This is a genomic window from Flavobacterium sp. ARAG 55.4, from assembly GCF_051846875.1.
GTDB lineage: Bacteria > Bacteroidota > Bacteroidia > Flavobacteriales > Flavobacteriaceae > Flavobacterium > Flavobacterium plantiphilum.
In genome coordinates, this window is record NZ_JBPYCT010000003.1 from 189,082 (window position 1) to 304,424 (window position 115,343).

103 protein-coding genes, 1 tRNA gene, 1 pseudogene and 1 riboswitch are annotated in these 115,343 nt (G+C 33.6%); of the genes and pseudogenes, 50 read left to right on the forward strand and 55 right to left on the reverse strand.

Annotated elements, in window-relative coordinates; genetic code table 11:
• Nucleotides 1-38: 38 nt before the first annotated feature.
• Genes ACSV4D_RS04825 through ACSV4D_RS04840 form a run of 4 tightly spaced genes read right to left on the reverse strand, consistent with a single transcriptional unit; the run spans nucleotide 39 to nucleotide 1,576 of the window.
• Nucleotides 39-569, reverse strand: coding sequence for a hypothetical protein (locus tag ACSV4D_RS04825; protein WP_408081376.1), 531 nt, complete (start codon nucleotides 567-569; stop codon nucleotides 39-41).
• Between the two features lie 5 nt (nucleotides 570-574).
• On the reverse strand, nucleotides 575-913 hold the full coding sequence (locus tag ACSV4D_RS04830; RefSeq protein WP_439227348.1) for a hypothetical protein: 339 nt from the start codon (nucleotides 911-913) through the stop codon (nucleotides 575-577).
• On the reverse strand, nucleotides 900-1,289 hold the full coding sequence (locus ACSV4D_RS04835; RefSeq protein ID WP_408081374.1) for a hypothetical protein: 390 nt from the start codon (nucleotides 1,287-1,289) through the stop codon (nucleotides 900-902). Before ACSV4D_RS04835 ends, ACSV4D_RS04830 begins: the two co-directional genes overlap by 14 nt.
• An 8-nt stretch (nucleotides 1,290-1,297) precedes the next feature.
• The gene (locus ACSV4D_RS04840) at nucleotides 1,298-1,576 is read right to left on the reverse strand and encodes a YtxH domain-containing protein (protein ID WP_408081373.1); all 279 of its coding nucleotides are present in this window, start codon (nucleotides 1,574-1,576) and stop codon (nucleotides 1,298-1,300) included.
• A 377-nt stretch (nucleotides 1,577-1,953) separates the two neighbouring features.
• Between ACSV4D_RS04840 and ACSV4D_RS04845 the strand changes: the two genes are divergently transcribed.
• From ACSV4D_RS04845 to ACSV4D_RS04855, 3 genes are all read left to right on the forward strand, one after another.
• The gene (locus ACSV4D_RS04845; protein WP_439227349.1) at nucleotides 1,954-3,516 is read left to right on the forward strand and encodes a hypothetical protein; all 1,563 of its coding nucleotides are present in this window, start codon (nucleotides 1,954-1,956) and stop codon (nucleotides 3,514-3,516) included.
• Between the two features lie 33 nt (nucleotides 3,517-3,549).
• A complete protein-coding gene (locus ACSV4D_RS04850; protein ID WP_408081371.1) occupies nucleotides 3,550-4,092 on the forward strand; it encodes a hypothetical protein in 543 nt (180 codons plus the stop codon).
• 274 nt (nucleotides 4,093-4,366) lie between these two features.
• Nucleotides 4,367-6,682, forward strand: a complete 2,316-nt coding sequence (locus tag ACSV4D_RS04855) for a glycosyltransferase (protein ID WP_439227350.1) — start codon at nucleotides 4,367-4,369, stop codon at nucleotides 6,680-6,682.
• Between the two features lie 65 nt (nucleotides 6,683-6,747).
• Here the strand turns inward: ACSV4D_RS04855 and ACSV4D_RS04860 are convergent, their stop codons facing one another.
• Nucleotides 6,748-8,211 carry a glycoside hydrolase family 130 protein gene (locus ACSV4D_RS04860; RefSeq protein ID WP_408081369.1) on the reverse strand — a complete coding sequence of 488 codons (1,464 nt, stop codon included), beginning with the start codon at nucleotides 8,209-8,211 and terminating at the stop codon, nucleotides 6,748-6,750.
• 422 nt (nucleotides 8,212-8,633) lie between these two features.
• On the opposite strand from ACSV4D_RS04860, the gene ACSV4D_RS04865 reads away from it, so the two are divergent.
• A complete protein-coding gene (locus tag ACSV4D_RS04865; protein WP_439227351.1) occupies nucleotides 8,634-9,725 on the forward strand; it encodes a DNA topoisomerase IB in 1,092 nt (363 codons plus the stop codon).
• A gap of 175 nt (nucleotides 9,726-9,900) precedes the next feature.
• Here the strand turns inward: ACSV4D_RS04865 and ACSV4D_RS04870 are convergent, their stop codons facing one another.
• The 5 genes from ACSV4D_RS04870 to ACSV4D_RS04890 all read right to left on the reverse strand — a co-directional run bounded on the left by ACSV4D_RS04870 (nucleotide 9,901) and on the right by ACSV4D_RS04890 (nucleotide 15,507).
• Nucleotides 9,901-10,053 carry a DUF1328 family protein gene (locus ACSV4D_RS04870; RefSeq protein ID WP_408081367.1) on the reverse strand — a complete coding sequence of 51 codons (153 nt, stop codon included), beginning with the start codon at nucleotides 10,051-10,053 and terminating at the stop codon, nucleotides 9,901-9,903.
• A gap of 208 nt (nucleotides 10,054-10,261) precedes the next feature.
• Nucleotides 10,262-10,714 carry a ferritin-like domain-containing protein gene (locus ACSV4D_RS04875; RefSeq protein WP_439227352.1) on the reverse strand — a complete coding sequence of 151 codons (453 nt, stop codon included), beginning with the start codon at nucleotides 10,712-10,714 and terminating at the stop codon, nucleotides 10,262-10,264.
• Between the two features lie 41 nt (nucleotides 10,715-10,755).
• Nucleotides 10,756-12,894 carry a catalase gene (locus ACSV4D_RS04880; RefSeq protein ID WP_439227353.1) on the reverse strand — a complete coding sequence of 713 codons (2,139 nt, stop codon included), beginning with the start codon at nucleotides 12,892-12,894 and terminating at the stop codon, nucleotides 10,756-10,758.
• A gap of 262 nt (nucleotides 12,895-13,156) precedes the next feature.
• Nucleotides 13,157-14,362, reverse strand: coding sequence for an NAD(P)/FAD-dependent oxidoreductase (locus ACSV4D_RS04885; RefSeq protein WP_439227354.1), 1,206 nt, complete (start codon nucleotides 14,360-14,362; stop codon nucleotides 13,157-13,159).
• Between the two features lie 122 nt (nucleotides 14,363-14,484).
• Nucleotides 14,485-15,507 carry a helix-turn-helix domain-containing protein gene (locus tag ACSV4D_RS04890; RefSeq protein WP_439227355.1) on the reverse strand — a complete coding sequence of 341 codons (1,023 nt, stop codon included), beginning with the start codon at nucleotides 15,505-15,507 and terminating at the stop codon, nucleotides 14,485-14,487.
• Nucleotides 15,508-16,031: 524 nt separating this feature from the next.
• Here ACSV4D_RS04890 and ACSV4D_RS04895 point away from each other — a divergent pair.
• Genes ACSV4D_RS04895 through ACSV4D_RS04905 form a run of 3 tightly spaced genes read left to right on the forward strand, consistent with a single transcriptional unit; the run spans nucleotide 16,032 to nucleotide 17,144 of the window.
• Complete coding sequence (locus tag ACSV4D_RS04895; protein ID WP_408081362.1) at nucleotides 16,032-16,196, forward strand: lmo0937 family membrane protein; 165 nt, start codon at nucleotides 16,032-16,034, stop codon at nucleotides 16,194-16,196.
• Nucleotides 16,197-16,232: 36 nt separating this feature from the next.
• A complete protein-coding gene (locus ACSV4D_RS04900; RefSeq protein ID WP_408081361.1) occupies nucleotides 16,233-16,658 on the forward strand; it encodes an OsmC family protein in 426 nt (141 codons plus the stop codon).
• Between the two features lie 30 nt (nucleotides 16,659-16,688).
• Nucleotides 16,689-17,144 (forward strand): response regulator, encoded by a 456-nt coding sequence (locus ACSV4D_RS04905; RefSeq protein ID WP_439227356.1) that lies wholly within the window; start codon nucleotides 16,689-16,691, stop codon nucleotides 17,142-17,144.
• A gap of 57 nt (nucleotides 17,145-17,201) precedes the next feature.
• Here ACSV4D_RS04905 and ACSV4D_RS04910 read toward each other — a convergent pair whose 3' ends face one another.
• Both ACSV4D_RS04910 and ACSV4D_RS04915 read right to left on the reverse strand, forming a co-directional pair.
• The gene (locus ACSV4D_RS04910; protein ID WP_439227357.1) at nucleotides 17,202-18,224 is read right to left on the reverse strand and encodes an AI-2E family transporter; all 1,023 of its coding nucleotides are present in this window, start codon (nucleotides 18,222-18,224) and stop codon (nucleotides 17,202-17,204) included.
• Nucleotides 18,225-18,249: 25 nt separating this feature from the next.
• The gene (locus ACSV4D_RS04915) at nucleotides 18,250-18,489 is read right to left on the reverse strand and encodes a DUF7218 family protein (RefSeq protein ID WP_408081358.1); all 240 of its coding nucleotides are present in this window, start codon (nucleotides 18,487-18,489) and stop codon (nucleotides 18,250-18,252) included.
• 213 nt (nucleotides 18,490-18,702) lie between these two features.
• Here ACSV4D_RS04915 and ACSV4D_RS04920 point away from each other — a divergent pair, with 213 nt between their 5' ends.
• Nucleotides 18,703-18,897, forward strand: a complete 195-nt coding sequence (locus ACSV4D_RS04920) for a CsbD family protein (RefSeq protein WP_408081357.1) — start codon at nucleotides 18,703-18,705, stop codon at nucleotides 18,895-18,897.
• Nucleotides 18,898-19,051: 154 nt separating this feature from the next.
• Here the strand turns inward: ACSV4D_RS04920 and ACSV4D_RS04925 are convergent, their stop codons facing one another.
• The 7 genes from ACSV4D_RS04925 to ACSV4D_RS04955 form a co-directional block, all read right to left on the reverse strand.
• Nucleotides 19,052-19,588 carry a YSC84-related protein gene (locus tag ACSV4D_RS04925; RefSeq protein WP_408081356.1) on the reverse strand — a complete coding sequence of 179 codons (537 nt, stop codon included), beginning with the start codon at nucleotides 19,586-19,588 and terminating at the stop codon, nucleotides 19,052-19,054.
• Nucleotides 19,589-19,692: 104 nt separating this feature from the next.
• Entirely contained in the window at nucleotides 19,693-20,499 is an 807-nt protein-coding gene (locus ACSV4D_RS04930) for a mechanosensitive ion channel family protein (protein ID WP_439227358.1), read from the reverse strand.
• Between the two features lie 20 nt (nucleotides 20,500-20,519).
• Nucleotides 20,520-21,263: an MlaD family protein gene (locus ACSV4D_RS04935; RefSeq protein ID WP_408081354.1), complete on the reverse strand. Its 744-nt coding sequence runs from the start codon at nucleotides 21,261-21,263 to the stop codon at nucleotides 20,520-20,522.
• A gap of 6 nt (nucleotides 21,264-21,269) precedes the next feature.
• Nucleotides 21,270-22,016, reverse strand: a complete 747-nt coding sequence (locus ACSV4D_RS04940; protein WP_408081353.1) for an ABC transporter ATP-binding protein — start codon at nucleotides 22,014-22,016, stop codon at nucleotides 21,270-21,272.
• A complete protein-coding gene (locus tag ACSV4D_RS04945) occupies nucleotides 22,016-22,834 on the reverse strand; it encodes an MlaE family ABC transporter permease (protein ID WP_408081352.1) in 819 nt (272 codons plus the stop codon). The genes ACSV4D_RS04940 and ACSV4D_RS04945 overlap by 1 nt, the downstream gene beginning before the upstream one ends.
• A 92-nt stretch (nucleotides 22,835-22,926) precedes the next feature.
• Nucleotides 22,927-25,215 (reverse strand): BamA/TamA family outer membrane protein, encoded by a 2,289-nt coding sequence (locus tag ACSV4D_RS04950; RefSeq protein WP_439227359.1) that lies wholly within the window; start codon nucleotides 25,213-25,215, stop codon nucleotides 22,927-22,929.
• A complete protein-coding gene (locus ACSV4D_RS04955) occupies nucleotides 25,202-30,181 on the reverse strand; it encodes a translocation/assembly module TamB domain-containing protein (RefSeq protein WP_439227360.1) in 4,980 nt (1,659 codons plus the stop codon). Before ACSV4D_RS04955 ends, ACSV4D_RS04950 begins: the two co-directional genes overlap by 14 nt.
• 481 nt (nucleotides 30,182-30,662) lie before the next feature.
• A riboswitch (cobalamin riboswitch) is annotated at nucleotides 30,663-30,814 on the reverse strand.
• 175 nt (nucleotides 30,815-30,989) lie between these two features.
• Here ACSV4D_RS04955 and ACSV4D_RS04960 point away from each other — a divergent pair.
• Nucleotides 30,990-31,451, forward strand: a complete 462-nt coding sequence (locus ACSV4D_RS04960; RefSeq protein ID WP_408081349.1) for an Lrp/AsnC family transcriptional regulator — start codon at nucleotides 30,990-30,992, stop codon at nucleotides 31,449-31,451.
• A 65-nt stretch (nucleotides 31,452-31,516) separates the two neighbouring features.
• On the opposite strand, the gene ACSV4D_RS04965 is transcribed toward ACSV4D_RS04960, so the two are convergent.
• The 6 genes from ACSV4D_RS04965 to ACSV4D_RS04990 form a co-directional block, all read right to left on the reverse strand.
• Nucleotides 31,517-32,599 (reverse strand): alkene reductase, encoded by a 1,083-nt coding sequence (locus ACSV4D_RS04965; RefSeq protein WP_439227361.1) that lies wholly within the window; start codon nucleotides 32,597-32,599, stop codon nucleotides 31,517-31,519.
• A 90-nt stretch (nucleotides 32,600-32,689) separates the two neighbouring features.
• Complete coding sequence (locus ACSV4D_RS04970) at nucleotides 32,690-33,706, reverse strand: bile acid:sodium symporter family protein (RefSeq protein ID WP_439227362.1); 1,017 nt, start codon at nucleotides 33,704-33,706, stop codon at nucleotides 32,690-32,692.
• Nucleotides 33,707-33,804: 98 nt separating this feature from the next.
• Nucleotides 33,805-34,833: a methionine synthase gene (locus ACSV4D_RS04975; protein ID WP_439227363.1), complete on the reverse strand. Its 1,029-nt coding sequence runs from the start codon at nucleotides 34,831-34,833 to the stop codon at nucleotides 33,805-33,807.
• A gap of 25 nt (nucleotides 34,834-34,858) precedes the next feature.
• Nucleotides 34,859-35,863 carry a DUF1852 domain-containing protein gene (locus ACSV4D_RS04980; protein ID WP_439227364.1) on the reverse strand — a complete coding sequence of 335 codons (1,005 nt, stop codon included), beginning with the start codon at nucleotides 35,861-35,863 and terminating at the stop codon, nucleotides 34,859-34,861.
• Nucleotides 35,864-36,834: 971 nt separating this feature from the next.
• Entirely contained in the window at nucleotides 36,835-37,083 is a 249-nt protein-coding gene (locus ACSV4D_RS04985; protein ID WP_439227365.1) for a GIY-YIG nuclease family protein, read from the reverse strand.
• A 48-nt stretch (nucleotides 37,084-37,131) separates the two neighbouring features.
• Nucleotides 37,132-37,206, reverse strand: a tRNA-Pro gene (locus ACSV4D_RS04990).
• 200 nt (nucleotides 37,207-37,406) lie between these two features.
• Between ACSV4D_RS04990 and ACSV4D_RS04995 the strand changes: the two genes are divergently transcribed.
• From ACSV4D_RS04995 to ACSV4D_RS05020, 6 genes are all read left to right on the forward strand, one after another.
• Nucleotides 37,407-38,174: a ParA family protein gene (locus tag ACSV4D_RS04995; protein ID WP_408081344.1), complete on the forward strand. Its 768-nt coding sequence runs from the start codon at nucleotides 37,407-37,409 to the stop codon at nucleotides 38,172-38,174.
• 4 nt (nucleotides 38,175-38,178) lie between these two features.
• Nucleotides 38,179-39,078 (forward strand): ParB/RepB/Spo0J family partition protein, encoded by a 900-nt coding sequence (locus ACSV4D_RS05000; protein ID WP_439227366.1) that lies wholly within the window; start codon nucleotides 38,179-38,181, stop codon nucleotides 39,076-39,078.
• A complete protein-coding gene (locus tag ACSV4D_RS05005; protein WP_439227367.1) occupies nucleotides 39,078-39,641 on the forward strand; it encodes a DUF5683 domain-containing protein in 564 nt (187 codons plus the stop codon). Before ACSV4D_RS05000 ends, ACSV4D_RS05005 begins: the two co-directional genes overlap by 1 nt.
• A 60-nt stretch (nucleotides 39,642-39,701) precedes the next feature.
• Nucleotides 39,702-40,406: a 4-hydroxy-tetrahydrodipicolinate reductase gene (gene dapB / locus ACSV4D_RS05010; RefSeq protein WP_439227369.1), complete on the forward strand. Its 705-nt coding sequence runs from the start codon at nucleotides 39,702-39,704 to the stop codon at nucleotides 40,404-40,406.
• A gap of 64 nt (nucleotides 40,407-40,470) precedes the next feature.
• Nucleotides 40,471-42,048 (forward strand): signal peptidase I, encoded by a 1,578-nt coding sequence (lepB, locus tag ACSV4D_RS05015; RefSeq protein ID WP_439227370.1) that lies wholly within the window; start codon nucleotides 40,471-40,473, stop codon nucleotides 42,046-42,048.
• Nucleotides 42,049-42,194: 146 nt separating this feature from the next.
• Nucleotides 42,195-42,821 (forward strand): WbqC family protein, encoded by a 627-nt coding sequence (locus ACSV4D_RS05020; protein WP_408081340.1) that lies wholly within the window; start codon nucleotides 42,195-42,197, stop codon nucleotides 42,819-42,821.
• 12 nt (nucleotides 42,822-42,833) lie between these two features.
• Here ACSV4D_RS05020 and ACSV4D_RS05025 read toward each other — a convergent pair whose 3' ends face one another.
• From ACSV4D_RS05025 to ACSV4D_RS05050, 6 genes are all read right to left on the reverse strand, one after another.
• Nucleotides 42,834-43,880: an endonuclease/exonuclease/phosphatase family protein gene (locus ACSV4D_RS05025; protein ID WP_408081339.1), complete on the reverse strand. Its 1,047-nt coding sequence runs from the start codon at nucleotides 43,878-43,880 to the stop codon at nucleotides 42,834-42,836.
• A gap of 52 nt (nucleotides 43,881-43,932) precedes the next feature.
• A complete protein-coding gene (locus tag ACSV4D_RS05030; RefSeq protein WP_439227371.1) occupies nucleotides 43,933-44,802 on the reverse strand; it encodes a rhomboid family intramembrane serine protease in 870 nt (289 codons plus the stop codon).
• 37 nt (nucleotides 44,803-44,839) lie between these two features.
• Nucleotides 44,840-45,589, reverse strand: a complete 750-nt coding sequence (locus tag ACSV4D_RS05035) for a rhomboid family intramembrane serine protease (RefSeq protein WP_439227372.1) — start codon at nucleotides 45,587-45,589, stop codon at nucleotides 44,840-44,842.
• Entirely contained in the window at nucleotides 45,586-47,457 is a 1,872-nt protein-coding gene (gene mutL, locus ACSV4D_RS05040; protein ID WP_408081336.1) for a DNA mismatch repair endonuclease MutL, read from the reverse strand. The genes ACSV4D_RS05035 and mutL overlap by 4 nt, the downstream gene beginning before the upstream one ends.
• Before the next feature lie 178 nt (nucleotides 47,458-47,635).
• On the reverse strand, nucleotides 47,636-48,211 hold the full coding sequence (gene ribH / locus ACSV4D_RS05045) for a 6,7-dimethyl-8-ribityllumazine synthase (protein WP_408081335.1): 576 nt from the start codon (nucleotides 48,209-48,211) through the stop codon (nucleotides 47,636-47,638).
• A gap of 99 nt (nucleotides 48,212-48,310) precedes the next feature.
• A complete protein-coding gene (locus ACSV4D_RS05050) occupies nucleotides 48,311-49,087 on the reverse strand; it encodes a tetratricopeptide repeat protein (RefSeq protein WP_408081334.1) in 777 nt (258 codons plus the stop codon).
• A gap of 240 nt (nucleotides 49,088-49,327) precedes the next feature.
• Between ACSV4D_RS05050 and recF the strand changes: the two genes are divergently transcribed.
• The 12 genes and pseudogenes from recF to ACSV4D_RS05110 all read left to right on the forward strand — a co-directional run bounded on the left by recF (nucleotide 49,328) and on the right by ACSV4D_RS05110 (nucleotide 62,774).
• Nucleotides 49,328-50,407, forward strand: a complete 1,080-nt coding sequence (gene recF, locus ACSV4D_RS05055) for a DNA replication/repair protein RecF (protein WP_439227373.1) — start codon at nucleotides 49,328-49,330, stop codon at nucleotides 50,405-50,407.
• Between the two features lie 164 nt (nucleotides 50,408-50,571).
• Nucleotides 50,572-50,961: a rhodanese-like domain-containing protein gene (locus ACSV4D_RS05060; protein ID WP_439227374.1), complete on the forward strand. Its 390-nt coding sequence runs from the start codon at nucleotides 50,572-50,574 to the stop codon at nucleotides 50,959-50,961.
• Between the two features lie 18 nt (nucleotides 50,962-50,979).
• Complete coding sequence (locus tag ACSV4D_RS05065; protein ID WP_439227375.1) at nucleotides 50,980-51,657, forward strand: DUF2461 domain-containing protein; 678 nt, start codon at nucleotides 50,980-50,982, stop codon at nucleotides 51,655-51,657.
• 80 nt (nucleotides 51,658-51,737) lie between these two features.
• Nucleotides 51,738-52,799, forward strand: coding sequence for a glycosyltransferase family 4 protein (locus tag ACSV4D_RS05070; RefSeq protein ID WP_439227376.1), 1,062 nt, complete (start codon nucleotides 51,738-51,740; stop codon nucleotides 52,797-52,799).
• Between the two features lie 139 nt (nucleotides 52,800-52,938).
• Nucleotides 52,939-53,958, forward strand: a pseudogene (gene murB / locus ACSV4D_RS05075) (UDP-N-acetylmuramate dehydrogenase); the annotation flags it as partial.
• A 106-nt stretch (nucleotides 53,959-54,064) separates the two neighbouring features.
• Nucleotides 54,065-55,171, forward strand: coding sequence for a glycosyltransferase (locus tag ACSV4D_RS05080; protein ID WP_439227377.1), 1,107 nt, complete (start codon nucleotides 54,065-54,067; stop codon nucleotides 55,169-55,171).
• On the forward strand, nucleotides 55,162-55,713 hold the full coding sequence (locus ACSV4D_RS05085) for an RNA polymerase sigma factor (RefSeq protein ID WP_439227378.1): 552 nt from the start codon (nucleotides 55,162-55,164) through the stop codon (nucleotides 55,711-55,713). Before ACSV4D_RS05080 ends, ACSV4D_RS05085 begins: the two co-directional genes overlap by 10 nt.
• Nucleotides 55,714-55,908: 195 nt before the next feature.
• A complete protein-coding gene (locus ACSV4D_RS05090) occupies nucleotides 55,909-56,517 on the forward strand; it encodes a porin family protein (RefSeq protein ID WP_439227379.1) in 609 nt (202 codons plus the stop codon).
• An 896-nt stretch (nucleotides 56,518-57,413) separates the two neighbouring features.
• Nucleotides 57,414-58,259, forward strand: coding sequence for an energy transducer TonB (locus ACSV4D_RS05095; RefSeq protein ID WP_439227380.1), 846 nt, complete (start codon nucleotides 57,414-57,416; stop codon nucleotides 58,257-58,259).
• A 368-nt stretch (nucleotides 58,260-58,627) separates the two neighbouring features.
• Nucleotides 58,628-59,512, forward strand: coding sequence for a lipoyl synthase (lipA, locus tag ACSV4D_RS05100; protein WP_408081323.1), 885 nt, complete (start codon nucleotides 58,628-58,630; stop codon nucleotides 59,510-59,512).
• 74 nt (nucleotides 59,513-59,586) lie between these two features.
• On the forward strand, nucleotides 59,587-60,582 hold the full coding sequence (gene gap, locus ACSV4D_RS05105; protein ID WP_408081322.1) for a type I glyceraldehyde-3-phosphate dehydrogenase: 996 nt from the start codon (nucleotides 59,587-59,589) through the stop codon (nucleotides 60,580-60,582).
• A gap of 8 nt (nucleotides 60,583-60,590) precedes the next feature.
• Nucleotides 60,591-62,774 (forward strand): ATP-binding protein, encoded by a 2,184-nt coding sequence (locus tag ACSV4D_RS05110; RefSeq protein ID WP_439227381.1) that lies wholly within the window; start codon nucleotides 60,591-60,593, stop codon nucleotides 62,772-62,774.
• Here the strand turns inward: ACSV4D_RS05110 and ACSV4D_RS05115 are convergent.
• Nucleotides 62,771-63,583, reverse strand: coding sequence for a purine-nucleoside phosphorylase (locus ACSV4D_RS05115; RefSeq protein ID WP_439227382.1), 813 nt, complete (start codon nucleotides 63,581-63,583; stop codon nucleotides 62,771-62,773). The two genes, ACSV4D_RS05110 and ACSV4D_RS05115, sit on opposite strands and share 4 nt — an antisense overlap.
• The gene (lpxK, locus tag ACSV4D_RS05120) at nucleotides 63,555-64,580 is read right to left on the reverse strand and encodes a tetraacyldisaccharide 4'-kinase (protein WP_439227383.1); all 1,026 of its coding nucleotides are present in this window, start codon (nucleotides 64,578-64,580) and stop codon (nucleotides 63,555-63,557) included. Before lpxK ends, ACSV4D_RS05115 begins: the two co-directional genes overlap by 29 nt.
• A gap of 74 nt (nucleotides 64,581-64,654) precedes the next feature.
• Here lpxK and ACSV4D_RS05125 point away from each other — a divergent pair, with 74 nt between their 5' ends.
• From ACSV4D_RS05125 to rluF, 4 genes are all read left to right on the forward strand, one after another.
• Nucleotides 64,655-65,749: a Nif3-like dinuclear metal center hexameric protein gene (locus ACSV4D_RS05125; protein ID WP_439227384.1), complete on the forward strand. Its 1,095-nt coding sequence runs from the start codon at nucleotides 64,655-64,657 to the stop codon at nucleotides 65,747-65,749.
• Nucleotides 65,750-65,752: 3 nt separating this feature from the next.
• Nucleotides 65,753-66,532: a zinc ribbon domain-containing protein gene (locus tag ACSV4D_RS05130; protein ID WP_408081317.1), complete on the forward strand. Its 780-nt coding sequence runs from the start codon at nucleotides 65,753-65,755 to the stop codon at nucleotides 66,530-66,532.
• A gap of 40 nt (nucleotides 66,533-66,572) precedes the next feature.
• On the forward strand, nucleotides 66,573-67,415 hold the full coding sequence (locus tag ACSV4D_RS05135) for an alpha/beta fold hydrolase (protein WP_439227385.1): 843 nt from the start codon (nucleotides 66,573-66,575) through the stop codon (nucleotides 67,413-67,415).
• Nucleotides 67,416-67,527: 112 nt separating this feature from the next.
• Nucleotides 67,528-68,340, forward strand: a complete 813-nt coding sequence (rluF, locus tag ACSV4D_RS05140) for a 23S rRNA pseudouridine(2604) synthase RluF (RefSeq protein WP_439227386.1) — start codon at nucleotides 67,528-67,530, stop codon at nucleotides 68,338-68,340.
• Between the two features lie 43 nt (nucleotides 68,341-68,383).
• Here the strand turns inward: rluF and ACSV4D_RS05145 are convergent, their stop codons facing one another.
• The 5 genes from ACSV4D_RS05145 to ACSV4D_RS05165 form a co-directional block, all read right to left on the reverse strand.
• Nucleotides 68,384-68,647 carry a hypothetical protein gene (locus tag ACSV4D_RS05145; protein ID WP_439227387.1) on the reverse strand — a complete coding sequence of 88 codons (264 nt, stop codon included), beginning with the start codon at nucleotides 68,645-68,647 and terminating at the stop codon, nucleotides 68,384-68,386.
• Between the two features lie 71 nt (nucleotides 68,648-68,718).
• The gene (locus ACSV4D_RS05150) at nucleotides 68,719-69,063 is read right to left on the reverse strand and encodes a hypothetical protein (protein ID WP_439227388.1); all 345 of its coding nucleotides are present in this window, start codon (nucleotides 69,061-69,063) and stop codon (nucleotides 68,719-68,721) included.
• Entirely contained in the window at nucleotides 69,050-69,427 is a 378-nt protein-coding gene (locus ACSV4D_RS05155; RefSeq protein WP_439227389.1) for a GntR family transcriptional regulator, read from the reverse strand. Before ACSV4D_RS05155 ends, ACSV4D_RS05150 begins: the two co-directional genes overlap by 14 nt.
• 1 nt (nucleotide 69,428) lies before the next feature.
• A complete protein-coding gene (locus ACSV4D_RS05160) occupies nucleotides 69,429-70,256 on the reverse strand; it encodes a hypothetical protein (RefSeq protein WP_439227390.1) in 828 nt (275 codons plus the stop codon).
• Nucleotides 70,246-71,082, reverse strand: a complete 837-nt coding sequence (locus ACSV4D_RS05165) for an ABC transporter ATP-binding protein (protein WP_439227391.1) — start codon at nucleotides 71,080-71,082, stop codon at nucleotides 70,246-70,248. Before ACSV4D_RS05165 ends, ACSV4D_RS05160 begins: the two co-directional genes overlap by 11 nt.
• Before the next feature lie 263 nt (nucleotides 71,083-71,345).
• Here ACSV4D_RS05165 and ACSV4D_RS05170 point away from each other — a divergent pair, with 263 nt between their 5' ends.
• A complete protein-coding gene (locus tag ACSV4D_RS05170) occupies nucleotides 71,346-73,613 on the forward strand; it encodes a response regulator (RefSeq protein ID WP_439227392.1) in 2,268 nt (755 codons plus the stop codon).
• Nucleotides 73,614-73,615: 2 nt separating this feature from the next.
• Here ACSV4D_RS05170 and ACSV4D_RS05175 read toward each other — a convergent pair whose 3' ends face one another.
• The 8 genes from ACSV4D_RS05175 to ACSV4D_RS05210 form a co-directional block, all read right to left on the reverse strand.
• Nucleotides 73,616-74,995 (reverse strand): DUF4153 domain-containing protein, encoded by a 1,380-nt coding sequence (locus ACSV4D_RS05175; RefSeq protein ID WP_439227393.1) that lies wholly within the window; start codon nucleotides 74,993-74,995, stop codon nucleotides 73,616-73,618.
• Between the two features lie 54 nt (nucleotides 74,996-75,049).
• The gene (locus ACSV4D_RS05180) at nucleotides 75,050-75,343 is read right to left on the reverse strand and encodes a winged helix-turn-helix domain-containing protein (RefSeq protein WP_439227394.1); all 294 of its coding nucleotides are present in this window, start codon (nucleotides 75,341-75,343) and stop codon (nucleotides 75,050-75,052) included.
• Nucleotides 75,344-75,346: 3 nt separating this feature from the next.
• Nucleotides 75,347-75,961, reverse strand: a complete 615-nt coding sequence (locus tag ACSV4D_RS05185; RefSeq protein ID WP_439227395.1) for a hypothetical protein — start codon at nucleotides 75,959-75,961, stop codon at nucleotides 75,347-75,349.
• 121 nt (nucleotides 75,962-76,082) lie between these two features.
• The gene (locus tag ACSV4D_RS05190; RefSeq protein ID WP_439227396.1) at nucleotides 76,083-77,009 is read right to left on the reverse strand and encodes a magnesium transporter CorA family protein; all 927 of its coding nucleotides are present in this window, start codon (nucleotides 77,007-77,009) and stop codon (nucleotides 76,083-76,085) included.
• 234 nt (nucleotides 77,010-77,243) lie between these two features.
• Nucleotides 77,244-78,125 (reverse strand): bifunctional 5,10-methylenetetrahydrofolate dehydrogenase/5,10-methenyltetrahydrofolate cyclohydrolase, encoded by an 882-nt coding sequence (locus ACSV4D_RS05195; RefSeq protein WP_073240703.1) that lies wholly within the window; start codon nucleotides 78,123-78,125, stop codon nucleotides 77,244-77,246.
• Between the two features lie 75 nt (nucleotides 78,126-78,200).
• The gene (gene ffh, locus ACSV4D_RS05200) at nucleotides 78,201-79,559 is read right to left on the reverse strand and encodes a signal recognition particle protein (protein WP_439227397.1); all 1,359 of its coding nucleotides are present in this window, start codon (nucleotides 79,557-79,559) and stop codon (nucleotides 78,201-78,203) included.
• 241 nt (nucleotides 79,560-79,800) lie between these two features.
• Nucleotides 79,801-80,412: an HmuY family protein gene (locus tag ACSV4D_RS05205; protein ID WP_439227398.1), complete on the reverse strand. Its 612-nt coding sequence runs from the start codon at nucleotides 80,410-80,412 to the stop codon at nucleotides 79,801-79,803.
• A 25-nt stretch (nucleotides 80,413-80,437) separates the two neighbouring features.
• Nucleotides 80,438-82,498: a TonB-dependent receptor plug domain-containing protein gene (locus ACSV4D_RS05210; RefSeq protein WP_439227400.1), complete on the reverse strand. Its 2,061-nt coding sequence runs from the start codon at nucleotides 82,496-82,498 to the stop codon at nucleotides 80,438-80,440.
• 105 nt (nucleotides 82,499-82,603) lie between these two features.
• On the opposite strand from ACSV4D_RS05210, the gene ACSV4D_RS05215 reads away from it, so the two are divergent.
• Nucleotides 82,604-83,509: a DUF6607 family protein gene (locus tag ACSV4D_RS05215; RefSeq protein ID WP_439227401.1), complete on the forward strand. Its 906-nt coding sequence runs from the start codon at nucleotides 82,604-82,606 to the stop codon at nucleotides 83,507-83,509.
• 219 nt (nucleotides 83,510-83,728) lie between these two features.
• Here the strand turns inward: ACSV4D_RS05215 and argS are convergent, their stop codons facing one another.
• The 6 genes from argS to ACSV4D_RS05245 form a co-directional block, all read right to left on the reverse strand.
• On the reverse strand, nucleotides 83,729-85,507 hold the full coding sequence (gene argS / locus ACSV4D_RS05220; RefSeq protein WP_439227402.1) for an arginine--tRNA ligase: 1,779 nt from the start codon (nucleotides 85,505-85,507) through the stop codon (nucleotides 83,729-83,731).
• Between the two features lie 132 nt (nucleotides 85,508-85,639).
• Nucleotides 85,640-86,647, reverse strand: coding sequence for a 3-oxoacyl-ACP synthase III family protein (locus tag ACSV4D_RS05225; RefSeq protein ID WP_439227403.1), 1,008 nt, complete (start codon nucleotides 86,645-86,647; stop codon nucleotides 85,640-85,642).
• Between the two features lie 126 nt (nucleotides 86,648-86,773).
• Nucleotides 86,774-87,106: a YegP family protein gene (locus ACSV4D_RS05230; protein WP_439227404.1), complete on the reverse strand. Its 333-nt coding sequence runs from the start codon at nucleotides 87,104-87,106 to the stop codon at nucleotides 86,774-86,776.
• 83 nt (nucleotides 87,107-87,189) lie between these two features.
• Nucleotides 87,190-88,134, reverse strand: a complete 945-nt coding sequence (locus tag ACSV4D_RS05235) for an ABC transporter ATP-binding protein (RefSeq protein ID WP_439227405.1) — start codon at nucleotides 88,132-88,134, stop codon at nucleotides 87,190-87,192.
• Between the two features lie 442 nt (nucleotides 88,135-88,576).
• On the reverse strand, nucleotides 88,577-89,272 hold the full coding sequence (locus ACSV4D_RS05240) for an OmpA family protein (protein ID WP_408081300.1): 696 nt from the start codon (nucleotides 89,270-89,272) through the stop codon (nucleotides 88,577-88,579).
• A gap of 34 nt (nucleotides 89,273-89,306) precedes the next feature.
• Nucleotides 89,307-89,783 carry a hypothetical protein gene (locus tag ACSV4D_RS05245; protein ID WP_408081299.1) on the reverse strand — a complete coding sequence of 159 codons (477 nt, stop codon included), beginning with the start codon at nucleotides 89,781-89,783 and terminating at the stop codon, nucleotides 89,307-89,309.
• A gap of 182 nt (nucleotides 89,784-89,965) precedes the next feature.
• Here ACSV4D_RS05245 and htpG point away from each other — a divergent pair, with 182 nt between their 5' ends.
• The 17 genes from htpG to ACSV4D_RS05330 all read left to right on the forward strand — a co-directional run bounded on the left by htpG (nucleotide 89,966) and on the right by ACSV4D_RS05330 (nucleotide 109,518).
• A complete protein-coding gene (htpG, locus tag ACSV4D_RS05250) occupies nucleotides 89,966-91,849 on the forward strand; it encodes a molecular chaperone HtpG (protein WP_439227406.1) in 1,884 nt (627 codons plus the stop codon).
• A gap of 247 nt (nucleotides 91,850-92,096) precedes the next feature.
• The gene (locus ACSV4D_RS05255) at nucleotides 92,097-92,624 is read left to right on the forward strand and encodes a hypothetical protein (protein ID WP_439227407.1); all 528 of its coding nucleotides are present in this window, start codon (nucleotides 92,097-92,099) and stop codon (nucleotides 92,622-92,624) included.
• Nucleotides 92,625-92,845: 221 nt separating this feature from the next.
• Nucleotides 92,846-93,151 carry a GIY-YIG nuclease family protein gene (locus tag ACSV4D_RS05260; RefSeq protein WP_439227408.1) on the forward strand — a complete coding sequence of 102 codons (306 nt, stop codon included), beginning with the start codon at nucleotides 92,846-92,848 and terminating at the stop codon, nucleotides 93,149-93,151.
• Nucleotides 93,152-93,209: 58 nt separating this feature from the next.
• Nucleotides 93,210-93,734 carry a hypothetical protein gene (locus ACSV4D_RS05265; protein WP_439227409.1) on the forward strand — a complete coding sequence of 175 codons (525 nt, stop codon included), beginning with the start codon at nucleotides 93,210-93,212 and terminating at the stop codon, nucleotides 93,732-93,734.
• A gap of 229 nt (nucleotides 93,735-93,963) precedes the next feature.
• Nucleotides 93,964-94,533, forward strand: coding sequence for a YdeI/OmpD-associated family protein (locus tag ACSV4D_RS05270; RefSeq protein ID WP_439227410.1), 570 nt, complete (start codon nucleotides 93,964-93,966; stop codon nucleotides 94,531-94,533).
• A 43-nt stretch (nucleotides 94,534-94,576) separates the two neighbouring features.
• Complete coding sequence (locus ACSV4D_RS05275) at nucleotides 94,577-95,140, forward strand: DUF4256 domain-containing protein (protein ID WP_439227411.1); 564 nt, start codon at nucleotides 94,577-94,579, stop codon at nucleotides 95,138-95,140.
• Between the two features lie 38 nt (nucleotides 95,141-95,178).
• Nucleotides 95,179-95,889: a DUF3784 domain-containing protein gene (locus ACSV4D_RS05280; RefSeq protein ID WP_439227412.1), complete on the forward strand. Its 711-nt coding sequence runs from the start codon at nucleotides 95,179-95,181 to the stop codon at nucleotides 95,887-95,889.
• Between the two features lie 118 nt (nucleotides 95,890-96,007).
• Complete coding sequence (locus tag ACSV4D_RS05285; RefSeq protein WP_439227413.1) at nucleotides 96,008-97,426, forward strand: DUF1800 domain-containing protein; 1,419 nt, start codon at nucleotides 96,008-96,010, stop codon at nucleotides 97,424-97,426.
• Nucleotides 97,427-97,451: 25 nt separating this feature from the next.
• Nucleotides 97,452-98,618, forward strand: coding sequence for a DUF1501 domain-containing protein (locus tag ACSV4D_RS05290; RefSeq protein WP_439227414.1), 1,167 nt, complete (start codon nucleotides 97,452-97,454; stop codon nucleotides 98,616-98,618).
• 126 nt (nucleotides 98,619-98,744) lie between these two features.
• Nucleotides 98,745-99,635, forward strand: a complete 891-nt coding sequence (locus ACSV4D_RS05295; RefSeq protein WP_439227415.1) for an EamA family transporter — start codon at nucleotides 98,745-98,747, stop codon at nucleotides 99,633-99,635.
• A gap of 197 nt (nucleotides 99,636-99,832) precedes the next feature.
• A complete protein-coding gene (locus ACSV4D_RS05300) occupies nucleotides 99,833-100,111 on the forward strand; it encodes a DUF2805 domain-containing protein (protein ID WP_408081287.1) in 279 nt (92 codons plus the stop codon).
• Nucleotides 100,112-100,203: 92 nt separating this feature from the next.
• On the forward strand, nucleotides 100,204-102,063 hold the full coding sequence (locus ACSV4D_RS05305) for a M61 family metallopeptidase (RefSeq protein WP_439227416.1): 1,860 nt from the start codon (nucleotides 100,204-100,206) through the stop codon (nucleotides 102,061-102,063).
• Nucleotides 102,064-102,164: 101 nt separating this feature from the next.
• Nucleotides 102,165-102,875 (forward strand): DUF4369 domain-containing protein, encoded by a 711-nt coding sequence (locus ACSV4D_RS05310; protein WP_439227417.1) that lies wholly within the window; start codon nucleotides 102,165-102,167, stop codon nucleotides 102,873-102,875.
• A 134-nt stretch (nucleotides 102,876-103,009) separates the two neighbouring features.
• The gene (locus ACSV4D_RS05315; RefSeq protein WP_439227418.1) at nucleotides 103,010-107,068 is read left to right on the forward strand and encodes a response regulator; all 4,059 of its coding nucleotides are present in this window, start codon (nucleotides 103,010-103,012) and stop codon (nucleotides 107,066-107,068) included.
• Complete coding sequence (locus ACSV4D_RS05320) at nucleotides 107,065-107,877, forward strand: CheR family methyltransferase (protein ID WP_408081283.1); 813 nt, start codon at nucleotides 107,065-107,067, stop codon at nucleotides 107,875-107,877. The genes ACSV4D_RS05315 and ACSV4D_RS05320 overlap by 4 nt, the downstream gene beginning before the upstream one ends.
• Entirely contained in the window at nucleotides 107,874-108,440 is a 567-nt protein-coding gene (locus ACSV4D_RS05325) for a chemotaxis protein CheB (RefSeq protein ID WP_439227419.1), read from the forward strand. The genes ACSV4D_RS05320 and ACSV4D_RS05325 overlap by 4 nt, the downstream gene beginning before the upstream one ends.
• Nucleotides 108,424-109,518 (forward strand): sensor histidine kinase, encoded by a 1,095-nt coding sequence (locus ACSV4D_RS05330; protein WP_439227420.1) that lies wholly within the window; start codon nucleotides 108,424-108,426, stop codon nucleotides 109,516-109,518. The genes ACSV4D_RS05325 and ACSV4D_RS05330 overlap by 17 nt, the downstream gene beginning before the upstream one ends.
• A 49-nt stretch (nucleotides 109,519-109,567) precedes the next feature.
• Here the strand turns inward: ACSV4D_RS05330 and ACSV4D_RS05335 are convergent, their stop codons facing one another.
• From ACSV4D_RS05335 to mdh, 3 genes are all read right to left on the reverse strand, one after another.
• Nucleotides 109,568-111,028, reverse strand: a complete 1,461-nt coding sequence (locus ACSV4D_RS05335) for a T9SS type B sorting domain-containing protein (protein ID WP_439227421.1) — start codon at nucleotides 111,026-111,028, stop codon at nucleotides 109,568-109,570.
• Between the two features lie 180 nt (nucleotides 111,029-111,208).
• Complete coding sequence (gene secDF / locus ACSV4D_RS05340) at nucleotides 111,209-114,181, reverse strand: protein translocase subunit SecDF (RefSeq protein ID WP_439227422.1); 2,973 nt, start codon at nucleotides 114,179-114,181, stop codon at nucleotides 111,209-111,211.
• 223 nt (nucleotides 114,182-114,404) lie between these two features.
• Nucleotides 114,405-115,340, reverse strand: a complete 936-nt coding sequence (mdh, locus tag ACSV4D_RS05345; protein ID WP_408081278.1) for a malate dehydrogenase — start codon at nucleotides 115,338-115,340, stop codon at nucleotides 114,405-114,407.
• Nucleotides 115,341-115,343 lie beyond the last annotated feature (3 nt).

Genomic DNA, 115,343 nt, shown 5'->3' on the forward strand with positions numbered 1-115,343 from the left:
TTATTCTGAGATAGATAAGTATTTCATGAAATCATGGATTATAAATCAAATCCATAAGCTAATCGCACCATAATCTGTCCTAATCCGTCATCTGCTACATTATCTTTAATAACCGGAAAATCTTTCAGGAATTCATACCTTAAACTGATGTCAACATATTTAGTAGCATATCCCAGACTGGGGCAAAAAAGAAGAGAATTATCACTATAGGCTTTAGTAGTTGAAAATGCACCACCAAATTCTCCCATGACATAAAATTCATTACTAAAAATAAAGGTTTTATATCCTACTTTGACAGGAATGTAACCAAAATTAGTTCCTCCGTCTTCTACGAATAAATTGTTGTAACCTGTTGTTAAACAAATAGAATAGGTTTCAGATATATTATACTGAAGTCTTGCATCAGCTCCCAGATTAAAAGTATAGGGATCATTAAAAGGCAGACCGGCGTTGAGTCCAAATCCTAATTTAAAATTGCGGTTGTAATTTTCTGACTGTAATTGAGCTGAAGCATAATTACTAAAAAGGAATACCATTAGTATTCCTAAAATGTTAATTGTTTTTTTCATATTTATTAGGGATTAGGATTTGTTTTTTTGGCAATAAAACTTGTCATGCCATATTGTAAAATATAGCCGGCAATTTTTTTAAAAAAGGAGTTTGATTTCCCTAATAGTAGTTTTTTAGATAGGTAACCACCTGCTATACTCACTACAATTTGCAACAAATTTGACTTCAAATCCGGCGCATTGTTAAAATCTTCAACGGTTTCTCTGAGTATATTTACAGGTTTTATACTTTCATAAGTAGTTGATAACTGCTCTTTTAACTCTTCAAGCTTCAAATCTCTATCCATTTCTAAACGAGCAATTGCTTTATCTAATTCTGTATTTTGATTCTTATAGACTGCCATCCTGATTAGGTTTAGAGTTAACTGATAGTGATTTCTTTTTTAATAATTTTGCAATAACAACATTGGTTAAGGGCTCTTTTATTATTTTGTCTCTGTAAGAATGTAAGATTATTGCTGCCATTAAATAAATACCTGAAACAACTAAGAATCCCAGGTATTCCTGTCCTAACAATTCACCTAAATACAAGCTTAAAGCAATACTAAAAAACAAAATAAATATTGCAACAATCATAATTACTACTAATCTTGCTAATATAGAGGAAATAACATCTGCTGTTTTATCAACTGCATTTAGCTTTGCTAATTCGATATTGATTTCTGCATAATCTTTAGCTTTTTTATAAAGCAGTTCTATGTTTGTTGCAATTGTTTCCATTATATATGCTATTTAATATTATTCTTTGCTGTATCTAATTCTCTATTTACAGTATTAATACCATTTACAGCCATATCTTCTCCTTTATTGATTAAAGAATTGCATTTTTCCGATACAGTGTCCAGCACTCCGTTAAAGCTTTCAAATGCTTTGTTTTTAACATCGTTGCTCTTTTGAGCAATTTTTTTTCTTGTATTTGTTCCTTTATCCGGAGCAAATAAAATTCCTAATGCAGTTCCTATTGCAACTCCGCCTAATACACCGATAATTGTTTCATTTGTTTTCATCTTTGTTTTTTTTAATAATTTAACGAATGTTTATATATAACTCAATAGAATAAACTTAACTTACTTTTTAATTAGCTTTTTCAACAGCCTTTAATAAATATAAAAAACTGTCAGCCTAATTTTCTATTCTAATGTAACCTCATTGAGATAATAGTTATGTGTTTTACAAAGATGCGATTCATTGACTCTAAGTTTCTTATAAAATATTTTAGATTTTTTACAGAATTTGCATTTTATTTGTAAAGCTCATACTTTTTGCATTTCCTTTGTAGATCTCATGTCTTAGTCAGAACAAAGACAAACTAAAAAAACAAAAGCGATTAAAACATAACCACTACGTTTAAAAAAATAAAAACGACCGGTATAAAACAATTTATATGAGTAGCAAAAACAATAAAAGAATTACATTAATAGTGCTCATAGGCAGCTTTTTAATCGTTGGATTTTTTATCACCCAGTGGTGGGTAAAAAATTACATAAAAGATTTCCTTTCTGATAAAACTCCTTCACTTTTTACCGTTGAATATTCAGATTTGGATTTTAGTTTATTACAAGGAAATATTGTTTTGTACCATCCTTCTGTCAAAATAAAAGACAGTGTGATTTCAAAAAACCATACTTATTTACAGCTCGAAAAAATCCAGCTGAAAGGAATTGGTTATTGGAATTTATTATTTAATAACACGGTTTCGTTAAGCAATTTAACTTTAACAAATCCAAAAATCAATCACTATCCTTACCATCGTATTGTTTCGGAAAAAGACAAAAAAAAACAGCCTGAAAAGGGAATAAAAACAATAACCATTAACGACCTCAATATTATAAATGGTGATTTGAGCGTAATGAAAAACAAAACCGATTCAATATCCGTTTCTGTTTCGTCTTATGATTTAAAAGCTTCAGGTCTCAAATTAAATTTACAAACATTAGCTACCGTACCTTTTGTTTATACCCGTTTTTATGTCAAAGCAAAAAACATTGTGCTAAACCATAGTGATTATGAAAGTTTTAAAATAGACAGCATCAACAGCATTAAAAACAATGTGGTTATAAAAAATTTGCAACTCATTCCTAAGTACACCAAACAGGAACTTTCCAAGCATTTAAAAAAAGAACGAGATCACATGCAATTAAAAATTCCGGAAATTGTTATTAATGAACCCGATATTAATTATGCCGGCAATCGTTTGGGAATTACTACCAAATTGGTTGAAATTACTGAACCAAATCTGGAAATTTACCGGGATAAATTAATTGCCGATGACCTCACTGTTAAACCCTTATACAGTAAATCGTTAAGAAAATTAGGGTTTAATCTCGATATCCGCCAAACAAAAATAAAGAATGGCTATATTTCGTATGCTGAATTAGTGGAAGCTGATAAAAATGCCGGCAAAATATTCTTCAAAAATGTAAATGCTATAGTTGCTAATATTTGTAATTTAAAAGATGCTAAAAAAACAGAAATTAAAATACATTCCAAATTTATGGGCGAAGCTCCTCTGGAACTTAACTGGAGTTTTGATGTAAATAATCAGGCAGATGCGCTATATGTATCCGGTTCTATTATGAATTTGCCTGCTCCTATTTTAAATCCCTTTTTTAAACCTAATTTAAATGTAATTACCGAAGGAACTCTTCAGCAGATGTATTTTACTTTTAGTGGGGATAATATAAAATCATCGGGAACCATGAAAATGAAATATGAAGATTTTAAATTCAATATATTACGTAAAAAAACGTCTAAAATAAATAAATTCCTCACGGCAATAGGCAATATTTTTATTAAAGACGGTGATAAGAACACTAATCCTCAAGGTTTCAGGTATGGCACGATTGAAGCAGAACGGGATCCGACAAAATCATTTTTTAATTACCTCTGGATTAATGTAAAGAGTGGCGTAATCAGTACGCTAACAGGAGACGGTAAAAAAGAATAACAGCTATAATCATTCTAAAACTGAATTATTTTAATGAACAGTAACAATCATACCAGAAGAGCCATATTAGGTGGACTTATCTCATTATTTATAATTCTTTTAGGAAGTTTACTTCTGGGAGAATTAAGTGGTTATGAAGCTAAAATACTGATACAAAAATCGCTGTCAGGTCTTAACACGCTATGCAATACAATAGCCTTAGCATCAGCTACCATTTTAGCGTTATTATTGACTGTTTTGAGCATTAGTTCTAATTCAAAACCCAAACTAAAAAAAGATCATTACATTCATATTCTTCAAATAGCAAAATTAGATACTGCTGTTTTTATTGCTTCCGTTATTTCTTTTTTAATACTCAACTTACCCATCACAGAGTCAGACAATGTCCCTGATAACTGGTACAATTACATCTATTATTCTTCATTAAGTATTTCAAGTATTCTAAGCTCCGGATTAATTGTGGTGGTGTTAATGCTGTATAACATCATTGTGGATATGATAAAAATAATTGGTTTAAAAATGTATGACCATCCTTTATCTGCTATTGATAAAAATGACGAAGTCGCTGATGAATAATTTTATTTATTACAGAAAAATATAGTTTTTTACGTAAAACCATTTCGTGATTTCAAATCGGCATCTTTGCTGATTTCAGGCAGATACTTTTCATCTGTTTCAAAAGAGCAAAATTTAATCTGATTGGGTTAACAAATTTCTCTTTAAGGCTAATGACAGTTTTTTATTATATATAACTTAGCCTTAACGGATAGTAAATCCTGTGTGTCAATTAATTTTTAACAACTCTATTAAAAACCAATAGGATGGTGTAACAGTAACAAATTTTTAAATCATGAAACGTAATACAACTATAAGAACCAAGGCGAGTATTAAAGCCTTTAAAGACGAAAGTCTGAAAAACACTACTGCTTTTAGCAAAAGTTCCAAAACATTACCTAAAATACAATTTATAGCTACTTATCCTCCCAGAGAATGCGGAATTGCAACTTATACGTATGATTTGAAAAATGCGCTGGAAAACAAATTTGATCGCTGTTTTGATATAAAAATTTGTGCTGTAGAATCTAATACCGAAAGCCATACTTACATTACAGAAGATGTTAATATGGTTTTGAATACCGATGATTCCGAATCTTTCCGGACGATTTCCGACAAAATCAATTCTGATAAAGACACTAAAATCGTGATGATTCAGCATGAATTTGGTTTATTTAAAAACAATGAAGAAACTTTTATTACTTTTTTAAAAGACATTACAAAACCAGTAATTATTGCTTTTCATACGGTATTGCCACATCCAAATAAAGATTTGGAGAAAAACGTAAAAGACTTAGTTGCAGTGGCAAAAATGGTCACTGTTATGACCAAATCTTCTTCTGATTTACTGAATAATACTTATGGAGTTCCTTTAGACAAAATAAAAATAATTCCTCATGGAACCCATTTAGTAAAACATCAGGACAAGGCTTTTCTCAAAGAGAAATATAATATTTCAGACAGAAAAGTTATTGCTACATTTGGCTTTTTAGGCCCTGGAAAAAGTATCGAAACAACGCTGGATGCTTTGCCTGCTATAATAAAAGTGCATCCTACAATTATGTTTCTTATTGTAGGTAAAACCCACCCTACATTGTTTAATAATGAAGGAGATGCTTACAAAGATTTTTTACAACAGAAAGTAGAAGCATTAAAATTAGAAAATCATGTCAGTTTTGTAAATAAATTTGTTCCTCTTTCTGAATTATTAGAATACCTGCAACTATCAGATTGTTATGTATTTACTTCTAAAGATCCTAATCAGGCTGTCAGTGGCACTTTCTCCTATGCCGTGAGTTGCGGATGCCCTATAGTCTCCACTCCTATTCCTCATGCCACAGAAGTGTTGCAACAGGGAAATGGTCTGTTATTTGATTTTGGAGATGCTGCCCAACTGGCAGAAAAAGTAAATAAACTTCTGGATGATGATGCTTTAAGACATGATATGAAAATGAAAGGACTGCATACCTCAGCTGCTACGTCCTGGGAAAACTCGGCAATATCACACGCACAGCTTTTCTCTGAATTAATAAAGAAAAGTTTTAAATTAAAATATAAAAAGCCTGAAATTAATCTGAACCATTTGCGGGCAATGACTACGGATATAGGAGTTATTCAGTTTTCAAAAATCAATACACCGGATATTGATTCCGGATACACATTAGACGATAATGCCCGGGCATTGATAGCAGCCTGTGATCATTATAAAATAACACAAAGCGACGCTGATTTAAAATTAATAGAAACCTATGCAAATTTTATTTTAAAATGCCAGCGTGACAACGGACTCTTCCTTAATTATGTAGACAAGGATAAAAAGTTTACCAAACAAAATGAAGATGAAAATCTGGAAGATGCTAACGGAAGAGCTATCTGGGCATTGGGCTACACCTATTACCTGATGGAAGAAGATGTCGATCTAGATGCTACTTTATTGCAAAACATTTTGTTTGCTATCACACAGTTTAATTTAAAAATACATTTATTTAAATCCCCAAGGGCACTGGCATTTGCTATAAAAGGATTGTACTTTTTTAATGTAAAACTCAACAACACAAAAATTATCGGGATTATAAATAATCTGGCAAATAAACTTGTTGATTTGTATAATTTTCATTCGGAAGAAACCTGGAACTGGTTTGAAAATTACCTCACTTATGCCAATAGTGTATTACCTGAAGCTCTATTATATGCCTGGAAAGCTACGGGAGAATTAAAGTTTAAAGCTATAGCAAAAGAAACTTTTGATTTTTTACTTTCTAAAATTTTCAAAAAAGACAGTATCCGGGTAATCTCTAACCAAAGCTGGCTTATTAAAGGTTTTGATGAAAAACTGATTCTGAATGGCGGAGAGCAGCCCATTGATGTGGCCTATACTATACTGGCATTAAAACAATTCCACCAGGCATTTCCTTCAAAAGGCTATGACGATAAAATGGAGATTGCTTTTAGCTGGTTTCAGGGTAACAATCAATTAAAACAGATTATTTACAATCCCTGTACAGGAGGCTGTCATGATGGTTTAGAGAGCTCTAATGTGAATTTAAATCAGGGTGCCGAATCTACTATAAGCTATTGTCTGGCACGGTTTGCCTTTGAAGACATTGTTTAATTCAAAAAGAGATGCCGTTAAATTTATTTTTAACGGCATCTCTTTTTTTATACTTTATATTAAACTTATTTTGCTTTAAGTGCAGCTAATAAATCATCCATATTTACAGTAACGTAAGATGAAGCATAATCAGAAACAGCATAAGGCAGAATTAAATGATTGTTATGTATAATACTACCGCAGGAATACACCACATTTGGTACATATCCTTCTCTTTCCTCTTCCAGAGGAGAAAGTAACGGTTCTTTTAAACGGCCTATTTCTATAGTAGGATCTTCTAAATCCAATAAAGAAGCACCAATACAATAGCGTCTCATTGCTCCAACACCGTGCGTGATTACTAACCATCCTTCCTCTGTATAAATAGGAGAGCCACAATTTCCTATTTGGGTGAATTCCCAAGGATATTTGGGTTCCTGAATTTTTATCGGATCATTCCACAACGTAATTCTGTCTGAATAAAACAGGTAATTATTTACTCCGTCAATTCGGGCTAACATAGCATATTTTCCTTTAATTTTTCTGGGGAAAAGGGCAAAATTTTTATTTTGTGCACCATCACCATGCATCGGCATAATCCGGAAATTTATAAAATCTTCTGTGGTTAGCAATTTAGGAAGTATCGTAAAACCATCATAAGCGGTGTAAGTGGCATAAATTTTTTCGGTTCCGTCATCTTCGGTAAAACGTACAAACCGGGCATCTTCAATTCCGCGACTCTCCGCTGAAGAAATAGGAAATATAACCCTGCCGGAAATTTTAGAATTTTCATTAAATTCCACATCATAATAAGAATCTACCAGCCAGGTCATTTCTTTAAGCGCTTTTCTCTTTGATTCGTCAATGTCCATCTTTAATATATTTCTGACCGCTTCTTTCAGTTCAAAATATTCAAATCTGTCCGGTAAAGAATCCATAATGGGCAATGAATATTCTTTTGGAATATGCATTTCGTCCATCTTTTTTATAAACCGTTTTTTATTATATGCCTTTTTCTTTTTTATGGTGGGAAGATGAATAAACTTATTCACTTCCGTCATTTTTAAATTATTGGAAGCATCCAGTATTCCTTTTCTAAAAACAATAGACGATAAATGTCCTTCTCCTGTGGCTCTGAAAGATATAATAACTCTTTTTTCACCTTCGGCCAAAAAAGACTGGTCAAAATCTTCAATTATCGAAGGATTAAAAAGTGCCGCAGACTCAATCGAATATTCCATTGTGCTATACGACCCAATCAGAAGGCGACGTTCCAGAGAAAGATCCTTATAATTGATTCCTATTTGTTCTTCAATCAAATTTTTATAGTTATCCGCATGTTTCAAGAAAATTTCCGAAATATTCCTGTGCCTTCCTATAAATCCTTTAAAAGTAACATCGAGTTCATGCATTACTTCTGCTTCAGACAGACGCATTATCCGGTTTACTAAATTAATAGTTCTGGCATCGCCATTATTAAAAAAACGGGCTACTACCCTGCTGGAGTCTGGTTTAAAATATATTTTTTTTCGGGTTACAGGAACTGACATAGTATAATTTTAATATTAATGTTTACTCAAAATTCAGACTGATTATTAAAGTTAAGTATTTTATATAAACAAATTTTATAAATTAATAAATAAAAAACTGTCTGTAAATCAGACAGTATGTAAAATCTAAAATATTGTAAAAGAAGTTCAGATAATCTTTTAATGTTTTAATAATGCTGTTTTTTTTTATTACCAGCTTAAAGGTATTTTTTAAAAAAACGAAAGATTAATCTCAAAAATAAAATTCTTAACCCAAATGAGAACTTTTATAATAGTTGAATAAGTACAGAATTGCTGCAATAAGATTATTTTTTTGTGTTTTTAAGTCAAACAAACAACAATCTGATTATTATATTTGATATGACTGTCCTTAAACCTTAACATCCTCTTCAGAGATATACCATACTAAACCAATGCAAAAAATGATTTCTAAAAAAGGACACTTCCAACAATTAATTACGGAGCCGGAAACCATTGTTTCCCAATACAACCTGGTATATGCTCAGGAAGAAGATTTTCTGATAATCAGAAAGAAACAAGGTAAGGGATTTTGTTATTTAAAGAATAATACACCTCTCAAAAAAAAGACCGATTTAAAGCGTATTAAAGACTTAGTAATTCCGCCTATGTGGGAAAACGTTAAAATCAGTTGTATAAAAAACAGCCATTTACAAGCTGTAGGGCGTGATAACAAAAACAGAAAGCAGTATTTATATCATGAAGACTGGAAGAGAATAAGAAATAATACCAAGTTTTATAAAATGTATTCTTTTGGTAAAAAACTGCCGCTGATAAGAAAACAAGTTGACAAAGATCTGGAAAAAAAAGGATGGCCTAAAGAAAAAGTGGTAGCCTTGATTATCCGGTTAATGGAAGAAACTCACATTCGTATAGGAAACAGTTATTACGAAAAAACCAATCGGACATACGGACTGACTACCCTGAGAAAACGACATATAAATATTTACAAGGACAAAATGCGAATTGAATTTGTGGGTAAGAAAGGGAAAGAACACAGCATTACTATCCGCAACAAAAAATTAATCCGATTAGTCAACCGCTGTGAAGAACTTCCGGGATGGGAATTATTTAAATTTATTGATGAAAACGGTGAACGAAAAATAATCAAAAGCAATCACATTAATGAATACCTGCAGGCTATTTGCGGAAAAATTTTTACTGCCAAAGATTTTCGAACCTGGTCTGCTTCATTGTCATTTTTTAATACTTTGTCAGAACTGGACAAAGCTGAAACCGAAAAAGAAATAAAAGAGAATATTTTAAAAGGATATGAAATGACTGCATCAGCTTTGGGAAATACTAAAACCGTTTGCAGGAAATATTATATTCATCCCATTATTGTGCAGGCATATCAGGACAAACAATTATATAAATCATTTGACAGAATTAAAAAAAACAGCAATGTTAACCCTTATTTTTCTCCATCAGAAAAAGAGATTCTGAAACTATTTAAAACCTACACACCTGAATTTCAGACAGACAATTTAATTTAGTTTTGTTGCAAAAAACAGAGAAGGATCATTAGGAATCCTTCTCTGTTTTTTACTATTTGTGTATTTTACAACTTTTTTCTGTACGGAATTATTTTTCCGGGATGTAAATGATTCAACCCAAGAAAATCTCCCAAATACATGTTTATATTTTGACAAGCAAAGTAATTTTATTCAATTATCTTCCTCTGATTATTGATATAAGAAACAATATGATAAAAATAAAGAATAAAACTTTTGCGATACTTGCCGCTCCGGCTGCTATTCCTCCAAATCCTAAGACTCCGGCAATGATAGCTAAAATGATAAATATAACTGTCCAACGTAACATAATTTCTATTTTTTAAGTTAATACTACTTAAATAAAACCTCCATTTTTGAGGTTTATTTTGTTTGATATATCTCAAATTTAGAGTAAAAATACTATTATAGTTAACTCTAATAAGATAAATTGTAACCCAATAAATTAATATGATAATACTTTATAAAAAAGAGGAAATTAGCTTTCCTCTTTTTTTATAAAGTATTATTCAGGAAATTTAATCTCTTAAATCTTCCAGCTTTTTTATGGCATCGAGACCGTTTTCTATCAATTCCTTGTGATTCAGTAAAACGGCACGAATACCTATCGGTACGGTTTCTACACTGAGAATATCATTATAATCATCTAATAAAACCTTTTCACCATTAATCGCTTCTTCCAGCATCGATTCCTCATTGTCAAAAGAAAATAATGATTTTATTTCCATCCAGGCTCTGTGTGCAGCACCGGCAACACTTCCGCTATTATCATCATGAACCTCATAAGTATTGAGTACATTATTAAGTTCATGGCTAAACTTTTCTCTTTCCAGAGATTTTTTTTCAAAAAACTTTCTTAAAAACTGATGGTCAGTATGTGTAGAAGCTTTTTTAAAACCTTTTTCATCATCATGAATTCTTTCTAAGAGATTGTTTAGTTTATTTTTTAAATCTGCTGTATACTTTTCCATAATTCTAAATTTTAAAGATTCGACTTTATTTGAATTTTTATTTAAACAGGGATCTTTTTCACCTCATCCATTCTTTCCCAATTTCTGTGTTGGGCAATAGCGTCAATAAAAACCTGAGCTTTCTGATTGATACAGACCGCTTTGTCTTTTTTACAACTCACCATATAAGTGGCATCAAGTAAATCCTCTCCATCATTATCTGCGGCTATTGCTTTACAGTGCATAAAAGCTTCGTTTATGAATTTTATAAATTTAGCTTCTGTTTTTAATTTGTCTATTGATTTTGTCCCGCCTGGAATGTACACTGCATCATACAGAACACTTTCGGTAGTTAGTATTGCTGCGTCTACCTTATGTTCCATATTTTCATCACACATTACTTTTCCTCCGTGAGGTGCTACAATTTTTACCATAGCCCCTTCGGTAGTTAGCGCATCACTCATTTTTTTGAAATTTTCCATGGAAAAGCCATCTGCAACCAGAACAGCAACTTTACGGCTGACAATGCTGTCAAATTTAGTATTAGCCTGACTTAAACGTGGAGAAGCATCCAGATAATTTTTCTTTTTTGGAGGCTGATGCTTTTCTACATCTGCATCAGCACCAATTGCCTGATTAACGGGTTGTTCCACTGACTTAGGTATTTCAAGCCCTAATCCGGCAGCCACTTTTTGGGCTAACTCTTTATCAATCTGAGCAATAATCCAAAGCATACGTTCCTGAATAGGTTGTTGCTGGCATTTACCCAACTCAAAAGTATAAGCATCTGCTACGTGCTGTTGTTCCCATTTAGACAAGCTTCTGTAAAATAATGCCGGCTGGGAAAAATGGTCATTAAAACTTTCGCTTCGGGTTCTGATTTTTTTAGCATCTATTCGTTCTTCATAAGAAGTAAAACCTCCTTCAGTCATTTTAGCCAGATGAGGACAGCCACCACTGATACTATTTGGGAAATAAGCCGTTTGTCCCTTAGGAATTTCTGTCTGCATCATACCGTCACGCTGATTGTTATGAGTAGGCACTACCGGACGGTTTATAGGAATCTGATGAAAATTAGGTCCGCCCAGACGGGATAACTGCGTATCGCGGTAAGAGAATAAGCGTCCCTGTAATAAAGGATCATTCGTGAAATCAATTCCCGGAACGATATGACCCGGTAAAAAAGCCACCTGTTCCGTTTCTGCAAAGAAATTTTCAGGATTTCTATTGAGAGTCATCTTCCCAATAATTTGCACCGGAACGAGTTCTTCGGGTATTAATTTAGTAGGATCTAATAAATCAAATTCAAATTTAAATTCGTCCTCTTCCGGAACAACCTGGATTCCTAATTCCCATTCCGGGTATTGACCCGCTTCTATAGCATCCCATAAATCTCTTCGGTGAAAATCGGAATCTGCACCACTTATTTTAACAGCCTCATCCCATAATACCGAATGAACACCCAATTTAGGTTTCCAGTGGAATTTTACAAAATGAGATTTACCTTCTTTGTTTATTAACCGGAAAGTGTGAATTCCGAACCCTTCCATCATACGAAAACTTCGCGGAATACCCCGGTCACTCATTACCCAAATATGATTGTGAAGTGTTTCTGTAGCATGAGATACAAAATCGTAAAAAGTATCATGAGCGGATGCCGCCTGAGGGATTTCTCTGTGAGGTTCAGGTTTAACCGAATGTATTAAATCCGGGAATTTCATAGCGTCCTGAATAAAAAAGACAGGCATATTATTTCCTACTAAATCCCAGGTTCCTTCATCAGTATAAAATTTAACAGCAAATCCACGAACATCTCGGGCTAAATCAGTCGAACCTTTAGAACCAGCAACAGTAGAAAAACGCACAAAAACAGGTGTTTTACGGCTGGTATCATTAAAAATTCCTGCTTTACTGTATTGTTCTATACTTTCATATAACTCAAAATAACCATGCGCGCCGCTTCCTCTGGCATGAACAATACGTTCCGGAATACGTTCATGATCAAAACTGGTAATTTTCTCTCTTAATAAAAAATCCTCTAATAAAGTCGAACCTCTTTCTCCTGCTTTTAGCGAATTATTAGTATCATTTACTTTTAAGCCCTGATTAGTAGTCATACCAGTATCTTTAATCTCTTTTTGATATGCTTTTAAATCTTCTGTCTTTTTAGTTTCCGGGTTGCTATTTTTTTTCTGATTCATAATATTTTTTTTTAGATTTTTTAAAATAAATTAAGATGAAGTCTAATCATTTAATGAGAAACCTCTACACGAAAGTCTTAATTTTCAAATACATATACTGACGCTAATCATAAAAAAAATACCTCAATAAAAGAGAAATGCTTTTTTATTAAGAGAAATTCTGTTTAAATAAGTACAGCCCATTTTTCTATCAAAAAATGGGCTGTACTTCTAAATTTATATTTTAAGGAAAATGTTGTTGAGACTTATTTTTTAAGAATAATTAACGACCAAAACGGTAATATTCCTGTAAAGGATGTATCTTATTTTTTAGCATATCTTTAATTACATGCGTACCAATAACGGAAAAAGTAATGCCATTTCCTCCAAATCCTAAAACAAAGTAACTGTGATTAAAATCCGGATGTTTGCCAATGTAAGGGAGTCCGTCTTTAGTTTCTCCAAAGGTTCCTGCCCATGCAAAATCAGTTGTAAAATGGCATTGAGGCAATAAGCTTTTAAGTTTTTTTGAAAGTTTTTTGCTTTTATCCGCTAATAGTGCATCTCTCTTTTTATCATCAGCAAAATCTTCATCTTCACCTCCTATTAAAATCCGGTTATCATCAGTAGTTCTCATATAGACATACGGATCTTCGGTATTCCAGAAAAGTGTATCATTTAAATGCGATTGATCCTGATAATTCTGTTCGCCAATAATAGCATAAGTAGAAAGTAGCCTGACAAACTTTTCTTTTATCATTTCGGTACTTTCATAACCGTTGCAATAAATTATTTTCTTTGCTTTAATTTTATACCCCAAATCTGATTGGACTTCTACACTGTTTTTTTTATACTTAACCGATTTTATTGCTGTTTTATCAAAAATTTTTAAGCCTTTTTTATGGTTATAAGCAAGTAAATCATGGGTAAATTTAAAAACGTCTATGCTTCCACCCTGAGCCGATAAAATTCCTCCATAAGATTTCTTGATTTTATAACGGCTCTCAATTTCTTTTTCAGAAAGCCATTTAACATCAAAACCACAACGTTGCCGGGCTTCCAGTTCTTTTTTTAAAAAAGCTGTATCTTTTTGCTTTGCAGCAAAATAAAGAGAATTTTTCTTCTTGAAACCGCAGTCTGAATTAATTTTTCTGACCAGAGAACCCAGTTCGTCTATAGCTTTATAACAGGCAATATAATTTGCTTCTGCTGCCGTCTGACCTATCATTTCAGTCAATTGAAACAAAGGAACATCAATTTCATACTGAAGCATACTGGTAGATGCCGAAGTACTGCCGTTTGCAACTTCTCTTCGGTCAATTACTACGGTTTTATAATTTCCTTCCATACATTGATGAGCCATTAAACTACCGGTTATTCCTGCTCCAACAATCAGAATATCGGTCTCTATATTGTCGTGTAACGAGGGATAAGAGCCTAATAATCCATTTTTCAATAACCAAAATGGTTCATTTGATGTAAGATCCATAAATTTAAATGCATTTTGCTTTAAAATAAGCTTGTATTGCAACTGTAAAATTCAATTACAAAATATCCTTAGTTTGTACTTTTAGATCATCTACATCCGGATACTTAGCTACAGATAAACAGTTATAAATAAGATAAAACCGGAAGGTTATTGAGATAATTTTGATAATGTTTTGGACTGCAGTTGTACTTTGCTTTGAAAATTTTAGAAAAATAACTTCTGCTTGTAAGACCAATGGTATACACAATTTCAGAGATATTTAATTCCGTTGTTCTTATAAGATTTTCAGCCGCTTCAACCCGCACATTTCTAATAAAATCAGTTACCGTTCTATTGTGCATTATTTTAAAACCTTCCTGTAATTTAAAAGGAGACAAACCTGATTTCTTACTTAAATATTTTAAACTGTACTGAATTTCAGGATAATTTTTTATAAACTCAGAAATGTCTTTTATGGCTTCCATATCTGCTTGTGATAGAGAACTACAATAAGATTCTGTATGAATTAAATCGTATTTATGCTGCTCAATTTCTAAAGCCAGAATTAGATATACAGTGCTGTTTATCAACAAATTTCTAACTAAACCGTTTTGACTGATGGTATTAAGATGTTCAATTTTCTCGGCTATTTTCAGGTTAAAAGAACCTACGTATGAAAAAATATTATCCTCCTGTGTGGGTTGAAATATATTTTGTAACTGTGTTCTTAATTCAATATCAGAGACCGATAAAATATCAACGGTAATAACCGATACTTTAACTTCTTCATTCTTTTTAAAGGTTAAAAGCGTACTTGTTTCAGTAGAGCCTGAAAAAATACCAGTCTGAAACTGACTCATATGATTTTGTATCCCATCTTCCCCAAAACTTTGAGCAAGATGACCTTTGGAACAATATCCAAAATGAATGAGATTAGAATTTTGAAGTTTACCTTCAAATGAAACATTTTCTTTGAAAAAAATATCATACTCCAAATAGGCAATCGCATTCTCTATTGAAACTCCGGAAATAAAACCTTTGGCAATTTCATTATCGACTACCAGTTTATATTCTTTTGATTTTATTTCAATTTTACCTCCTAACTGTAGTTGCATTTGTTTAAAAATAACGGAGAGATTATTTGATGTTATTGATATCTTTTTCATGTTTTATTTTTTAGGTTTATATACTAATATCTAAGGGGGCAGCTTAGGGTTTTCAGGTCTTCAGAAGTTTTTATTTCTAAAAACCACCGTATTAATAATGTAATCAGCAATAATTTAATCTGAGACAGAAAAGTTCTTTTTAAGAATACAATCTGTTATGCTTTTAAAATTTATTTTTTTCATCTTAATTATATTTTTAAATTACTCCTATAAATTACTGTGGTTTACAAAGTTGCAATAAGAACCCACCCTTCTTGTTATATAATTTTTTCATTGTTTTATATAATTTTAATAATGGCTGGCTGTATCCATAACTCCTGCTGTAGTTTTAAAATTTCAGAGTATTGTTTTAATGTTATTTTAGATTTTTTCCCCACTTATAATTACAATCTTTTTTTTAGAAAAGTTTTTTTGATTACGCTAAAAATTCTTTGCATTCGGGTCAAACCTCCCTGATTATTAAATGTAATTTTACCTGCATAGCTTTTTGCTTTTACATTAACTAACCCTTAAATTTTAAAATCATGAGAAATATTCTTTGGCTTATTGCCGTAATCTGTATCATTATCTGGATACTTGGATTTTTTGGATTTGCTGCCGGAATGGCAACAGGAAACCTGATTCATATTCTGTTAGTGATTGCTATAATTGCAATTTTATACAATATCATTTCAGGAAGAGGAATCTAAAAACGATTAATTTATAAACCTAAAAAAATAAAAAATATGAAAAGATCAAGCACAGCGGTTTGGAGTGGTACATTAAAAGAAGGAAAAGGCTCTCTAATGTCAGAAAGTAAGGCTCTGGAAAACATGCAATATTCATACAACAGCCGCTTTGAAAACGGCACCGGTACCAATCCTGAGGAATTAATGGCAGCTGCACATGCAGGTTGTTTTACCATGCAGTTAAGTGCCGATTTGACAAAAGCAGGTTTCACTCCTGAAGTTTTAGAGACGAAATGTGAAATTTCATTAGAAAATGGAACTATTACAAAATCAAATCTGACGCTTAACGCAAAAGTTCCGGAAATTCAGGAAAACCAATTTCAGGAAATTGCAAAAGGAGCTAAACAAAACTGTCCTGTGAGTAAAGCATACAGCAATCTGGAAATAACACTGGATGCCAATCTGGAAAATCACATAAAATAATTTCTTTCCGTACAACTTTTTAAAATAATTATGATGAGTTATAAACCACTATTAATTTATCTGGCCGACGATGACCCTGAAGACAGCATGCTTTTTGAAGAAGCATTAACAGAAATTGACAGCAAAATCTGCATAGAAACTTTTGATAATGGGGTAACACTCATGGATGCCCTTTTAAATTCTCAAAATGCTTTACCGGATGCCATTTACTTAGACTTAAACATGCCGTTAATGAATGGTGAAGAATGTGTTGAAGACATTAGAAATGAACCCAAGTTTTCACAGATTCCAATAGTTATTTATTCTACTTATATCGATCGTGCAGTGGCAGAAAGATTAAGAGAAAAAGGTGCAAACTGGTACTTAATAAAGCCTAATACTTTCAGAGAACTCAGAAACTTGTTGGGAAAAAGTTTAGACTGTGTGTATACTAATTTGCAAAAAGAAGCTGACAACCATTTTATAATAAGTGCAACAAGCCGATAAAAACATTTAAAAAAAATCCTGACTCTTTTAAGTCAGGACTCGTCATAAAAAGGGGTATCAAAGTTTCCCCTTATCTTCTTCGGCATATTCTTTTTTATAAATACGCACAATTAACAAAAATAAACTAATCAATAAAGGACCAAAGACAAGCCCGATAAAGCCGAAAAGAGGAATACCTACGATAACTCCTAAAAGAGTTATTAACGGGTGAACATCATCTAATTTCTGCAATACATATAAGCGGATGAGATTGTCTGTAAGTCCTACTATTACGAATCCGTACAATAAAACTCCCCAAGCCTGAAAAGTATCACCATTAGATATTGTTAATATAAAAACGGGAATTATCCCTAACATACTTCCAATGAAGGGAACCATAGAACCAATGGTCACCACTATACACCAAAAAAACGGACTTTCTACGTTGAATATCAAAAATCCTATCAGAGCTACGATGCCCTGAGCTATGGCTACCAATGGAATCCCTAAAGAATTAGAACGAACCGAAGCATGTATTTCTCTGCCTACTATTTTAAGATTCTCTTTGCTTATAGGAATATATTCCATTAATGTATCCCGAAATTCTTTGCGGTTTGTAAGCATATAATACAGTAAAAAATACATAATTGAAACCGCTATAAAAGTATTAACCGCACTCCCCAGAATATTCGTGATTCCGCTGGTTATTTTTTCAGAAATGGAAGAAGCATCAATCTGATCAGTAATTTTATAGCCCAGATGATGTTCCCATGTTTCCATTTGTTTTTTAACAGCTTTAACTACCTTTTCTGAATTTTGAGCTGCTTTTCCTATTTTATTTCCCAGCATTAATCCCGCACCGGCTACAGGTACTAAAATAGCAATAAAAGATACAAACATTAAAAACCCGGCAGCCCAATTGGCTTTCCAACCTCTGTTTATTAATTTTATCATAGCTCCCTTAAGCAAAACATATAATGTAATAGCTCCTAATACACCTGAGAAATAAGGGGTCATTTCATAAAAAATAAGGCTTCCTGTTAATATAATTAAAAGAAGTATAAAAATTTGACGGATTATCTTGGGGTTTATAATATTCACAGATTATTGGTTTTTTAAATTTTTATTAATTATTTCTTAAAGCATGAATGAGTTCAGCTTTATTCATTTTTGATCTTCCCGGAATACCTACTTTTTGAGCTTGCCCATACAGATCCTGCTTATTCCAGTCTTCATAAGGCTTACTCTTTCCTCCTTTTTTACCGGCATCAGGTGTATTGGCTATTCTCGCGGACTTTTCTTTACTGTATCCTTTGTCCCGTAGTGCCTCATATTGTTCTTCATTTTTAACTGTTGGTATATCCATGATTTTTATTTTTAGGGTGATACTTAAAATTATAATAATTCAAATATGCCTCTTAAATACTAAATCACTTGACCTTATCAGATAATATATTAACTTAAAAAACTCTGCCATTTTTATTGCATCAATAACACTTTGATTAGAGTTAATTTTTCCTACTTAAATCTAGTACTTTTATTTCAGAATAAAAAAACATTAATTTAAAAATTTAATATTATGAATACAGATCAATTAGAAGGAAAATGGAAACAGATTAAAGGTAAATTCAAACAAAAATATGGTGATCTTACTGATGATGATGTTACCTATTCAGAAGGAAAATTTGACGAAATGTTAGGTAAAATTCAGGAAAAAACCGGTAAGAAAATGGATGACTTGAAAAAAGAAATTAATGATTGGCAAGATTCCTAATTAGTAATTAGTTAATCATTAGTAATCAAACCCTACTTATGAAGCTGCTTTATCAATTGATACAGCAGCTTTTTTATTACCATCAGAATAAAAAAAGCTGTTTCATATTATTGAAACAGCTTTTTTCTCTAAAATTAATGTTTAACACACTTAATTATTTTTTAAAAGGATGGTACTCAAATTTTTGACCACCAACAGATGCATCAACCATAAGCCCGGCTTTAGGCAAAGCAAAAACGACAACACCGTCTTTATAACTCGCATTCTCTGCTTCACCTTTATCTGCGGCTACCGCAGACATTTCGGCAGAGAATTCATAATTTCCCTGTTTAAATTTAGCCAGCGCAGCCTCAGTCTGGAAAAAGATTACTTCTATAAGTGCCTGTCCGCCGGCCTGAAGACCAATATTCACCTTTTTTAAAGAAGTCATTCCTATTGCAGTCCCATTTTCATAAACCACTCCGTTACCGCTTGCTCCGCCTATAACAAAACCACCTTTCCCAACATTGGGGAAAATAGCATAACCTGAAGCCTCTTTAAAGAACTTTTTCAAACCCATATTTTTGCTTAAAATCATTTCTTTTGCTTTTTCTGCATCATTCATGATTTGAGTGTCTTTTTTATTTTGAGCCATCACTCCCACTGTTACCAGTAGTAAACCCGTCAGTATTATTTTTTTTAATGTTTTCATGATTTTTATATTTATAATTTATTAAATAAATTTAAAGCAATTACCTTTTCCAAAATACCTCAATCCTTTCAATTATTGACTCAAAAAATGTCAGTTCCGGAATTTTAAGTATTTCTGACTGATTTAATATACGAGTGGATTTTCAACTGTAGCTCTGACTTTAACTGAACTGCAGAAACTCTGTTCTGATCAATGCTATACCAGTAATAAGCAACAAGATTTACAAAATCATTATCAATCGTCTCTACTACAACATAAGGCGGAGGATTTTTTAAAGTATCGGGATTCTGATTTATAATAATATTTATTGTCTTTATAATCGCATCAATCGGATCGTCATATCGTGCTTTAACGATAAGCGTATCGCGCATTAATTCATCGATGGTATAATTCTTTAAATTATTTTTCAAAATGGATCCGTTAGGAATATAAGCATCCACGCCATCGGTAGTTTTTAGTGTTGTGGAACGCAGTTTCATTTCTATAACCCGGCCTTTGATTCCTTCTATTTCTATTAGATCACCTATTCTAAAAGGACGCTGAAAAGCCATCAGTATTCCGGCAATGAAATTTTCTCCAATATCTTTGAGTGCAAAACCAATTATAAAAGTAGTCAGCCCTGCGCCTGCAAGAATCTGATTGGTAACATTATCAAATCCTAAAATTCCTAAAGCAATTACCAGTAATAAAACAGTTAATACCAGTGAAATAATACTCAATATAAAATCAGCTATTAAAGGGTCATTAGCCTTTGAAATAATTATTTTTTTGGAGTATTTATTTATCAGCCTGATAAATAACAAGCCAACTAAAAAAACAAATACAGATAATAAAATACTGGGAAAATAAGCTACTAAATTAATGCATGACTGGTAAACAGATTCTTTAAATATATGTACTTCTGAGTTCATATTTTTAAACTTTTCATTGATTATTTCTTTTCTGCTTTATTTTCTGCCGCTTTTTTGGCTTCTTTTTCAGCCTCTTCTCTTGCTTTTTCCTTCTCTCTCTCTTTCTTTTTAAAATAACCTCTTAAAAGAAAATTATGCTTCGCGGCTTCCATATTCTGCTCTAAACCTTTGGATCCTTTTCTTAAATTTTCCATTGTTTTTTCCATATCTTTTGCTACTCCGTCATCATTTAATAACTTACCTAAGGTTCCCTGCCCGTTATTAATCCCTATTAATGTAGTCGCTAATTCATCAGTAATAATTTCTGCATTTTCGGCTGTGACTTTAATAGAAGATAAAATATCATCAAATTCTAATGGCTCAATGGATCTGATGGAACTACCATCTTTAATTTCAGCTGATTTGGAACTTCCCTGAGAAATTACCAGAATTTTGTCGCCAATAACTCCTTCAGACGCTATAGATGCCTTACTGTCTTTTTTTATAAACTTTTTGAATTTGTTATCCATCATTGCCATAACATTTACAGTAGAATCATTAATGATTTCTATATTTTCAATAGTACCTACAGCAATTCCCAGGAATCGCACCTGACCGCCCACATTTAATCCGCTCACATTCCTGAATTGTGTATTTATTTTAAATTTAGAGCTAAACAATTTTTGATTACTTCCGATGAAAAAAATAATTACGAATAGAATTAATATCCCTAAAGACACAAAAATCCCCAATCTTATTTTATATGCACGAGTATTTGTTTTCATGATTTTTTATTTAAAAAATGATTTAATATAAGGATCCTCATCATTTAGGAATTCCTCTAAACTGCCTTCTTTGTATATTTTACCTTCTTTGATCATCGCTATCCTGTCAGCCACTGTTTTTACACAGTCTATATCGTGTGTGATGATGATGGATGAATTGTGAAATTTGGCTTTTGTTTCGTTTATAAGGTCACTTATTTCTCTTGAAGTAACGGGATCTAACCCTGTTGTAGGTTCATCAAACAGAATAATTTTTGGATTGACCACTAATGTTCTTGCTAAACCAATTCTTTTTTTCATTCCGCCGGATAATTCCGAGGGCATTTTATCAATGGAATCCGGTAAGCCTACGTTTTCTAGAGCCTCCCTAATTTTTTCATCTGTTTCTTCTTTAGTAAATTCTTTACTGAGTCTGGAAAGCGCAAAATTCAGATTTTCTCTTACTGTCATCGAATCATAAAGAGCCGCACTCTGAAAAAGGAATCCAATTTTTTTGCGTACTTCAATTAATTCATCTTCTTTTATATCTGTTAATTCGTGCTTGCCAACTTTAATACTTCCCGAGTCGTGTTTGAGTAAATTGACAATACACTTAATTAAAACTGATTTTCCCGACCCTGATTTTCCCAATACCACTAAATTCTCTTCTTTATGAAGCTGAAGTGTGATGCCGTCAAGAACTTTCTGATCACCAAAACTTTTTTTGAGATCTTTAATATCTATTATTACCTTATCATTTACTTTTTTTTTCATTATAATAAGTCCGTTATTTGTACAGCTATTAAGTCTACAATAATTAATAATAAGGAAGAAGTTACAACGGCTGAGTTTGCTGCAATACCTACACTTTCAGTTCCTCTTCCGGCATTAAATCCCTTGTAACATCCTACTAAACCAATCACTGCTCCAAAAAAGAATGATTTTATCACCGCCGGAATAATATCAATAAACTCTACATTATCAAATGCCTGAGTCATAAAAAGCCTTAAACTCACGTCATCTTTGATATTTACACCTAACCAGCTGCCAAAAATCCCAATAGCATCAGCATAAAGTGTAAGTATAGGAATCATCACTGTTACAGCCAGCAATCGCGGTATGATTAAAAAATTTATTGGATTCGTATTCGATACTTCCATAGCATCAATCTGTTCTGTAACCCGCATTGAGCCTAACTCGGCTCCCATACTTGAGCCTATCTTTCCTGCACAGATCAGAGCAGTAATTACAGGCCCCATTTCTCTGATGATAGATATAGCAACCATGCCCGGTAACATACCTACAGCTCCAAATTCTACCAGAGGCGGTCTGGATTGAATAGTTAAAACCAAACCAACAATAATACCCGTAATGGAAATTAATCCTACTGACTTATTCCCGCATTGGTAGCATTGCTTTAAAAATTCCTGAAATTCAAATGAATTAGTAAAAAGGTTGCGGAATATTCTTTTAAGATAATCCACTACATTGGCTACGTCTATCAAAAACGCAACACTTTTTTCTTTTATCAGACTAAAGAATGAAGGCTCCTTCAACAAAGTCTTTTCAGCTGGAAACGTAGTTTTAGGCATAATTTTATTGTTATTATAGTAAAATAAAATTACATCCTTTTTTAAGGTTAAGTTTACAAGATTTTAAGATTTTATTATAAAATACCCGTCGCTTAAAAAGGGTACCCAATAGCCAGATTGAAAATCAGATTTTCTTTTCTCCAGCTTCTGTCACCAAAATTAATATCGTCAATCACCCACTCCTGTCCTTTAGGCAAATAAGGTTTTCTGAGCGGAAAAGCCAGGTCAGTTCTGAGAACTAAAAAATCAAAATCAAACCGCAAACCTATACCCGTCCCGATGGCAAGCTGATTGAGGAATTTACCGCTGAACTTAGCACCCGGTTTGTCGCTGTTTTCATTCAGAAGCCAGATATTACCGGCATCAACAAATACAGCACCTTTGACTATTTTATATATTTGACCTCTTAGTTCAGTACTGAATTCAAACTTAATGTCTCCCGATTGATCCGGTAAAAAAGAATTTGAATTTTGACTGCCATCAAAAGTTCCCGGCCCAATTGACCTTGCCCTGAAAGCCCGGATACTACTGGTTCCTCCTATAAAAAATTGCTTGATAAAAGGAAGCTCTTTTGAATTTCCATAAGGTATTCCGGCACCTATTATAATTCTGCTGGCTAATTTTGTCTCCTTATCAAAGTTCAAATAATGACGAAATTCCACTTCGGCTTTTGTATATTGACTAAAAGGAACACTTAAAATGTTCTTGGGATTATTATAATCATTTGCTCCTAAAATCAAGCCCAATGAATTCCCGGATAAATCTATCCCTCCTTTAAAATAAATATTATGCTTCCTGTTTTGCTCCATTGTATTGGTATAGGTATACGAATAAGTGGTTCCAAGAATTAATTGTTTATCAATTACTCTTTGTAAAGAAGGATTAGCTGCTATTTGCGACTGATACAGCTCACTCACATTATTTGGCGAAGTATAGGCTATATTAAGAATATTAAGATTGTGTTCCTTTCTTTCATTTTCTTTCCAGATATAACCAAAAGAAGCATTTAAAGTTTTTAAGGAATATAATTTAGTTCTCAGCTGATATTCATACCCTATCGAAGCTTTTGTATTGGGAACATAAGCACTTCCGGAGTTCATTTGAAACGGCGAAATAAATCGTGGCCAGATCAGGCTGGCATCTCCTCCAAAACGGTATACATTAAAACCATTATTTTGTCCGGAAACCTGAACTTCTAAACCGGCAAAAGCAGAAATCTTTAATAATTCAGCTCCTTTAAAAGTGTTACGGTTACTCCAGTTGATGTTTAATTCTGTTCCTGAATAATTTGCCGAGTTCGTTTTAGCTAAAGTTTCAACCTGAATTGATTTTTTTGGCAACGGAGTCAGATAATAATAACTGTCCAGTTGATTTTTTACAGAATCATTTACCTGAAATTCATTTTTAACAAACTTAAAAGTTCCTAAAGTAATGAGTCTGTTTAATGATAAATTATGAGTCGTTCTATTGTATAAATCACCTTTGTTAAACAATAATGTTTTATCAAAAATAAAAGGTTTAAAAACAGTTTTGTTATCAATGATGGTTAAATCCTGATAATGGATGGTATCCTGTTTTTTTCTGGCAATGGTATCTCTTCTTAAATTAAAGCTTGGATAAACAAAAATATTATTGATTTTATATTGTTTTTTTGCTTTTTCGGGAGTTTCTTTTTTTATTTTTACAATTAGATCTACCTCATGATTTGCTACAGTACTATCCACCTGAATTAACAGATAATTTTCATTAAAGTAATAAAATCCCTGTCCTTTCAGATTAGCATCAATACGGACTCTTTCATTTTTTATATCTTCCAGATCATAAGTGTTTCCTACTTTTAAAAGACTTTTCTCTTTTAATTTATTAATTTCCTGACTAAGAACAACCGAATCTTTTGGAAAAACAACCGACTTTATTTTGTACTGATTATTTAATTTAACCGTATAATTAGCCTTGGCTTTTTTACCTCTTCTTGTCGAATCCGCTTTTGTTTCAGCATTAAAAAAACCTTTGTTTTCTATATAATTCTGAACTACCTGTTTGTTATATTCTAAATCTACTTTACTCATCAAAACAGGTTCTGCTCCTAATTTGTATTTGACCCAATACTTAAATCCTTTTTCTTTTTTTACTTCTCCAATCAAATTATAAAAAAAGACTTCAGGACGCATTCCTAATATGGATTTATTAGGTACAGGTCGAATTAATCCATCCAGTTCTGACTTAATCTGCTTTCTTGTTTTTTTTGATTCCTTACCTTTCTCAATGTCAATAGTATGACCTACATATAATAAATCTCCTTTAGGAATTTTATGAGTTCCGCTACAGCTCAATAGTATTGAAACTGAAAAAAACAGCAAGATGTAATTATTTAATTTCATTTCGTTTATTGTCTTTTTTTCTGTTTTTGCGATTTTTATGAAATAATTCTCTAAACTTATTGTAGTCCATCGTAATGATAAAGGCTACACCCGTTTCAATAACCTGACCTTGTAAGGCTACCTGATAATTATTTTTTCTATAAGCTCTTAATTTATAACGCCCGTCTTTTGTAATTAAATAATCGGCAGAAACATCTCCCGCAATATTTGTGGATTGCTCATTTTGCTGTGGAGCTCCCTCCAGCCCAAAGCTGCTTCCTACGGTAACCTTTAAACGGTCATTTAATAGTTTTTTAGAAAGCCCTACATTCAGGTCAGTACGCTCTTGTTTTTGTCCTGAAGTATAATTTTCCGTCGCTTCAAGATCAAAATCCAATTCGAAACCTTTTATTAAATCGCCTGCTAAATTATTCAGCTGTTGCGATAAAATTTTACTGGCACTTTGTTTCGCTAAGAAAGCCCCGCTTACACCACCGGTTTCACTTTCAAAAGGGTTTTCTCCAATAAAACGGTTTAATAACAACAACGCAAAAACCTGTTTGTTTAAAGCGTCTTCGTCGCGTCTTATCTGCTCTAACTTAGCCTGAGTGGTATTAATTACTTCGGCTGAAACCGTATTATTACCTTCCGGTAAAACAATATCAAAAGTGATTTCAGGCTTTAATAATTCACCTTTCATTTTTAATTCTGTTTCAAAAGGGATTCTTTGTTTGTAAGTATTGCGGGCTTCAGCTGTTATACCTTCAACCTGATCACTCACTAAATCTAAGGGTGGTGCATCTACTTTATACACTGCGGTCACATTTACATTTGCAGTGGTAGGTTCTCCGGTCCACAAAATATAACTGCCGGATTTAATATCAAATTTTCTCTTAATCAGATTTAAATTCATCTGATAAGCTCCATCCGTAAATTCATATTTTCCTGTTAAAGTAGTTTTTCCTGACGGATCAATTCCTCCGGTTAATTCTGCTTCTCCTTTTAATTTTAGATAATCCCCATTAGCTTCATCAATGATAATCGAAATCTCTGCATCTCTGTCAATTCCAATATTTACCGAAGCATCAATCCCTTTAAATTCAGTTTGTGTAATCTGTTTTGTCGGGTCTTCTTCAACAGTCACTAAAACCGGCTGATCCTGGTCTATAAATTCTACAATCCCTTCTCTGTCAGCTATCGAAGGATCACTTTGAGGTAACACAATAGTAAATTTAGTGTCTTCATTTATTTTAACTGTACCGTCAATAACCGGGCTGTTTAAAGTTCCTTTTATCCCCAGATTGTTGTCTAAATACAATTCCCCATAAAACAATTTATTGTCTTTAGCGGTAGAGTTTATCGCTCTGAAATTTCTCGCTGTAAGATTCAGATTAAGTCCTAAATTAGTATAATCCCTGCTGTCCAAGGAACCTTTTATACTTAACGGATTTCCATCTTCATCCTGTAATTTAAAATCTTCAAAGACAATAGTGTTCTGCTGGAAATTAATGTTATCATTCAGCAGTTTGAACTTGGAATTTAAAGGAACAACAACAAATCCAACCGAATTAAATTTAATATTTCCATTTACATCAGGATTAGATGCTTTTCCGCTCACATCCAGTTTCCCGTTTAAGAAACCTTCGCTTTCTTTGAGGTTTTCTAATGTAAAAGGCTGTACCGATTTCATCTGAAGTTTTTGAATATCAACCATGAAATCTAAACTTTCGGTGCTGACATTGTAATTTCCGTCAATGTTCAGTTGATTTTCTAAACCTGTCAGCGTTACATTAGCACTATACAAATTAGTGGTTTTATTATCCACTTTTGCATTAATATTCCCAACAGTATCATTTTTTACTTTAAAATTCTCAATATCCAGATCTGCAACAAATAAGGGATTTGAAGTAACATTCTTAATCGTAGCTTCCCCGTTTATTATTCCGCCAAGCTCGAAATTTGATTTGGCAATACTTGTTAAGGATTCCAATTCAAAATTTTTAAAACTGGCTACAATGGGTGAATCAGCCGAATTATTTTCAGACTGAACGCCAAATGATTGCTGATCTTTTTGAAGTATAAAATCCCTAACTACAATTCCGTTTTTTTCTAATTTTACTTCATTGTTCGCATTTACTGCCCAGTCTTCATAATTCAGCAGCAGTTTTTCCGGATTAAGATGCACAATGGATGCTCCCAGACTGTCTTTAAAAACACCTGAAATTAAATATTTGTCTTTATCTTCTGCATCTTTAATATTTAAGGCATAATCAATGGTGTTATTTTCTAATTTTCCGATTAATGTCGTTTTAGGAATTTCGAACTGCTCATTTTTAATCTGACCTAAAGACACATTATACATCAGTGCATTGTCCTGCGTATTTACTTTTAAAACACCGGCAGAGATTTCATTATTGGCATAATTTAAACTGGGAACCGAAGCATTAATCATTATAGAATCATTAACAGAATTGTATTTTCCGTCAAGGGTAATCTCTGATAATTCAATAATCTGCGGAGCTAGTTTTTTTAATAATGGTTCATCTTTTATAGTAAATTCAAATGCCAGTTGCTGATTTTCTTTATTTTCAATATACTTTTTATCCAACTGATAGTACTTCGAAACAGAATTCATAAGCGTATTTCCGATAGTCGAAAGCTTATAATTTCCCGAAATTAAACCATTTACAAATTGAGATTTAATAATAATGGAATCTTTTTCAACCGTAGAAACTGCTCTCACCGAAATAGTATCCAGCGGAAATTGTTCCTTTTCTAAAGCAATTAAAAAATTATTAACATTTAATATTCCATTTAAATTATCCGGATTTAAATCATTAAAATCAGCAGTAATATTACCTCTCATTTTTAAAGGACCGGCATGAAGATTGAGCTTATTCAAATCAATAAATTCAGCATTTAACTCCAAATCCAGTGTTGGTTTTTTAGAATCCGAAGAACCTTCAGCATCTAATTTAAATTTTAAATTAGGATCACCGGAACTCACATTCGCTGCATACACACCGTTTTTAATAGTTCCGTCAATATTTATATTCTGGTAATTGTAATCATTAAATTGTGCTGATACGATTTTAGAAGTCAGTTTTGCCGTTGCCGTTGCAGGATCAAGACTTCTTCCATTGACAGTAGCATTGGCGGTAATCTTTCCTAATTGTTTGTTTTTAATCAATTTCCCTACATCAAAATTAGTAACGCTGGCATCAGCTATATATTTTTCATTATTTTTTCTGGTTTGGTCAAAAGTTGCTTCCACAATAGCATTTCCTAAAGAACTTTTTAAATCCAGATTAGTTTCAAAGGCAGCCACACTTCCTTTAAAGTTTCCTTTTAAATTAAATTTCTGAGGCAGCTGAATCGTGTTCGGAATCGTATTTTTTGGTGTAAAAGCAGTAATATCTTTTGCCGTACTTTCAAAGTTGGCAATAGCCAGATTAAACACTGATTTTTCAAAATCAGGCAATCCCCGGATGGTTCCTTTCATATCCACTTTAGTATTCCCAATCCCGTCAGCCTTGAAAGTGGTAATTTTTAAATCATCCAGTTTTCCGTTTACTGTCGCATTAAAATTCACGATAGTATTAGGATTATTTTTAAAAACAGCATTCGATTCCAGTTGCGGCACTAATAATAAAATATCTTTAAATGCCAGCATACTGTTTTTTAAATGGACATCTAAAGTGAGCTTTTCAGGATTCTTACTAATGGATTCAATAGATGGATAAGTTGCCAAAATGTTATCCTGTAAATTAGTCTGTGGTGTTTTTAACGATAAATTTTTAAGAGATGCTTCCTTTGAAGTATAATTAAATTTTGTTTTTAACGCGTCTAACTGAAATCCGCTTTTTTCTTTGAAAGTAAAAGAATTGACCGTTCCGCTGTAATCATTATCTCTTATAGCAATAGCTTTTCCGTCAAAACTCAGTTCATTTAATTTTAGATGATTGTAATCAATTCCTTTTTTAGTCTGAATTTCATTATTATTATCAAATATAAAATTAAGATTGCTGATAGAAACTGCATTCACATCAATTTTCCAGGCTAATCCGGAATTTTCGACAGCCTCTTTGTTCGTTTCTTTTGTTGTTTTTACAGATTTGGTTAAGGTAAGTTCAGCATTTGTATTGTTTAATTCCAATGATTTCAGTGCAATGATTTGCTTTTCCAAATCTATTGTTTTCACATTGGTTTTCAATTTTTCAAACCGGATTTTGGTATCCAGATTTGTAAGAGCATCTTTATATCTGACATCAATATTTTCAAGAAGAATATCTTTTAACTGCAATTTTAAAACATTCGTTTCAGCTTCTTCTTCGATTTTTTCAGCCACTCTTTTAGTTGCTTCGACTAAATCCTGAGTTAGATTTAATTGTAAACCGTTTAGGTTTATTTCTGGAATATTAAAAGAGAGATTATTTAAATCAAAATTTTTAATTTGGGTATCAAAGTGATTGACAAATACATCAATATTGTTTTTTGCAACTGTATCATCATATTTAAATTTTATCGAATCAAGGTTTATTTTCCTGATAGAAATTTCCATTCCTTTCTCATCAGTCTTAGGTTTTTCTTCAGTAGCAAAGGCTTTGATGATGTAATCAAAATTATAAACAGAATCTTTATTTACTTTAATATGCGCAGTAACACCTTGCAAATCAATGCTGTTAATTTGAACTTTACTATTTAGCAATTCAAACAGGCTGATGTCTACTTTTAAAGATTTACCCGCCAGTAAAGTATCTTTTGACTGATCTTCAAAATAGAAATCATGCAGAATAATTTTCTTTGGCAACCCCAGTTCAATACTTCCTACTGCTATATTTGTTTTAATTTTTTCATGAAGATAACTAACAGCTTTGTCTTTTATAAAATTTTGTCCAAACGGAGTCTGCAAAGCAATAACTATCAATAAAAAAACTGTTACAACAAACAATAAAATGTATAATAGAATTTTAGCAACTTTTTTCAACTTAAGATAGATATAAATTAAAATAAATCATATTGATTTATTTGTAAAACAGTTCAACTGACCGTGGGTTTAAGCAATTTAAACAACAGCATTTCTCTATAAAACTACAGCTTTGACTGCTCTTTTCAAAACACAAAAACACTTTTGTGAAGATATTGCAAAGCGGCTGGGATGTATTTATAGAATTATAGAAAATTCTTTTAAAATTATAATTTAATTTAAAAACAAAAAAGGCCCGAACAATGTCCAAACCTTTCTGGGATTACCTCCACATACATGAAATCCTATACGAATCTTTTTAGGCAAAGATACTATCAGTTCGGCCAGAATCTCAGCTGCCCAAAGGCTATTAAAGATTTAGGAATGTTAACACTCATCTTTTCTTTAAAATGATTGTTTATCACTCTAAAAAATTCTTTATCATTTATAGATGTTAAGCGAGAAAAGAAAGAAAATATAGATTATTAAATACAGGACACAACAAAGCTGTTTAAATTAGGTAGGTATCTGACTTGTAACATTCTTTTATATTCTCCCGCCAGCAATGGAGTTTATAAGCGCGACAGTTAGTGATTTTCCCACGATTCCCTTTTCACTTATTATTAAAAAAAAACCTAATTCAATTTGATAAAACAAATAAAGAACCAATCAACACAATTAGTTTAATATTCTTTATAAATTTAGCAAACAACCTCAAAAAGACCATCAAAAATTAAAAAACAAGATAATTAAACTTAATTATACATAAAAAATAGATTCAAAAACTTTTTAATACTTATTTTTGTCACCACAAAAGACAATTAGTACGATGGAAGAATTAGATACAATAGATTTATTATTATTAAAAATTCTGGGAAACAACTCCAATCAGACAATCAAAGAATTAGCTTTACAGGTAAATTTATCACCTACCCCGGTACTTCAGCGGGTAAAGAGGTTAGAAAATAACGGCTATATCAAAAAATATATTGCTTTACTTGATCATGAAAAATTCAGTCATGGATTCATTGTTTTTTGCAATATCAAACTCAAACAGCATGACCGGACAATAGGTCATAATTTTGTTGATGATATTATGAAAATCGATGAAGTAATTGAATGTTATAATGTTTCCGGTGATTATGATTTTATCCTGAAAGTTTTTGCCCGAGACATGAAGCATTACCAAAACTTTGTATTTAACAAGTTAGGCACAGTGGAAAGCATCGGTAGTACTCATAGTTCTTTTGTAATGGCAGAAATTAAAAATCTACACAATATTAGTATTTGATTGCCCAGTGACAAAAAAAGCTTTTCAACAGCCTTCAAACATCTAAATTCACAAAAAATATTTTTTTATCCGTTCCAAAGGGGATAATCAGTGTAACCCTGTTTTCCGCCTCCAAACATTGTTGCTCTGTCCGGTTTACTAAGCCCGGCATTTTTTTCAAACCGTTCAGGCAGGTCAGGATTTGCGATGTACAAAGTACCAAAGGAAATAAGATTTGCAATACCTTTTTCAAGTTCAGCTTCCGCAGAAGCCTTGTCATAACCTGAATTAGCAATAAGTGTCTGGCGTATCATCCTGCCAAAGAATTCAATCTCGTTTTCAGCGGTATAATGTTCTGGCGAAGGAAAACTCGAACTGCGTCTCATGAGTTCCACATGGGCAAAATCTAATTTGTTCAGTTCTTCAATCAGGTAGGTATAGGTAGCGGCAGGGTCATCCAGTATCATGTCACCATAAGTATGAAAAGGAGATAATTTAATCCCCACCTTTTCACTTCCCACCGCACTGATTAATTCCTGCATTACTTCCAGTACAAAGCGGGCATTTTTAGGTATGCTGCCGCCGTAATCATCCTTCCTTTGGTTGGCACTTTCAGCCAAAAACTGATTGGGCAAATAGCCATTAGCAGCATGAAGCTGAACCCCGTCAAAACCTGCGGCTATGGCATTTTTTGCGGCCTGACCATAGTCCTTTATAGTCCGTTTGATTTCCTGAATTGTCATTTCCTGAGGTATTTCGTAATCCTTCTTACCCTGGGAGGTAAAATGCTGCATTCCCCTTACAGGCAAAGGTGATGGTGCAAAAGGGAGCCTGCCATTCCTGTCCACAGAATGCCCCATACGGCCGGTGTGCCAAAGCTGAGCTACAATAACACCGCCTTTATCATGTACTGACGCAGTAACTTTCTTCCAGGCATCCATTTGCTGATTGGTAAAAATACCCGGAGTAAGCGGACTGCCGGTAGCTTCTTCACTGATTCTTATGGATTCAGTAAGCAGCATACCTGCACTTGCCCTTTGAGTATAGTATTCTACCGTCATATTACCCACTAAGCCATTTATATCTGTACGGCCTCTGGTCATCGCAGCCATGACCATTCTATTTTTTAGGCTGACATTGCCTAAATATGTTTTTTCAAAAAGTTTCATACCATTTTTTTAAAATTATTATTATTCATAAAAGACAAGAAGCTGAAACTTCATATAGTTATCTGCTTAAGATATTTTTTGCCACATCATTTATATAGAATATTTTTGCAAAAATTGTATTTCTTTCCGTTGAGCCATACGCTGAGCGATGATGCTCGCTGCAATCAATTGCAAGGCATGATAAAGCATCAATGGCAGTAATACTATTCCAGTGATGGTACTGTGCTGAAAGAGCACTTTTGACATGACGGTGCCATGTACCAATGACTTTTTAGACCCGCAAAATAAGACCGTTATACGATCTTCATCTGAAAAACCTAAAAAGCGGCTGATTAGTCCGATACAAACGAATACAACGAGAAATAAAACCATCATCCCAACAGCAAGTCCTGCAAGTTCAAGGGTAGTAAAACCTTCAAAAAGATGTTCGGAAAATGACTTGCAAAACGACGTGTAAATGATGGTAAGGATAATTGCCTGATCGAAATATTTGAGTTGTTTTTTATACTTTTCGGCAATGGCACCAAAGCGGGAGCTGAGGGTGATGCCAATGATGACGGGCAATAAAACTTGTAAAACCAATTTGATAACGATATCCGAAACATCAAAACTGCCTGTTGCAGAAGCGATGAACAGCCCAACCCATATCGGCGTAACCACTACGCCAATCAGGCTTGAAATACTCGCATTAAAAATGGCTGCGGGAATATTTCCTTTAGCAATAGAAACCATGACCACAGAAGAAGAAACTGTGGACGGTAAAGCTGCAAGAAAAAATACGCCCAGCCAGAGCAATTCAAAGCCGTTGCTGACAAACACGGGGCGAAATACCAAAACGATGAGCGGAAAAAACAAAAAGGTTGTCAGCTGGACGACAATGTGCATTTTCCAGTTTACAAGCCCGGATTTTAGTTTTTCAACACTCAGGCGCAAACCATAAAACAAAAAAATAAACGACACGCCAATATTGGCAATATCCTCCAGCGAAACAGGCTCTTTGACCATGCCCGGCCACGGCAGAAAATAAGCCAGCAAAATCATGGTGGCTATCATTAGCAGAAAACCGTCGAGACCTGATTTGCTTAATACTTGTAATAACTTTTTCAATTTGATCTTTACTATTTAATTTTTTTTTAAAGCTAATATTCGGGTGATAATGAAGTTTTTCCTAAAATATAATTAAGAATATACATTAAAGATCGGGACTACATCCCAAATTCTTTACGTATAATTTCTGCTCCAGCGCTTAATGCATTTAATTTGCCTCTTGCCACATCCCGTGACAAAGGAGCCATACCGCAGTTTGTTGAAGGATAAAGGTTTTCGATGTCTATAAACTCAAGCGTTCTGCGCAGGGTATCAGCGACTTCTTCCGGTGTTTCTATAGTGTTGGTGGCCACATCAATGGCACCGACCATTACTTTCTTGCCGCGAACCAGTTCGATTAAATTAAAAGGCACACGCGAGTTATGGCATTCCAATGACACAATATCAATATTGGATTTCTGGATTTTAGGGAAAATTTCCTCGTACTGGCGCCACTCTGATCCCAATGTCTTTTTCCAGTCATTATTAGCCTGTATTCCATAACCGTAGCAGATATGTACCGCAGTCTGGCATTTTAAACCTTCAATGGCGCGTTCCAATGCTGCCATTCCCCAATCGTTTACTTCATCAAAGAATACATTAAATACGGGTTCGTCAAACTGGATAATGTCTACACCTGCATCCTGCAGTTCTCTTGCTTCTTCATTGAGTAATTTCGCGAATTCCCATGCCAGTTTTTCACGGCTTTTGTAATGGTCATCGTACAAAGTATCTACCATCGTCATTGGACCAGGGAGTGCCCATTTTATAGGCTGATTTGTCAGCGTGCGTAAAAATTTGACATCTTCAACAAAAACTCCTTTTTGGCGTGCAACCTCTCCAACAACAACTGGAACACTTGCATCGTAACGGTCACGAATTTTTACGATTTTGCGGTTTTCAAAATCTACACCGCTTAAATGCTCGATAAAAGTGGTTACAAAATGCTGACGTGTCTGCTCGCCATCACTAATGATATCGACCCCTGCCAATTGCTGTTCGTGCAGAGAAATGCGCAGCGCATCCTGTTTACCTTCAATTAACTGATCTCCTTCTAATTTCCAGGGCGACCAAAGTTTTTCGGGCGGTGCAAGCCAGGCAGGTTTGGGTAAACTTCCAACAATTGAAGTCGGTACTAATTTTTTCATAATAAAATATTTTTAATGGCTATAATTAAAGATCAAAATTGGCAGACCACTGCTCTAAAACACTTTTGTAAGGCTTAATGAAGTGCTCTTCTGCATATTTACCCTGTTCGACAGCCAGTCGGCTGCGCTCATCGCGGTCATAATCCACGCGGGTGAGTGAATAATCTTCGTGTTTAAGACTCGGCTGATAGATTTTCCCAGCTACTGAATTTGCATTGTAAATTTCAGGACGATAAATCTTCTGGAAAGTCTCCATGGTGCTGATTGAGCTGATTAGTCCAAGATCAGTATAATCAGCAAGCAGATCTCCGGAATGGTAAAAAGCCATCGGTGCCACACTGTTTGCAGGCATGAAAAAACGAACTTTTAAACCCATTTTGAAGAAATATTCATCAGTGAGAGAATACTCATTCTGCAGATACTCAAACCCCAGAACCGGATGCTGATACTCAGTACGTGTATACGTTTTGTTGCCCGATACACTTAAACAAATTATCGGTGACATCTTAAAGTGCTCTTTGTAAGTGACAGAATTCACAAAGCACTTATAAAGTTTTCCATGCAAATCACCAAAATTTTCTGGAATACAAAAACTAGGTTTATTTTTATTGTACTCGGTCAATAAAATACTGAAATCATAATCACGTACATAAGAAGAAAAATTATTTCCGGCGATACCTTCGATACGCTGACTGGTCTTACGGTCAAAAATATTCGTTTTCAAAACTTCAATAAGTGGCAGATTGTTAATCCCATTCTTATCATCAATACTCATCGTTACTGTGATGATTTCAAGTTCTACAAGATAACGATCAGCTCCAGGATTATCCAAATGAGCCAATGAATTGAATCGATTGTTAATCATATTCAAGGCATTACGTAAGTTTTGCTGACGATTATCTCCTCTGGCCAGGTTTGCAAAATTGGTCGTCAAACGTGTTTTGCTTGAGGGGTGATAATTTTCATCTAAACAAGTGCTCTCGAGCTTAAATGTAAAATCAGACTTGATTGTACTTTGAGTATTTTCCATATATTTTCCGTTTTAGTATTGAAGCTTCTATTAAGAACTATTTCATTTTTCTAAATAGTTATTTTACACTGCAAATTTTAAAACAAAAGATTTATAAACCAAGTATTGATAAAATATAAATTTTTTTAACTTTATTATAGCTAATAAAAAGATAATTAATCTTTTAAAAGATATAATAATAACAGAAAACAGATAATTTCACTTTAGAGTTAATATTTCAAGTATATTATTTACAAGATAACCAAACCCAATAAGTATGAAAAAAGAAGTATCAGGCTATAATTATGACCTGAGGCTGGTACTTTACGATTTTAGCGTGCGTAAATATGACCACATATTAGGAAACAGATACTGGTCAGTTCATAACTAACAGCAGAAGACAGACACTCTATAATTACGCTTGTAAATTCAATAAAATTACAGTAGCCTGAATGCGTTACTTATCTTAACAGATATTATTTTGTTGTGTTGCATCGACTCTAACTCACTAGAAATATAGTTAAAACGGGTTCGTTTTTTATTAATATCCTGATTATAGAGAATCTTTTAAAAAGGAATACAGACTGTTAATACCTCTTTTATCAAAATCACTTATCAAAATCACTACACTATTTTTGATAACAGAAGTACTAATGTATTCATCTGAAATATGGTTCATGACACAAAAAAACCAACACTAAATGGTGCATAATCTTTCAATGGTAAAATATAAAGTCTTTAGAAGTAAATTTAGAGGCGTTAGAAATGTGGAATTCTTCCTTTTTAGACTAACTAATATTTATGCTTAAATTTTATCTCTCCACAGTTTTTTGGATTGATCCTATAAAATATAAACATAAAACATAGTAGCTGAAAATAAAAAAACCTTCCTGAACAACAAGAAGGTTTTAGTCGGGGTGGCAGCGTTTATTCCGAAAACGGAAATTCGAACCTGCGGCCTTCCGGATTAAAAATCGGGACGCGATAACTCGTTACAATTTTGAAATTAATGTTTCAATTTTCACTTTACTTTTCCATTTTTTTATTTCCTGCTCACGCAAAATCGCATCGGTTTTAGTATCAAATGATTCAAAATATACTATTTCCCAATCTTTAGCTCTTCCGGTAAATCCTTTATGAGAACTTAAATGACGACGCAGCCTTTCTTCTAAAGACATAGAAGAAAAACCCACATAGTAGTTAGCAATTGATTTTGAATATAAAATATAAACATAAAACATAGTAGCTGAAAATAAAAAAAACCTTCCTGAATAACAAGAAGGTTTTAGTCGGGGTGGCAGGATTCGAACCTGCGGCCTCCTGCTCCCAAAGCAGGCGCGATAACCGGGCTACGCTACACCCCGTAACGCGGCTGCAAATATACAACTCTTTTTTGCTTATGCAAACTATAAATTAAAAATAAATGCAATTCCAAAAATAATTTTACAGCAACGGTCTGAAACCTGACAAAACATCGCAAATCAGGCTTTAACAAATGTTAACAAAATAGATTTTTAGAAACAATAATAAATTGTATTTTTACCGTTCAAAATTATAGAAATAAATGGGCAAAATCATTGCGATTGCTAATCAAAAAGGAGGCGTTGGAAAGACTACTACATCAGTAAATCTTGCTGCTTCCCTGGGCGTTTTAGAAAAGAAAGTTTTATTAATTGATGCTGATCCTCAGGCTAATGCCAGTTCAGGATTAGGTATTGATGTCGAAAGTGTAGAAATTGGTACTTACCAAATACTGGAACACAGCAATACTCCTAAAGAAGCAGTAGTAAAATGTTCCGCTCCTAATGTAGATGTAATTCCTGCTCACATTGATCTTGTGGCTATAGAAATTGAATTAGTAGATAAGGAAAACAGAGAATATATGCTTAAAAAAGCATTAGAAAGTGTTACAGAAGATTATGATTATATCATTATTGACTGTGCACCTTCTCTTGGTTTATTAACATTAAATGCTTTAACTGCTGCAAATTCTGTAATTATACCTATTCAGTGTGAATATTTTGCTTTGGAAGGATTAGGAAAATTACTGAATACTATAAAAAGCATCCAGAAAATTCATAACCCCGACTTAGACATCGAAGGTTTATTATTAACCATGTACGATTCCAGACTTCGTTTATCAAATCAGGTTGTTGAAGAAGTTCAGAAACACTTTAATGATATGGTTTTTGAAACGGTTATCCAGCGAAATGTTAAACTAAGCGAAGCACCAAGTTTTGGCGAAAGCATTATCAATTATGATGCTACGAGCAAAGGAGCAACAAATTATTTACACCTTGCTCAGGAAATTATAAAGAAAAACAGCAATTAATTTTATGGCAAAAGCAATAAAAAAACAAGCCTTAGGAAGAGGATTATCAGCATTATTAAAAGATCCTGAAAATGACATAAAATCAGTTGAGGATAAAAATGCAGACAAGGTTGTTGGAAATATTATTGAGCTCGAGATTGAAGCCATAGAAATAAATCCGTTTCAGCCCCGAAGTAATTTTAACGAAGAATCATTAAAAGAATTAGCCACTTCTATTAAAGAACTGGGCGTAATTCAGCCTATAACTGTTCGAAAATTAGACTTTAATAAATACCAGTTAATTTCGGGAGAACGTCGTTTGCGAGCTTCAAAATTAGTTGGTCTTAGCACCGTTCCTGCTTACATCCGAATTGCCAATGATAATGAATCACTGGTTATGGCATTGGTAGAAAACATCCAGCGTCATGACTTAGATCCAATTGAAATTGCACTTTCGTACCAGCGGTTAATGGATGAAATCCAATTGACTCAGGAGCAGATGAGTGAACGTGTGGGTAAAAAACGTTCTACCATTGCAAATTATTTAAGACTCTTAAAACTGGACCCGATTATCCAGACAGGAATTCGTGATGGTTTTATCAGTATGGGACATGGCAGAGCCATCATCAACATTGAAGATTTAGATGCCCAGACAGCTATTTATCAAAAAATTGTAAGTCAGAATCTTTCGGTTCGTGATACTGAAACTTTAGTAAAAAATTACCAGGACAGTCTCAAACCAAAAGCTGCGGTAAAAGCTAAAACAGCTTCTTTTGATATCGATGAAAACCAGAAAAAGGTTTTGAACAATTATTTTGGAAATCTGGTTGACATCAAAGTAACCAGTAACGGAAAAGGTAAAATCACCATTCCGTTCCGGTCTGAAGAAGATTTTAACCGAATTATGGAATTAATCAAAGGATAGTGAAGCAAATTATTTCCATAGCACTATTTCTTATCTTCTTATGCAATACCACTGCATGGGCACAAAAAAAAGTCCCGTCAGAAGTAGTTGCAGCTGATACTTTGAAATCAATAGATATTGACCCGTTAACACCTGCAAAAGCTGCATTTTATTCAGCAGTTTTACCCGGTTTAGGTCAGGCTTATAACAAAAGATACTGGAAAATTCCGCTGGTGTATGGAGCCATAGGAACCAGTCTTTATTTTTATATAGACAGTAATAAAAAATACCATGGGTTTAGAGACGAATACAAACGTAGATTAGAAGGGAATCCGTCTGAAGAGTATGCTTACATAACAGATAATTCCCGATTAATTGCAGCCCAAAAATTTTACCAAAAAAATCGGGATTTCTCTACTTTATTTATTGTAGGTTTTTATGTCTTGAATATTATTGATGCCAATGTTGATGCGGCATTAATGCAGTTTAATGTAGATGATCGTTTATCAGTAAAACCAACACTTTATCAGAATAGTCTAAATTACAAAACAAACGTAGGGCTTAGCCTTAATTATAATTTTTAATCGAATACAACAGAATTGGTTATTTCCAATTTCCAATTTATAATTTAAACATAAATCAAAATGAAAATCGCGCTTTTAGGATACGGAAAAATGGGTCAGGTAATTGAAAGAATTGCTTTGGAAAGAGGTCATGAAATTGTTTTGAAAAAAGACGAATTTAATACTTATGAAGGGCTTTCAACTGCAGATGTTGCTATTGACTTTAGCGTTCCTATGGCAGCTGTAGATAATATTTCGGCTTGTTTCAATGCTAATGTTCCCGTAGTTTCCGGAACCACAGGATGGCTGGATCGTTACGAAGAAATGATTGCCTTATGTAAAGAAAAAAACGGTGGTTTTATATCCAGTTCCAACTTTAGCTTAGGCGTAAATTTATTTTTTGGATTAAACGAATATCTGGCCAGAATGATGGCTAATATTGAAGGCTACAAAGTTTCTATGGAAGAAATTCACCATATTCATAAACTGGATGCTCCAAGCGGAACCGCTATTTCATTAGCACAGGGCGTGATTGAAAACAACAATCAATACAGCAAGTGGACTCTTGAAAATGCAACTGAAAAGGATATTCATATTGAAGCTGTCCGTACGGGTGAAGTTCCGGGAACCCACACAGTAACTTATGATTCCGGTATTGACAGTATCGAAATCAAACATACTGCTCACAATCGTGAAGGATTTGCGCTGGGTGCAGTTATAGCTGCCGAATGGTTAGCCGGAAAACAAGGGATTTTCAGCATGAGAGATGTACTTAACATTCAATAAATCTGGTTTTAATTTAAAGTGGACAACTTCATTTTAAATCTTAAAAAACTTAAAACACATAATTATGACACTATATCAATGGTTTGTTTTTTTTCTTTTTGTTCAGGTTATTCACTTTTTAGGAACCTGGAAATTATATGAAGCCGCAGGAAGAAAAAAATGGGAAGCAGCAATACCTGTTTATAATGCAATTGTATTAATGAAAATCATTGGTCGCCCTACATGGTGGACATTATTGCTTTTCATTCCTATTATTAACTTAATTATGTTTCCGGTTATCTGGGTAGAAACCTTAAGAACTTTTGGAAAACGAAGTCAGTTAGACACCTTTTTAGGAATTATAACTTTCGGATTGTACATCTATTACGTTAATTACACGCAGAAATTAGAGTATAATAATGACCGAAACTTCCATCCAAAAAACAAAACCGCCGATACTGTAAGTTCCCTTTTATTTGCTATCATCGTTGCTACATTTGTACATACTTATTTTGTACAGCCGTATACGATACCGACCTCTTCTTTGGAAAAATCATTATTAGTTGGAGATTTTCTTTTTGTAAGCAAGATAAATTATGGAGCCAGAGTTCCAATGACCACGGTAGCTTTACCAATGGTTCATGACACTATTCCTATGACCAAAAGAAAATCTTATCTGAACTGGCCTCAATTACCTTACTTAAGATTACCCGGAATAGAAGACAAAATAAACCGTACTGATATTGTAGTTTTTAACTGGCCTGTAGATACTGTACATTATTTCCGTGAACCTGTAGGAACTCCGGGGGTAATAAAGCCTATTGATAAAGAATCAAACTATGTTAAAAGATGTGTTGGAATCCCGGGTGACAGTCTAGCTATAAAAGATGGAATTATCTACATAAATGGTAAAATACTAGAATTACCTGAACGGGCTAAACCTCAATTTTCTTATGCTGTAGGTATTGATACTAAAAATCCTCCGGTAAATTTAGAACAATTATTAAGAGAAATGGACGTGACTGACGGGGTGCGTTTAAATGACTCCAGAGACACACTTTATTTCAGAGCTTTAACGGCTGCAGGTGCTGAAAGACTAAAAAATACTGCTGGAATTACTGTGGTAAAAAGACAGATAAGCAAAGGTGCTGAGCACGGTATTTTTCCACATATTAACAAATGGAATGCCGATAACTACGGACCTATCTACATACCTCAAAAAGGAAAAACAGTAGCTCTTACATTAGAAAGTCTGCCCTTTTATAAAAGAATTATCACTACTTACGAAAAAGACGATAATGGTAACAAAAACGATTTAAAAGTAACCGGAAACGAAATCAGACTGAACGGAAAAGTAATCAACAGCTATACTTTCAAACAAAATTACTACTGGATGATGGGGGATAACCGCCATAATTCTGAGGACAGTCGTTATTGGGGTTATGTTCCCGAAGATCATATCGTAGGAAAGCCGGTTTTTATCTGGATGAGCTGGGATACCAACGGAAAGGGATGGAACAAAGTGCGTTGGGACAGAGTTTTTACAACTGTTAGTGGTGAAGGACAACCCCAATCGTATTTCAAAATTTTCCTGATTTTATTAGCCGCATTCTTCGTAGGTGAATATTTCTGGAAAAAAAGAAAAGAGAAAAACAATATCTAGTTTGATATATTTATAGCATATAAATTCTTTTATTTTGCCACAGATTAAAAAGATTAGCACAGATTAATCTGTTTAAATCCGTGTAATCTGTGGCAAAAAAATAAAATACTTCGATAGTTTTAACTATTTTAGAGAGCAGTAACAGAATGAAAACCTTATTACACCCTTCTTATTTCCCATCGATTAGTCATTTTGCAGCAATGATCCAGGCAGAAAACATTGTGTTTGAAATGGAAGATAATTTTCAAAAGCAAACTAACAGAAACCGTACTTATATTTATAGTCCTAACGGAATTCAGCTTTTGAATATCCCTATAAAACATTCTAAAAAAGGCCATCAAAAAACAAAAGACATTCAGATAGAAAATGATTTTGACTGGCAAAAACAACATTTTAAATCTTTGGAAGCAGCATACAGAAGCTCTCCTTTTTTTGAATTTTTCGAAGATGATTTCATTCCTTTTTTCGAAAAAAAACATCACTTTTTAATGGATCTGAATTTGGAAGCCCTGGAAATTATTTCCAAATGTATGCGTACCAAATTTAACTTTGAAACTACCACAGAATATTTTCACGAAGTCGATACAAATGAGTTTACAGATTATCGTTTTTTAATAAACGGAAAAAAAGATCCTTCTGTTTTCGAACCTTATACTCAGGTTTTTGATGATAAATTTGGATTTATCAACAATTTAAGCATTCTGGACTTACTGTTTAACGAAGGAAAATTTACCGTTGATTATTTAAAATCGCAACAACTTGTTCTCCCATAAATGAAATAGTTTTTAATCCAGCGAGAGCTTTGCCATTATCGGGAAATGGTCTGAATTATCAAATTCAGGAAAGGTTTCAAACTTTTTAACCTCCATTTTTTTATCGGCAAAAATATAATCAATACGGGCAGGATAATATTTAAAACGATAGGTTTGTCCAAAACCTACACCGGCTTCTTCAAAGGCATCTTTTGATTCTCCTTTTATAATACGGTAAACATAAGAAAACGCACTGTTATTCATATCACCACAAATAATAATCGGATAAGGACAATCTTTTAAACTTTCTTTTAAAATTTCTGCCTGTTCTTGTTGTTGTTTGAAAGCTTTACTGATTCTGAAAAACATCATTTGGGATTTCTCTTTATTCATCACATCGATATTTTCTGAAATCTCATTGACATCCGGCGAAATTTTGATGGATTGTAAATGCATATTATACACTCTGATGATGTCTTTCCCTTTTTTAATATCAGCAAAAACAACATTATTATTAGAATTTGGAAACAGAATTTTTCCCTGTTCGATAACAGGAAATTTAGAAAAAATAGCCTGTCCGGTTTTAATCTGGTTTCCTTCCATAAAAATAGTGCGGTGCGGATACACTTTTAAATCGATTCCTGCAGAATTAGAATATTCCTGAATACATAAAATATCAGGGTTTTTATCATTTACGAATTCTAAAATTGTTTCGGGAATATCTGCTTTATCGTCCCATTTGAACAAATTAAACAAACGCACATTATAACTCATTACCACGAAATCCTTGTCGCTCTCTGGATATTTTTTAGCCGTAAATTTATAAAACTTATTAATAAAAGTGATTCCAATTAAAAGAACCAAGCCCGAAACAATCATCCTCTTTTTGAACTGAATAGCCCAATATAAAAAGAAAAGACTGTTGAGAATAAAAAACAAAGGCATGAACAATGTCAGAACAGACAACCATGGAAAAATTTTAGGTGCCAGAAACGGAAGCACATAAGCTATAAAAGTAACTATAATAAGCGTAATGTTTAAGTAAAACATTCCTGTATTGAACCATGAAAGTTTTTTCATTTTATTTATTTAATGTCTAAAAAACGTTATAAAACAAAGCATTCCTAAACAATTACTTCCCTGACTTGAATAAAAAATCTTTTTCCTCCTTAGTTAAACTATCATAACCTGACTGACTGATTTTATCTAAAATCTCATCAATTTGTTGTTGGGTTTTATCTTTCGTCACTATTCTGGAAGCCCTTTTTTCTACGGGCTTGGAATAATTCTTATGTACTTTCTTAAAAGGTGTCGATGGTGATTTCTTGAAAGCATTAGCAAAAAAGTCAATTATTCTGGTCACAATCACACTCATATCAGTACCATTTTGCAATGCCTTAATGTACACAAAACCAAAAAAAGCGCCCGCTAAATGCGAAATATGTCCGCCCATATTATCTAAACGTATCTGCATTAAATCCAGTATCAGCAACACCGCTGTAATGTGCCATAATTTTACATTACCAATCAGTAATAAACGAACCTGCATCAATGGCTGATATGTTGCTGCCGCCACTAATACTGCCATTATTGCCGCAGAAGCTCCTACTATGGCTCCATTAATATTCATAATATAATAACTTGCCACAAAAACAGCTCCTGCAAAAATTGCACTCAAAAGATACAATCCTAAAAATTGCTTTTGGGTAAAAAAGGTTAAAAACAACTGGCTGGCAAAATTAAGAACCAGTAAATTGAATAAAATATGAAAAAAATCAAAATGAAAAAAAGAATAACTCAGCAACGACCACGGTTTCCATAGTAAATCTTTCGGATTAGCCGACAAACTTACATATTGAAGAAAATCTGCCTGAACATTCCCTAATAATAAAAGCCTTGGCAATACGTATGAAATAAGAAAAAAGCCAATGTTCCAATAAATTAATTTATTAGCGATTCCTCCCAGTTTATATTGTAATTTTAAGTCGTCTAAAATATTCATTTTCCAATTCTTTTTTAGCTTGAATGCTCCATTTTAATTAATTCCAGCGATTATCATTAAACTGGTTTTTCTTCCAATACCACATAATCAGGAAGCCAAATAAGGCTCCGCCTATGTGTGCAAAATGAGCAATTCCCGAATCAATTCCCATTAAGGAATTCCCAAATATACCAAAGAAACCATCAAACAAGAGCATATAAACTGGGACAAAATATTTAGCTTTAACAGGAACAGGGATAAACATAATCCCCAGCTCAGCATTTGGAAACATAAAGGCAAAAGCAATCAATAATCCATAAATAGCTCCTGAAGCTCCCACAACAGTTCCAAAATAAGCTTCAAAAAAATTCTTTAAATCTACACTTTGCAATATAGGCACTAATTCATTACTCCCCTTTCCATTTAGTACAGCTATAACTTCTTCTTTAGAAAAACCTTGATTCATTAATACACTTAATCCATCTTGAAAAAAATAATAGCTTACAGCTGTATTTACTAAGACTGCACCAAGTCCACAAGAAATATAAAAGAAAAGGAACTTTTTTTCTCCCCAAAAATGCTCTAATGTAGAACCGAAAGAATATAAGGCAAACATATTAAATGCAATATGCGCAAATCCTCCGTGCATAAACATATGGGTTAAAGGCTGCCAAAAATGAAAACCCTGATTTTCAGGAAAAAACATTGCTAAAATTTGATATGCGGGTTCACCCACAAAAAGTGTCCCTATGAAAAACAGTACATTAATTATTAATAACTGCTTTACTATTGGTGTTATATTCATCATACTGCAAATTTTTTATCTAAGTCTTCCACACGCATCGTGATGAAAGTTGGTTTTTGAAAAGGTGATACATTAGGATCTTTACAGGCAAAAAGTCCGTTGACTAAATTTTCCTGCTCTTTGACCGTTAAGCTTGTTCCTGTTTTTACTGCCAGACTCTTTGCCATTGATTTAGCAATCGTATCATTCTGACTGAAACTATTTTCGGGTATTCCATCTTGCAAATCGCTTAACAATTGTTCTAACAGGATAGAAATCTCACTTTCGGTTACATTCACCGGAATTCCGGAAATTACCACATGATCGTCATTGGTTTCTTCAAAAACAAATCCGGTATTAACCAATGAAAGCTTCAGTTCCCTAATCAGTTCCATTTCGCCTGACGAAAAATACAAATTCAACGGAAATAACAATTGCTGACTCGATGCCTGATGCACGGTCATATTCGTTAAGAATTGTTCGTACAAAACACGCTGATGCGCGCGCTGCTGATCCACAATTACCATTCCGGATTTTATAGGCGAAACAATATATTTTTTATGAATCTGATACACATTCTGAACTGCGTGCTCTACTTCTTCATCATTAAATAATGAACCCGTAACTTCTTCGCTTTCAAAAGAAATTTCATTAGTTTCCGTTGTAAACTCAGGTTCTTGTTCTAAACCTACATACAAACTTTCCCAACTGGCTGTTGAAGCTGGTTTTTTATAACTTGAACCTGATGATCCAGCACCAGCATAATGTTTATTGACTTTATCATCCGAAAATGGATTGAAAGTACTATCTACCTGAATAGTAGGCACCGTTCCTTCTAAATCTTTATAATGATAAGGTGTGTCTAAATTAGCATCTCTGTCAAAATCTAACACCGGTGCCACGTTAAACTGCCCCAGACTATGTTTAATAGAAGCTCGCAAAATAGCATACAATGCACTTTCGTCATCAAACTTAATTTCGGTTTTGGTTGGGTGAATATTGATATCGATAGAATTAGGCGGAACTGTTAAATACAGGAAATAACTGGGCTGTGCACCGTCTTTCAAAATTCCGTCATAAGCCGCCATTACTGCATGATGCAAATAACCACTTTTTATAAATCGGTCATTGACGAAGAAAAATTGTTCGCCCCGATTTTTTTTGGCAAATTCAGGCTTGCTTACAAATCCTTCTATCGTTACAATTTCAGTTTCTTCCTGAACGGGAACTAATTTCTCATTGGTTTTACCCGAAAAAACATTCACCACTCGTTGTCTTAATGTCGAAATTGGCAGATTGAACATTTCGCTGCCATTATGGTAAAAAGTAAAATGTATGTTTGAATGAGCCAAAGCTACTCGTTGAAATTCATCAACAATATGTCTATATTCTACCGTGTCCGATTTCAGGAAATTACGTCGGGCAGGAATATTAAAAAACAAATTTTTAACAGCAAAGGAAGTCCCCTGTGGCAATACGGCCGATTCCTGTGAGACAAATTTACTTCCCTCAATAACAATCTGAGTCCCTAATTCCTCCTGTGACTGTTTGGTTTTCATTTCCACATGCGCAATCGCAGCAATAGAAGCCAGTGCCTCTCCGCGGAAACCTTTGGTATGCAGTGAAAATAAATCTTCGGCATGACGGATTTTGGAAGTGGCATGACGCTCAAAACACAAACGTGCATCGGTCACGTTCATTCCTTTTCCATTATCAATCACCTGAACTAACGACTTTCCGGCATCTTTGATAATCAACTTAATATCTGTTGCATTAGCATCAACTGCATTTTCAAGTAATTCTTTCACTACCGAAGCAGGTCTTTGAACCACTTCTCCGGCAGCAATTTGATTAGCAACATGATCAGGAAGTAATTGGATTATACTTGACATTTTTTTTTTAGTTTTTCAGTCCCGACAGTTATAGGGATTAGTATTCAGAAGATAACTAAGCCCAGCAAATTTAATAAATTTCTGCCGTCTTTTAGGGTTTCTTATATCATAAATAAAACAAAAAACCTATACTATTTAGTCTCAAATAGTATAGGTTTCATTCTGAATTATTTAGTTTTTATTCTTTTAATTCTAAAGGTGTTCCTTCGTCTAACTGCATTGCTCCGGAAGTCAGTAAGTTTTGACCTGCGTAGTCATGAGTCAGTGAAGCCTGCTGACGGATATAAGCCATTTTAATAGCTGCGATAGCTGCCTCTGTTCCTTTATTTCCGTGAATTCCCCCACTTCTGTCAATAGATTGCTGCATCGTATTATCGGTCAGTACACAAAAAATAACGGGAATATCCGTTTGCACATTAAGATCTTTAATCCCCTGAGTAACGCCTTCGCAAACAAAATCAAAATGCTTTGTCTGTCCCTGAATTACACATCCAATCACAATAACAGCATCTACTTTTTGGGTTTGCAACATTTTTTTTGCTCCGTAAATTAACTCAAAACTACCCGGGACATTCCATCGGATAATATTTTGAGCAGGAACTTCATTATCTAAAAAAGCATCTTCTGCTCCTTTATACAAACCTTCTGTTATATTCTCATTCCATTCTGAAACTACCACTCCAAAACGAAAATCTTTCGCACTGGGAAGTGCACTTTTATCGTAAACTGATAAGTTTTTATTAATTGTTGCCATATAAAATTTAATTTTAGACTTTGAAATTAAAAATAAAAATTGGTGATTACAAGCTTTTTTTACGACTCATAATCACCAAATTTTTATTATTGATTTCTGTTATTGAGACAAACCTATCAGGCCATCCACTGAAGCAGCTTCCTGTGAATTTTCGTATTTCTCTTTTATATCTGTGAAATATTTCAAAGCATCTTCCTTATTACCTATTGCTAAAGCTGTCTTCCCGGCTTTTAAAAGAAAACGCGGTGTGGTAAAATCATTTGTACTGGATTCGGCGGCTTTCAAATAATTTTCTAAGGCCTCTTTTGGCTGCTTATTTTCAGAATACGCATCTCCTATTGCTCCTTTAGCCATCGCACTCAAAACCACATCATCAGATTTGAATTTGCTTAAATAATCAATAGCTTCAGTGTATTTTCCGGTATTTAAATAAGCGATACCTGCATAATAATTTGCTAAATTTCCTGCTGAAGTACCTGAATATTCATCAGCAATTTTAAGGAATCCAAATTTTCCTTCTGAACCGTTTAAAGCTAATTTATATAATGAGTCACTTGCTACTCCATTAGCTGCCTGATCAAAATTTTGTTGTGCCACAAACATCTCACTTGCTGCTTCCTCTTCTTTCGGTTCTGCAACAAATTTTTCATAAGCTACATAACCTACTGTAAACAAAGCAATAGCTCCTACTATACCAATAATAATTTTTTGATTTTTAGCAACCCAGTCTTCCGTTTTTGATGCAGTTTCGTCTAATTTAGAAAAAACTTCAGCTGTTGTACTGTTTTTTTCATCAATTACTACTTGCTCTTCTACTGCTTCTTTAACTTCTTTCTCTTTTGGTGCTTTATATCCTCTTTTATTATATGTAGCCATTTAAAAATTAATTTAGTGAACCGCAAAAATAAAATTTTTATTCAAACCCACACATAAAAACGAAGATTTTATATATAAATCGAAAATATTTTTATTTTAAAGATTTTTTCAACAAATACTGTGGCTAACTTTTTAATATAGAAAAATACCAAAAGTCGTTTATATGGATATTTTTCAATAATTTGCAGCCTCTTTTGAAAGTCTAAAAAACGACCAGTCTCAATAGCAGCATCCTCAAAAATGTATTTAAAAAAAATAGCTTTATTCAATTATAAAAACTTTTCAGAAGCCAGTTTCGAGTTTGACGGCAAAATAATCTGTTTTGTGGGTAAAAACGGTATCGGCAAAACCAATATTCTGGACGCTATTTACCATTTATCTTATGGAAAAAGTTATTTTAATCCGCTGGCTGTTCAAAATATTAAACATGGCGAGGAGTTTTTTGTTATTGATGCGGAATTTATCAAAAACGAAAGAAGCGAACAACTGCTTTGCAGCCTGAAGAAAGGCCAGAAAAAAATATTAAAACGCAATGGCAAAATCTATGATAAATTCTCCGATCATATCGGGTTCATTCCACTTGTTATTATTTCGCCTGCTGACAGGGATTTAATTATTGAAGGCAGTGAAACCCGCCGAAAATTTATTGACAGCATTATATCCCAACTGGATTCCCATTATTTACAACAACTCATTCAGTACCAGAAAGTAATGAGTCAACGCAATGCACTTTTAAAATATTTTGCACTGAACCATGTTTTTGACAATGATACCCTTTCTATATATAATGAGCAATTAAACGATTTTGGCAGCTATATTTTCGAAAAAAGAAAAGAATTCATTGCCGAGTTTATCCCTATTTTCAACAAACACCATCATGCCATTACGGATTCACAGGAATCGGTACAATTAGTTTATGAGAGTCATTTGTATGAAACTGATTTACTAACCCTTTTACAGCAAAACATTAATAAAGACCGTGCATTGCAATACACCAGTGTGGGAATCCACAAAGATGATCTGGCGTTTGAAATAGACAATCATCCTATTAAAAAATTCGGATCGCAGGGCCAACAAAAATCTTTTTTGATTGCTTTAAAACTGGCTCAGTTTGAATTTCTAAAAAGGCAAAGCGGTGTAAAACCTATTTTATTGTTTGATGATATTTTTGACAAACTGGACGAAACCCGGGTAGCAAAAATTGTAGAAATGGTGAATTCAGATACTTTTGGTCAGCTTTTTATTTCAGATACACATCCCGAGCGTACCGAAGCCATCGTGAAATCGACACATCAATCGTATAAAATATTCAACTTGTAATTTTTTTTACCGCAAAGAGAACTAAGTTTTCAGCAATCCCGATAGCTATCGGGACACCAAGCTTTTTTAGCTAAAAAAGAAAAAAATCTGTGGTTAAAATTTTAATATAAATCTATCAAAGTCTATCGTTTTAACTATTTTTGATATAATCAAAATTCAACTAAATGAAATTCAAATCCTTATTCGCAATAAGCCTTTTATTCATTTTATTTTCCTGCCATGCACAAACTTCTCAAAACATTCAAACGGTTGAAGTTGCCGCTTTCGCAAAAGAAATAAAGACGACCCAAAAACTACAAATCATTGATGTTCGCACTCCGGAAGAATTTACCGAAGGGCATATTGACACAGCACAGAACATCAATTGGCTTGGAGATCAATTTACACAAAATGCTGAAAAACTAAATAAAGACAAACCCGTTTATGTGTACTGCCGAAGTGGTAAACGAAGCCTGAAAGCCTCTGAAAAACTGGCCGAATTAGGGTTTAAGGAAATCTACAATCTGGATGGCGGTTACCTTAAATGGAAAGCAGAGACAAAAACAGCGCAATAAAAACAAAAAGTTACATTCATGCTTACAAAAGAATCACTACAATTTCTGGACGATTTAAGAACCAATAATAACCGCGAATGGTTTCAGGACAACAAAAAAAGATACGAAATTTTCAAAAAAGATTATCACCAATTAGTTTCTGATTTCCTGGATGCCATGAAACCTATGGATCCGTCATTAGAAATGCTGGAAATAAAAAACTGCACGTTCAGAATCAATCGTGATATTCGGTTTTCTAAAGATAAATCGCCGTACAAATCACATTTGGGTGTCTGGCTTTCATCGGGCGCTAAAGATCAGAATCGTTCCGGATATTATATCCATATTGAAAAAGGAGGCAGTTTTATTGCTGGAGGATTTTATTCACCTGATCCGGATCAACTAAAAAAAATACGCAAAGAAATTGCTTTTTTCTATGACGATTTAGAAGCCATTTTGAACGAACCTAATTTCAAAAAAGAGTTTGGTGATTTTAACCGAAGCGAAAAAAGCCTGTTGAAAAATCCGCCAAGAGGTTACGAAAAAGAGCATCCTGCGATTGATTTTCTAAAGCTAAAAAGCTTCGAAACGCTTCAGAAATTTGATATCTCCGAGGTGACTAAAAAAGATTTTGTTTCGAAAATGAGTCAGAAGCTAATCCTTTTAAAACCATTGAACGAATTCCTGAACCGTGCACTCGAAACAGAGGAATTTTAAAATAACACTAAAATTTCTGCCACCAATTCACGAAATCAATATAAAATAATTCGTGAATTCGTGGCGAAAAAATTTCTTTAATGAAAAAAAGAAAAATACTTTTTCTTGGAGAATCCTATCGCGCCGATGCCATTACTTGGATAAATGGCTTAAAGGAATTGGGTGATTTTGAAATTATCAGTTGGGAATTAAAAACGCCTAACCATTCATTCCTGAACAGAATCCTGAGAACACTGGAATTCGTCTTCGCTCCTATTACAATACGCAAAATAATTCGTCAGCAAAAACCAGATATGATTATTGCCGAAAGAACTACCAGTTATGGTTTTCTGGCAGCGCTTTCAGGTATGCAACCATCTGCCATTGCCCAACAAGGAAGAACCGATTTGTGGCCTGAAGATGCTATTACAATTCCGCTTAAAAAAATGATTCAGAATTACGCTTTCAAAAAAGCCACACTTATTCATGCCTGGGGATCAATTATGGCAGAGTACATGAAAAATTCTAAAGTAGATATGAGCAAAGTTTTGGTTTTACCAAAGGGAATTGATTTAAACAGATTTGAAAACAAAAACAATTCTGATTCCAACAAAATTCAGGCTATCGTTACACGTTCCCTTTTACCGGAATACCGCCATGATATTATCTTGAAAGCATTTGGTATTTTGCATCAAAGAGAAATAGACTTTTCTTTAACTATTGTGGGCGACGGAATTAGGTTAGAGCATTTAAAGGATTTAGCAACAAAAATGCAAATTGAAAACAAAGTCATTTTTACAGGCAGAATTCCCAATACGGAATTACCTAAATTACTCCAAGAATCGAATTTTTATATCAGCATGCCCATAACCGAAGGTGTTTCGGCTTCTTTATTTGAAGCTATGGCTTGCGGTTGTTACCCTATAGTTTCTGATATTCCGGGAAATCAAAATTGGATTCGTCATAGAGAAAACGGACAATTGATTACTGTGGACGATTTTGAAAGGCTGGCTAATGAAATCCTCTGGGCATTTGAGAATAAAACCATTTTAGAGAATGCTGTTTCAAACAATCGGAAATTCATTGAAAAACAGGTGAATTACAAAACCAATATGAAAATTATTGCGGACAAATACCATGAATTAATAGATTCTAAAAAATAATTTAACCACAAAGTTCGCTAGGATTTCACAAAGAATACAAAGCTTAGCGAACTTTGCGCAAACTTTGGGTCTTTGCGGTAAAACCAAAAATTATAATCCTTACTTTTGAACCTTCAAATCACGACTAAAAAAAGCGCTTTCTTTTATGGAAATTCAACATCATTTTTCTTTAAAAAACTACAATACTTTTGGCATTGAAGCCAAAGCCAGACAATTTGTTGCTGTTCACAGCGTAGCAGAATTGAAAACGGTTTTAGAACAACACCAATCAGAGAAAAAATTCATTTTGGGCGGCGGCAGCAATATGTTACTGACACAGGATATTGATGCATTGGTAATTCATATTGATTTGAAGGGCAAAAAAATCATTAAGGAAGACGATGATTCTGTATGGATTGAAGGACAAGCAGGTGAAAACTGGCATGAATTTGTGCTTTGGTGTATTGACCAAAATTATGGCGGACTGGAAAACATGTCACTGATTCCTGGAAACTTAGGCACTACACCTGTTCAGAACATTGGTGCTTACGGAGCAGAAATCAAAGATACCTTTGTTTCCTGTGAAGCTATGAATATTGAAACCCAAGAAATGAAAACTTTCAGCAATGCCGAATGTCATTTTGGATACCGAGAAAGCATCTTTAAACATGACGTAAAAGACCAGTATATTATCACTTCGGTGGTTTTTAAACTGACTAAACGCAATCATAAAATCAATACTTCTTACGGCGATATTTTAGCCGAATTAGAGCGTACAAACGTTACTAATCCGGGATTAAAAGACGTAAGCAATGCTGTAATTGCTATTAGAAAAAGCAAATTACCGGATCCGAAAGAACTGGGTAACAGCGGTAGTTTTTTCAAAAATCCTATAGTTTTAAAAAGTGATTTTGAAGCCATTCATAAAAAATTTCCGGAGATGAAATTCTATGAAGTTTCGGCAACCGAAGTAAAAGTTCCTGCCGGCTGGCTGATTGAACAGGCCGGTTTTAAAGGCAAACGTTTTGGCGATGCCGGAATACATAAAAATCAGGCTTTGGTTTTAGTCAACTACGGCAATGCTACAGGACAGGAAATCCTGGCTGTTTCCAAAGATATTCAAAAGACTGTTTTGGAGACTTTTGGCATTAAAATTGAAGCCGAAGTGAACGTGATTTAAGCAGATAAACTCCGTTGAAAATTTTCTTTTAAAATTCATATTTTATCATTTACAATTCCTAATTGTATTCTTACCTTTGCAGTCGTTAAAAACTCATTAAACTCCAATGCTTATACTGATTCTTTACTTTTTTATTGCTATTGTTGCTATTCAAATTGCGTATTATTTAGGTGTTTTCGGGAAATTTGCTTTCGCCAAAGCACAAAAAATAACACCAAAAAAAATAGCTGTTTCGGTTATCGTTTGTGCTAAAAATGAAGAAGAAAATGTGGCTAAATATGTTCCGCTGCTAGCTGAGCAAAATTACCCTGATTTTGAGATCGTTCTCATCGATGATGCATCGAGCGATAATACATTAGAACTTTTTGAAGCATTCGAACAACAATATTCTAACATTCGTCTCGTTAAGGTACAAAACAACGAAGCGTTTTGGGGAAATAAAAAATATGCTCTGACCTTAGGTATCAAAGCTGCCAAAAAGGAATATTTGCTTTTCACTGACGCCGATTGTTTTCCAACATCTAAAGATTGGATTACCGCTATGAGTTCACAATTTACATTACACAAAACAATTGTTTTAGGCTATGGAGGCTATGAAAAAATTGCCAATTCCTTCCTGAATAAAATCATTCGTTTTGAAACAGTGCTTACTGCGGTTCAATATTTTTCCTGGGCTAAAGCCGGACATCCTTATATGGGTGTAGGGCGGAATTTAGCCTATAAAAAAGAAGAATTCTTTAATGTAAACGGTTTTATCAATCACATTCAGGTGCGTTCAGGCGATGACGATTTGTTTATCAACGAAGCGGCTAACGGGAAAAACACTACTATAGCCTACGCTCCGGAGAGTTTCACCTATTCAGCACCAAAAACCACTTACAAAAACTGGTTTACCCAAAAAAGAAGACATGTAGCTACGGCAAAACATTATAAAACAATCGATCAGTTCCAATTGGGCTTATTTTTCAGTTCGCAGCTGTTATTTCTTATCCTGGCAGCCATTTTACTGGCGTTTCAGTTTCAATGGATTTTAGTGTTAAGTCTGGTTGGACTAAGGTATTTATGTGCGTGGATTATTATCGGTTTTTCGGCTGGAAAATTAAAAGAAAAAGACCTTAAATTTTGGTTTCCAATAGTCGAAATAGCACTTGTTTTCACACAACTGAATGTGTTTTTTACTAATATTTTTTCAAAACCGGTCAATTGGAAATAAGCAATCAAATAGAAAAAGCAAAACAAGGAGACCAGACGGCCTTTACTTTTCTGTTGAATCATTATTGGAGTGAAGTTTACGGATTCATGCTCAAACGCACCGAAAACGAAACTAACGCTGAAGACATTACCATTGAAACGTTTTCAAAAGCATTTGACAAAATAGCAACTTATAACCCAGAATTTCAGTTCAACACCTGGCTCATTACCATTGCTAAGAATGTGTATATTGATATGCTTCGCAAAAAAAAATCGAGTCTTTTTGTAGAAATCACTGAGCAGGAAGACCAGAAGGCGTACAATATTGCCGATACTACTCCGTCAAAAGAAGACGAATTAATTACCGAGCAAAACCTGTCGCAATTACTGCAATACATCAAAGAACTGAAACCGCATTATCAGGAAGTCATCCAGCTGCGTTATTTTCAGGAAATGAGTTATCAGGAAATAGCCAATAAAATTGACGAACCTCTCAACAACGTCAAAGTAAAACTCCTAAGAGCCAAAAAGTTATTGGCTGAGATTATTCATACTAAGCGATAGTTTTTTTTACCATTAAGGGATTAAGTTGCATTGAGAGTTTTTTTTTAATGTAATTGTATTTTGTATTGTATTTACTTTTACAAGTAAGAAAAGTTTTTATATTTGCAAGAATTGAAACATCATATAAATTATAATTTTAAAACAATCTATCCCAAACATATACTCATTATAATTACCAACTTAAGCAAAAAAACAATGAAAAAAATTACCTTTATTATATTCTTCCTAACAATTTTCAATCATTCAAAAGCACAAAACATAAGTTATGGTGCAATACTTGGAATGAATGGTTATGATGTAGAGATTCATGGACCAATAAATGGGGGTGCCGGATATAGTGGTTTAAATTTTGGTGGATTTTTAGATTACCAACTCAATAAAAATTTTGGTATCAGAGGAGATTTAATTTACAGTAGTGTAAAAGAAGATTATTATGCTAAATACGACGGGAATAAATATGCAGGAAGTATCTTCGAAGAATCGAAAATTAAATCTATAGAAATCCACACTCTTTTGAAATATGATGTCAATAAAGAATACAACAAAGGATTTTATTTAATTGGGGGTTTTAGAATCAAAAATATAATAAATGCTAAACTTGATGGTGAAAAAAATAATGATTTGTATAGACGAATAAATCTAGGTGGAATGTTAGGTTGTGGAGTAAATTTCGCCAAACATTTTGGTTTAGAATTCATACCAGAAGTAAATTTAACTAATACAATAACTCCCGAAAACAACAAAGCCAGAAATTATGGGGCATATATAAACCTTACCGTAAATTTGGAATCAATAATTAATTAAACACTTATAGGCCGATTTATAATATATGTCATCAATCATAAAATTACTTCGTCCTTCCGATAGCTATTGGAAGGCAATCAATCCAACCGGTGGTTCTCATTTGCAATGAGAACTAACTTTCATTTATAACAAAAACAAAGCGTTTACCATGCGGCTCATTAGAAAAAACTAGCAGAACCCAGATCGCTCGGATATACACACAAACGTTAGCGCAGAATTGCATTCTGTGCCCGCAACAATAAGCAAATAACGCAAACAAAATACTTTGTGGAGTTACCGGATGAGATTCCTCGTTCCTCGCAATGAACAGGATTGCGTTAAAGGCGGAAATATTTTCCCTAACCAAACCAATTAACGAATATCCCTAACTTTTAAAAATCATAGATACGCCTACTAAAACTATAGATGAGCATATAAAAACCAAAGGCATGCCTACATAAAACATAGGCGATGCCTTCAAAACAGTAAGCACGCCATACTAAAACTATAGCCCGCCTACCAAAAACATAGGCAGTACCTTCAAAAATCACAGGCACGCCTACCAAAACTATAGGCGCGCCTTCTTAAATTAAAGGCTATACCTTCAAAAATAGAAGGCGTGCCAACCAAATTTACAGCCACGCTTGGCTAAACTATAGGCAATGCTTTTAAAAACAACACCCAAGCCCTGCTATTAGCATGGCGCAGCTGGTTGATAGTATAAATTTGCAATCAATCGCCACAGTGACAATCTCATTTATTCTTAGACTCCGGCAACTAAATTTAAAATTATTCTAAATTATTTAAAAGAACCGTACAGAAATTACATCTAAATTTTGTACCTTAATCGTTCTAAATAAAAATACCACATACGCATACGATTTAACTGAAACCTTTAACCATTAAATCTATATCTTATGTCACAACACAGTCTTTATGAAAGCAACTGGATTAATCTGGTTTTCGAAAACAGAAACAAAGAGTACGGTGCATTCCAACTGCGTCAGCAAACCACCAGAACTTCTTTTAATGCCCTTTTTATTGGTGTTTTAGTGTGCGCTACACTAATCATTTTACCCAATTTACTGCTTCACCCAAAACACATTGAGGCTGACACCACAACTGACTGGACAGAAACTATTATTCAGCTGCAGGACATTTATCAGGCAGAAGAACAGGCTCCCGCTGCTCCTGCACTTCCTGAAATTCAGCAACAAGCTCCCACTGAAGCAATCGAAACCAGACAATTAATTGACCCGATAGTTGTAAGTACCTCAGAAGCTCCCGCTGATGTTGAATATACCTTAGAAAAAAGCAATCCTATAGACACCACTAAGGACGGAGTGAATGCTACAGGACTATCCGCAGGTACCGGAGAAGGTGTCCTAAATGGAAGCAGCGAAGGTGCCGGTATTGGTACAGGAACCTCAAATTCTAATGGGAACGAACTCATTATTAACGAAGTCTTGGATAAAAAACCACAGTTTCCGGGAGGAATTGAAAAATTCTACCGTTATGTGGGAAATAATTTCAGAAGCCCCATGCTGGACGAAACTAAAAACGTACGCATCTTTGTTTCTTTTGTAGTAGAAAAAGACGGAAGTATGAGCAATATAAAAGTACTTAATAAACCTGGGCAGGGGTTAGAAAAAGAAGCTATTCGCGTGTTACAATCTATAAAAACCAAATGGTCTCCTGGGATATTGAATGCAAAACCGGTAAGAACCACTTATAATTTACCTATTGTGGTACAAATTAATTAAATCCATACCCGTTGGGTGTAATTATCAAAAACGTCAATTCGAGTGTTTTTTGCGTAATGAAATGGAGTAAAAAATATATCGGGAATCGTTTTTGATAATAATTTTTCTTGTTCTCGATACAATTTTCTATCTAAAATTACTCGAACTGACGAAAAATTATTATCAAAAACTAATTACACCCAACGGGTTAAGCTATTTATTTTAATATAAATTCAAAGCAGCTCGAAAGGCTGCTTTTTTTTGTCCTATTTCTTTTAGAATAGCAAATATGATTTTAATTTTATAACAAATCCGGCTAAAAGCTTCACCAATTAAAACACTGCATTTTAAATCAAGTTTCCGTATCTTTGTAACCTTAAAATTGATTTATGGAAACTGTTTTAGATACTACTACACCGGTTGCTACTCCAGCCACAGCCAAACCAAAATGGTTAAAAGTAAAACTACCAATTGGGAAAAAATATACAGAACTTCGCGGCTTAGTTGATAAATACAGCCTCAACACTATTTGTACTTCCGGAAGTTGCCCTAATATGGGTGAATGCTGGGGCGAAGGAACTGCTACTTTTATGATTCTGGGCAATACCTGTACGCGCTCCTGCGGTTTTTGCGGTGTAAAAACAGGCCGCCCTGAAACAGTTGACTGGGATGAACCTGAAAAAGTAGCCCGTTCCATCAAAATCATGAATATTAAGCATGCTGTGATTACCAGTGTAGACAGAGACGACCTGAAAGATGGTGGTTCTATTATCTGGATAGAAACGGTAAAAGCCATTCGCAGAATGAACCCTACAACGACTCTTGAAACCTTAATTCCTGATTTTCAGGGAATCGAAAGAAACATAGACCGTATTGTTGCCGCTAATCCTGAAGTGGTTTCACATAATATGGAAACCGTTCGCCGACTGACCCGTGAAGTACGGATTCAGGCGAAATACGACCGAAGCTTAGAAGTATTGCGTTATTTAAAAGAAAAAGGAATCAACAGAACCAAATCCGGAATTATGTTAGGATTAGGTGAAGAGGAAGAAGAAGTATTCCAAACCATGAGAGACCTTCGCGCTGCGAATGTTGATGTAGTGACTCTGGGTCAATACCTGCAACCCAGTAAAAAACATTTGCCCGTTAAGGAATTTATTACTCCGGAACAATTTGCTAAATACGAGCAATTTGGTCTGGAATTAGGTTTCCGTCATGTAGAAAGTGGACCATTAGTCCGTTCTTCTTACAAAGCACAAAAACACATATTATAATAAAGTTTATTTGGTTATTCGTTTATTTGGGTAACGATTAACCAAATAAACGAATAACCAAATAAACAACATAATTGAAAACAAGAATTGCCATCAATGGTTTTGGTCGGATTGGCCGAAACCTTTTTCGCCTGTTATTAAACCATCCTGAAATAGAAGTCGTAGCCATAAATGACATTGCCGATACAAAAACTATGGCTCATTTAATCAAATATGACAGCATTCATGGTGTTTTGCCCCAGACGGTAATTGCCGATGAAAAAGGATTTAGTATTGATGGAATACATTATTTATTTTTCCACGAAAAAAGTATTTCCAATCTTAACTGGAAAGATTTAGATATTGATTTTGTTATTGAATCTACCGGAAAATACAAAACTCATGAAGATTTAAACCAGCATATTATTGCTGGAGCAAAGAAAGTTATTCTTTCGGCTCCTTCAGAAGTAGACACTATTAAAACAGTGGTTTTAGGTGTCAACGAACATATCCTGGACGGAACCGAAAAAATCATCTCTAACGCGAGCTGCACGACTAACAATGCCGCTCCGATGATTAAAATAATCGATCAGCTTTGCGGAATTGAACAAGCCTATATTACTACAATTCACTCTTTTACCACTGATCAGAGCTTACACGACCAGCCACACAAGGATTTACGAAGAGCCAGAGGTGCCAGCCAGTCTATTGTTCCAACAACTACAGGAGCAGCTAAGGCATTAACAAAAATTTTTCCTATCTTAGAGGGCAAAATTGGAGGATGTGGTATACGTGTTCCTGTTCCCGATGGCTCGCTCACCGACATTACTTTTAATGTAAAAACAGCGGTTTCCATTGCTGAAATTAACGAAGCTTTTAAATTAGCTTCGCAAAATGAACTTAAAGGAATACTGGATTACACCGAAGATCCAATCGTATCTGTAGATATTATAGGAAATAGAAATTCCTGTTTATTTGATGCACAGCTAACTTCTGTTATAGACAAAATGGTAAAAGTAGTGGGCTGGTATGATAACGAAATTGGATATTCATCACGTCTGATTGATTTAATACTGTTGACCAAACCCTAAGCGACTAAATGAAATTAAAAATCAAATTTTACCTGATTTTATTTATTTTATTTAATGTTTGTCTGTATGCTCAAAAAGAAGTAACAGACAGCATTAGCTATTACAACAACCAGGCTAATATTAATATCAAAACCAACCAGTATAAAGATGTTTTCCTGTATACGCAAAAAGCTATAAATTATGCTCAGGAGCATTCTAAAATAAAAGAACAGGCTGCTCAGACAGCTAAACTGGGACGATTGTATTACAGCCTGAAAAAATATGATGATGCTATTGAAAAACTAACCGAAAGTATCAACTTATTTAAGACTATCACCCCATCAGCAGAATATGCTGAAGCCTACTATTTCCTGGGATTGGCTTATATTAATAAAAATAATTTTAGTGCCGCAGAAATTTGCATCAACAAAACAGCTGCTATTTCCAAAGCATTTGAAATTACCGGGAACAATGAATTAATACGACTTCAAAAAGCTATTATCTACAGAGCCAATCAAAAATACGATAAAGCTGCAGCTATCTTAAACAGTATCATTTCGAAACCGGACAAACCTGAAATTTCAGATACTAAAGCCGAAGCTTTATACCAGATGGGACTGATTGAAGAGCACAACAACCGAAATAATCTGGCTTTAAACTACTTTAACAAAGCCTTAAACTTAAATGCGAAAAACCAAAATTTAGATCAAAAATCAAATATCTTACTGGCTATTAGTATCGTTTACGAAAAAATGCTCGATAAAAGCAATGCATATGCTTTTCTAAAACTACACCTTAATTTAAAAGAAAGTATTGCAATAGCTACCAATGAAAAATTAGGTATAAATGATTATGAAGCATTTAAAGAAAAACAAAGAGAACAAAACTTAATCCGTTTAAACAAAGAGAAACAGGAAGAACAAAAAACCAAAAATTTCTCAAGACTAATTAACTATTTATCCATTGCATTAATAGTGATTTTATCACTGCTAAGTTTTTCTCTTTACAGAAATAACATTATCCGAAAAAAATCAAACCAACTGTTAACCGAAAAAAACAATGAGTTGATAAAAGCCAAAGAAAAAGCAGAAAAAGCTTCGAATGCACGTGCCGATTTTTTATCTATTGTAAGTCATGAATTAAGAACTCCGCTAAACGCAATCAATGGAATTACTCATTTATTACTGGAAGAAAATCCTAAAAAATCGCAGCTGCATTATCTTGGCTCTTTACAATATTCCGGCAATTACCTGACTGCTTTCATCAATGATATTTTAGAAATTAACAAAATTGACTCTAACAAAATAGAATTAGAGCACATTGATTTTGACATAAAGCAACTGCTGGAAGATCTTCAAAATTCCCTGATGGAATTAGCCACAAAAAACAAAAATACTTTTATACTTGACATTGACCCGGATATCCCAAATAATCTGATAGGTGACCCTATTAAATTATCTCAGATATTTATGAATTTAATCAATAATGCATTAAAATTTACTAAAAACGGAAAAGTAAGTATTACAGGAAAACTACAGTCTGTTCAGGATACAAAAGCGGTACTGTTTTTTGAAATAAGAGATACAGGAATTGGAATTCCCGAAGAAAAATTAAAAACTGTTTTTGATAGTTTTTCTCAGGGGTCGACAGAAATCAACAGAAAATATGGCGGAACCGGTTTAGGACTGACTATTGTAAAAAAACTTTTAAACGTACTGGGAAGTGAGATTCATCTCAAAAGTACCCTGGGCGAAGGTTCTGTTTTTTCATTCGGATTAACTTTAGCTATTAACAATAATCAAACTCCGGCAGAACCAAAACAACAAATTTCATTTGATATTTCCCTAATAAAAGGCAAAAAGATCTTAGTTGTTGAAGACAACAAAATAAACCAAATGATTACTAAAAGAATGCTTGAAAATAAGGAAATCATTTGTGAGATCATCGATAATGGTGAAGAAGCCATAGAAGCGGTGAAAAAAAACAACTATGATTTAGTTCTTATGGACGTCCATTTGCCGGGAATAAACGGTACAATAGCCACTCAGGCAATCAGAAAATTCAACAGTATAACACCTATTATTGCCATGACAGCTATTTCACTAAATGAAAACAGAGCTATGCTTCTTTCTTATGGAATGAATGATGTCATCACAAAACCTTTTATTCCAAATGATTTTTACATTTTGCTTTGTAAATATCTTGCTGATTAATAGTTCAAAATAAGCTCTTTAATTAATTTTCGGACTTTAGGTTCGGCTTTTCTGGCAGCTTCCAAAACCTCATCATGTGAAATAGTATCGATACTTTCTTCATTACCCATATCGGTAATTACTGAAACGCCAAAAGTTTCTAAATCCATGTGACGCGCCACAATTACTTCGGGAACAGTAGACATTCCTACACAATCGGCACCCAGAATTTTTACCATTTTATATTCGGCTAAGGTTTCAAATGTTGGTCCCTGCAAACCTAAATAAATTCCGTCTTGAACTTTTATATTATTTTTTTGTGCCAATTTCTTAGCCAGAGCAATCATATTTTTCGAATACGGTTCGCTCATGTTAACGAATCTTGGTCCAAAACGCTCGTCATTTTTCCCACGCAACGGATGTTCCGGAACCAAATTAATATGATCGCTGATTAAAATAATATCTCCAACTTTATAATTAGAATTTACGCCACCGGAAGCATTGGAAACAATCAGTTTTTCAACGCCTAAATATTTCATCACGCGCACCGGAAAAGTAACTTCCTGCATCGAATAACCTTCGTAATAATGAAAACGCCCCTGCATGGCCACTACTTTTTTAGTTCCAATAGTCCCAAAAACTAAAGCACCTTTATGTCCTTCGACAGTAGAAACCGGAAAATTAGGAATCTCAGCATAAGGCAATGAAAATTCAATTTGAATATCATCGGTAAAATTGCCTAAACCCGAACCTAAAATCACTCCAAATTCCGGTGTAAAATTGGTTTTATCCTTAATAAAACTAACAGTTTCCTGAACTAAATCCCACATAATTTTTAATTTTTTCATCAAACTGATTGGCTGCTGAAATTAACTTACTTTGTATTGGTAAATAAAAAAGTTGCTCTTCCGGCAATTTTCCTTTCAATCGCACATAATCTTTTTCGGTAGTAATAATGATATTGTCCTGAGCCTGAATTACAATATCCTGAATATCATTTTCCGAAAAATGATGATGGTCCGGATAAGTCAAACAAATATCTTTTTCATTCTTCAAATAAGCATAAAAAGATTCCGGCTTGGCTATTCCTGCCAAAAGTAATTTCTTTTCTTCTTTAATTTCACTTACTTCAATTTTCTCCTTTTCAGAATAAATGTAATCATCATAAGCGATACAACTAAAAAACAACTCCTGATTTTCGGCCAATTTTAATTTATTTTTTATCGAAAGTTGTTCCGTCTCTGAAAGATTCGGCGGACATTTAGTAACTACCACCACATCAGCTCTTTGCGAACCACTACGGCTTTCACGCAAATTACCTGTAGGCAACATGAAATCATCGGCATAAATATCGCCATAAGCGGTCAATAAAATATAAAATCCCGCTTTTACTTTTCGGTGTTGATACGCATCATCGAGTAAAATAACTTCTGGCTTTTCTGCCTGATTTAATAATTGTTCAATACCATTTTTACGATTCGCATCAACAGCCACTTGGATATTGGGGAACTTTTGAAAAAACTGAAAAGGCTCGTCGCCTAAGATTTCTGCATTCGCATTGGCATTAGCCAAAACAAATCCTTCTGATTTTCTTTTATATCCACGACTTAAAGTAGCTACTTTATATTTTGGCGAAAGCAAACGAATTAAGTATTCTATCTGAGGCGTTTTACCCGTTCCGCCTACACTGAGATTACCCACAGCAATTACAGGCAAATCAAACGAGTAAGATTTCAAAACTCCTTTATCAAAAAGAAAATTCCGAATACTGGTAATCCAACCATATAAAACAGCAAACGGAAAAAGTATTTTTCGAAGTACATTCATACTACGAAAGTATATTTTTTATTTTAAAGTTGATTTGTTTATTCGTTAATTTGTTTATCCGAAAATATCCAAAAATGACAATCAAAGAAATAATTTCCGTACTGGAAGAAATGGCACCACTGGCTTATGCCGAAGATTTTGACAATGTAGGCTTACTTGTAGGCGATGCTAAAACTAAAGCAACCGGAGTTTTAGTTTGCCATGATGCGCTGGAAAATGTTATAGACGAAGCGATTGCTAAGCAATGTAATTTGGTGGTTTGCTTCCATCCTATTTTATTCTCGGGTCTAAAGAAAATAACCGGCAAAAATTATGTAGAACGTGCCATTATCAAGGCTATCAAAAACGATATTGCCATTTATGCGGTTCATACGGCTTTAGACAATCATCAATATGGAGTAAACAAAATTTTCTGTGATGCCTTAGGTTTAACCAACACTAAAATATTGATTCCAAAACATAGTTTTATTCGAAAATTAATCACTTATACCATACCTGAAAACGCTGAAAAACTGCGTAATGCTTTATTTAATGCCGGAGCAGGAAAAATAGGCAACTACGAAGATTGCAGTTTTAATTCGAAAGGAATTGGAACCTACATGGGCAATGAAAACAGCAATCCTGAAATTGGAGAGCGTTTTGAATTTGTAGAAAGTGAGGAAATCAAAATCGAAGTTACTTTTGAAAAATATTTAGAATCTAAAATTTTAAAAGCCCTTTTTAAAAACCATGTTTACGAAGAAGTCGCTTATGAAATTTATGATTTACAAAATACGCATCAGAATATAGGTTTAGGAATGACAGGCGAATTAGAAAATCCGATGCCAGAAAAAGATTTTTTACTGCTAGTAAAAGACAAAATGCAGGCTGATGGAATTCGTCATTCAGCCTTTACAGGAAAAAAGATAAAAAAAGTGGCCGTTCTGGGAGGTTCGGGAAGTTATGCCATAAAAAATGCTATTCAGGCGGGAGCCGATGTTTTTTTAACCGCTGATTTGAAATATCACCAATTTTATGAGGCCGAAAACAGCTTACTTTTGGCAGATATTGGACATTTTGAATCAGAACGTTATACAAAAAATTATATTGTTGATTTTCTTAGAAAAAAAATCCTTAATTTTGCAATCATTTTATCTGAAGAAAATACAAATCCAGTTAAGTACTTATAGAATATGACTAATACAAAAGAATTAAGTGTTGAGGACAAGTTAAGAGCCATCTACGATTTACAATTGATTGACTCAAGAATTGACGAAATTAGAAACGTAAGAGGAGAACTTCCTCTTGAAGTGGAAGATTTAGAAGATGAAGTTGCCGGGTTAAGCACACGTTCTGAAAAATTGAAAAGTGAGCTTGAAGTAATCGAAGAGCAAATTAAAGCTAAAAAAAATAGTATTGAAGACCACAAAGAGGCTATCAAAAAATATACTAAACAACAAGAAACTGTTCGTAACAACCGCGAATTCAACTCTTTAACTAAAGAAGTAGAATTCCAGGAACTTGAAATTCAATTGGCTGAAAAGCAAATGAAAGAAATGAAAGCTTCTATCGAACACAAAAAAGAGATTATTGCTCAATCTAAAGAAAAATTAGAATTGAAATCGAATCACTTAAAGCACAAAAAATTAGAGTTAGATGACATCATGGCAGAAACTGCTAAAGAAGAAGAATTCTTAACTCAAAAATCTATCGAATTCCAAGAGCAAATCGAAGAAAGATTGTTAGCAGCTTACAAAAGAATTCGCTCTAGTGTACGTAACGGATTAGCAGTAGTTTCTATCGAAAGAGGTGCTTCTGCAGGTTCATTCTTTACGATTCCTCCACAAACACAAGTTGAAATTGCTTCCAGAAAAAAAATCATCATTGATGAGCATTCCGGAAGAATTTTAGTTGACAGTAGTTTAGCTGAAGAAGAAAAAGAAAAAATGGAAAACTTATTCGCAAGTATTTAATTATATTTAAGTCCCGATTCACCATCGGGACTTTTTTATTATGAAAAAAATCGTTTATTATCTTTTTACAAAATCCATTGGTTTCTACATCAATGTGCTTAGTTTTATTTTCCCCGAAAAAGCGAATCAGATTGCCTATGACTTATTTAGTCAGCCTCGAGATGGAAGGTTAACCAAAGATAATTTACCTCCTGTCCTGCTTGAAGCCGATAAAGAAAGTTACAAACATGAAGGTGAATATTTCCAGACCTATACCTGGAAAGGGAATGAAAATAATATTCTTTTAGTTCATGGCTGGGAGAGCAATGCTTCCAGATGGGAAAAACTTCTTCCCTATTTAAAAAAATCAGGCAGTACCATTATTGCTATTGATGCTCCGGGACACGGATTATCCAGCGGAAAGGAATTCAACATTCCGCAATATGCCGCATTTATTGATATTATTGTACAAAAATTTCAGCCCAAATACCTTATTGGACACTCCTTAGGCGGAAAAACCTGTTTGTATTACCAGTCTACTTATCAAAACAGCAATTTTGAAAAGATGGTAATTCTTGGTTCTCCAAGTGATTTTAAAATTATTCTGAACAATTACATTAACTTACTGAGTCTAAATTCTAAAATTTCAAAAGGGCTTGAAAACCACTATCTGCGTCATTTTAATCTCCAATTAGATCATTTTTCCGGTAAATCATTTGCTTCTACAATAAAAACGAAAGGATTCATTGCACATGATACTGAAGATACTATAGTATTATTTGAAGAAGGAAAAAAAATTGCCAGCAGCTGGCAGGATGCCGTTTTTATCGAGACAAAAGGACTTGGACACAGTCTTCACGGAAAAGAATTGTACCAAAAAGTGTATCAATTTCTGTTTGAATAATTTATTCAGTATTCACAATCTATGATAATTTCGAAAGAATTGCTTTTGAAATTACCATTGTCATTCCTATAGTTATTGCTATTGTTATTGTATTATTGCTTACTTTTGCTCTATGGAAGAAAATCTAAAACGTCTCAATAAATTCATCGCCGAAACCGGTTTTTGTTCCCGCCGTGAAGCCGATAAATACATCGAAGAAGGCCGTGTTACCATCAACGGCTCTGTTCCTGAATTGGGTACTAAAGTTTCCTCTGATGACGAAGTACGCATTGATGGTAAACTCATTCATGAGAAAAACGAAAAACAGGTTTATCTGGTATTCAACAAACCGGTTGGAATTGAATGTACAACCAATTTAGAAGTTCGCAACAATATTGTAGATTATATTAATTATCCAAAACGGATTTTCCCTATTGGCCGATTAGACAAAGCTTCAGAAGGTTTGATTTTCATGACTAATGACGGAGATATTGTCAACAAAATTCTGCGTGCCCGAAACAATCACGAAAAAGAATATACCGTAACGGTAAATAAACCTATTACCGACCGATTTATTCAGCGTATGGGCAATGGTGTTCCTATTTTAGATACAGTTACAAGGAAATGTAAGGTAGAACAAATTTCAAAGTATATTTTCAAAATTGTTCTGACTCAGGGTCTAAATCGACAGATTCGCAGAATGTGTGAATATCTGGGCTACGAAGTTACTGCACTGAAACGCATCCGCATTATCAACATCTCACTGGATGTTCCTGTAGGCCGTTACCGCGATTTAACCGATGCCGAAATCAAAGAATTAAACAAATTGATAGCTCCTTCCAGTAAAACGGAAGAAGCCAGCTTACCCAAAACGGAAGCACCAAAACGACGAACGGAATTCATCAAAAAAGATGATCCAAGGTTTAAGAAACGAGGGGATTATTAATATAAAAAAGCATTTCATTGACACGAAATGCTTTTTTAAAAATTTAATTTCTAAAAAATATTCGACTGGATTTATCCACTTCAAGGCTTATTTTTCCCTCAATTTTACCATTAAATTCTGAAAAGTTACTTAAGCTCCCTGATAACTCTTTAATCCCTTTTTTAGAATTTATATAAAATATTGTCTTATCAAATTGTAAGTTAATTCCTTTGATATCATTGCCGTTAAGTTGCAAATAAGATTTTTTAGCTTCAATATTTACAAAAGTCGGTTTGTTAAAATGCCAAAAGAAATCTGATTTATCCAATTTGATCGACAGACTATCGACCTGATAATTTCTTAAATTGACATTAGTGTTTTCTTTTGCAATAATAGACTTCACATTTTTACAATAGACTTCGGGAACAGTAAACCCTTTGCCTTCTGTTTTAGATTTAACAGCTGACATAAAAGAGTATCATTTCGAACTACAAAAGGAGCAAAATCAGGTTTAGTATCTTTTTTGTAAGCCTGTGACACACTGAATTCTCTGCCATTCTTTAAAACCAGATAAGCTCCCGGCTCAGCAACTACTACCGAAAAAGAGGCTGTTTTCTTTTCTTTGACAGTTAAATTAGCTTTATTATCAACTCCTTTATAGTACTTTGAACCGATAAATAATAAAGTAATCCCTCCGAAAAGAAAGGTTAAGAAAGAAATTAATATAATATTACTTGTTTTCATAATCATTGTGTTTAATTACAGCTAATAATTCGTTTAAATCGTCACTGTTTAGTTGGAGTAATTTTACTTTAAGAAGGAATTCAGGTAAATCCTGACTGAAAAAATTGTTTTTTTCATTGGCTTTAATGAGTTCGAGCGCCTTTTCGGAAACAAAAAATCCAATGCCTCGTTTATTATCAAAAATTCCTGTTTCTTGCAAATTGGCGTAAGCCCGCATAACAGTATTGTGATTCACTTCAAATTCGGCTGCCAAATCCCGCACCGAAGCCACCCGGTCTCCCGCTTGCAATTGTCCTTCTAATATTTGCCTACAGAGATTATCTACGATTTGCAGATAAATCCCTTTGGTTGTTTTAAAATCCATATTAAGCCTCCTTTTCTTTTAATTTAAAATACGCCATTCCTAAAAAGAATATCCAGGAAAACAATGATAAGGTCAACAAGGAAAATTCAGTACTGCCTAAACTCTCAGTAATCTGAAAAGTATAAAACTGTATATCAAAAAATCGTGGTGATGGATAAAAAATATTAGATAGTAACATGGAAAACAAAATGCAACTCCCAAATAAAATAGCAGAAATCACTACGGATTTAACCAAAGCATATCTCCTAAAGAATGTTGTTCCCGCAAAAAGATAAGTTCCATAAGAGAAAAAACCAAAAATCATAGAGAGTATTTGCCATATATCCCACAACTTATCACCTCTTGTTACCAAAAGTCGAAATTCAAAATAAGGTACTTTAGACGGATCAAAAAATTGAATTTCATTTATTGACTCCGGAAGTAAAGAAGCTTTGGCTAATCGAATGGCAATCCAAAATATTCCCAAAGCTATAGGAATAAAAAAACCTATTCTCAATAAAAACTGTGTTAAGAATTTTTCGAATGTCGATGCCGGACTCAATAAATAATTAGCTGTTTTAATCTTGTCAGTTAAATCCGAAAATGCTGTACCCACAATCACACCTACACCCATCATAAAAAAAACAAAACAAACTATGTAATAACCATTAATAATTTCGACATTTCTGATAAGATTATATTTAGTTGAACTTAGAAACCAATAAGATAACAAATAGGTTATCAATCCTAATCCAAGAACACCAAGAAGGTATTTTGTTCTGTTTATAAGTAAATCCTGCTGGAATAAACGAACAAATCGGTTGAAATTAAAATGGTTATTAAACGACATGGCTTTCTGTTTTTAAGGTTATTTTATTGATAATGGCATTAAAAAGCAATTCGATATCTATTTCGGTTTCTTCGAGTTCGTTTGCTGTTGTTATGATTCGGTAACCGCCCAGACATTTTTCCTGATAAATTGGGTTTTCTATACCTGATAATGTAGTTACCGTTTTAAATTGTAATTTTTGACTAATTTCAAAAATGGATTCGTTATAAACGATTTTCCCTTCATCTAAAACAACAATCGTGTCAATGATAGTTTCTATATCTTTTACCTGATGCGTTGAAATCAAAACCAACTGCTCATCGGAAACCGAGCTGACCAGTATTTTTCGAAACAAACTCTTAGACGGAATATCCAAACCATTTGTTGGTTCATCCAGAATAAGCAAGCTACAATTAGTCGATAAAGCAAAAGCAATCAGGAATTTTTTACGTTGTCCATGCGAAAGTCCGTTTAGAGATTTTTTAGCATCTAATTCAAACTCTTGTAAAATACGGTTCATTTTTTGGTAATCGAATTTGGGATACAAAGGAGCAGTTGCCTTTATATACAATCCTATAGTTATAGAAGGAAACGAAAACTCCTCCGAAACCATATAGATATCTGACAAGAAATCAGGTAATCGGTCGAAAGGTTTAAAACCATGAATGTTCAATACTCCTGTCTGAGGTTTTAACAACCCTGAAATCAATTTCAAAAAAGTTGATTTTCCGGCTCCGTTTTTTCCAAGCAATCCCACAATACTTCCTTTTCGTTGCTGAAAAGATAAATCAGTAAATAAAGCAGCCTGCTTTTTATACTGAAAACTAAGTTGGTCAATTTTTATCATATTTAATTTATTAGTATACTGGTTAAGTAGTACACAAAGGAAAGAAAAAATTTTAATACACAAGCAAAAAAGAAATAAATCTTACAAAAAAATAAATTAAGTATAAAAAATCAGTAATTACAAGCAATTAGAAGTTAAATAACCGGATTTTTATTAGTAAAAAAAATTATCCCAACACAATTAATTAACCTTTTCTTGGAATTTTAGTAAACTTCATTCTATACTAAGCATATAATTTTGCTATTGAAATTAACCTGTCACAATTGAAATTCTCAATACCCAACATTCGCGATTTCAGAATCCAGATTTTCCTGTCCTTCTCTGTAATGATAGTTTTAATTTTAATTTGGTTTCTGCTTTATCTCACAATTGATCGAAAAATTGACAATCTCAATGATTTTAGTTATAAATCCTATAGGGTTTCTCAGGATTTTAGTGCGAATATCAAACGTTTCCAAACGTTTTTATTGTATGGCTACAAACAGGAAGATTTTTATGTAAACCATAGCCAGAAAGACCTTAAAGAATATATTTCGAATTTAAAAGAACAAAAAGCCGAAATAAATTTACTTTTCAAACAATCTAAAGAACTTCATATTGCTATCAATGAAAAAAGGATGTTTAGTCTTTTTGACAAAATTGATTCTCTTATTTCTGATGTGAATTTATACAAAAAAATAGCACTTGTACGGGGTTTTAAAGATTATGGAATTGAAGGTAAAATGCGTGAAAAAGCGCATTCATTAGAACAACAAAAAACACTTAAATCAGCTGTTATCTTACAATTAAGACGTCATGAAAAGGATTATTTAATGCGTAATGAAACTACTTATATAGAAAGTTTTAAAAAATTATATCAGCATACAATTACATCTGGAAAAACAAACAGCAATACCAAACAAACCTTAACAGCTTACAAAAACTATTTTGAAAAATTAGTATCGCTAAGCAGCAAGCTGGGCCATGCACAAAACCAGGGTTTAAATGGTGAAATTAATCAACTGAACGAAGAAATTGAAACTTTATTCATTGAAATTATAAGTTTTAATGAAAAACAAATTAATCATTTAAAAGCTAATTTATTTTACTTTCAACTTGGACAAAGCCTACTGATGATTGCCATTGCATTATTCTTATGTGTTTATATTTCTAAATATTTCACTAAAGATATTCAGTTACTTTCATTAGACATGTCTAATTTCATATTATCTAATTTCAAAAACACAGGTCCAAATTTAAACTATAAATCATCTATCAAAGAGATTGATTATTTGCTGAATAGCTATTCTATTTTAAAAGAAAAACTAACCGAAAATGTAATTTCTCTCGAGAAAAATACAGAAGCAGCCAATAATACAGCTAAATTTAAGACACAGTTTTTAGCTAATATGAGTCACGAAATCCGTTCCCCGCTAAATGGCGTTATAGGTATGCTGAATATTCTTAAAACAAGTCCGTTAAATACAGATCAGTCTGAATATATTGAAATTGCTGAGCACAGCGCTAACCATCTATTGGGTATCGTCAATATGATTCTGGATCATTCTAAAATGGAAGCAGGAAAACTAAAACTGGAAAAAAATCCTGTTCATCTCAAAAAAGAATTATCTAAATTAATCCGTTTATTTGAGTACCGTATCAAAGACAAAAACATAGCCTTACATTTCGAATTTGATGAGGCAATTGAAAATAATATTTTATGTGATAATTTAAGATTGCAGCAAGTATTGATTAACCTTTTGGATAATGCCATCAAATTTACAGCTGTTGGCGATGTAAAACTCGAAGTACGATACATTAAAAGAAAAGAAAATATCCAATATTTAAATTTCCGCATAATGGATTCGGGAATAGGGATTGATGTCAATAAAACTGAACAACTGCTGTTAGCTTTTGAACAAGCCGATTTAACAACTACCCGAAAATACGGAGGAACAGGACTCGGTTTAACCATTTCCAACCAATTGATCCTTTTAATGGGAGGTTCAAAATTAAATATTATAGCATTAGAAGAAGGTGGTTCAAGCTTTAGTTTTGACATTCCTTTTCAATTAAATTCAGCCTCAGCTGTGGTAGAAAATCAAAATGACAGCTTTGTATGTAATAATAAAAAAACTGTCAACAAAGCCTTGATTGTAGAGGATAACTTAATCAATCAAAAGGTATTACGAAAACTTTTAGAAAAAATAAATATATCGGCTGACATAGCAAATAACGGATTTGAAGCTGTTTCTTTATTTGAAAAAAATGAATATGATATCATTTTCATGGATTTACATATGCCCGAAATGGATGGATTTGAAGCTACTAAACAAATTCATTCCTCTGTAAAATATAAATCGAAAAACATTCCAATCATCGCTGTAACCGCCAGCGCTTTTGAAGAAGATAAAATAAAAGCCATTTCAAAAGGCATGGATGATTTTATCACCAAACCAGTTGTTCTTAAAAATCTGGAAGAAACTATTGTAAAACAGATGCAATTGCAGGAAAATTTTAAAAAGCCCGGAATTACCGGGCTAGTTACTTAATTTTAAATATTTACAAATTCATAATATAATGCTTTCGAAAGAAAACTTTTGTTTTTCTCATAATTGATATCTCTATTTTTATCAAAAAACTGAATTGAATCAATTGATGAATCCGGAAAATATTGCTGACGATACTCTTCATTATAATTTAAACTTTTCAAAAAATCAGGTTCAACCCCTTTATTGACAGCAATGTTATAACGCGTAATCAGATTTCCCCAATTGATAAAACTACAAAGCAGAATTGTTCCATAGAAATACCATAACATTCGATTAAAAAGAAACGCATTTGTTTTTTGTCTGTTGATTTTTATAAAGGAAATTAAAAGACCAATTATTGCTAAAATCAAAAAAGCATATACCCCAAGTCTTTTGTAGGTTAAGCCAAAATACAATACATACTCTGAGTTTTTAATAATGGTGCTCAATATCAAAATACCGTTTAAGACAATCCATATCTTCGCCATTTTTTTAAGATTGTGGGCTTTTTCGTCAAAATTGAAGCCTCCTTTGAAATAGAATAAAATTACTCCAATAGCCATAATTATAGAAAATATAACGGCTCTTACCCTTTCATGAGTATCCGAACTCAGTTTTGATTTTTCGACAATTTCAAAAAACTGCTCATAATTATAGGTCACTATAAAAACGATGAGCAACGCATTGAGAAGAAATAAAGTAATTTCCCCACTTTTTCTTTCAAAATCAATATCCAGAAACGAAAACGAATTTTTATTTTCTGTTTTTGCTTCTTCGTTAAAATCATTCGCTAATAATTCATTTTTTTGATAACAAATTTCCGGAATCCAATAATTCCAAAAAGTAAATGAAATATAAAATCCTAAAGCGGTAAGAACAAAGGCTTGCCAGACATCAATATCTAAATAATAATCGGTAAACATCGCTGAAAAATGATTGCTCCCAAAAGAATATACCATTAAAAACAACCCCAGAAACACAGCCGGAATTATAAAATAAGCAATTAATTGTTTGGCAAAACTACTGTTTACCTTTCGTTTGGGAATGTATTGGCTAAACATTAGAATCCGTCCCAGAGAAGCAAGTCCGTTGACAATTACTAAAGGAAATACCTGCAACAGCTTAAGATTAGGTTCCTGCATTTTAAATTGCAGAAAAACAATAGACAAAGCTATCGCTAAAAACGATGGAAAATCGCCATACCAGGCAAAAGCAAAACAGGATAATATTGATGTAACCACTAAAACCAAATGCAAACGACTGACCAGCTTTTCCTTAAAGAAATAACAAATTAACCCGATTTGTAGTAATCCGAAAATGGCCCAGTTAAGTCCTAAGTCTTCGTTGTAAAAAAGCAATGTAAATAATAAACTGCTGCCTAAAATAATAGATAATCTTTTCATAATTTTAATTTTAAAGTACTTTGCAACTCAAAGTTGTTGATCAAAAAAAAGAGATTATTTAGCGCTAATTAATTTTTCAAGATAATTCAGGTGTTCCTTAAAAGCTACTCTTCCCAGATTAGTTATTCTGTAGGACGTCTTCGGTTTTTTACCGACAAATTCTTTCTTAATTTCGATATATTCTGATTTTTCCAAAGCAGCAGAATGGCTGGCTAAATTTCCATCTGTAATGCTTAACAAGGTTTTCATTTCGGTAAAGTCCACCCAATCGTTAACAATAAGGACAGACATAATTCCTAATCGTACACGGCTTTCAAAATTTTTATTTAATTTATCGATAATTCCCATGAACTATTTATATTTTTTAAAAAGGATTATTCCATAAAAAACATGCAGGATTCCGAAGCCAAACATCCAAAAAAACAATCCTTTACCTAAAAGAAACAATGACAAACATCCTAAAAGAGCTTCAGAAATTCCTAAATATTTTATATCTGAAAAAGTATATTTTTCGGCATTTATCAATGCTAATCCGTAAAATATCAATGTTGCCGGTGCGATAAACGCAATAAGGTTATGATACAGAAAAGCGGTACAAAAAATACCTCTTATCAATAATGGCAAAGCAAGATTGAATAAAAGATTCTTAGAAGAACTGGTCCAGACAGGCAAATTGTTTTTTTTGCTTTTTCGGACAGTAAAAAAAATACCAAAAGAAACAGCAAATATTAAAATTAGTAATGCAGTAACAATAAGTTCTTTTATTAGTTCAATATTATAAACTCTCCTCTCAGCAGTTAAATAATCAATCCCGTATTTACTAAATAACATATAAATATAAGCTCCTCCAATTAATGCCGTTATTCCGGCAAAAATTCCTGACAAACCACTTAATGATATAAAGCGGGAAGAACGCTCCATCATGGAACGAATATGCAATAAATCTTCTTGATGTTTCTGACTCATAGTTAAAGTACTTTGAAATACAAAGTTATTTTTTATTTTGATATAACAAACATGAATTTCATTTTTTTTTTTACCAAAAAGAAAAAAGCTTCATCAATCTGTACAGAAGTCTCTTAACAACTTAAAACCATTGTTTTCTTTTGAACAAAAAGACACCAAAGAGAGACAATAAAAATGAAATAAGAATAACAATCCATATACCGTAAATATTATTTTCTAAATTATTAGGTACATTCATTCCGTACAAACTCGCAATTAATGTGGGAATCATTAATATGATTGAAATGGAAGTCATTTGTTTCATAATAGTATTCATATTATTTGAAATCACCGAGGCATAAGCATCCATCGTGCCGGTTAAAATGTCACTGTAAATATTAGTCGTTTCCTGAGCCTGACGCAATTCAATTTCTACATCTTCTAACAATTCCGGATCAAAATTTTCCCGTTGGGATTTTATATTGCGAATCCGATGCAATAAAATATCATTCCCTTTTAATGAAGTCATAAAGAAAACAAGACACTTTTCTATTTGTAATAACGCCTGTAATTCTTCATTTTTGATAGACTTTTCGAGATTGTTTTCGGCCAGTTTGATTTTTTGATTAACCTGTTTCAAATATTTCAGATACCATACACTGGAAGACAACAACAGTTTTAGAACCAGATCAAAATTATCTTTAATATCAATTCGCTTACGCTTGGTATAAGCCACGAAATCGGTAAGCATTTCGGTCTGCTGAAAACTTACAGTAACACATATTTCTCCCTTAAAAACTATTCCCACAGGAATAGTCTGGAAAGGCAGCTTTACATCATTACTTTTTACCGGAATGCGGAGAATAATTAAAGTCCAGCCATTTTCGACTTCAATACGCGGTCTTTCGTCTAAATCTTCGATATCATTATAAAAGGCTTCGGGAATCTGAAGCTCCTCAAGAAGGTATTTTTTTTCTTTTTTATCAGGACATTCTACGTTAATCCAGCAGTTGGGAATCCATGCTTCGATTTCTGTTAATCCATTATTATTTTTGTAATATGCTTTCATTATAAAATGCTATAAAAGGGTTAATAGCATTTTGAATAATGTTTCAAATGCTATATTAATTGGCTGTTTTCCGGATAATAATAATCGTCCATTAGAGGGATTGTTTTTTAAAAGTGCTGCAAAAGTAGGCTTAAATTTAGTTATGACAGCACATCTCACAAACTTTAAGCAATTTTTAAGACATAAAAAAAGCCCTAAACTTTCGTTTAAGGCTTCTTGTATTTATAATAATTCTTATTTTCTGCTTCTGATTTTTCTGGCCAGAAGTGTATTTTGCAACAACATAGCAATTGTCATTGGTCCTACTCCACCCGGAACCGGGGTAATAAAAGAGGATTTTTTACTTACTCCGTCAAAATCAACATCTCCTTTGATAACATAACCTTTAGGATTTGATGCATCATCCACACGAGTAATCCCTACATCAATAATAACCACACCATCCTTTACCATATCGGCTTTTAAAAATTCAGGAACTCCAAGAGCAGTTATAATAATATCCGCATTTTTAGTGTATTCTTCTAAGTTTTTAGTACGGCTGTGTGTTAATGTTACTGTTGAATCTCCGGGATATCCTTTGCGGCTCATCAAAATACTCATTGGTCGCCCTACAATATGACTGCGTCCAATCACTACAGTATGTTTTCCGGAAGTTTCAACTTTATATCTTTCCAGCAACTGCATGATTCCAAATGGTGTCGCAGGAAGAAATGTTTCCATTTCCAACGCCATTTTTCCAAAATTAGCCGGATGAAAACCATCCACATCTTTGTCAGGATCGATGGCCATTAAAATTTTTTCCTCGTCAATGTGTTTCGGCAAAGGCAACTGAACGATATAACCGTCTAAATTATCATCTTCATTTAAATCTTTTATCTTGTTTAACAGAGCTGCTTCTGTAATATCTTCAGGCAAACTTACCAATGTAGAATCAAAACCAATTTGCTCACAAGAACGCACTTTACTTCCTACATATGTTAAACTTGCTCCATTTGTACCCACAATAACTGCTGCTAAATGAGGTACTTTTTCGCCATTGGCTTTCATCTGTTGCACTTCCGCAGCAATTTCTTTTTTAATGTCTTCCGAAGTTTTTTTTCCGTCTAGTATTTGCATTCTTTTTTAAGTTTAAAGTTTAAAGTTCCAAGTTTCAGGTTTCAACAACATGAAACCTGAAACTTTAAACAAAAATTATTTCATTCCCGGCATTCCGCCTGGCATTCCTTTCATTCCGCCCATCATTTTCATCAGGTTTTTTCCTCCTGGTCCCTGCATCATTTTCATCATTTTACTCATTTGGTCAAACTGTTTCATCAACTGATTAACCTGTTCTATTTTAGTACCGGAACCTTTAGCAATTCTTGCTTTTCTTTTCACATCAATCAAAGCCGGTTTTTTTCTTTCAATAGGAGTCATCGAATGGATAATAGCTTCAATGTGCTTGAAAGCATCATCTTCAATTTCTACATCTTTCATTGCTTTAGAAGCTCCTGGTATCATCCCTACCAAATCCTTCATATTACCCATTTTCTTTACCTGCTGAATCTGAGTAAGGAAATCATCAAAACCAAACTCGTTCTTAGCGATTTTCTTTTGTAATTTTCTGGCTTCTTCTTCGTCAAATTGCTCCTGAGCTCTTTCAACTAACGAAACAACGTCTCCCATACCAAGAATACGTTCTGCCATACGATCCGGATAGAAAACATCAATGGCTTCCATTTTTTCTCCGGTACCTACGAATTTTATCGGTTTATTGACAACTGATTTAATGGATAAAGCAGCTCCACCACGGGTATCACCATCTAATTTTGTTAAAATAACCCCATCAAAATTCAGTATATCGTTGAAAGCCTTTGCGGTATTCACTGCATCTTGTCCCGTCATCGAATCCACAACAAATAAAGTTTCCTGAGGCTGAATTGCTTTGTGAACACGTGCAATTTCGTCCATCATTTCCTTATCTACTGCTAAACGACCCGCCGTATCGACAATTACAATGTTAAATCCATTAGCTTTAGCATGCTTAATCGCATTTTGTGCAATTTCAACCGGGTTTTTATTCTCCGGTTCTGAATATACCTCAACACCTATCGAATCTCCTACAACATGCAATTGATTAATTGCCGCAGGACGGTAAATATCACAAGCTACAAGAAGCGGTTTCTTATTCTTTTTTGTCTGAAGATAATTAGCTAATTTTCCGGAAAAGGTAGTCTTTCCCGAACCCTGTAATCCTGACATCAAAATTACTGAAGGCGTTCCCTGCAAATTAATTCCGGCAACATCACCTCCCATTAATTCAGTCAGCTCATCCTTAACTAACTTCACCAACAGCTGTCCCGGTTGCAAAGTAGTTAATACGTCCTGACCTATTGCTTTTTCTTTTACTCGGGTAGTAAAATCTTTAGCTATTTTAAAATTCACATCGGCATCCAGTAACGCACGACGCACTTCTTTTAAGGTATCTGCAACGTTGACTTCGGTAATTTTACCGTGACCTTTTAGTATATGAAAAGCTTTATCTAATTTATCGCTTAAATTATCAAACATAATATTGTTTTTTTTTGGAACTGCAAATATACTAAGAAGTTGCAAAGGTTCAAAGTAGCAAACTAACAAAGTTCAAAGAAGTTTTTCTTTTATTTTTGTTCGATGAAAAACAAAAAAGAGGCTAGAAAAATCTAACCTCTTTTGACAAAAAAAAAATAAAAAAAACCAAGTAATTAACTTAATGACGTAAGGACACTAATTTAATATTGTGCATTGAAAACAGGAACTTAAGTCTATTTTCTTAAAATGTTGTGGTACTGTTAGCCTGATAAGCATAATTAAAAGTGTAATATTTAGTAGCTTCTAAATTCAATGGATCCGGTGTCAGAGGCGCATCTTTGTAATAGCTCAAAATTTCAAATTTTGCATATTTACCATCATGTGTTTTTACTACAAATACTTTTCCTGCAACCGGTGAAATAAGATGCGAAGTCATGTTGTAGCTGTACCATCCGTTTCCGCTTCCTGTAGGAATAGCATATACTGAAGCAGCATCTTGCTTAAAAGTTGTTGCTTCCGGAAATGCTGTTACAGCTGCAAATGTATTTGAAACAATACTAACCGCAGCCTGCCCTGTCCTTGCAGGTTCCTCAGCACTTTCAGGATTAAATTTAGCTCCTCCATTTACTATAATTGTGGTACCACTAAAAGCAATATCCCATTTATCAGTAGTAACTACTTTATTTTCAGAGAAGCTAAACTTTGTAAATCCGTCTCTTGCTGAAATATTAGTAGCTTTAACTGTTTGAACTTCCGGGATGGTTTCATTATCAGCATTATCATCATCATTACTACAGGATGCTGTAAATAATACTAAAGCTAAAAGAGAAAGTTTTAAAAATTTTGTTTTCATTTTTGGGTATTTAAATAATTATTGATTAAAAATTGTATTGAATTCGTGCAAAAAACTGTCTTCCTGCAAGGTTATTAATCTGATCAGGATCAGTAAAATCAAATACATTATTCGCTCCGGCCTGAAGCATGAATTTGTCTTGTATTTGTTTAGAAATGGATAAGTTTGTCAATACATAACCATCTATAAATTTGTCGTATTTATCCATAATACTATTACCGTTAGTATCAAACATTCCGTATTTACCTCTGTAAAAAACACGTAAATTAATATCAGTTTTCATTCTTGGAATCCGATATAAAAACTTAACGTTAGCCGTATGTTTAGATCTGTTAAATAATCCGAAATAATCTGATTTTTTAATTGCAATTGTTCCTGAACCCGATGGACGAACAAACTTATGTTCTTCAAAATCATCAATAACTGATTTGTCTTTTGCAATTAAATATTGGTATCCTAATGACACTGTAAACTCCTTACTGAAATTATAAGTCGAGTTATATTCTAATCCATAAGTAAAAATTTCACTGATATTTGTGTAACTAAAAACATTCTGACCATTACTTTTAACAGCTACAACCTGTGTATCAATTAAATTAGAAATTGAATTATAAAAAGCATTGACATCTAATCTAAACTTGTTTCTTTTATAGAAAGTTCCAAAATTAAAATTGATGGCACTTTCCGCTTTCAAAGGATTATTAAAATTTATTCCTGAAATTCGGTTAGCAATTTGCCCCTGATCGTCTAATTCTTTCAAACGATCTTCTGCTACATTGTAACCTAAAACAGTATAACCAACTTGTGGATTCATAAAATCGAAATACAACTGACGGAAATCTGGCGCTTTATATCCATATCCTACCGAAGCTTTCAGAGAAAAATCTTCTGTAATTTTATAATTAGCCGCTAATTTGGGACTAAACTGAGAAGCGTATTCACTATGATTATCATATCTGAAACCCGCCAGAATATTCAATTTTTCTGTTGGATTATAATCGTATTGCACAAAAACATATTGCGAATTAAAAACTACATTACTGTCAAAGTAGGTTCGGTCTAAGGTTTCATGATTGAATCCAATTCCTGTGGTTAACTTATTGGCTTTAATCGAAAAAGTTGTTCGCACTTCAGGTCTTAAAAGCCATTGATTATAATAAGATTCTTCAAAAAGAACGCTATTTTCATCATTTAAAAAAGCGTTATTTTTATAATTAGTCACATAAAACTCATATTCCGAATAGATTTTAGAATTCCAATTATGTTCTAATTTAATTTGTGAATTCCATTCTTTTTCTGTTGCATCGCCCAGATATTGTTTGGTTTCAATTACTGCTTTGTTATCTATCTTTTGATTATAAAAACGATTACTTACAATCAGTTTTAAATTTTCCGAAAAATCATAATATAATTTTGGCTGAATCGTATTGTTATGGTATTTTTCAATATTTTTCAACCACGAACTTTTATCCAAATCATAGCCGTCAGAGGAATTGTAATTTGCAAACACGTTAGCCGCAAATTTTTTCTTTTTCCAAAGCAAATTCACATTTGCATCATTCGTATTAAAAGAGGCATAACGATACGACAAACTACCCGAAAACAAATCTTTTTGAGGTCTTTTTGTAATTACATTTATCACACCTCCCATAGCTTCAGACCCATATAAGGCGGATGAAGCACCTTTTACGATCTCAATTCTTTCAATATTTCCAACAGAAACTCTCGACAAATCCAGAGCTCCCGAACTTCTCCCCACCAGAGGAACACCGTCAATCATAATCATCGTATAAGCGGCATCTAAACCCTGCATTTGAATGCCTTCAAACCCGCTTTCATCCGGAATCAGAATTATTCCGGTCTGTTCGTTTAAAATTTCACTCAATCGGGTAACTCCGGATTTAACGATTGCATCCGATGTAATAATTGTCATAGGCAAAGGCAATGAGGAAAGCACTCTTTCGGTTCTTGTGCCCGTTACCACCACCTCTGCTAATATTTCATCAGCAGCAATACTGTCTTTCATTTGTCCAAAAACTGCACTGCAAAAAAACAGACTTATAAATGGTGTAATTTTAAACTTCATTATTTTTATTTAATCTTAATAACAGTGCAAATATATAATTATTTTTATTTGTTCTAAATAAAATCTATTATATTTGTCAAAAATTTTTAAATCAATAAATCAGTTATGAAAACAAGAAAAAGTTATCTGACTGCTGTATTAGTCCTTACAGCAAGCATTGGATTTAGTCAGGAAAATAAAAAACAGCAAGACATTCAATCCATCAAATCCATGTGTGGTTGCTATGAAGTTAAATTTAATTTTACTGAAACTTTTCAATATGCTAAAGATACTGCTAACTATAAACCATCTGAAACCAAGCATGAATCGGCCTTAGAATGGGTTGCATTACTGGAAGACACTCCAGATAAAATCATGCTTCAGCATTTATTGATTGCCGGACCAGACATGATTATCAAACACTGGAGACAGGACTGGATATATGAAAACGCTGATTTGTATTCTTTTTATAAAGACAACAGCTGGAAATACAGCAAGCTCAATAAAAAGGATATTAAAGGACAGTGGACTCAGAAAGTATATCAGGTAGATGACAGTCCGCGATATGAAGGATCAGCGAGCTGGGTTCATGTGGATGGAAAAGACTATTGGGTAAATACTACCGATGCTCCGTTACCACGAAGAGAACATACCAAGCGTAATGATTACAATGTACTGAAAAGAAGAAACATTCATGAAATTACTAAAAGGGGATGGAATCATGAGCAGGATAATGTAAAAATTATCAGAGACAATAACGGAAACGATGTTGTTCTTGCTGAAGAAAAAGGACTGGACATTTACACTAAAGTAGCGGATTCTAAATGTGAGGCAGCTCAAAAATGGTGGAAAGAAAACCAGTTACTCTGGAAAAATGTAAGAACAAAATGGGATGCGGTTTTTGCACAAAACAAAGATCTTGATTTAGAAGAAAAAGTAGACAAAAAGACATTGTATTCGCATCTGTTTAAATTAAAACCGGATGCGCCAAAAACGGAAACCGATGCGATAATTGATCGTTTTCTAAAATAAAAAATAGTTGAATTTGTGTGTTAGTTTGTTTTGAAAAGAGTCGGTAATCAAGTATTACCGGCTCTTTTCTTTATCTAAAAAACTCTAATATATAAACTACAGAATAAATAAATAACCACAGATAAAACTGATTTAAACAGATAATCCCAGACTATAAAATCCGTTTATATCAGCTGTATCGGTTTAATCTGTGGTCAATAATTCGTCCACCTGAAAGACTTACATTCGCTCAGGAACATTAATTCCCAGCAATCTAAAAGAAGCAGCAATGGTATCGGCTACTTTTTTAGATAACTGTACTCTGAATATTTTAATTTCTAAATCGGCTTCTCCTAGAATTGGTACTGCCTGATAGAAGGAGTTGTATTCTTTTACCAAATCATACGTATAATTTGCTAATAAAGCCGGACTATGGTTTTGAGCTGCATTCTGGATTACTTCCGGGAATAATTCCAATTGTTTCAGTAATTCTTTTTCTTTTTCGTGCAATGTTTCCACTTGAGCCACATTCGAAAAATCAAAATCAGCTTTTCTTATAATCGATTGAATTCTGGCATAGGTATATTGAATAAACGGACCTGTATTTCCGGCAAAATCAACCGATTCTTCCGGATTAAACAAAATACGTTTCTTAGGATCTACTTTCAAAATGTAATATTTCAAAGCACCTAAACCAATTGTTTTATACAATCTGGCTTTTTCCTCATCGGAATAACCGTCTAATTTTCCTAGTTCTTCTGAGATTTTCTGAGCCGTATCGGTCATTTCCTGCATCAGATCATCAGCATCGACAACAGTTCCTTCACGGGATTTCATTTTGCCCGAAGGCAAATCAACCATTCCGTAAGAAAGGTGAAATAAATTATCAGCCCAATCAAAACCTAATTTTTTCAGGATTAAGAACAATACTTTAAAATGATAATCCTGCTCATTTCCTACTGTATAAACCATTCCGCCTACATCCGGCATGTCTTTCACACGCTGAATTGCCGTCCCGATATCCTGTGTCATATATACCGCAGTTCCGTCAGAACGCAACACAATTTTGCGGTCTAAACCTTCGTCAGTCAAATCAATCCAAACTGAACCATCCGGATCTTTTTCGAAGATTCCTTTTTCAAGTCCCATTTGAACTACATCTTTCCCTAACAAATACGTATTGCTTTCGTAGTAATAACTGTCAAAATCAACTCCCATATTTTTATACGTAGCAGCAAAACCATCATAAACCCATTGGTTCATCGTTTTCCAAAGTGCTACTACTTCGGCATCACCAGCTTCCCATTTGCGAAGCATTTCCTGAGCTTCAAGAATGACTGGCGCCTGTTTTTTAGCTTCTTCTTCTGTTTTTCCTTCAGCCATTAATTGGTTGATTTCTTCTTTGTATGCTTTATCAAAAGCGACATAAAAATTCCCAACCAATTTATCTCCTTTCAATCCTGTGGATTCCGGAGTTTGTTCTTTTCCAAATTTCTGCCAGGCTAACATCGACTTACAAATATGGATTCCTCTGTCGTTGATGATTTGGGTTTTATATACTTTTTTACCCGAAGCCTTAATGATTTCAGCCACCGAATAACCTAATAAATTATTACGAACGTGCCCTAAATGCAAAGGTTTGTTAGTGTTTGGTGAAGAATATTCAACCATTACCGCTTTGTCAGTTGGATTTGGAGTCACAAAACCATAATTCACATTATCTTTAATTCCGTTGAAGAAATTCAAATAATGAGCATCGGCAATAACAATATTCAGGAAACCGGAAACCACATTAAACTTGGCTACCTCAGTCACATTATCTACTAAATAATTTCCTATTTTGTTTCCTAATTCAACCGGATTACTTTTAATGACTTTTAATAAAGGAAAAATAACCATGGTAATATCGCCCTCAAATTCCTTACGTGTCGCTTGAAATTCTATTTTATCAATCGTTACATCAAATAAATCCTGAATTGCTTTTTGTATTGATGGCGTAAGTGTTTGTGATAATGTCATTTTGTAGTTATTTTTTAATGGCTGCAAATATAGGTATTATAGCGCAATTGGGGAAAAGTGATTTGTAAAAAGTAAAAAGTGATTAGTAAGAGCTATTCACTAATCCCTTTTTACTTTTTAAAGCGTACAATTCTACCATTTAATAATAGCACTCGCCCAGGTAAATCCACTCCCAAAAGCGGCTAAAACTACCGTATCTCCTGATTTTATTTTGCCTTTTTCCCAGGCTTCCGTTAAGGCAATAGGTACTGAAGCTGCTGTAGTATTTCCGTATTTTTGAATATTATTATAAACCTGATCGTCATTCAAACCAAATTTTTGCTGGATAAACTGAGAAATTCTCAAATTAGCCTGATGTGGAATCAGCATATCAATATCAGAAACTTTTAAATTATTGGCTTCTAAACCTTCATGAATCACTTCAGCAAAACGAACTACCGCATTTTTAAAGACAAATTGTCCGTTCATGTGGGGAAAATAACTTTCATCATCCGGATTATTATCAGCAACAATATCACTTACCCAGCGTCCGCCCATTCCGGGCGCAGTCAATGCAAGTTCTTCGGCATGAATTCCTTCGGAGTGTAAGTGTGTCGAAAGAATTCCTTTAGTCAGATCTTCTTCACGACTCAACACTGCTGCTCCTGCTCCATCACCAAATATCACCGAAACATTGCGTCCGCGCGTGGTCATGTCTAATCCCGACGAATGCACTTCAGATCCTATCACTAAAATATTCTTATACATTCCTGTTTTTATATATTGATCCGCAACAGATAACGCATACACAAAACCGGAACACTGATTGCGAACATCTAATGCTCCCACAGTGCGTAATCCCAATTCTTTTTGTACCAAAACGCCTGGTCCAGGAAAATAATAATCCGGACTTAGCGTAGCAAAAACAATAAAATCAATATCATTTTTATCGATACCGGCACGTTCAATTGCCACTCTGGCTGCTTTTACACCCATTGAAGTAGTCGTATCTTCACCTTTTATGATATGCCTGCGCTCCCGGATTCCGGTTCTTTCCTGAATCCATGCGTCATTAGTATCTATAATTTTTGACAAATCGTCATTAGTAACTACATTAGAAGGCACATAGAAACCTAAACCTGAAATTTTTGAATGATACATATTTTAGTTTTTAATAACATCTATTATAAATATAATAAAAAAACCAGTCTAAACAACTGGTTTACTGATAGTATATTTACTTAAAAAAAATGAACATAACCTGAACGACTAATTTTTATCTCTCAATTATGCTGTTTGGTCTTCTATAACTGCATCCAGTGCATTTTTCTTAACTGATTCAATTCCATTTTCACGAGCTGCAACCGACTCATACATTTCACTATTTCCAATAATCTGATTATTACCGGCTTTTAAATTAAAATAGTGTTTCCCATTTGAGGATTCTTTTCGATCAAATCGACTGTCATCCTGGGCATTTTTTCTAACCGATTCAATTCCGTTCTCACAAGCAGCCTTAGTGGTATAACCTTCGCTTGCTAAAATTGCCTGACCATTGCCGGCTTTCAAACTAAACTGAAACTCCCCATTAACTCTTTTTGTAACCAGATATTTCCCCATTGTATTTAGAATTTAAATTGATAATCTGTATTTCAATGACTTAACTAAAATAATAAAAAAAGAATACAAATTTGCAGAATTTATTAACAAATCTTCAAATTGACTTCCTGATTAAATTCTAAAGGAGATTCATGTTCGAAAAAAATCACTTTTCGGTCAAAAACAGCTTTAATAAGATAATGACTTCCTTTAAAATAAGATTGTTTTACAATGACACTCATCAAACCATTTTCGGCAATTTTTAACTGATGCGGATACAATAAAACCAGTTCATCTTCGCCATCTACAGTGATAAGCTGGGATAATTTCAGCTCATTTACTTCACCAAACAATGAAGCCACATATTTATTTATAGGATTATTATACAAATTATACGAGTCCGCTTTATCAACCATTCTTCCATTTTGCAACACAATTGTTTCATCAGCAAAAGAAAGAGCATCAGTACTATCGTGAGTCGCAACGATGACCGTAATTCCCTGCGCTTTTAAATACGCAAATAAATTGCGTCTCAGGGCATTTTTTCTAAAATTATCAATATGGCTAAAAGGTTCGTCCAGCAATAAAACTTCAGGCTCTAAAGCCAGAACTCTTGCCAGAGCTACACGTTGCTGCTGTCCGCCGCTCAGGTATTTAGCCTTTACATCGGCAAACTCCGTCATCTCAACAATTTCCAGCAATTCTCTAACACGTGCTTTTTTCTTGTCCGGATAAATATTCGACAAATATTTCCCCACATTTTCCGCTACCGTAATATAAGGCATCAGATCAAAATCCTGTGATAAATGCTTCATAAAAGGCATTCCGGGAACCAAATGAAAATCAGGACCTAAAACTTGTTGGTCATTCCAGAAAATCTGTCCTCCATCCAAATCATACAAGCCGTAAATCAGTTTCAGCAATGTACTCTTACCACAACCGCTTTCGCCTATTACAGCAATATTTTGTCCTTTTTCTACAGTAAAATTTATATTTTGAACTACTGGTTTTTCGGTATAACCAAAGGAGATATTTTGAACTTGGAGCATTTTAAAAGAATGTTTTTTTTTGGAAACGCAAAGATAGATTCTTTGGTATAAAAAGGGAAGAGTTTATAAATAATATTATTACATTAAGTAATCATATTAGGAAAATTATACAATGATTTATAAATTTATGTAGCTTTAACATACAAAATAATTTGATTATTTTTCTTTTTTGCTTGATCAAAAAAGAAACAAAAAAATCAAGTCTTGCGCTTCCTCGTCGGTCAAATTAGTTTTCGAATACTAAAAGAAAAGAACTCACTACGCTCAAACAGCTTTTCTTTTTACGTATTCTTCAAACATTTGACACTCGACTGCGAAAGCTAAGGACGGCTATGCTGATTACACAAGTTTTGTAAAAATCTAAGGAATTTGTGGTTTTAAAAAAAGGTCGTTTTGTTATTAAAACAAAACGACCTTTAAATTATTTCAAAAAAGCGATATACTAGTTACCGGCTTCTTTCTCTGCATCCGCTTTCATTTTTTCATTAGCTACGATAGCAAATTCAACACGACGGTTTTGGCTTCTTCCTTCAACAGTACCGTTGTCTGCAATCGGGTCAGCAATTCCCATTCCCTGAATCATAAATCTACCGGAAGAAATTCCTTTACTTACTAAATAGTTTTTAACTGAAGTAGCACGCTCTCCTGAAAGTTTTAGGTTGTAATCAGCAGGACCTGTACTATCTGTGTAACCAAAAATAGTAATATCAGTGTCCGGATATTCATTGAAAACAGAAACTAATTTATCCAAATTTCCTTTTGCAGCAGCAGTCAAACTGGATTTATTAGTATCAAAACGCACTGCATTTTCGTTTAAAACTAATTGGATTCCTTCCCCAACTCTTTTTACCTCAGCACCCGGAATAGCCTGGTCAATCTGTCTGGCCTGTTTGTCCATTTTGTTACCAATAACACCACCGGCAACTCCACCTACAACTCCACCAATAACAGCTCCCATAGCACCTTTTCCGCCTTTTCCAAGGTTGTTTCCTAAAATCCCACCTATTATAGCGCCTCCTGCTGTACCTATAGCAGCTCCCCTTTGTGTTTTATTTGTATTTTTTACTGCCTCACAGCTTGTAAAAACCGAACCTGCAATCATTATTATAGCTAATGCTAATACGGATATATTTTTCATAATTTATTCTTTTTTAAATTTTAATTAAGTCTTCTTAGTTTACACGTTGAAACTGGTAAACAACATTTGTTAATTTTCCTCCAACATCAATTCTGTCAATCAATTGAAAAGAACTGTCTGTTAAATTAGATACGCCTAAAACGTAACCATCTCTTACTTTTTTAGCTTTTTCTCCGGCATCTAAAATTTTCAGTACAAACTCTCCGTTAGAATTAACAAACCAGGTAATTGGTGAGCTAAAAACAGGACAGTCATACTTAGTCAAAGCCATTTCTCCTTTATTGTTATTAGAAACAAATTTCCAGGTACTTCCTTCAAAACATTTTGAATCAGCCAGTTGAAATGAATTCACTTTAATATATTCTGATCCCGGATAAGAAACAGAACTAATTACCCAATTCCCTTTAATCCCAGTCTGAATTCCTCTATCTAATTTAGTAGCGGTTACTGAGGATGTTTTACAGGAAAATAATGCCAGCGAAAGCGCTGCAACTAAAAATATTTTTTTCATCGTTTCTCATTTTAATATTAAACGTAGTACAAATATACGATGCAATTGGGTTAAAATATTTCAAAATTCAACATTTTTATATCAAAATTCACTGTTAAGACATTTTGTCATCTTACACTGAATTGGTACTTTATTTGAATAGCCTGAAGCTGATTGTAAAACACTCTAAAAAAATTTTAAATATGACAACTGGAAAAATTAACGTTTCGGTGGAAAATATCTTTCCGCTAATCAAAAAGTTCTTATACAACGATCACGAGATCTTTTTACGGGAATTAATTTCGAATGGAACAGATGCAACATTAAAATTAAAACACCTGACTAACATTGGCGAAGCCAAAGTAGAATATGGCAATCCAATTCTGGAGGTTAAAGTTGACAAGGAAGGTAAAAAACTGCACATTATTGACCAGGGTATTGGTATGACGGCTGAAGAAGTTGAAAAATACATCAACCAACTGGCATTTTCAGGTGCTGAGGAATTCTTAGAAAAATACAAAGACACTGCTAAAGATTCCGGAATCATTGGTCATTTTGGTCTTGGATTCTACTCTGCTTTTATGGTCGCTTCTAAGGTGGAAATTATCACTAAATCATACAAAGACGAACCGGCGGCTCACTGGATTTGTGACGGAAGCCCTGAATTCTCTTTAGAACCAGCTGACAAAACAGACCGCGGAACAGAAATCATTCTGCACATTGCCGATGATTCTTTAGAATTCTTAGAAGAATTTAAAATCAAAGAATTGCTGAACAAATACAATAAGTTCATGCCTATTCCTATTAAATTTGGAACAAAAACTGAAACACTTCCTAAGCCGGAAGATGCTCCTGAAGATTATGTAAATGAAACGATTGAAGTTGACAACATCGTCAACAACCCAAATCCGGCATGGACTAAACAACCGGCTGATTTGAATGAGGAAGATTATAAAACCTTCTACCACGAATTGTATCCAATGCAGTTTGAAGAGCCGTTATTCAACATTCACCTGAATGTAGATTATCCGTTCAATTTGACTGGTATTTTGTATTTCCCAAAATTAGGTTCGGATATGCAAATCCAGAAAGACAAAATCCAATTGTACCAAAACCAAGTATTTGTTACCGATAATGTAGAAGGAATTGTACCTGAATTCCTGATGATGCTTCGCGGAGTGGTGGATTCTCCGGACATTCCTTTGAACGTTTCCCGTTCCGGATTACAAGCTGATGGTGCAGTGAAAAAAATATCAAACTACATTACCCGTAAAGTTGCTGATAAATTAAAATCCTTATTCAACGAAAACAGAGCCGATTTTGAAGCAAAATGGAACGATATTAAAATCGTTTTGGAATACGGAATGCTTTCTGAAGATAAATTCTACGAAAAAGCAGGCGCATTTGTATTGTACCCAACAGTGGATGACAAATACTATACACTTGACGAATTAAAAGAAAACCTAAAAGACAATCAAACCGATAAAGACGGAAAACTGGTTGTTTTATACGCAGGAAACAAAGAAGAGCAACACTCTTATATTGAAATCGCTAAAGAAAAAGGATACGAAGTTTTATTATTAGACTCGCCAATTATCTCGCATTTAATGCAAAAACTGGAAAACGATAATAAAGATTTAACTTTCGTTCGTGTGGATTCGGATCATATTGACAACCTGATCAAGAAAGAAGAAACCACCATTTCTAAACTTTCTGAGGAAGAAAAAGAAAGCCTGAAAACTTCTTTAGAGTCTTATATCCCAAAAACATACACCGTACAACTGGAAGCTATGGACAGCCAGGCAGCACCATTTATCATCACGCAACCGGAATTCATGCGTAGAATGAAAGAAATGAGTCAAACTGGCGGTGGCGGAATGTTCGGAATGGGCAACATGCCGGAAATGTACAATTTGGTCGTGAATACTAATTCGCCTTTGGCAACTACCATTTTAAGCACCGAAGACAAAACAGCACAAGAAAGCCTTGTAAAACAAGCCTTAGACTTGGCTAAATTATCCCAAAACTTACTAAAAGGAGAAGCTTTAACCGCTTTTGTAAAACGTAGTTTTGAGTTGATTAAATAATTTATTTGATTATTCGTTAATTCGTTTAACCGATGAATAACAAGACCTGCTGGTGCAAACTGGCAGGTTTTTTTTGTTTAGGAGCAGAAAGATTGAGTTTCCATAAGCACTTCTCTCCTGCTTTCGCCTTTATCTCTTCGCTACGCTGCGAGGATATCGGCTCTATCAGGGCTACTAAATTCATTTCCTTTCCAAAAGATATTTTGTAAGAATATTTTAATATATTTGAATATTAAAATGAAGAAACATGCATCAATTTAGTGAATTAGTTTATAGAAGCACAGCATTTTCTCTAGCTACATTAGATGACGTAAAATCTAAAGTAATTGAAGAATTACAGACAAGTCGTTCTACTAAACTCGTTAAAACCCTACAGATGATTCAATTACAAAAGGCAATTATAGCAATAGGTATATTTTCATTATTTGAGTCTATTTTACAAGAAAAATTAAGCTGTAAGAATGGGTTTCAAGAGACAAAAAAAATTATTAATCAATCTGGAAATATCAGACTTAAAACCCGTTTTGATGATTTTATATGTGCAATCAATACTTTAAAACACGGAAAAGGTAGAAGTTATAACGCGTTGGTTGCTAAATCAGATACTTTATCATTTAAAGTAAAATTACCTGAAGAAAATTTTTTTGAGGAAGGGGATGTTTCTGAAATTTCTACTTTAATTGAAGTAAATGATGAATTTGTTTTAGATTGTGCAAGATTAATTGAAGAAATTTCTAATGAAATTAGAAAAATAAATCCTGACTATTTTATTTAAAAAACCAATAAGCGGATTCGAAATCATTGCCTCAACAAAAATCAAATTTTGGATATACTGAATGAGATTGCTTCGTTCCTCGCAATGACACACTTGGCGGCTAAGTCATTGCGAGCGGTAGCGAAGCAATCTCACTAAAACGAGTAGATGTAATCGTACTAACAAGGTAATTTAATGTCACTAAAAAAAATAAATCTAATCGCTCAATAAAACCAAAAAAGATGAAGCCAGGATTTGTATATATCATCACCAATAAATACCAAACGGTAGTTTATATTGGTGTGACATCAAATCTTCCACAAAGAATTTCAGAACATAAAAACAAGAAATACCCAACATCATTTTCAGCCCGATACAATTTAAACCTATTAGTTTACTATGAGCAATTTCAATGGATTGAAGATGCTATAGCCCGGGAAAAACAAATTAAAGCAGGTTCAAGAGCTGCCAAAAACAAATTAATACAATCTATTAATCCCACATGGAAAGATTTATTTGATGAAATTAAAAATATAATGACTGAATAATAAGTAGTTGAAAATTTAGAATTCAAATCCACAACAATAACAAAAATTTATACAAACCATGAAAAAATCCATTTACATTCTTACACTTTTATTGATTAACATTTGCTTTTTCTCCTGTTCAAATGATGATGATTTAAACTATCAGACTGATTTTGAAAAGAGCCAAAAAGCCTGGCTGGATTTTAAAGCAACCTCTAATAATTCCTATCAATATGTGGTATCCGGAGGTTCTGTATTTACCATTTACGGTTGGGAAACCACTATTACAGTGTCAAACGGAATTGTAATTCAGCGACATTTTAAATACATTGGCACAACAGAGAATATACCTGAAGAAGATTTAGAATGGACAGAAAATGAAAACGAGATAAACAGTCATCCCAATTCTAATGCAGCAAATCCGTTGACATTAGAGGAAATCTATGCCAAGGCAGAAAACGAATGGTTAATTAAGAGAAAAAACACCGACACCTATTTTGAAACCAAAAACAACGGACTCATTTCAACTTGCGGCTATACTCAGAAAGGATGTATGGACGATTGCTTTACCGGAATCCGAATCAAAAGTATTTCGACCCTGTAAATGTCCTCGACAAAATTGCAACAACCTTTAATTAAGTTGCAAATGCCTCTGAGCAAGTTACAAATACCTCTGAGTAAATTACAAATACCTTTGAGCAAACTGCAAATACCTTTGAGCATTTTGCAGAAACCTTTGAGCAAATTGCAAAGGCCTCTGAGCATTTTGCAGCTCCTTAATGACAAACTAAACTTAATTCTTTTTTTGTAGATTTGGTATATAAGCTAAACCAATGCGTGAAATTCCAAACTTATACTTTAAAAATGCTTCCGAATGGAGAGCCTGGCTGCATGAAAATCACAGCCGTTATCAGGCGGTGCATTTGATTTTTTATAAAGTAGCACACGAAGCCGAAAGCATGCGTTGGGAAGAAGCGGTAAAAGTGGCTATTTGTTATGGCTGGATTGATTCTACGGTTAGAAAACTGGATGAAGACCGCAGGCAACAACTTTTTACACCCAGAAAAGACAAAAGTGTCTGGAGCAAACTCAACAAAACGTATATTGAATATTTGATTGCTGCCAACCTCATGCATGAAAGTGGCTTGAAAAAAATTGAAACTGCTAAGAAAAACGGCTCCTGGGAAAGTCTCGATGCCGTAGAAAACTTAGAAATTCCGGAAGATTTACAACTCGAATTTGATAAAAATCAACAGGCTTTTTCCAATTATAACAACTTTAGTAAAAGCTATCGAAAAAGTTATTTGTACTGGCTCAATCAGGCCAAACGGTCAGCAACCCGACAAAACCGAATTACTCAAATCATCGATTTGTGCGAAAGAAATTGTAAAATGAGAGGATAAATAAACTGTCAGTCTGAGCCTGTCGAAGACCTTATAAAACAATATGACTATGAAAAAGAAATTATCATTAAAAGAATCCGCAGAACTTTTAAAAATACTAAAAGACCGCTTTGAAAAAAACAGCAACCGACATGAAGGTATTGAATGGAATAAAGTTCAAGCAAAACTAGAATCTAATCCTGAAAAACTCTGGTCACTAAACGAAATGGAACAAACAGGCGGCGAACCGGACGTTGTCCATTATGATAAAAACACCGACGAATATACTTTTTACGATTGTTCAGCCGAAAGTCCTAAAGCCCGCAGAAGTCTGTGTTACGACCGTCAGGCATTAGATACCAGAAAAGAAAACAAACCTAAAAACAATGTAGAAGATGTGGCTGCTGCAATAGGAATCACACTTTTATCAGAATCAGAATACCGGGAATTGCAAAAACTAGGCAATTTCGATACTAAAACATCCAGCTGGATTGAAACACCTGCCGAAATTAGAAAATTAGGCGGTGCCATTTTCGCTGATTTCCGTTATGGAAATGTGTTTATCTATCACAACGGCGCGGAATCCTATTATGCTGCCAGAGGGTTTCGCGGAGCGTTAAAAGTTTAAGCTTATCAACCACTTTATTTACAACCAAACCAACAAATATGATATACACACTAATCGGAATGAGTTTGCTTTTTATCGCTATAGGATTCATTGTAAACGAGAATAATGCCAAATACCTTCTTGCGGGATACAATACGATGAGTAACGAAGAGCAAAAGAAAGTAGACCTAAAAACGTATATTGCTTATCTTAGAAAGTTTCATCTTTTTTTAGGTTTTTCATTTTTACTGATTGGAATTCTGTTAAAGTATTTGGTTAGCGAAAATGCTGTTGGAATTTTCATTGGAGTCTATCCTATTGTAGCTTACACCTATTTTATTGCTACGAGTGCTAAATATTTCAGTACCAAAAAAAATAAAATTGGAGCTTACATTATGGCTTTAGTTCTAATAGCTATAGTTGTTATGTTTGCCCGCGATTATAAGGAAACCAAACTCATTTTAAATTCGAATTCCATTGAATTTAAAGGAACTTATGGCGAAATTGTACCTTTTGAAGTCATAAAAAGCATTGAATTAGTAGATAAAAAACCAAAAATCATTAAAAGAACTAAAGGATTTTCTGTTGGAACTATTAAAAAAGGTTTGTTTAAAACTGATACTGGAGAGATTGTAAAACTAATTTTGAACTCCGAAAACAAACCTTATATTTTACTCACCAAATCGGATGGCAGGAAAATTTATTATGCAGCCAAAGAAGCATCAAATGAACAATTGTTTCAAAAAATTAAGAATATTTCCAATAAATAAAATCAATTATCGTTTTACCAGAATAAAACTTCAATTGCATTAAACCTTTTTATTTATTTCATATCTTAATGAGGCACAATCTGATAGTAAATTACAAAACAACTAAATCCTGCCAGCTATGAATCGCAACACGCTTTGGTCTCTTCGATTAGGATTTTCAAATCAGCAGGCTGCTGTTATTGAGAAAATGGGTATTTCTAAATTTTTGGATGCTTCTTTCAAAATAAATTTTGATGCCACTGTACCTGATTTTTTAAAAGACAGCCCGAAAACAACTGCCGATTTTAAAGAACGTCGGGAAAAAAGCAAAGATTTAAATACAGAGCAAAAAAGAGAACTTAAAAAGGATTTTCAAAAACAGGAAGGGAATACTTCTATAGAAATGAAATGCTGGTGGATTGATAAAATGATCTCTGGTGATTATCCCCTACAGGAAAAAATGACTGTTTTTTTACACAATCATTTTGTATCTACTTATCAAAAAGTCAAAGTAAACCACTGGATTTTTGAACACAATCAACTGCTTCGTAAACATGCATTCGGGAATTTCAGAGAACTGACTAAAGCTGTTTTAAAAAGCAATGCTATGCTGCGTTATTTAGACAATACTGACAACCGAAAAGGTAAAATCAATGAAAATTTAAGCCGGGAATTGCTGGAACTTTTTACGCTGGGTATTGGTAATTACAGTGAAGAAGATATAAAAAACGGAGCCAAAGCATTAGCAGGATTAAGCCCGGGAGATAATGGAGGTGTTTACAGAGACAAACTTTCCGATAGTTCTGAAATCACTTATTTGGGTAAAAAAGGACATTTTAAATCCGATGCTATTGTGGATATCATTTTCGAACAAAAAAACAGTCCTTATCTTTTTACTAAAAAAATCCTGCAATGGTTTATTTATGACAATCCAAGCGAGGAATTAGTGACCTATTATGGTGATTATTTCAGAAAAAAAGACTTTGAAATAAAACCCTTGTTAGAAAAAATTTTTACTGAAGAGTTTGAAAAAAACGCTGTGGGTACAAAAATAAAAAATCCGTTAGAATACAACCTGCAATTACTGTCTGAGTTGCATCTGCAGCCTAAAAACAAACGGCCTGTAGTTGCTTTTTTAAAAAGTCAGGGAATGGATTTATTCAATCAGCCTAATGTAAAAGGCTGGGAAGGCGGAAAATCATGGCTCACATCTCAAATTTATCTGCAACGCAACAATCTGGCTGATTTATATTGCAGCGGAAGAGAGAACTTCAACCAGAAAGCAGTGACAAATATGATGATGACGGACGAAAATAAAATGGAGAACCGTCCTGCTGCCAGAAAAAGGATTATTAATCTCGACTGGGACAAAGGATCGAATAAAACTATCATTAGTGAATTATCCAGCAGACTATTGTTTCAGGTAGATGGTGAAAGCCAAAAAGATTTTGAAAAAATATTAAAATATGATTTTGATTCGAATGCCCCAAATGCAGAACAAGCCGTTTTAAGACTTTTTAATGCCATGGTAAAGGAACCTGAATTTCAATTAATTTAAAAGAAACCTTCTAATTATACCGATTATGAACAGAAGAAATTTTCTATCGCTTACAGGAACATTAACAGGGGGAACCCTGCTGCTTCCTAATTTTTTGTTTTCTTATGGTTCCCAAAAAAACCTGGTTATTGAAGAACAATGTCTGGTTTTTGTACAATTGAATGGAGGAAATGACGGACTGAATACTTTTATTCCTTTTGACGATCCATTGTATTATGATTTACGCCCAAAAATTGCGCTTTCAAAAGAGGAGGTTATTTCAAAAACCAAAGGCATGGGATTTCATCCTGCGTTAAAAGGATTTGCCCAGATGCAGCAGAATGGTGATTTATCAGTCATTCAAAATGTAGGATATCCGGAACCGAATCGTTCGCATTTCAGAAGTCAGGAAATCTGGCAAACGGCGTCGGATTCTAACAAATACATTAATGAAGGCTGGCTGGGTCGTTATCTTGATTTGCAGTGTACCACACACACACCTACAGCAGGTATTAATATTGACACCATAGACAACTTATCACTAAAAGGAGACAGTCCCAATTCGATTACAGTAAAAGATCCTAACCGATTTAAGATAAAAAACATCAAAGAAGAAACAGGAATGCTCTCTGAGAATTCTTCGCTGGACTTTGTTCGAAAAGTAGCCAACTCGGTTCTGGAAGGTTCAGAAGAAATTCAGAAAGCCTTAACCAAATCAACAACTGAAACCAACTATCCTAAAACAGCACTGGGTAAAAATCTGGAATGGATTGCCCGATTAGTAAAAGGAAACTTAAATTCAAAAGTGTATTATACCTCTCAGGGTGGTTACGACACTCATGACAATCAATTAGTGATTCAAAAAAACAAATTCCTGGAACTGGATGGTGCCATTTACAGTTTTTATCAGGATTTAAAACAAGCCAATCTACTAGAAAATGTGACTATCGTTGTTTTCTCCGAATTTGGACGAAGAGTAAAAGACAACGGTAACGGAACCGATCACGGAGCAGCCGCCCCTATGTTTATCATAGGCGGACAGAATCAGGGAAAAGTAATAGGCAACAACCCCAATCTTGCTGATTTATCTCAGGGTGATTTAAAATACCAAATCGATTTCAGATCTGTCTATGCCAGTTTATTAAAAGAAAAAATGCAGTTTGACTATTCTAAAATAGGAATAACAAACCCTGCCTTACAAGGACTGTTTTAGAACACCTGATTGTAAACAGATTAACTAAAAAAATATTTATAGCTATAAGTGCATCAATTTTATCTATCTGCATTTTTTAATCAGATTCATACATAGCCCTACTTTTGCAAGTCCAAAAGATATACTATGATTGAAAATAAAACTTTAAAAGGAGTTCTGTTAGTAGCACTAGGAGCCAGCAGTTATGGGATGCTGGCTACATTTGTAAAAATAGCTTATCAGGAAGGATTCACGACCGCAGAAGTGAGTGGTTCACAATTTTCATTAGGGCTTCTGGGGGTCTTTTTTTTAACTCTTCTTCGAAGAATAAAAAATAACCCTTCTGAAATTAAAATAACGTCCCAACAAATTATCAAACTTATTCTGTCCGGAACCTCCATGGGTTTTACCAGTGTGTTCTATTATTTATCCGTCAGATACGTTCCTGTTTCCATTGGTATTGTATTATTAATGCAGACCGTATGGATGGGTGTTTTGACAGAAATGCTTTTAGACAGGAAAAAACCTTCTCTGCAAAAAATAACAGCTGTTATAATTACCCTTACCGGAACTGTTCTGGCAACTAATCTGCTGAGCAGTAATCTTACATTAGACTGGCGCGGTTTCTTCTGGGGAATATTAGCTGCAGCAGCTTTTACAACCACTATGTTTAGTGCTAACCGGATAGCCACTGAAATTTCTTCTCTAAAACGCAGTTTGTTTATGCTCATCGGAGGAACAATAGTTGTACTTATTTTTGCACTTATTACGCAAACCACTCCTTTTAACTTTTCTATTTTTGCTAAATGGGGTATCATTTTAGCACTATTTGGAACCATAATTCCACCCTTATTACTCACTAGTGGTTTTCCTCTTACCGGAATTGGATTAGGCAGCATTGTTTCAGCATTAGAATTACCGGTGTCAGTTGCTATGGCCTATTTCTTATTATCCGAAAAAGTAAACGGACTCCAGTGGTTTGGGATATTTTTAATTATAACCGCCATAGTCTTAATGAATGTACGCTTAAAAAAATGAGTCTTTTTTTCATTATACAAAAAGAAAGCCCTACTAAAATAAGGACTACTTATCAAATAAAGAGGTTTTTAAGAAAACAAAAAATCATATAAAAAAAATATATTTTTGGATGAAGTAATTATTTTTTTTATTAATATTGACACATAATACAATTTCATTTTTAATTTAAAAAAACTATTAGAATTAATTTTCACGTGATGAAAAAGAGTAACCGTAAAGAACTGAATTGGGAGCAAACTGAAAAACTTGTTACCTTAGCCTTAGAGGAAAAAAATCCTTTTGAAATTATAAAAAAAGAGTTTGGATTGGCTGAAAAAGAAGTTCTGGAAATTATGAAAAAAAAGATGCCTCTGGAAAAATATGAAATGTGGAAAAAGAAAGCTACAGCATCGAAACCTAAACCTAAACCTCTTAAAATCGATGATTTTGATGATGAGTTAGACGGAAAGTATTATATCAAAAATAAATTAGACTAATTTTTTAAAAACACTCTTAATCATGAGTGTTTTTTTATATCTTATTTGTCGTTTATATTCAAGACAAAAAACACTTGTAAACCTCCTTTAAAATGAAAAGAATAATACTGATATTAGCATTGACTACAATGCTTTGGAGTTGTAAATCAATCAACAATAAAACAGCAAAAGAACAATTAATTCAGGCCACAATTAATCTCACTGAAGTTAAAAACGACCAGGTATTAGTTACTGTAAATGCGCCGCAAATTACTTCTGAGCAAATTATTTACCGCATTCCCAAAACAGTTCCCGGCACTTATTCTGAAGACAATTACGGGAAATACATTGAAGAGTTAAAAGCTTACGATAAAAAAGGAAGGTTATTAACTGTACAAAAACTGGATGAAAACTCCTGGTCTATCACTAAAGCAACAGCTTTAAGCAAAATTACGTACTTAGTCAACGATACATTTGATATTGAAAAAGGAACCGGTTTTGGAAAAGAAGATGTCTTCTCCCCGGCAGGATCTAACATTGATGCAGGCAAAAATTTCATGATCAATACGCATTGTTTTATTGGCTATTTTGAAGATTTCATGGCTACACCCTACCAGCTGACTGTGAATCATCCTGCTGATTTATGGGGAAGTACTTCAATGACAGATTTGGATAACAGCACAACTTCTGATAGTTTTAAAACATCCCGTTATGCTGAGCTTGTAGAAAATCCTATTATGTATTCTAAACCGGATTACACAACTTTCAATGTGGACGGAATGGACATTCAGATTAGCGTTTATTCGCCATCAGGAAAGTATACTGCCCAGAGCATTACTCCTGAAATGAAAACGATGATGACCTCACAAAAACACTTTTTAGGAAAAATTAATGCTACTAAAAAATATTCTGTTCTTTTATATTTATCCAATATGAAAGAAGATGACGCGCACGGTTTTGGTGCCTTAGAACATCCTACTGCAACTACTGTAGTATTGCCTGAAATAATGGAAAAAGAAGAATTAGTCAAATCAATGATGGATGTTGTTTCGCATGAATTTTTTCACATTGTAACTCCATTGACTATTCATTCTAAAGAAATTCAGTTTTTTGATTATAACAATCCTAAAATGTCTGAACATCTGTGGATGTATGAAGGTGTTACCGAATATTTTGCTAATCTTTTCCAAATCAACCAAAATCTGATTCCGGAAGAAGATTTTTACAACAGAATTGCCGAAAAAATTGAAGAATCCAAAGCTTTAAATGACACTATGTCATTTACAAAAATGAGTGCAAATGTATTGGAGCAGCCTTATAAAGATCAATATCTGAATGTATATCAAAAAGGAGCTTTAATAGGAATGTGTATTGATATCATCATCAGAGAAAAAAGCAACGGCGAAAGAGGTATTCTTGATTTAATGCAAAAACTAGCCAATGAATATGGTGTTTCAAAACCATTTAACGACAGTGAATTATTTGATAAAATCACTGCCTTAACTTATCCTGAAGTGGGCGAATTCTTAAAAACGTATGTCGCTGGAACTACACCTATACCTTATGATTTATATTTAGCCAAAGTGGGATTAACACAAACCACAAAACAGGTTCCTGCTTCGGTTTTTATAAAAGACAAAACAACTCCTTATGTTTTAGTTAACCCAAATAATAATGAAATAAGCGTAATTCCGAACAGCGAACTAAATCCGTTTTTTAATCAGCTGGGATTAAAAGGAGGGGATGTTATCTTAGCAATTAATCAGATTACTTATTCCTATGAAAACATTTATGACATGATTAATGAAAGTGACAAATGGAAAGAAAATGAAGCCATTGAGATAAAAATCAAACGAAATGGAAAAGAACAGTTAATCAAAGGAACAGTTCACTTACCTTATCAGGAGAAACTGTACATTGAAGTTACTGATACATCAAAAAAACAGCTAAAAGAAGCCTGGCTGAAAGACTAAATACCAACTAAAAAAACTCAAAACTATAATTTAAAAATAGTATAAAAGGATTTCTTTGCTTTTAAACTATTTTCTTTACTTTGCACCAAATAACCAACCCAATGAAAAAAACGATTCTTGCATTAGCAGCTATAGTATGCATCGCTTCATGCAACAAAAAAGAACAAAAAGGAGATTTACACATCACAGGAAATGTAAAAGGATTAAAAGAAGGTACCTTATACATTCAAAAAATAGTAGATACTTCATTAATTGCCATTGACACTATTAAAATTGACGGAAACTCTCATTTTGAAAGTGATGTAGAGTTAAAATCTCCCGAAATGCTGTATTTGTTTTTAGACCGTGGTGTCAGCAATTCATTAGACAACAACCTTATGTTTTTTGCTGAACCGGGAAATATAAATATCGAAACTAATCTGGATGCTTTCCTTTCAGGTGCAAAAATTACCGGCTCAAAAAACCACGACTTGTATGAGGAATACAAGAAAACAAGCGCAAGGTATAAAGATGAAAACTTAACGCTGATTGAGCAAAAATTTAAAGCAATCAAAAGAAAAGACAGTAAAGCTATTGACAGCCTGAGCCAATTACAGGATTTAAATTTAAAACGTAAATATTTATTTGCTATTAACTTTGCCATAAACAATAAAGACCACGAAATTGCTCCTTATATTGGATTAGCTGAAGTCTACGATATTAATATTAAATATTTAGATACTATTCAAAACGCTATGACCCCAAAAGTAGCTCAGTCATTCTACGGTAAAAAACTTACTAACTATATCAATACATTAAAAAAAGCCAATTAATTTCTTTTTTTAAATCAATTAAACTAAAGCATTTCAGGTAATATTTGAAATGCTTTTTTTATTTTTACTCAAAATATCCCCAATATTTATATCTCAAAAAAACAAATAAACAGCCATCTAACCTACTGCCTCATATGTGGAAAACCTTATCTTTTAAGAAACAATTAATTTTAATTCTTTTAATACCTGTTTCCGGACTTATTTATTTTACTATTTCAAACATCAATAACAGTTATCAAAAGTTTTCCCGAATTGATAACAGTATTGAAAACATTGACAAGATTGCTGCATTTTCGGAAGCTATAACACTTATTAATAACGAAAGGACGCTAAATGAATATTCCAGATTTGATCCGGCTAAAAAAGTGGATTTCAAATTAAAAATGGAACAATCTAGTGAATGGTTCTCTAAACTAACTTCTACAGACAGCATTGTTATTACAAGTATTCAGGAGGCCAGAACAATTTTAAACAAAATTCATCAGAATGAAAGTAACAACTCTGTTTCGTCATTACAAACATTTAATGATTATACCAATATCAACAATATCCTGAACAATTTAATCGAAAGAGAAATTGTGAATTGCGAAAATGTAAATCTGGCTAAATCAGCTAATAATTTCAAATCTTATATCGAAACAAAAACAGTAGCTAATCTGATAAGAGCTATTGTATTCCATAAATTAACCCATGACAGTGTTCATTCTGATTTGTATGGCTATTATGATAATATGAGGCAGCTAAACAGAAACACTGATTTTAAGTTAAAAAATTTCAACAATCTCAAAATCAATGATGAAATTATTGATTTTAAAAATTCAACAGTATTTCAATCTTTTTTAAAAAATTCAGAAGCTATTCTCAACAATACAGTCACTGTTACACCCGAAGAATGGTGGAATAAATCAACTGCTGTTAATGAAAAAATTAATGCTATCAAAACTAAAAAGCTAAATCATATTCTTGCATTAGCCCAACACGAAAAAGATAACACGGTGGATTCTGCCATAATTGCAATAATATGGCTTTCGCTATTATTAATTACAACTACTATTCTGGTCTATAAATTAATAACAAATACTTCTAAGTCCTTAAAAACAATTGCATTTAAAATTGAAAAAATAGCACTTGGATACACTGATTTTCAACATATTCTTAATGGAAATATTGAATTAGATTCTATTCGAGAATCTTTTAAAAAATTAACCGGTGCTATAAAAGAACAAATTAATCTGGCTACAGAAATAAGTTCAGGACATTTTGGTGAAACCATAAAAGTGAGAAGTGAAGCAGACACATTAAATCAGTCACTAAACACCATGTCGTTAGATTTAAAAAGATTTAACGATGAAGCAGTAGAAAACAGTCTTTTAGAAAAAAATATAATTGATGTAAATAAAACCATTATTGAATCTAAAGACATTCAAAACTTTGGCGATAATTTAAGTAAAGTTTTATGCTCTCAAACCCATGGATGTCAGGCTGTATTTTACACCGTAGATTATCATAATAACAACAATAACTTGCTAAAAACAGGAAGTTATGCTGACAATAATTGCAGTCCAGAAATTATCGCCATAGGAGAAGGCTTAGTAGGTGAAGCAGTTAAATCTAATGAACAAAAATGTTATAATAATCTAAACAAAGAATACTCATACATTGCATCTTCATTAGGCAAAGCTCCTGTATATAATGTTTTAATCACACCCCTTTCGTATAAAAACGCAGTAATTGGTGTTATAGAAATAGGTTCTCTTGAGAATTTCACTCAGAGAGATCAAAAATTATTAACGACCTTAAAAGATTCATTAGGAAGTGCAATCGAGGTGTTCATCAGAAATGAAGAATTAAAAATATCTATCGAAGAAATAAATAATAAAAACAACATTTTACAAGTTCAGGAAGAAGAATTAAGGCAAAATAATGAGGAACTGAACAAACATACTTTATTGCTGCAACAATCTGAAGAAGAATTAAAAAATCAGGCTGCCGAACTCGAGCAGACTAATGCGTATCTGGAGGAAAAAAGCAGAGAACTTGAAAATAAAAATCATGAGATCGAGAAAAAGAACGATGATCTTATCATAGCACAGGAAGAATTAAATAAAAAATCAGAAGAAATTGCTAAGGCCAGCAAATATAAATCAGAATTTCTGGCGAATATGTCTCATGAATTAAGAACACCATTAAACAGTATTTTAATTCTTTCGGATTTATTAAAAGATAATGTTTCCGGAAACCTGACAAATACACAATTAGAAAATTTATCTGTCATTAATACTTCGGGAAAAGATTTACTAAACTTAATTACTGATATTTTAGACATCTCAAAAATTGAAGCCGGAAAGGTCGAAATCTACCCTGAAAACACTGTTTCTGAGAGGATATTTTCGGATATGGACGGACTTTTCAGAGCACAGATGAATAAAAAAGAAATCCGATTTGAAACAAAAATCACGGAGGATTGTCCGAGAGAAATTTATAGTGATGTAGGTAAAATTGAACAAATTCTGAAAAACTTCCTTTCTAATGCATTAAAATTCACTCCAAACGGAGGAACTGTAGCAATGACTTTTGATAAGCCTTTTGAGAATCGGGAATTTAACAATCCTAAACTGGCTTCATTAGCTAATAACCAGATTCTTTCTATTGAAGTAAAAGACAATGGTATTGGAATTTCTGAAGAAAATAAGAAAAAGCTATTTCAAAGTTTCCAGCAGGCAGACAGTTCAACCAGCAGAAAATATGGAGGAACCGGTTTAGGTTTATACATTTCCAAACAATTAGCTGATTTACTCGAAGGGGAAGTCTTTTTTGACAGTCAGCTCAATCAGGGAAGCAGTTTTGGTATTCTGATTCCTGTAAAGTATGTGGGAAACAATGACAGTATTACTCCTGTGGTAACTGTTCCCGAAACTGTTTCTACAGAACAAATTGAATCAGAATATCCGAAACCTAATGAGGAATTTGTTGATCTCTCTGCCAATATTCAGGATGATCGCCATAAGGCTGATATCGATGATAAAAGTATTTTAATTATTGAAGACGATCCTTCATTTGCCGAAGTATTACTTCAGGTGGCTCATAATAATGGATTTAAGGCAATTATTGCACATCAGGGAGAAACCGGTTTTCAATATGCCAAAAAATACAATCCGAAAGCTATTATTCTGGACATGAAATTACCCGGAATTGATGGCTGGACAGTTTTAAAATGGCTAAAAGAAGATGCCGAATTAAAACATATTCCGGTTCACGTCATGTCCGGAATGAAAAGAGAAAAATTAGCCAAAGAAATGGGAGCATTTGATTTTCTGGTAAAACCTATTACACCTGAAAAACTAAAAAATGCTTTCCAATCAATTGATGATGAAATAAATAAAGTATTTAAAAAAGTGCTTATTTTAGAAGATGATGAAAAACTAAATTATTCAATCAAACAACTTTTACATGCTAATGATAAAAACACCATTTGTCTGCAGGCTTATTCTAGATCGGAGGCTGAAAATATCCTGAGCAATGTGGAAATTGACTGTGCGATTATAGATTTAGGCTTACCGGATTCTGACAATATAAAAGCCATTTCTGAGTTAAAAAGCAGGTCTAAAAATAAAAACATTAAAATCATCATCAATACAGGAAAAACATTAAGTGATAATGAACAATTAGAACTGGAAAAAAGTGCCGACAGCATTGTGATTAAAACAAACAACGCTACGGAAAGATTAAAAGATGAAATTTTATTGTTTTTAAACAAAATAGAAACTGTAGAAAACACCGATTACAAAACGGCTCCTAATTTATCCGGAGGTGAAATTTTAAAAGACAAGAATATTCTCATTGTGGATGATGACATTCGTAATATCTATGCTTTATCAGCTGCTTTAACCAGTAAAGGAGCCGTAATTACAACCGCTTTTAATGGAATTGAAGCCTTAAATGCACTGGAAGAGCATCCTGACTTTGATATTGTTCTAATGGATATTATGATGCCTGAAATGGATGGATTTGAAGCTACCAGAAAAATTAGAGAAAATGGAAAATGGAAAAACTTACCGATCATTGCTTTAACAGCAAAGGCAATGAAAGGAGACCGCGATGAAATCCTAAAAGCAGGAGCTTCTGATTATCAATCGAAACCTATTGATATTCAAAAACTCATTTCATTAATCAGTATCTGGATATACAAATGATAACATTAAAAGAACTTGATGAATTGCTTTTCACTATAAAAAAACAATTCGACTATGATTTTTCAGATTATTCTAAAGCTTCAATGCTTAGAAGAATCAATCGTTTTATGGATATTCATGCGATGAAAAATGTTGTTGATTTAAAATTTGAGCTTATTAATAATCCGGCTGTTTTTCAGAATTTTATTAATGAAATTGTGGTAAATGTAAGTGAGTTTTTCAGGGATCCCAGCTTTTTTAAATCCTTACAACAAAAGGTGTTTCCTTATCTTGACAGTTATCCTAAAATAAACATCTGGAGCGCAGGCTGCTCTTTTGGCGAAGAAACCTATTCTTTAAATATTCTTTTAAAAGAAAATAATCTTTATACCAAAACAAGAATTTATGCTACAGACATCAGTAGTAATGCTATAGAACGTTCCCGAAAAGGTATTTATGACAATACAAATTTTAAAGAATACACAAAGAATTACTACGAGTGCGGCGGCAAAGAATCGTTAAATGATTATTTTGTTTCAGATCACAGGCATTCGATGATTCATTCGGAGTTTAAACAAAATATCTTATTTTCTAATCATAATTTAGTTGCAGATGGTGTTTTCAAGGAATGCCAGCTTATACTTTGCCGTAATGTTTTAATTTACTTCAACACCAATTTACAAAATAAAGCTTTAGAATTATTTTATCAGAGCCTCCCTGTTCACGGTTTTTTAGCGATTGGGAAAAAGGAATCGTTACGATTTAGTTCTGTTTATGAAAATTTTAAAGAAATAGATCGTGAAGAAAAAATATATCAGAAAATAAAATGAAACCTAAAGTCATCATAATAGGTGGTTCGGCAGGAGCCTTTAATACTATTTTGTCTATTTTAAATCAATTAGACAAACGTATAAATATTCCTATTGTGATTGTTTTACACCGCTTAAAAAATGCAACCTCTTCTTTTGAATCCATTTTACAAAGAAATACTCATTATACAGTCAAAGAAATTGAAGACAAAGAGCCAATGAAAAATGGCAATCTCTATACGGCTCCGGCAGATTATCACGTATTACTGGAAGAAGATTACAATTTCTCTCTTGATGTATCCGAACTCGTTAATTTTAGCCGCCCTTCCATAGATGTGACATTCGAATCTTTTTCAACTGTTCTACTGGAAAAATGTTGCGGGATATTACTATCCGGTTCCAACCATGACGGAGCTAACGGCTTAAAAATTATGGCCGAGAATAATGGAAAAACTATCATTCAGGATTGTAATGAAGCCGAATTTGCAAACATGCCCCAAGCCGCAAAAACAATTTATAACAAACACAAAGAACTAAATACTAAAAATATCATAAACCTGCTGAACAATGAATGCAACCAATAAACATACACTATTACTAATTGATGACAAACCAGCTAATTTAATAGCATTAAAAAGCATGCTGGAGAAACCTGAGAGAGAAATAATTACCTGCAACTCCGGTAACGAAGGATTACAGATTTTATTAAAAGAAAAGGTTTCTCTTATTTTAGTAGATGTACAAATGCCTGAAATGGACGGTTATGAATTTGTTGAAATAACGAAGCAACATCCTAATACAGCCAACATTCCAACCATATTTGTAACAGCTATCAGCGATGAAGCTAAATATATCAATAAAGCGTATGATTTAGGGGCAATTGATTTTTTATTCAAACCATTAGTAACGGAAATAACGCGTAAAAAAGTTGATTCGTTCCTCAAAATTTGGGATTATGATCAGGAATTGAAAATGTTAAACGAAAAACTGGTCGCTAAAAATGGAGAATTAGAGCAATTTGCCAATATTATTGCTCATGATTTAAAAACACCTTTAAATAATATTAAATCCCTGGTTGAATTTATTGAAGAAGAGCATTTACTGGATCTTAAAGAAGAAGCAACGGACTTATTTGATATGGTAAAATCTTCGGCGATGTCAATGTCTAAACTGATTGATGATTTGCTTCATTATTCTAAAAATGTGGAAAACAATGACGGTAAAGAGACTATTAACATCCTGAGCGAAGTGAATGCTGTCATAAAACTGATTAATCCTAATGGGAATATTAAAATAACTAAAGATAATTTAAATCATACCATTGATTTTCAATCGGTAGCTTTCAAACAAATTATTCAAAACTTAGTCTCCAATGCCATCAAATACAATGATAAAGAAACCACTGAGATAAACATTTCTTTTGATGAAATTCAAAAACAAATAGCCATTACAGACAATGGTCCCGGAATTCCTGAAAATCAATCTGAAAAAATATTTCAGATGTTTTATACACTTGGGCAATCTTCAAGGGGTGATTCCGGCACCGGAATGGGATTAAATTTAGTACGGAAATTAGCCGAAAGAAACGAAGTAAAAGTATACCACAATGCCCAATATAAAAATGGATCACAATTTATAATCTCCCATTTAAAGACATCATAATTAAAATAAGTAAAAAAGGAATTACCATCTGGCAATTCCTTTTTTAATATTATCGCTTTAATGAAAAATGCGATTTGAATTCTTTATCAATATTGTTTTCTTTATAATGTATCACAAACCAGTAATCATCAGCCGGCAGTAAATAGCCATTATAACTACCATTCCAGCCGTTAGCATTAGGGCTTATCTGTTTTAAGAACTTTCCGTAGCGATCAAATATATGAATGTAAGCTTGAGGCTGTGAACTTAATTCATTTACATTCCAGGTATCATTAAAACCATCATTATTAGGAGTGAAATATTTAGGAAAGTTTACAACTAATACACCATCCTTAGTTATGGGAACACTACAGCCCGATTCATCTGTAACGGTTATAGAATGAGTACCTGATGCAACTTGTTCAAAAACAGGATTAGACTGAAATGGTCCATCATCTACCTGATACAGATAATTACCTCCTGCAGCTGTTGCCGAAACAGTAATTTTTTGATTTTCAGCAAAAGCTTCTGTTACGGTCCAGCTAAAATCGATTAAAGTATTTGATGGTATAACAGTAACATTTATAGTTTGCTGTGATGCACACTCATCTGGATCTGGTGTAAAAGTATAAGAATCACTATTAATATCATCAACAATATTAGTAGGACTCCAAGTTCCGCTAACATTATTTGGTGACACATTATTCAAAGCAAATGCACCACTTCCTGAACAAATCGTATAATCTTCAAAACCGGGATTATCTGGATTTACAACGATAGTCATTGTTTGAACATTAATACATTTATTGGTCGGAGTAAATGTATAAGTTCTAGTAGCAGTTTTATCTATTACAGAAGGAGACCAGTTTCCTGGATAACCTTCTAAAGATGTGGCAGGTAAAGTTGGTGCAGGGTCACTGGCACAAATTGGTCCAATTGGATCGAAAGTTGCATCGTAACGAGTTGTACATCTTGTAGTACAACTTGCCGAAAGAGTGCGATTAGCAACACAGGATGGAGCATCTACAGCGGTCACTGTAAATACCACCGTTTGTCCTTCAAGTAAACCATTAACTGTATAACTGGTGGGAGTTGTTTGTGTACCTGGAAATGGACCTGTACCATCTACCGTATAACTATAATCAAATCGAGATTGTCCTACATTCGCAAAATCAAAACTTACTGAATTTGATGTACTCCCTGCACAAAACAGAATAAATTGTTTATTAACATTCACTGTAATAGCTTTCCTTGAACTTTCTACTGTTGCAATAGTCTGAGTTACATAATAAGTGGTGGTTCCTGCCGTAGCGGTAGAAGGTGTTGGAGCAGTTGACGACCCTGTACCACCTGAAGCTGAAGTATACCACAATAAATTTACTCCTCCGGCGGTTAATGGAGCTGCGGTATCTCCAATACAATAGTAATAGGTTACGTTTCCTGTAGGTTGAGGAGTTTCCGCTAACAATTCAGCATCGAAAAAAAGAGCAAAAAGGCTTATAAAGACAAATAAAAAGTAATTCTTTTTCATTGTACAAATTTTAAATGGATTGAAATTTGGGGGTGAAATCAATTATGAAGTAAATATATAAAAAACAGGGTTTTGATAAAAAATTAAATGTTGTTATAATCAAACTGAAAAATTTTTGAATTATTTTCAAAAAAAAGACCCAACATAAGTTGAGTCTCTTTCATATAAATAGATAACAGTTTAGTTTTCTTTATGCTTTTCTTCAATTTCTTTTTTATCATCCACTGAAATACAGTCTACTAATACAGGAGTAGCTACAAATAATGAAGAATACGTTCCTACAACAATACCCACAAGCATTGCAAAGATAAATCCTCTGATTGATTCTCCTCCAAAGACAAACATGATTAATAATACTAAAATCATTGTCAATGAAGTATTAATTGTTCTTGACATTGTTGAATTAATAGATTTATTTACAATTTCAGAAAAATTCCCTTTTGTTTTTCCATCCAAGAATTCACGAACCCTGTCAAATACAATTACAGTATCATTCATAGAGTATCCAATAACGGTAAGGATTGCCGCAATAAAGTGCTGGTCAATTTCCATACCGAAAGGCATAAATTTATAGCATAATGAATAGATACCTAATACAAAGATAACGTCATGCGCTACCGCTGCAATAGCTCCTAAACCATATTGCCATTTTCTGAAACTAATTAACAGATACAAGAATACAATAAACATTGCTCCCAATACTGCCCAGTATGCATTCGCTTTGATATCCTCAGCAACTGTTGGTCCTACTTTAGACGCCTGAAGAATACCTACTTTTTTACCATCATAAGCATTAACAAACTTCTCATAAGTGATATCTGATGCATAATAATGTTTTAAAGTTTCAAATAAAACTTTATTTACTTCCTCATCAGCTTTAGTACCATGCTCTTCTACTTTATATTTAGTAGTAATCTTTAACTGATTGTCGTTACCAAAGATTTTCACCTCAGCACTACCATCAAAAACCTGAGCTAATTCTCCTTTTACAACTTCAGTTTCAACTGGTTTTTCAAAACGAACCTGGAATGTTCTTCCTCCAACAAAATCTACTCCCTGATCTAAACCATTTGTCGCAAGTGAAAATACACTAACAACAATTACGATTGCAGAAAAGATATAAGTAATTTTCTTAACTTTTAAGAAATCAAAATGGAAATTAGTGAAGAAATTTTTAGAAAAGTTAGTTACAAAAGATAAATCTGCTTTCTTAACAATGTTCTTATCAATAAAAATTCTCGCAATAAAAATAGATGTAAACAACGACGTTACAATACCTATTAACAAGGTTGTAGCAAATCCTTTAATAGGTCCTGAACCAAAAATAAATAATACAGCACCAATTAAAATATGTGTTACGTTAGCATCTACAATTGAACGCATAGCTCCAGTCCAGCTGTATGAAATTTTAACTGCTTCATCCAGCGATTTTCCTTCGCGCAATTCTTCTTTTGCTCTTTCGTATATAATAATGTTGGCATCAACTGCAGTACCCATCGTTAATACAATACCGGCAATACCAGGCAATGTCAATACAGCTCCTAAACTTGCTAAAATTCCGAATAAGAATAATAAGTTAACTGCCAAAGCAATATTTGCATACCAACCGGCTTTTCCATAATAAACTAACATCCATAAAGACACTAATAACAATCCTACAATAGCGGATGTTGTACCATTATCAATAGCTTCCTGACCTAAAGATGGTCCTACCACTTCAGACTGAACAATATCAGCAGCAGCAGGTAATTTACCGGCTCTTAAAACATTCGCTAAATCTGTTGATTCATCTATAGTGAAAGATCCTGAAATTTCAGATCTTCCTCCTGCGATAGGTCCGCTGGAAACACCCGGAGCTGAATAAACAACATTATCTAAAACAATAGCAATATTTGTTTTTTGAGTATATGCCCTTCCTGTTAATTCTTCCCATGTTTTAGCTCCCTGGCCACTCATTTCTATAGAAACAGATGGTTTTCCTAATTGATCAAAAGTTGCATTAGCACCAGTTACAACTCCTCCACTCATTGAAGCAACATTATCTCTGTTTCCTCTTAGAGCATATAAAGCAACTGTTTCAACTTCTTTATCTTTAGTATCCTTAGATTTTTCAATAATCCCCCATACAAATTTAACATAACGTAATTCTGCAGGTAATAAATTTTTGATTTCCGGTCTCTTAAAATAACCGTTGATAACTGCTGTATCTTTAGGAGAGAAAAGACCTAAAACCGGTCCTCCGCCCTGACCAACCATTTTGTCTAATAAAGGATTATTTCCTTTTTTAGCAGCAGCAGAATCTTTAACATCTGTTAATAAAGCACTCAATGAATCCTTAACTACAGGCTTTGCCTCAGTAGTACTTACTTCAGTTTTTTTCAAAGCTTCATTCGCAGCCATTAAAAAGTTACCAACTTCTTCAATTTTATACGTTTCCCAAAACTCTAACTGAGCAGTACTTTGTAATAACTTTTTAATTCTGTCCACATCTTTAGCACCCGGAAGTTCTACAAGAATTCTTCCTGATTCTCCTAATTTTTGAATATTTGGTTGTGTTACACCAAATTTATCAATACGCTTTCTTAATACGCCAAAAGCACTTTCTACCGACTCGTCAACTTTTCTTCTGATAACTTTTTTAACTTCTGCATCAGACATTTGAAAATCAACACCACCTTCACCCTGCAAACTTCTGTTAGCAAAAATATCAGGAGAAGCTAATTTTACTGTTCCTTTAGAATTTGCATCAAAAGCATCAAAAAATTTATCCAAATAAGGCTTGTTTCCTTCTAAATCAGCCGTAGCATCAGCTAATGATTTATTAAAAACCGGATTTTTTGAGTTATTAGATAAACCTTTCAGGATATCTTTAACCGAAATCTGAAGAATCACATTGATTCCTCCTTCTAAGTCAAGTCCTTTATTAATTTGCTTGTCACTTACTTCATTATAGGTAAAGTCTGTAAAGCCCAGGTTAAATACTTTTTCTTTCCCAATAGAGTCCAGATACCTAAGTTCTTTCTCAGAGTTACCATTAGCAAAAGTTTTCGCATCATTTTTTATATTATTTGCGACAAAAGTGAATGAAAGTTGGTAAATACTTACCAATGCAAATAGAATTGCGAAAAATTTAATAAGTCCTTTATTCTGCATTATTACTAAAAATTAATTATTTTAAATTTATTATTTTGTGTTAAGCCTTCATAAACAAAGACTTAAATAGCATCTATTCCCGAAAATTAAAACAGAATCTACTAAATCTTTTTTTAAACCGAGCAAATATATAATTCTGGTTAAGATTAACCAATTTATTTATTAATTAATCTCAAAAAAAAGACTGCAAAATTGCAGTCTTCACTTTATATGTGAAAAAATGTTAAGCTAAAATGCTTTTCAAGGCTTCATTCATAGTTCGAACAGCATCGGCACTTTTTGCAAACAAGGCTTTTTCATTATCATTTAATTGGATATCGATTATCTCTTCTACCCCATTTTTACCTATAATACAAGGCACTCCTATACAAATATCATTCTGACCATATTCTCCTTCAACGTAAACAGAACAAGCAATCATTCTTTTCTGATCATTCAAAATACTATCCACTAAAAAAGCTACTGAAGCTCCGGGCGCATACCATGCTGATGTCCCTAAAAGTCCAGTCAAAGTTGCCCCACCCACCATAGTATCAGCAGCTACTTTTTTCAATACTTCTTCTGAAAGAAATTGAGAAACCGGTATTCCATTATAAGAAGCCAAACGCGTTAAAGGAATCATCGTTGTATCACCATGACCTCCTATAACCATTCCTGAGATATCATTTGCTGGTTTATCTAACGCAAGAGAAAGATAAGTTCTAAAACGGGAACTATCTAAAATCCCACCCATACCTATAATTCTGTTCTTAGGCAAACCAGTAGATTTCAATGCTAAATAAGTCATCGTATCCATTGGATTCGAAACCATCACAATAATAGTATCAGGAGAATATTTTAAAATATTTTCTACAACAGATTTAACAATACCTGCATTAATACCAATTAATTCTTCACGAGTCATCCCTGGTTTTCTGGGAATCCCGGAAGTAACCACTACCACATCACTGTCAGCAGTTTTAGAATAATCATTAGTAACTCCTATCACCCGGGTATTAAATCCTGTATCAGTAGCACACTGCATAATATCCAAAGCTTTCCCTTCGGCAAAACCTTCTTTGATATCTAACAATACTACTTCACTAGCTATTCCTCGATAAGAAATAACATCTGCACAGGTTGCTCCAACATTTCCTGCTCCTACAATAGTAACTTTCATATT

Bases quoted from the DNA above. Each gene is read 5' to 3' on its own strand.
- ACSV4D_RS05185 (WP_439227395.1), bottom strand. From the start codon at position 75,961: ATGAGTCAGAAACATCAAGAAGATTTATTGCATATTCGTTCCATGATG.
- ACSV4D_RS05315 (WP_439227418.1), top strand. From the start codon at position 103,010: ATGTGGAAAACCTTATCTTTTAAGAAACAATTAATTTTAATTCTTTTA.
- ACSV4D_RS05000 (WP_439227366.1), top strand. From the start codon at position 38,179: ATGGCAAAAGCAATAAAAAAACAAGCCTTAGGAAGAGGATTATCAGCA.
- lipA (WP_408081323.1), top strand. From the start codon at position 58,628: ATGGAAACTGTTTTAGATACTACTACACCGGTTGCTACTCCAGCCACA.
- ACSV4D_RS05240 (WP_408081300.1), bottom strand. From the start codon at position 89,272: ATGAAAAATATATCCGTATTAGCATTAGCTATAATAATGATTGCAGGT.
- ACSV4D_RS05320 (WP_408081283.1), top strand. From the start codon at position 107,065: ATGATAACATTAAAAGAACTTGATGAATTGCTTTTCACTATAAAAAAA.
- ACSV4D_RS05265 (WP_439227409.1), top strand. From the start codon at position 93,210: ATGAAAAAATCCATTTACATTCTTACACTTTTATTGATTAACATTTGC.
- ACSV4D_RS05325 (WP_439227419.1), top strand. From the start codon at position 107,874: ATGAAACCTAAAGTCATCATAATAGGTGGTTCGGCAGGAGCCTTTAAT.
- ACSV4D_RS04875 (WP_439227352.1), bottom strand. From the start codon at position 10,714: ATGGAAAAGTATACAGCAGATTTAAAAAATAAACTAAACAATCTCTTA.
- ACSV4D_RS05190 (WP_439227396.1), bottom strand. From the start codon at position 77,009: ATGAAAGCATATTACAAAAATAATAATGGATTAACAGAAATCGAAGCA.
- ACSV4D_RS04830 (WP_439227348.1), bottom strand. From the start codon at position 913: ATGGCAGTCTATAAGAATCAAAATACAGAATTAGATAAAGCAATTGCT.
- ACSV4D_RS04860 (WP_408081369.1), bottom strand. From the start codon at position 8,211: ATGTCAGTTCCTGTAACCCGAAAAAAAATATATTTTAAACCAGACTCC.
- ACSV4D_RS04920 (WP_408081357.1), top strand. From the start codon at position 18,703: ATGAATACAGATCAATTAGAAGGAAAATGGAAACAGATTAAAGGTAAA.
- ACSV4D_RS05230 (WP_439227404.1), bottom strand. From the start codon at position 87,106: ATGGGGAAATATCTGGTTACAAAAAGAGTTAATGGGGAGTTTCAGTTT.
- rluF (WP_439227386.1), top strand. From the start codon at position 67,528: ATGGAAGAAAATCTAAAACGTCTCAATAAATTCATCGCCGAAACCGGT.
- ACSV4D_RS05285 (WP_439227413.1), top strand. From the start codon at position 96,008: ATGAATCGCAACACGCTTTGGTCTCTTCGATTAGGATTTTCAAATCAG.
- ACSV4D_RS05330 (WP_439227420.1), top strand. From the start codon at position 108,424: ATGAATGCAACCAATAAACATACACTATTACTAATTGATGACAAACCA.
- ACSV4D_RS04850 (WP_408081371.1), top strand. From the start codon at position 3,550: ATGAACAGTAACAATCATACCAGAAGAGCCATATTAGGTGGACTTATC.
- ACSV4D_RS04940 (WP_408081353.1), bottom strand. From the start codon at position 22,016: ATGAAAAAAAAAGTAAATGATAAGGTAATAATAGATATTAAAGATCTC.
- ACSV4D_RS05270 (WP_439227410.1), top strand. From the start codon at position 93,964: ATGCGTGAAATTCCAAACTTATACTTTAAAAATGCTTCCGAATGGAGA.
- ACSV4D_RS05310 (WP_439227417.1), top strand. From the start codon at position 102,165: ATGAAAAAAACGATTCTTGCATTAGCAGCTATAGTATGCATCGCTTCA.
- ACSV4D_RS04835 (WP_408081374.1), bottom strand. From the start codon at position 1,289: ATGGAAACAATTGCAACAAACATAGAACTGCTTTATAAAAAAGCTAAA.
- ACSV4D_RS05160 (WP_439227390.1), bottom strand. From the start codon at position 70,256: ATGTCGTTTAATAACCATTTTAATTTCAACCGATTTGTTCGTTTATTC.
- ACSV4D_RS04880 (WP_439227353.1), bottom strand. From the start codon at position 12,894: ATGAATCAGAAAAAAAATAGCAACCCGGAAACTAAAAAGACAGAAGAT.
- argS (WP_439227402.1), bottom strand. From the start codon at position 85,507: ATGACATTATCACAAACACTTACGCCATCAATACAAAAAGCAATTCAG.
- ACSV4D_RS05080 (WP_439227377.1), top strand. From the start codon at position 54,065: ATGCTTATACTGATTCTTTACTTTTTTATTGCTATTGTTGCTATTCAA.
- ACSV4D_RS05095 (WP_439227380.1), top strand. From the start codon at position 57,414: ATGTCACAACACAGTCTTTATGAAAGCAACTGGATTAATCTGGTTTTC.
- ACSV4D_RS04930 (WP_439227358.1), bottom strand. From the start codon at position 20,499: ATGAACTCAGAAGTACATATATTTAAAGAATCTGTTTACCAGTCATGC.
- ACSV4D_RS04865 (WP_439227351.1), top strand. From the start codon at position 8,634: ATGATTTCTAAAAAAGGACACTTCCAACAATTAATTACGGAGCCGGAA.
- ACSV4D_RS04915 (WP_408081358.1), bottom strand. From the start codon at position 18,489: ATGGATATACCAACAGTTAAAAATGAAGAACAATATGAGGCACTACGG.
- ACSV4D_RS05205 (WP_439227398.1), bottom strand. From the start codon at position 80,412: ATGAAAACAAAATTTTTAAAACTTTCTCTTTTAGCTTTAGTATTATTT.
- ACSV4D_RS04975 (WP_439227363.1), bottom strand. From the start codon at position 34,833: ATGAAAAAATTAGTACCGACTTCAATTGTTGGAAGTTTACCCAAACCT.
- ACSV4D_RS04825 (WP_408081376.1), bottom strand. From the start codon at position 569: ATGAAAAAAACAATTAACATTTTAGGAATACTAATGGTATTCCTTTTT.
- ACSV4D_RS05180 (WP_439227394.1), bottom strand. From the start codon at position 75,343: ATGGGAATTATCGATAAATTAAATAAAAATTTTGAAAGCCGTGTACGA.
- ACSV4D_RS05150 (WP_439227388.1), bottom strand. From the start codon at position 69,063: ATGAAAACAAGTAATATTATATTAATTTCTTTCTTAACCTTTCTTTTC.
- ACSV4D_RS05155 (WP_439227389.1), bottom strand. From the start codon at position 69,427: ATGGATTTTAAAACAACCAAAGGGATTTATCTGCAAATCGTAGATAAT.
- secDF (WP_439227422.1), bottom strand. From the start codon at position 114,181: ATGCAGAATAAAGGACTTATTAAATTTTTCGCAATTCTATTTGCATTG.
- ACSV4D_RS05225 (WP_439227403.1), bottom strand. From the start codon at position 86,647: ATGTATCATTCAAAAATTTCAGGTTTAGGTTTCTATGTGCCTTCTAAT.
- ACSV4D_RS04885 (WP_439227354.1), bottom strand. From the start codon at position 14,362: ATGGATCTTACATCAAATGAACCATTTTGGTTATTGAAAAATGGATTA.
- ACSV4D_RS05125 (WP_439227384.1), top strand. From the start codon at position 64,655: ATGACAATCAAAGAAATAATTTCCGTACTGGAAGAAATGGCACCACTG.
- ACSV4D_RS04905 (WP_439227356.1), top strand. From the start codon at position 16,689: ATGATGAGTTATAAACCACTATTAATTTATCTGGCCGACGATGACCCT.
- ACSV4D_RS04935 (WP_408081354.1), bottom strand. From the start codon at position 21,263: ATGAAAACAAATACTCGTGCATATAAAATAAGATTGGGGATTTTTGTG.
- ffh (WP_439227397.1), bottom strand. From the start codon at position 79,559: ATGTTTGATAATTTAAGCGATAAATTAGATAAAGCTTTTCATATACTA.
- ACSV4D_RS05165 (WP_439227391.1), bottom strand. From the start codon at position 71,082: ATGATAAAAATTGACCAACTTAGTTTTCAGTATAAAAAGCAGGCTGCT.
- ACSV4D_RS05215 (WP_439227401.1), top strand. From the start codon at position 82,604: ATGAAAACAAGAAAAAGTTATCTGACTGCTGTATTAGTCCTTACAGCA.
- ACSV4D_RS05110 (WP_439227381.1), top strand. From the start codon at position 60,591: ATGAAATTAAAAATCAAATTTTACCTGATTTTATTTATTTTATTTAAT.
- ACSV4D_RS04980 (WP_439227364.1), bottom strand. From the start codon at position 35,863: ATGGAAAATACTCAAAGTACAATCAAGTCTGATTTTACATTTAAGCTC.
- ACSV4D_RS05210 (WP_439227400.1), bottom strand. From the start codon at position 82,498: ATGAAGTTTAAAATTACACCATTTATAAGTCTGTTTTTTTGCAGTGCA.
- ACSV4D_RS05290 (WP_439227414.1), top strand. From the start codon at position 97,452: ATGAACAGAAGAAATTTTCTATCGCTTACAGGAACATTAACAGGGGGA.
- ACSV4D_RS05025 (WP_408081339.1), bottom strand. From the start codon at position 43,880: ATGAAAAAACTTTCATGGTTCAATACAGGAATGTTTTACTTAAACATT.
- ACSV4D_RS04985 (WP_439227365.1), bottom strand. From the start codon at position 37,083: ATGTTTTATGTTTATATTTTATATTCAAAATCAATTGCTAACTACTAT.
- ACSV4D_RS05020 (WP_408081340.1), top strand. From the start codon at position 42,195: ATGAAAACCTTATTACACCCTTCTTATTTCCCATCGATTAGTCATTTT.
- ACSV4D_RS05030 (WP_439227371.1), bottom strand. From the start codon at position 44,802: ATGAATATTTTAGACGACTTAAAATTACAATATAAACTGGGAGGAATC.
- ACSV4D_RS04895 (WP_408081362.1), top strand. From the start codon at position 16,032: ATGAGAAATATTCTTTGGCTTATTGCCGTAATCTGTATCATTATCTGG.
- ACSV4D_RS04845 (WP_439227349.1), top strand. From the start codon at position 1,954: ATGAGTAGCAAAAACAATAAAAGAATTACATTAATAGTGCTCATAGGC.
- ACSV4D_RS05300 (WP_408081287.1), top strand. From the start codon at position 99,833: ATGAAAAAGAGTAACCGTAAAGAACTGAATTGGGAGCAAACTGAAAAA.
- ACSV4D_RS05255 (WP_439227407.1), top strand. From the start codon at position 92,097: ATGCATCAATTTAGTGAATTAGTTTATAGAAGCACAGCATTTTCTCTA.
- lpxK (WP_439227383.1), bottom strand. From the start codon at position 64,580: ATGAATGTACTTCGAAAAATACTTTTTCCGTTTGCTGTTTTATATGGT.
- ACSV4D_RS05305 (WP_439227416.1), top strand. From the start codon at position 100,204: ATGAAAAGAATAATACTGATATTAGCATTGACTACAATGCTTTGGAGT.
- ACSV4D_RS04945 (WP_408081352.1), bottom strand. From the start codon at position 22,834: ATGCCTAAAACTACGTTTCCAGCTGAAAAGACTTTGTTGAAGGAGCCT.
- ACSV4D_RS05135 (WP_439227385.1), top strand. From the start codon at position 66,573: ATGAAAAAAATCGTTTATTATCTTTTTACAAAATCCATTGGTTTCTAC.
- ACSV4D_RS04995 (WP_408081344.1), top strand. From the start codon at position 37,407: ATGGGCAAAATCATTGCGATTGCTAATCAAAAAGGAGGCGTTGGAAAG.
- ACSV4D_RS05035 (WP_439227372.1), bottom strand. From the start codon at position 45,589: ATGATGAATATAACACCAATAGTAAAGCAGTTATTAATAATTAATGTA.
- ACSV4D_RS04925 (WP_408081356.1), bottom strand. From the start codon at position 19,588: ATGAAAACATTAAAAAAAATAATACTGACGGGTTTACTACTGGTAACA.
- mutL (WP_408081336.1), bottom strand. From the start codon at position 47,457: ATGTCAAGTATAATCCAATTACTTCCTGATCATGTTGCTAATCAAATT.
- ACSV4D_RS05175 (WP_439227393.1), bottom strand. From the start codon at position 74,995: ATGAAAAGATTATCTATTATTTTAGGCAGCAGTTTATTATTTACATTG.
- ACSV4D_RS04840 (WP_408081373.1), bottom strand. From the start codon at position 1,576: ATGAAAACAAATGAAACAATTATCGGTGTATTAGGCGGAGTTGCAATA.
- ACSV4D_RS05060 (WP_439227374.1), top strand. From the start codon at position 50,572: ATGAAATTCAAATCCTTATTCGCAATAAGCCTTTTATTCATTTTATTT.
- ACSV4D_RS04890 (WP_439227355.1), bottom strand. From the start codon at position 15,507: ATGAAAAAGATATCAATAACATCAAATAATCTCTCCGTTATTTTTAAA.
- ACSV4D_RS05235 (WP_439227405.1), bottom strand. From the start codon at position 88,134: ATGCTCCAAGTTCAAAATATCTCCTTTGGTTATACCGAAAAACCAGTA.
- ACSV4D_RS05275 (WP_439227411.1), top strand. From the start codon at position 94,577: ATGACTATGAAAAAGAAATTATCATTAAAAGAATCCGCAGAACTTTTA.
- ACSV4D_RS05115 (WP_439227382.1), bottom strand. From the start codon at position 63,583: ATGTGGGATTTAGTTCAGGAAACTGTTAGTTTTATTAAGGATAAAACC.
- ACSV4D_RS04960 (WP_408081349.1), top strand. From the start codon at position 30,990: ATGGAAGAATTAGATACAATAGATTTATTATTATTAAAAATTCTGGGA.
- ACSV4D_RS05295 (WP_439227415.1), top strand. From the start codon at position 98,745: ATGATTGAAAATAAAACTTTAAAAGGAGTTCTGTTAGTAGCACTAGGA.
- recF (WP_439227373.1), top strand. From the start codon at position 49,328: ATGTATTTAAAAAAAATAGCTTTATTCAATTATAAAAACTTTTCAGAA.
- ACSV4D_RS05280 (WP_439227412.1), top strand. From the start codon at position 95,179: ATGATATACACACTAATCGGAATGAGTTTGCTTTTTATCGCTATAGGA.
- ACSV4D_RS05195 (WP_073240703.1), bottom strand. From the start codon at position 78,125: ATGCAAATACTAGACGGAAAAAAAACTTCGGAAGACATTAAAAAAGAA.
- ACSV4D_RS05335 (WP_439227421.1), bottom strand. From the start codon at position 111,028: ATGAAAAAGAATTACTTTTTATTTGTCTTTATAAGCCTTTTTGCTCTT.
- ACSV4D_RS04855 (WP_439227350.1), top strand. From the start codon at position 4,367: ATGAAACGTAATACAACTATAAGAACCAAGGCGAGTATTAAAGCCTTT.
- ACSV4D_RS05050 (WP_408081334.1), bottom strand. From the start codon at position 49,087: ATGGCTACATATAATAAAAGAGGATATAAAGCACCAAAAGAGAAAGAA.
- dapB (WP_439227369.1), top strand. From the start codon at position 39,702: ATGAAAATCGCGCTTTTAGGATACGGAAAAATGGGTCAGGTAATTGAA.
- htpG (WP_439227406.1), top strand. From the start codon at position 89,966: ATGACAACTGGAAAAATTAACGTTTCGGTGGAAAATATCTTTCCGCTA.
- ACSV4D_RS05130 (WP_408081317.1), top strand. From the start codon at position 65,753: ATGACTAATACAAAAGAATTAAGTGTTGAGGACAAGTTAAGAGCCATC.
- ACSV4D_RS05065 (WP_439227375.1), top strand. From the start codon at position 50,980: ATGCTTACAAAAGAATCACTACAATTTCTGGACGATTTAAGAACCAAT.
- ACSV4D_RS05070 (WP_439227376.1), top strand. From the start codon at position 51,738: ATGAAAAAAAGAAAAATACTTTTTCTTGGAGAATCCTATCGCGCCGAT.
- mdh (WP_408081278.1), bottom strand. From the start codon at position 115,340: ATGAAAGTTACTATTGTAGGAGCAGGAAATGTTGGAGCAACCTGTGCA.
- ACSV4D_RS04870 (WP_408081367.1), bottom strand. From the start codon at position 10,053: ATGTTACGTTGGACAGTTATATTTATCATTTTAGCTATCATTGCCGGA.
- ribH (WP_408081335.1), bottom strand. From the start codon at position 48,211: ATGGCAACAATTAATAAAAACTTATCAGTTTACGATAAAAGTGCACTT.
- lepB (WP_439227370.1), top strand. From the start codon at position 40,471: ATGACACTATATCAATGGTTTGTTTTTTTTCTTTTTGTTCAGGTTATT.
- ACSV4D_RS04965 (WP_439227361.1), bottom strand. From the start codon at position 32,599: ATGAAACTTTTTGAAAAAACATATTTAGGCAATGTCAGCCTAAAAAAT.
- ACSV4D_RS04900 (WP_408081361.1), top strand. From the start codon at position 16,233: ATGAAAAGATCAAGCACAGCGGTTTGGAGTGGTACATTAAAAGAAGGA.
- ACSV4D_RS05245 (WP_408081299.1), bottom strand. From the start codon at position 89,783: ATGAAAAAAATATTTTTAGTTGCAGCGCTTTCGCTGGCATTATTTTCC.
- ACSV4D_RS04950 (WP_439227359.1), bottom strand. From the start codon at position 25,215: ATGAAATTAAATAATTACATCTTGCTGTTTTTTTCAGTTTCAATACTA.
- ACSV4D_RS05090 (WP_439227379.1), top strand. From the start codon at position 55,909: ATGAAAAAAATTACCTTTATTATATTCTTCCTAACAATTTTCAATCAT.
- ACSV4D_RS05260 (WP_439227408.1), top strand. From the start codon at position 92,846: ATGAAGCCAGGATTTGTATATATCATCACCAATAAATACCAAACGGTA.